107 protein-coding genes and 2 pseudogenes (1 of these 109 only partly in view) are annotated in these 113,397 nt (G+C 61.8%); 69 read left to right on the top strand and 40 right to left on the bottom strand.

The genetic code is table 11. The annotated features are described in order from the left end of the window. Positions 1–337, bottom strand: the 5' portion of a protein-coding gene (locus ATY76_RS23285; RefSeq protein ID WP_088677077.1) for an SRPBCC domain-containing protein. The gene continues 122 nt to the left of window position 1, outside the view; only the first 337 of its 459 coding nucleotides appear in the window; its start codon is at positions 335–337; the stop codon falls past the left edge of the window. 216 nt (positions 338–553) lie between these two features. Then, on the bottom strand, positions 554–2,809 hold the full coding sequence (gene parC / locus ATY76_RS23280) for a DNA topoisomerase IV subunit A (protein ID WP_088677076.1): 2,256 nt from the start codon (positions 2,807–2,809) through the stop codon (positions 554–556). A gap of 234 nt (positions 2,810–3,043) precedes the next feature. On the opposite strand from parC, the gene ATY76_RS23275 reads away from it, so the two are divergent. After that, positions 3,044–4,231, top strand: a complete 1,188-nt coding sequence (locus tag ATY76_RS23275) for a hypothetical protein (protein ID WP_088677075.1) — start codon at positions 3,044–3,046, stop codon at positions 4,229–4,231. Between the two features lie 88 nt (positions 4,232–4,319). Here the strand turns inward: ATY76_RS23275 and ATY76_RS23270 are convergent, their stop codons facing one another. Further along, positions 4,320–4,961 (bottom strand): TetR/AcrR family transcriptional regulator, encoded by a 642-nt coding sequence (locus tag ATY76_RS23270; protein ID WP_088677074.1) that lies wholly within the window; start codon positions 4,959–4,961, stop codon positions 4,320–4,322. 66 nt (positions 4,962–5,027) lie between these two features. Between ATY76_RS23270 and ATY76_RS23265 the strand changes: the two genes are divergently transcribed. After that, positions 5,028–6,197, top strand: a complete 1,170-nt coding sequence (locus ATY76_RS23265; protein WP_088677073.1) for a serine hydrolase domain-containing protein — start codon at positions 5,028–5,030, stop codon at positions 6,195–6,197. Between the two features lie 67 nt (positions 6,198–6,264). On the opposite strand, the gene aspS is transcribed toward ATY76_RS23265, so the two are convergent. Continuing rightward, positions 6,265–8,055: an aspartate--tRNA ligase gene (aspS, locus tag ATY76_RS23260; RefSeq protein ID WP_088677072.1), complete on the bottom strand. Its 1,791-nt coding sequence runs from the start codon at positions 8,053–8,055 to the stop codon at positions 6,265–6,267. Positions 8,056–8,305: 250 nt separating this feature from the next. On the opposite strand from aspS, the gene ATY76_RS23255 reads away from it, so the two are divergent. From ATY76_RS23255 to ATY76_RS23235, 5 genes are all read left to right on the top strand, one after another. Then, positions 8,306–9,697 carry a multicopper oxidase family protein gene (locus tag ATY76_RS23255; RefSeq protein WP_088677071.1) on the top strand — a complete coding sequence of 464 codons (1,392 nt, stop codon included), beginning with the start codon at positions 8,306–8,308 and terminating at the stop codon, positions 9,695–9,697. Between the two features lie 129 nt (positions 9,698–9,826). Beyond that, a complete protein-coding gene (rnd, locus tag ATY76_RS23250; protein ID WP_088677070.1) occupies positions 9,827–10,972 on the top strand; it encodes a ribonuclease D in 1,146 nt (381 codons plus the stop codon). A gap of 75 nt (positions 10,973–11,047) precedes the next feature. Further along, positions 11,048–12,109 (top strand): adenylate/guanylate cyclase domain-containing protein, encoded by a 1,062-nt coding sequence (locus ATY76_RS23245; protein ID WP_088677069.1) that lies wholly within the window; start codon positions 11,048–11,050, stop codon positions 12,107–12,109. A 105-nt stretch (positions 12,110–12,214) separates the two neighbouring features. Then, positions 12,215–13,573, top strand: a complete 1,359-nt coding sequence (locus tag ATY76_RS23240) for an esterase-like activity of phytase family protein (protein WP_088677068.1) — start codon at positions 12,215–12,217, stop codon at positions 13,571–13,573. Between the two features lie 427 nt (positions 13,574–14,000). Then, on the top strand, positions 14,001–14,894 hold the full coding sequence (locus ATY76_RS23235) for a transposase (protein WP_141105037.1): 894 nt from the start codon (positions 14,001–14,003) through the stop codon (positions 14,892–14,894). Between the two features lie 65 nt (positions 14,895–14,959). Here ATY76_RS23235 and ppx read toward each other — a convergent pair whose 3' ends face one another. The 4 genes from ppx to ATY76_RS23215 all read right to left on the bottom strand — a co-directional run bounded on the left by ppx (position 14,960) and on the right by ATY76_RS23215 (position 20,593). Continuing rightward, the gene (ppx, locus tag ATY76_RS23230; protein ID WP_088677067.1) at positions 14,960–16,480 is read right to left on the bottom strand and encodes an exopolyphosphatase; all 1,521 of its coding nucleotides are present in this window, start codon (positions 16,478–16,480) and stop codon (positions 14,960–14,962) included. Between the two features lie 12 nt (positions 16,481–16,492). After that, on the bottom strand, positions 16,493–18,697 hold the full coding sequence (locus ATY76_RS23225) for an RNA degradosome polyphosphate kinase (protein ID WP_088677066.1): 2,205 nt from the start codon (positions 18,695–18,697) through the stop codon (positions 16,493–16,495). A 65-nt stretch (positions 18,698–18,762) separates the two neighbouring features. Continuing rightward, the gene (gene hdaA, locus ATY76_RS23220) at positions 18,763–19,476 is read right to left on the bottom strand and encodes a DnaA regulatory inactivator HdaA (protein WP_088677065.1); all 714 of its coding nucleotides are present in this window, start codon (positions 19,474–19,476) and stop codon (positions 18,763–18,765) included. Then, positions 19,469–20,593, bottom strand: coding sequence for an AI-2E family transporter (locus ATY76_RS23215; protein ID WP_088677064.1), 1,125 nt, complete (start codon positions 20,591–20,593; stop codon positions 19,469–19,471). Before ATY76_RS23215 ends, hdaA begins: the two co-directional genes overlap by 8 nt. 246 nt (positions 20,594–20,839) lie before the next feature. Here ATY76_RS23215 and purM point away from each other — a divergent pair, with 246 nt between their 5' ends. Both purM and purN read left to right on the top strand, forming a co-directional pair. Then, the gene (gene purM / locus ATY76_RS23210; protein ID WP_088677063.1) at positions 20,840–21,913 is read left to right on the top strand and encodes a phosphoribosylformylglycinamidine cyclo-ligase; all 1,074 of its coding nucleotides are present in this window, start codon (positions 20,840–20,842) and stop codon (positions 21,911–21,913) included. Then, positions 21,910–22,581, top strand: a complete 672-nt coding sequence (gene purN, locus ATY76_RS23205; protein WP_088677062.1) for a phosphoribosylglycinamide formyltransferase — start codon at positions 21,910–21,912, stop codon at positions 22,579–22,581. The genes purM and purN overlap by 4 nt, the downstream gene beginning before the upstream one ends. A gap of 1 nt (position 22,582) precedes the next feature. Here purN and ATY76_RS23200 read toward each other — a convergent pair whose 3' ends face one another. The 4 genes from ATY76_RS23200 to ATY76_RS23185 form a co-directional block, all read right to left on the bottom strand. Next, positions 22,583–23,704: an acyltransferase gene (locus ATY76_RS23200; RefSeq protein WP_088677061.1), complete on the bottom strand. Its 1,122-nt coding sequence runs from the start codon at positions 23,702–23,704 to the stop codon at positions 22,583–22,585. 339 nt (positions 23,705–24,043) lie between these two features. Further along, a complete protein-coding gene (locus ATY76_RS23195; RefSeq protein ID WP_088677060.1) occupies positions 24,044–25,213 on the bottom strand; it encodes an alpha-D-ribose 1-methylphosphonate 5-triphosphate diphosphatase in 1,170 nt (389 codons plus the stop codon). A 148-nt stretch (positions 25,214–25,361) separates the two neighbouring features. Beyond that, positions 25,362–25,952, bottom strand: coding sequence for an NUDIX domain-containing protein (locus tag ATY76_RS23190; protein WP_088677059.1), 591 nt, complete (start codon positions 25,950–25,952; stop codon positions 25,362–25,364). Continuing rightward, the gene (locus tag ATY76_RS23185; protein ID WP_088677058.1) at positions 25,949–28,153 is read right to left on the bottom strand and encodes a molybdopterin oxidoreductase family protein; all 2,205 of its coding nucleotides are present in this window, start codon (positions 28,151–28,153) and stop codon (positions 25,949–25,951) included. The genes ATY76_RS23190 and ATY76_RS23185 overlap by 4 nt, the downstream gene beginning before the upstream one ends. Before the next feature lie 16 nt (positions 28,154–28,169). Between ATY76_RS23185 and ATY76_RS23180 the strand changes: the two genes are divergently transcribed. Further along, positions 28,170–29,039, top strand: coding sequence for a 23S rRNA (adenine(2030)-N(6))-methyltransferase RlmJ (locus ATY76_RS23180; RefSeq protein WP_088677057.1), 870 nt, complete (start codon positions 28,170–28,172; stop codon positions 29,037–29,039). 88 nt (positions 29,040–29,127) lie between these two features. Further along, positions 29,128–29,724 (top strand): glutathione S-transferase, encoded by a 597-nt coding sequence (locus tag ATY76_RS23175; protein WP_088677056.1) that lies wholly within the window; start codon positions 29,128–29,130, stop codon positions 29,722–29,724. A 95-nt stretch (positions 29,725–29,819) separates the two neighbouring features. On the opposite strand, the gene ATY76_RS23170 is transcribed toward ATY76_RS23175, so the two are convergent. Beyond that, a complete protein-coding gene (locus tag ATY76_RS23170; protein WP_088677055.1) occupies positions 29,820–30,455 on the bottom strand; it encodes an outer membrane protein in 636 nt (211 codons plus the stop codon). 365 nt (positions 30,456–30,820) lie between these two features. Between ATY76_RS23170 and ATY76_RS23165 the strand changes: the two genes are divergently transcribed. The 5 genes from ATY76_RS23165 (at position 30,821) to ATY76_RS23140 (ending at position 35,320) form a co-directional block, all read left to right on the top strand. After that, entirely contained in the window at positions 30,821–31,588 is a 768-nt protein-coding gene (locus tag ATY76_RS23165) for an SDR family oxidoreductase (RefSeq protein WP_088677054.1), read from the top strand. Next, entirely contained in the window at positions 31,585–33,624 is a 2,040-nt protein-coding gene (uvrC, locus tag ATY76_RS23160) for an excinuclease ABC subunit UvrC (protein ID WP_088677053.1), read from the top strand. The genes ATY76_RS23165 and uvrC overlap by 4 nt, the downstream gene beginning before the upstream one ends. A gap of 164 nt (positions 33,625–33,788) precedes the next feature. After that, positions 33,789–34,379, top strand: coding sequence for a CDP-diacylglycerol--glycerol-3-phosphate 3-phosphatidyltransferase (pgsA, locus tag ATY76_RS23155; protein WP_088677052.1), 591 nt, complete (start codon positions 33,789–33,791; stop codon positions 34,377–34,379). Then, positions 34,376–34,630: a molybdopterin converting factor subunit 1 gene (moaD, locus tag ATY76_RS23150; RefSeq protein WP_088677051.1), complete on the top strand. Its 255-nt coding sequence runs from the start codon at positions 34,376–34,378 to the stop codon at positions 34,628–34,630. Before pgsA ends, moaD begins: the two co-directional genes overlap by 4 nt. Before the next feature lie 228 nt (positions 34,631–34,858). Next, positions 34,859–35,320: a molybdenum cofactor biosynthesis protein MoaE gene (locus ATY76_RS23140; protein ID WP_088677049.1), complete on the top strand. Its 462-nt coding sequence runs from the start codon at positions 34,859–34,861 to the stop codon at positions 35,318–35,320. 10 nt (positions 35,321–35,330) lie between these two features. Here the strand turns inward: ATY76_RS23140 and ATY76_RS23135 are convergent, their stop codons facing one another. Beyond that, positions 35,331–36,227 carry a branched-chain amino acid ABC transporter permease gene (locus ATY76_RS23135; RefSeq protein WP_088677048.1) on the bottom strand — a complete coding sequence of 299 codons (897 nt, stop codon included), beginning with the start codon at positions 36,225–36,227 and terminating at the stop codon, positions 35,331–35,333. A gap of 65 nt (positions 36,228–36,292) precedes the next feature. Between ATY76_RS23135 and ATY76_RS23130 the strand changes: the two genes are divergently transcribed. Together ATY76_RS23130 and ATY76_RS23125 are read left to right on the top strand one after the other, a co-directional pair. Further along, a complete protein-coding gene (locus tag ATY76_RS23130; protein WP_088677047.1) occupies positions 36,293–36,838 on the top strand; it encodes a CGNR zinc finger domain-containing protein in 546 nt (181 codons plus the stop codon). After that, the gene (locus ATY76_RS23125) at positions 36,835–37,338 is read left to right on the top strand and encodes a hypothetical protein (RefSeq protein WP_088677046.1); all 504 of its coding nucleotides are present in this window, start codon (positions 36,835–36,837) and stop codon (positions 37,336–37,338) included. Before ATY76_RS23130 ends, ATY76_RS23125 begins: the two co-directional genes overlap by 4 nt. 83 nt (positions 37,339–37,421) lie before the next feature. Here the strand turns inward: ATY76_RS23125 and ndk are convergent, their stop codons facing one another. Both ndk and ATY76_RS23115 read right to left on the bottom strand, forming a co-directional pair. Continuing rightward, on the bottom strand, positions 37,422–37,844 hold the full coding sequence (gene ndk / locus ATY76_RS23120; RefSeq protein WP_004680549.1) for a nucleoside-diphosphate kinase: 423 nt from the start codon (positions 37,842–37,844) through the stop codon (positions 37,422–37,424). An 81-nt stretch (positions 37,845–37,925) separates the two neighbouring features. Beyond that, positions 37,926–38,615, bottom strand: coding sequence for a glutathione S-transferase family protein (locus ATY76_RS23115; protein WP_088677045.1), 690 nt, complete (start codon positions 38,613–38,615; stop codon positions 37,926–37,928). Between the two features lie 139 nt (positions 38,616–38,754). Between ATY76_RS23115 and ATY76_RS23110 the strand changes: the two genes are divergently transcribed. The 6 genes from ATY76_RS23110 (at position 38,755) to ATY76_RS23085 (ending at position 46,586) form a co-directional block, all read left to right on the top strand. Next, positions 38,755–39,264 (top strand): DinB family protein, encoded by a 510-nt coding sequence (locus tag ATY76_RS23110; protein WP_088677044.1) that lies wholly within the window; start codon positions 38,755–38,757, stop codon positions 39,262–39,264. Positions 39,265–39,404: 140 nt separating this feature from the next. Next, on the top strand, positions 39,405–40,454 hold the full coding sequence (locus ATY76_RS23105; protein WP_088677043.1) for a GGDEF domain-containing protein: 1,050 nt from the start codon (positions 39,405–39,407) through the stop codon (positions 40,452–40,454). Between the two features lie 43 nt (positions 40,455–40,497). Then, a complete protein-coding gene (locus ATY76_RS23100; protein WP_088677042.1) occupies positions 40,498–42,381 on the top strand; it encodes an ABC-F family ATP-binding cassette domain-containing protein in 1,884 nt (627 codons plus the stop codon). A gap of 127 nt (positions 42,382–42,508) precedes the next feature. Then, entirely contained in the window at positions 42,509–43,354 is an 846-nt protein-coding gene (locus ATY76_RS23095) for a polysaccharide deacetylase family protein (protein ID WP_088677041.1), read from the top strand. A 68-nt stretch (positions 43,355–43,422) separates the two neighbouring features. Next, positions 43,423–45,462 carry a prolyl oligopeptidase family serine peptidase gene (locus ATY76_RS23090; RefSeq protein WP_088677358.1) on the top strand — a complete coding sequence of 680 codons (2,040 nt, stop codon included), beginning with the start codon at positions 43,423–43,425 and terminating at the stop codon, positions 45,460–45,462. Between the two features lie 200 nt (positions 45,463–45,662). Beyond that, complete coding sequence (locus ATY76_RS23085) at positions 45,663–46,586, top strand: Gfo/Idh/MocA family oxidoreductase (protein ID WP_088677040.1); 924 nt, start codon at positions 45,663–45,665, stop codon at positions 46,584–46,586. Between the two features lie 57 nt (positions 46,587–46,643). Here ATY76_RS23085 and ATY76_RS23080 read toward each other — a convergent pair whose 3' ends face one another. Further along, positions 46,644–47,093 carry a DNA polymerase III subunit chi gene (locus ATY76_RS23080; protein WP_088677039.1) on the bottom strand — a complete coding sequence of 150 codons (450 nt, stop codon included), beginning with the start codon at positions 47,091–47,093 and terminating at the stop codon, positions 46,644–46,646. Continuing rightward, positions 47,093–48,583 carry a leucyl aminopeptidase gene (locus tag ATY76_RS23075; RefSeq protein ID WP_088677038.1) on the bottom strand — a complete coding sequence of 497 codons (1,491 nt, stop codon included), beginning with the start codon at positions 48,581–48,583 and terminating at the stop codon, positions 47,093–47,095. The genes ATY76_RS23080 and ATY76_RS23075 overlap by 1 nt, the downstream gene beginning before the upstream one ends. Positions 48,584–48,726: 143 nt before the next feature. Here ATY76_RS23075 and ATY76_RS23070 point away from each other — a divergent pair, with 143 nt between their 5' ends. The 7 genes from ATY76_RS23070 to rsmA all read left to right on the top strand — a co-directional run bounded on the left by ATY76_RS23070 (position 48,727) and on the right by rsmA (position 57,173). Next, positions 48,727–49,500: a phosphatase PAP2 family protein gene (locus tag ATY76_RS23070; protein ID WP_088677037.1), complete on the top strand. Its 774-nt coding sequence runs from the start codon at positions 48,727–48,729 to the stop codon at positions 49,498–49,500. 99 nt (positions 49,501–49,599) lie between these two features. Further along, positions 49,600–50,781, top strand: coding sequence for an LPS export ABC transporter permease LptF (gene lptF, locus ATY76_RS23065; RefSeq protein WP_088677357.1), 1,182 nt, complete (start codon positions 49,600–49,602; stop codon positions 50,779–50,781). Then, positions 50,778–51,866: an LPS export ABC transporter permease LptG gene (gene lptG / locus ATY76_RS23060; RefSeq protein WP_088677036.1), complete on the top strand. Its 1,089-nt coding sequence runs from the start codon at positions 50,778–50,780 to the stop codon at positions 51,864–51,866. Before lptF ends, lptG begins: the two co-directional genes overlap by 4 nt. Continuing rightward, on the top strand, positions 51,866–54,193 hold the full coding sequence (locus tag ATY76_RS23055; RefSeq protein ID WP_088677035.1) for an LPS-assembly protein LptD: 2,328 nt from the start codon (positions 51,866–51,868) through the stop codon (positions 54,191–54,193). Before lptG ends, ATY76_RS23055 begins: the two co-directional genes overlap by 1 nt. Positions 54,194–54,369: 176 nt before the next feature. After that, positions 54,370–55,311, top strand: a complete 942-nt coding sequence (locus tag ATY76_RS23050; protein ID WP_088677034.1) for a peptidylprolyl isomerase — start codon at positions 54,370–54,372, stop codon at positions 55,309–55,311. A gap of 6 nt (positions 55,312–55,317) precedes the next feature. Next, positions 55,318–56,346: a 4-hydroxythreonine-4-phosphate dehydrogenase PdxA gene (gene pdxA, locus ATY76_RS23045; protein WP_088677033.1), complete on the top strand. Its 1,029-nt coding sequence runs from the start codon at positions 55,318–55,320 to the stop codon at positions 56,344–56,346. Further along, positions 56,346–57,173 (top strand): 16S rRNA (adenine(1518)-N(6)/adenine(1519)-N(6))-dimethyltransferase RsmA, encoded by an 828-nt coding sequence (gene rsmA, locus ATY76_RS23040; RefSeq protein ID WP_088677032.1) that lies wholly within the window; start codon positions 56,346–56,348, stop codon positions 57,171–57,173. Before pdxA ends, rsmA begins: the two co-directional genes overlap by 1 nt. On the opposite strand, the gene gmk is transcribed toward rsmA, so the two are convergent. The 7 genes from gmk to fabD all read right to left on the bottom strand — a co-directional run bounded on the left by gmk (position 57,170) and on the right by fabD (position 63,739). Further along, entirely contained in the window at positions 57,170–57,832 is a 663-nt protein-coding gene (gmk, locus tag ATY76_RS23035) for a guanylate kinase (RefSeq protein ID WP_064682104.1), read from the bottom strand. The genes rsmA and gmk overlap by 4 nt on opposite strands. A gap of 3 nt (positions 57,833–57,835) precedes the next feature. Next, complete coding sequence (locus tag ATY76_RS23030) at positions 57,836–58,723, bottom strand: YicC/YloC family endoribonuclease (protein ID WP_088677031.1); 888 nt, start codon at positions 58,721–58,723, stop codon at positions 57,836–57,838. A 19-nt stretch (positions 58,724–58,742) separates the two neighbouring features. Then, positions 58,743–59,981 (bottom strand): endolytic transglycosylase MltG, encoded by a 1,239-nt coding sequence (mltG, locus tag ATY76_RS23025; protein ID WP_088677356.1) that lies wholly within the window; start codon positions 59,979–59,981, stop codon positions 58,743–58,745. A 169-nt stretch (positions 59,982–60,150) separates the two neighbouring features. Then, positions 60,151–61,410 (bottom strand): beta-ketoacyl-ACP synthase II, encoded by a 1,260-nt coding sequence (gene fabF, locus ATY76_RS23020; RefSeq protein WP_088677030.1) that lies wholly within the window; start codon positions 61,408–61,410, stop codon positions 60,151–60,153. 93 nt (positions 61,411–61,503) lie between these two features. Further along, positions 61,504–61,740: an acyl carrier protein gene (locus tag ATY76_RS23015; protein WP_003547058.1), complete on the bottom strand. Its 237-nt coding sequence runs from the start codon at positions 61,738–61,740 to the stop codon at positions 61,504–61,506. A 285-nt stretch (positions 61,741–62,025) separates the two neighbouring features. After that, a complete protein-coding gene (gene fabG, locus ATY76_RS23010; RefSeq protein WP_008522356.1) occupies positions 62,026–62,763 on the bottom strand; it encodes a 3-oxoacyl-[acyl-carrier-protein] reductase in 738 nt (245 codons plus the stop codon). A 31-nt stretch (positions 62,764–62,794) separates the two neighbouring features. Beyond that, positions 62,795–63,739, bottom strand: coding sequence for an ACP S-malonyltransferase (fabD, locus tag ATY76_RS23005; protein WP_088677029.1), 945 nt, complete (start codon positions 63,737–63,739; stop codon positions 62,795–62,797). Between the two features lie 209 nt (positions 63,740–63,948). On the opposite strand from fabD, the gene ATY76_RS23000 reads away from it, so the two are divergent. The 7 genes from ATY76_RS23000 to ATY76_RS22970 all read left to right on the top strand — a co-directional run bounded on the left by ATY76_RS23000 (position 63,949) and on the right by ATY76_RS22970 (position 71,461). Further along, positions 63,949–64,992, top strand: coding sequence for an aldo/keto reductase (locus tag ATY76_RS23000; protein ID WP_088677028.1), 1,044 nt, complete (start codon positions 63,949–63,951; stop codon positions 64,990–64,992). A 209-nt stretch (positions 64,993–65,201) separates the two neighbouring features. Continuing rightward, positions 65,202–66,821, top strand: coding sequence for a heme peroxidase family protein (locus tag ATY76_RS22995; protein ID WP_190233716.1), 1,620 nt, complete (start codon positions 65,202–65,204; stop codon positions 66,819–66,821). Between the two features lie 298 nt (positions 66,822–67,119). Beyond that, a complete protein-coding gene (rpsF, locus tag ATY76_RS22990; RefSeq protein ID WP_011424774.1) occupies positions 67,120–67,578 on the top strand; it encodes a 30S ribosomal protein S6 in 459 nt (152 codons plus the stop codon). A 12-nt stretch (positions 67,579–67,590) separates the two neighbouring features. Then, positions 67,591–67,839, top strand: coding sequence for a 30S ribosomal protein S18 (gene rpsR, locus ATY76_RS22985; RefSeq protein ID WP_004680498.1), 249 nt, complete (start codon positions 67,591–67,593; stop codon positions 67,837–67,839). Positions 67,840–67,994: 155 nt separating this feature from the next. Further along, positions 67,995–68,981, top strand: a complete 987-nt coding sequence (locus ATY76_RS22980) for a DUF2232 domain-containing protein (protein WP_088677026.1) — start codon at positions 67,995–67,997, stop codon at positions 68,979–68,981. A gap of 21 nt (positions 68,982–69,002) precedes the next feature. Continuing rightward, on the top strand, positions 69,003–69,581 hold the full coding sequence (gene rplI, locus ATY76_RS22975; RefSeq protein ID WP_088677025.1) for a 50S ribosomal protein L9: 579 nt from the start codon (positions 69,003–69,005) through the stop codon (positions 69,579–69,581). A 383-nt stretch (positions 69,582–69,964) separates the two neighbouring features. Further along, complete coding sequence (locus ATY76_RS22970; RefSeq protein ID WP_064692681.1) at positions 69,965–71,461, top strand: replicative DNA helicase; 1,497 nt, start codon at positions 69,965–69,967, stop codon at positions 71,459–71,461. 22 nt (positions 71,462–71,483) lie between these two features. Here the strand turns inward: ATY76_RS22970 and ATY76_RS22965 are convergent, their stop codons facing one another. The 3 genes from ATY76_RS22965 to ATY76_RS22955 form a co-directional block, all read right to left on the bottom strand. Then, a complete protein-coding gene (locus ATY76_RS22965; RefSeq protein ID WP_088677024.1) occupies positions 71,484–71,786 on the bottom strand; it encodes an AzlD domain-containing protein in 303 nt (100 codons plus the stop codon). Further along, complete coding sequence (locus ATY76_RS22960; protein ID WP_088677023.1) at positions 71,783–72,487, bottom strand: AzlC family ABC transporter permease; 705 nt, start codon at positions 72,485–72,487, stop codon at positions 71,783–71,785. The genes ATY76_RS22965 and ATY76_RS22960 overlap by 4 nt, the downstream gene beginning before the upstream one ends. Before the next feature lie 67 nt (positions 72,488–72,554). Continuing rightward, a complete protein-coding gene (locus ATY76_RS22955) occupies positions 72,555–73,376 on the bottom strand; it encodes an AraC family transcriptional regulator (RefSeq protein ID WP_088677355.1) in 822 nt (273 codons plus the stop codon). Positions 73,377–73,570: 194 nt separating this feature from the next. Between ATY76_RS22955 and alr the strand changes: the two genes are divergently transcribed. Then, positions 73,571–74,734, top strand: coding sequence for an alanine racemase (gene alr, locus ATY76_RS22950; protein WP_088677022.1), 1,164 nt, complete (start codon positions 73,571–73,573; stop codon positions 74,732–74,734). Positions 74,735–74,743: 9 nt separating this feature from the next. Here the strand turns inward: alr and ATY76_RS22945 are convergent, their stop codons facing one another. Next, complete coding sequence (locus ATY76_RS22945) at positions 74,744–75,379, bottom strand: LysE family translocator (protein ID WP_088677021.1); 636 nt, start codon at positions 75,377–75,379, stop codon at positions 74,744–74,746. A 164-nt stretch (positions 75,380–75,543) separates the two neighbouring features. On the opposite strand from ATY76_RS22945, the gene radA reads away from it, so the two are divergent. From radA to rarD, 13 genes are all read left to right on the top strand, one after another. Further along, on the top strand, positions 75,544–76,944 hold the full coding sequence (gene radA / locus ATY76_RS22940; protein ID WP_088677020.1) for a DNA repair protein RadA: 1,401 nt from the start codon (positions 75,544–75,546) through the stop codon (positions 76,942–76,944). 90 nt (positions 76,945–77,034) lie between these two features. Beyond that, positions 77,035–77,661 carry a CvpA family protein gene (locus ATY76_RS22935; protein WP_088677019.1) on the top strand — a complete coding sequence of 209 codons (627 nt, stop codon included), beginning with the start codon at positions 77,035–77,037 and terminating at the stop codon, positions 77,659–77,661. A 232-nt stretch (positions 77,662–77,893) separates the two neighbouring features. Beyond that, positions 77,894–79,384, top strand: a complete 1,491-nt coding sequence (gene purF, locus ATY76_RS22930) for an amidophosphoribosyltransferase (RefSeq protein WP_088677018.1) — start codon at positions 77,894–77,896, stop codon at positions 79,382–79,384. 79 nt (positions 79,385–79,463) lie between these two features. Then, complete coding sequence (locus ATY76_RS22925; protein ID WP_088677017.1) at positions 79,464–80,204, top strand: SDR family NAD(P)-dependent oxidoreductase; 741 nt, start codon at positions 79,464–79,466, stop codon at positions 80,202–80,204. Between the two features lie 4 nt (positions 80,205–80,208). Continuing rightward, on the top strand, positions 80,209–80,628 hold the full coding sequence (locus ATY76_RS22920) for a hypothetical protein (protein ID WP_088677016.1): 420 nt from the start codon (positions 80,209–80,211) through the stop codon (positions 80,626–80,628). Between the two features lie 240 nt (positions 80,629–80,868). Continuing rightward, positions 80,869–82,260 carry a cysteine--tRNA ligase gene (cysS, locus tag ATY76_RS22915; RefSeq protein ID WP_088677015.1) on the top strand — a complete coding sequence of 464 codons (1,392 nt, stop codon included), beginning with the start codon at positions 80,869–80,871 and terminating at the stop codon, positions 82,258–82,260. A 231-nt stretch (positions 82,261–82,491) separates the two neighbouring features. Beyond that, positions 82,492–82,860 (top strand): DUF559 domain-containing protein, encoded by a 369-nt coding sequence (locus ATY76_RS22905; RefSeq protein WP_081284230.1) that lies wholly within the window; start codon positions 82,492–82,494, stop codon positions 82,858–82,860. Continuing rightward, positions 82,857–83,333, top strand: coding sequence for a GFA family protein (locus ATY76_RS22900; protein ID WP_088677014.1), 477 nt, complete (start codon positions 82,857–82,859; stop codon positions 83,331–83,333). Before ATY76_RS22905 ends, ATY76_RS22900 begins: the two co-directional genes overlap by 4 nt. Next, entirely contained in the window at positions 83,330–83,818 is a 489-nt protein-coding gene (locus ATY76_RS22895) for a GFA family protein (RefSeq protein ID WP_088677013.1), read from the top strand. The genes ATY76_RS22900 and ATY76_RS22895 overlap by 4 nt, the downstream gene beginning before the upstream one ends. After that, positions 83,815–84,291 carry a GFA family protein gene (locus ATY76_RS22890; RefSeq protein WP_088677012.1) on the top strand — a complete coding sequence of 159 codons (477 nt, stop codon included), beginning with the start codon at positions 83,815–83,817 and terminating at the stop codon, positions 84,289–84,291. The genes ATY76_RS22895 and ATY76_RS22890 overlap by 4 nt, the downstream gene beginning before the upstream one ends. Then, entirely contained in the window at positions 84,288–85,250 is a 963-nt protein-coding gene (gene pip, locus ATY76_RS22885; protein ID WP_088677011.1) for a prolyl aminopeptidase, read from the top strand. The genes ATY76_RS22890 and pip overlap by 4 nt, the downstream gene beginning before the upstream one ends. Positions 85,251–85,431: 181 nt before the next feature. Then, entirely contained in the window at positions 85,432–87,045 is a 1,614-nt protein-coding gene (gene cimA / locus ATY76_RS22880) for a citramalate synthase (RefSeq protein WP_088677010.1), read from the top strand. Between the two features lie 181 nt (positions 87,046–87,226). Beyond that, the gene (gene rarD, locus ATY76_RS22875) at positions 87,227–88,144 is read left to right on the top strand and encodes an EamA family transporter RarD (RefSeq protein ID WP_088677009.1); all 918 of its coding nucleotides are present in this window, start codon (positions 87,227–87,229) and stop codon (positions 88,142–88,144) included. Between the two features lie 33 nt (positions 88,145–88,177). On the opposite strand, the gene ATY76_RS22870 is transcribed toward rarD, so the two are convergent. The 3 genes from ATY76_RS22870 to ATY76_RS22860 all read right to left on the bottom strand — a co-directional run bounded on the left by ATY76_RS22870 (position 88,178) and on the right by ATY76_RS22860 (position 91,098). Beyond that, positions 88,178–89,110, bottom strand: a complete 933-nt coding sequence (locus ATY76_RS22870; protein ID WP_037115856.1) for a hypothetical protein — start codon at positions 89,108–89,110, stop codon at positions 88,178–88,180. A 94-nt stretch (positions 89,111–89,204) separates the two neighbouring features. Next, positions 89,205–90,212, bottom strand: coding sequence for an alpha/beta hydrolase (locus ATY76_RS22865; RefSeq protein ID WP_088677008.1), 1,008 nt, complete (start codon positions 90,210–90,212; stop codon positions 89,205–89,207). Then, positions 90,205–91,098, bottom strand: a complete 894-nt coding sequence (locus ATY76_RS22860; RefSeq protein WP_088677007.1) for an MBL fold metallo-hydrolase — start codon at positions 91,096–91,098, stop codon at positions 90,205–90,207. Before ATY76_RS22860 ends, ATY76_RS22865 begins: the two co-directional genes overlap by 8 nt. An 87-nt stretch (positions 91,099–91,185) precedes the next feature. On the opposite strand from ATY76_RS22860, the gene ATY76_RS22855 reads away from it, so the two are divergent. Beyond that, positions 91,186–92,121 (top strand): LysR family transcriptional regulator, encoded by a 936-nt coding sequence (locus ATY76_RS22855; protein ID WP_004675117.1) that lies wholly within the window; start codon positions 91,186–91,188, stop codon positions 92,119–92,121. A 43-nt stretch (positions 92,122–92,164) separates the two neighbouring features. Here the strand turns inward: ATY76_RS22855 and ATY76_RS22850 are convergent, their stop codons facing one another. After that, the gene (locus ATY76_RS22850; protein WP_088677006.1) at positions 92,165–92,788 is read right to left on the bottom strand and encodes a TIGR00730 family Rossman fold protein; all 624 of its coding nucleotides are present in this window, start codon (positions 92,786–92,788) and stop codon (positions 92,165–92,167) included. A 155-nt stretch (positions 92,789–92,943) separates the two neighbouring features. Here ATY76_RS22850 and ATY76_RS22845 point away from each other — a divergent pair, with 155 nt between their 5' ends. From ATY76_RS22845 to ATY76_RS33790, 5 genes are all read left to right on the top strand, one after another. Next, a complete protein-coding gene (locus tag ATY76_RS22845; protein ID WP_088677005.1) occupies positions 92,944–94,980 on the top strand; it encodes a LysM peptidoglycan-binding domain-containing protein in 2,037 nt (678 codons plus the stop codon). A 213-nt stretch (positions 94,981–95,193) separates the two neighbouring features. After that, entirely contained in the window at positions 95,194–97,071 is a 1,878-nt protein-coding gene (locus ATY76_RS22840) for an ABC transporter ATP-binding protein/permease (protein WP_088677004.1), read from the top strand. A 137-nt stretch (positions 97,072–97,208) separates the two neighbouring features. After that, a complete protein-coding gene (locus ATY76_RS22835) occupies positions 97,209–97,907 on the top strand; it encodes a phosphatidylserine decarboxylase (RefSeq protein WP_088677003.1) in 699 nt (232 codons plus the stop codon). A 17-nt stretch (positions 97,908–97,924) separates the two neighbouring features. After that, positions 97,925–98,770 (top strand): CDP-diacylglycerol--serine O-phosphatidyltransferase, encoded by an 846-nt coding sequence (gene pssA, locus ATY76_RS22830; protein ID WP_088677002.1) that lies wholly within the window; start codon positions 97,925–97,927, stop codon positions 98,768–98,770. Positions 98,771–99,046: 276 nt separating this feature from the next. Continuing rightward, positions 99,047–99,193 carry a hypothetical protein gene (locus tag ATY76_RS33790; RefSeq protein WP_190233715.1) on the top strand — a complete coding sequence of 49 codons (147 nt, stop codon included), beginning with the start codon at positions 99,047–99,049 and terminating at the stop codon, positions 99,191–99,193. A 94-nt stretch (positions 99,194–99,287) separates the two neighbouring features. On the opposite strand, the gene ATY76_RS22825 is transcribed toward ATY76_RS33790, so the two are convergent. Together ATY76_RS22825 and ATY76_RS22820 are read right to left on the bottom strand one after the other, a co-directional pair. Further along, entirely contained in the window at positions 99,288–100,052 is a 765-nt protein-coding gene (locus tag ATY76_RS22825) for an SOS response-associated peptidase (protein WP_088677001.1), read from the bottom strand. A gap of 71 nt (positions 100,053–100,123) precedes the next feature. Next, positions 100,124–100,444: pseudogene (locus ATY76_RS22820) on the bottom strand (YnfA family protein). Between the two features lie 116 nt (positions 100,445–100,560). Between ATY76_RS22820 and ATY76_RS22815 the strand changes: the two are divergent. From ATY76_RS22815 to ATY76_RS22780, 8 genes are all read left to right on the top strand, one after another. After that, positions 100,561–100,995: an NUDIX domain-containing protein gene (locus ATY76_RS22815; RefSeq protein ID WP_088677354.1), complete on the top strand. Its 435-nt coding sequence runs from the start codon at positions 100,561–100,563 to the stop codon at positions 100,993–100,995. Positions 100,996–101,119: 124 nt separating this feature from the next. After that, complete coding sequence (locus ATY76_RS22810; protein ID WP_190233714.1) at positions 101,120–101,572, top strand: TIGR02301 family protein; 453 nt, start codon at positions 101,120–101,122, stop codon at positions 101,570–101,572. A 103-nt stretch (positions 101,573–101,675) separates the two neighbouring features. Beyond that, a complete protein-coding gene (locus ATY76_RS22805) occupies positions 101,676–101,933 on the top strand; it encodes a hypothetical protein (RefSeq protein WP_003578293.1) in 258 nt (85 codons plus the stop codon). 18 nt (positions 101,934–101,951) lie between these two features. Then, positions 101,952–102,707, top strand: coding sequence for a hypothetical protein (locus ATY76_RS22800; RefSeq protein ID WP_088677000.1), 756 nt, complete (start codon positions 101,952–101,954; stop codon positions 102,705–102,707). Positions 102,708–102,803: 96 nt separating this feature from the next. Then, on the top strand, positions 102,804–103,667 hold the full coding sequence (locus tag ATY76_RS22795; protein WP_088676999.1) for a folate-binding protein YgfZ: 864 nt from the start codon (positions 102,804–102,806) through the stop codon (positions 103,665–103,667). Then, positions 103,664–104,263: an HD family hydrolase gene (locus ATY76_RS22790; protein ID WP_088676998.1), complete on the top strand. Its 600-nt coding sequence runs from the start codon at positions 103,664–103,666 to the stop codon at positions 104,261–104,263. Before ATY76_RS22795 ends, ATY76_RS22790 begins: the two co-directional genes overlap by 4 nt. A 4-nt stretch (positions 104,264–104,267) precedes the next feature. Further along, positions 104,268–104,798, top strand: a complete 531-nt coding sequence (locus tag ATY76_RS22785) for a tyrosine phosphatase family protein (RefSeq protein WP_088676997.1) — start codon at positions 104,268–104,270, stop codon at positions 104,796–104,798. Between the two features lie 58 nt (positions 104,799–104,856). Continuing rightward, positions 104,857–105,735 (top strand): mechanosensitive ion channel domain-containing protein, encoded by an 879-nt coding sequence (locus ATY76_RS22780; protein WP_088676996.1) that lies wholly within the window; start codon positions 104,857–104,859, stop codon positions 105,733–105,735. 30 nt (positions 105,736–105,765) lie between these two features. Here ATY76_RS22780 and ATY76_RS22775 read toward each other — a convergent pair whose 3' ends face one another. Together ATY76_RS22775 and ATY76_RS22770 are read right to left on the bottom strand one after the other, a co-directional pair. Further along, on the bottom strand, positions 105,766–106,281 hold the full coding sequence (locus ATY76_RS22775) for a superoxide dismutase family protein (RefSeq protein WP_088676995.1): 516 nt from the start codon (positions 106,279–106,281) through the stop codon (positions 105,766–105,768). A 126-nt stretch (positions 106,282–106,407) separates the two neighbouring features. Then, the gene (locus ATY76_RS22770; RefSeq protein ID WP_190233713.1) at positions 106,408–106,761 is read right to left on the bottom strand and encodes a hypothetical protein; all 354 of its coding nucleotides are present in this window, start codon (positions 106,759–106,761) and stop codon (positions 106,408–106,410) included. 438 nt (positions 106,762–107,199) lie between these two features. Between ATY76_RS22770 and ATY76_RS22765 the strand changes: the two genes are divergently transcribed. The 3 genes from ATY76_RS22765 (at position 107,200) to ATY76_RS22755 (ending at position 110,760) form a co-directional block, all read left to right on the top strand. After that, positions 107,200–109,074, top strand: coding sequence for an EAL domain-containing protein (locus ATY76_RS22765; RefSeq protein WP_088676993.1), 1,875 nt, complete (start codon positions 107,200–107,202; stop codon positions 109,072–109,074). Positions 109,075–109,234: 160 nt separating this feature from the next. Next, positions 109,235–109,879 (top strand): HD domain-containing protein, encoded by a 645-nt coding sequence (locus ATY76_RS22760; protein ID WP_088676992.1) that lies wholly within the window; start codon positions 109,235–109,237, stop codon positions 109,877–109,879. A 23-nt stretch (positions 109,880–109,902) separates the two neighbouring features. Then, positions 109,903–110,760 (top strand): MOSC domain-containing protein, encoded by an 858-nt coding sequence (locus tag ATY76_RS22755; protein ID WP_088676991.1) that lies wholly within the window; start codon positions 109,903–109,905, stop codon positions 110,758–110,760. A 3-nt stretch (positions 110,761–110,763) separates the two neighbouring features. On the opposite strand, the gene ATY76_RS22750 is transcribed toward ATY76_RS22755, so the two are convergent. From ATY76_RS22750 to ATY76_RS22740, 3 genes and pseudogenes are all read right to left on the bottom strand, one after another. Beyond that, positions 110,764–111,759 (bottom strand): aldo/keto reductase, encoded by a 996-nt coding sequence (locus ATY76_RS22750; RefSeq protein WP_088676990.1) that lies wholly within the window; start codon positions 111,757–111,759, stop codon positions 110,764–110,766. Positions 111,760–111,857: 98 nt separating this feature from the next. Next, complete coding sequence (gene recO, locus ATY76_RS22745) at positions 111,858–112,628, bottom strand: DNA repair protein RecO (RefSeq protein WP_088676989.1); 771 nt, start codon at positions 112,626–112,628, stop codon at positions 111,858–111,860. 65 nt (positions 112,629–112,693) lie between these two features. After that, positions 112,694–113,160 (bottom strand): annotated as a pseudogene (locus ATY76_RS22740) (hypothetical protein). Positions 113,161–113,397 lie beyond the last annotated feature (237 nt).

The raw sequence follows: 113,397 nt of genomic DNA, 5'->3' as shown, positions 1-113,397 counted from the left end.
GCGTCAGGCGGCTGCCGCCGCCGAGAGGTTCGATGTCGATCTCGACGCGGTCGCAATTATGGTCGTGCTCCTCGACCGAGAAACTGAAGGCCATGTGCCGAGGGCGTTTCAGCTCCAGAAAAACACCCTGATGGAAGGCATCGCCGGTCGGGCGACGATCGACGATGAAGAAACGGCCGCCGACGCGCGGATCGATCTCGGCACGGATGACATGGCCGTCATCAGTCGCAAACAGAAAACGGCGGGCAATTTCGGGATTGAGCCAAGCGTCGTAAACGGCAGCGGGCGGCGCCTTGTAGGTGTGGCTGACATGCAATTTGATGGTCGCGGCGGGCATCGATTTTCCTCCTTTAAGGGCACGCGCGCCTTTCCCGAAGCGCACGGGTCACAGCCGCACCGTCCGCCCACGGAACCGGCCTTCTCTTATTTTTGATAACAGGAGTGAGATAGAGAAGTTCCCGCGCCCGCCAAGAGCGGAGCGCGGAATTTACTTATGCAGCAAATCTAGGTGTTACGGCGCGCTTGTCTCTGTAAGAGACGAGCGGCTGCGAACTCAGCCGGCGAACTTGCCGCTGCGCGGAAAGCCCTTCGGCACGGTGCGTCCGGCGGTGGCGCGATCGGCCAGCCATTCGGCAAGCTCGTCCTTGTTCTTCGTGAAGGTGCGGCCGGCGCTGTCCTCCCAGACGAGGCCATCTGCGATCGCGAAGCAGCGAACGTCGGAGATGCCGCCATCCTTGTAACGCTGCAGGCGCACACCCTTGCCGCGCGACATTTCCGGCACCTGCACCAGCGGGAAGACCAAGAGCTTGCGGTTTTCGCCGACGACAGCGACATGGTCGCCGGTGACGGGCACGAGCAGCTGTGTTTCCTCGGGCAGCGCGACGTTCATGATCTGCTTGCCCTTGCGGGTGTTCGCGACGAGTTCGGCTTCCGGCACGACGAAGCCGTTGCCGGCGGTCGAAACGATTAGCTGCTTGCGCGAGGGATCGTGCACGAAAGCGGTCAGCACCGCCTGGTCGTTATCCATGTCGACCATGATGCGCAGCGGCTCACCGTGGCCGCGGCCGCCCGGCAGCTTGTCGCCGCCAAGGGTGAAGGCCTTGCCGCCGGTCGTGACGATCAGGATCTTGTCGGTCGTCTGCGCGGGGAAGGCCACCTTCAAGCCGTCGCCTTCCTTGAAGGTCAGCGTCGCCGTATCGGCGATGTGGCCCTTCAGCGCGCGGATCCAGCCCTTTTCGGAAATGACGACGGTGATCGGCTCCTTCTCGATCATCGCCTGTTGGATCGCCTCCTCGTCGGCTTCGGGCGCATCGGCAAACTGGGTGCGGCGGCGGCCGACCTCGGTCGCCTTGGCGAACTTCTTCTTCACCTCGCCGATTTCCCAGGCGACCGTCTGCCACTGCTTGTCGTCGGAGGCAAGCAGCGCTTCGATCTCGCCCTTTTCCTTGGTGAGTTCGTCGAACTCCTTGCGGATCTCGAACTCTTCGAGCTTGCGCAGAGAGCGCAGCCGCATGTTGAGGATCGCCTCGACCTGATTGTCGGTGAGATCCCAGCGCGCCACCATGACCGGCTTCGGCTCATCCTCCTCGCGGATGATCCTGATCACCTCGTCGATATTGAGATAGGCGATCAGCAAACCGCCAAGGATTTCGAGACGTTTTTCGATCGCCGCCAGGCGGAAGCGCGAACGGCGCTGCAGCACTTCGCGGCGGTGATCCAGCCATTCCTTCAGCACCTCGTTCAGCGCCATGACCCTGGGAATACGGCCCATGGACAAGACGTTCATGTTCAGCGGGAAGCGGCTTTCCAGCTCCGTCAGCTTGAACATCGATTCCATCAGGATCGTCGGATCGACGCTGCGGCTCTTCGGCACCAGGACGACGCGGATGTCCTCGGCCGATTCATCGCGGATGTCTTCCAAGAGCGGCAGCTTGCGGGCGATCAGCAGCTCTGCGATCTTTTCGATCAGCCGCGACTTCTGCACCTGGAAGGGAATTTCGGTGATGACGATCTGGTAACCGCCGCGGCCGAGATCCTCGGTCTGCCATTTCGCCCTGACGCGGAAACCACCGCGGCCGGTGCGGTAGCTCTCGATGATGCTCTCGCGGCTGTCGATGATGATGCCGCCGGTCGGGAAATCCGGGCCGGGAATGAACTCGATGAGCTTCTCGACGGTCGCATCGGGATGCTTGATCAGGTGCAGGGCGGCGTCGCAAAGCTCGTGGGCATTGTGTGAGGGGATCGAGGTCGCCATGCCGACGGCGATGCCGGAAGAGCCGTTGGCGAGCAGGTTCGGGAAGGCGCCGGGAAGGACGACCGGCTCGGAATTCGATTCGTCGTAGGTGTCACGGAAATCAACGGCATCCTGATCGATGCCTTCGAGCAGCAGTTCCGAGACCGCCGTCATCTTCGATTCGGTGTAACGCATGGCGGCGGGGCTGTCGCCGTCGATATTGCCGAAATTGCCCTGGCCGTTGACCAGCGTGTAGCGCTGCGAGAAATCCTGGGCGAGACGGGCAAGCGCATCGTAGATCGACTGGTCGCCGTGCGGATGGTAGTTACCCATCACTTCGCCGACGATCTTGGCGCATTTCCTGAAGGCCGAAGTCGGCCGCAGCCCCATTTCGTTCATCGCATAGACAATGCGGCGATGAACGGGCTTCAGTCCGTCGCGCACGTCAGGCAGGGCGCGATGCATGATGGTCGACAGCGCATAGGCGAGATAGCGCTGCTCGAGCGCCGCCTTGAGGTCGACCGGTTGAATGTTGTCGTCGTCTCCGCCGGAAGGCGGCAAAATCTCTTGTCCCATAGGCCTTGACTAGCTCAGAAGAGCCCGGGGGGCAAGGAATCCAGCCTATTGCAGCTGTGGATGAAGTCTTCCGGCCAACGTTGAAGGATGAGACAAGCTGTTCGCCGCAATTTCGATTTCGTTTGCCCTTCCCTTCAACAAAAAATTAGTGGGCTGCAATATAAAGCCGGCCTAATCCGTAGTAGCGTAACTGCAGATTTCCAAACCGCCACACGCCACCAGAGGAATCACCCCATGAACTTTTACCGGACAACGCGGCTGATGCTGTCGAGCGCAGCCTTTTTCTCGCTCGCCGGCTCGGCTTTCGCTCTCGACGGCGCCGACTTGCTGAAGAAGCTCAATGCCGCCTATGCCGAACAGGGCGGAACGATTTCGGCTGACGGCGTGGATATCGACGGCACGACCGTGATTTTGAAGAATGTCAGCGTCAAGCCGACCGGCGGCGAAAGTCTCGCCATCGGCGAAGTCACCCTTTCCGGCGTGGAAGAAGACGAAGACGGCGGTTATTACATCGAAGAAGCCGCCTTCCCTGACATCAACACGACGAAGGAAGGCGTCACGGTGACGGCGCAGGAGCTGACGCTCGGCGGCATCTCGGTTCCGGCAACGCCGGGCGGTGACTCGCTCGATACCATGATGCTCTACGAGAACGCTCATACCGGTCCGCTGAAGGTGGTCAAGGATGGTGCGGAAGTCTTCTCCGTGCTCGAAAGCGATATGAATCTGACGCTGCGCGAAGACGAATCCGGCTTCGATTTCGATGGCGCCTTCAAAAGCATGAAGGCCGATCTCAGTAAGGCCGAGGACCCGCAGAGCAAGGATGCGATCGAGAAGCTCGCCCTTCAGCACGTTCAGGGTGACATTACCATGAAGGGCGCCTGGGAACTCGCGCCGGGCACGATCGACATTTCGGAATTCGCCCTGGACTTCAACAATATCGGCAAGCTCAATCTCGGCTTCAAGATCTCTGGCTATACGATGGCCTTCGTGAAGTCGCTGCAGGATGCGATGAAGGAATCCGAGACCAATCCGAACAAGGAACAGGCGCAGCAAGCGCTCGGTCTCGCCATGCTCGGCTTGATGCAGCAGCTCTCCTTCGAGGGCGCACAGGTACGCTTCGAAGATGCCTCGATCACCAAGCGCGCGCTCGATTATGCCGGCGCACAGCAGAACATTTCGGGCCAGCAGATGGCGGACTCGCTGAAGGCGATGACCCCGATCATGCTGGCGCAGTTCAATGTGCCGGAGCTGCAGAACGCCGTGTCGGCTGCCGTCAACACCTTCCTCGACGACCCGAAGAGCCTGACGGTGAAGGCCGCTCCTGAAAAGCCGGTACCGTTCCCCACGATCGTCGGCGCTGCCATGGGCGCTCCGAACACGCTGCCGCAGGTGCTCGGCGTCAAGGTTTCGGCGAACGACTGATCGACTGGTTTCACTATTGAAGGGCCTGGCAGCGTGTGACTGACCCCAGCAGCTGGTGTCAGTCACGACCGTCAGGCCCTTTTCGTTTTCAGGCACGGTGGCGGGCGATCTCGGCGATGGCGAGGGCTGCTATGTCGAGCAATTCCTCATAGGACGCGCCGTCCCTCGCCTGCACCGACATTCCCTGGACGATAGCGGCGAGGAATCGCGCCAGGGCGCGGGCATTGGTTCCGGCCTTGATATCGCCGTCGCGCATGCCGCGCTCGATTCTCACCGTAAAGGCACTCAGCGACTGGCGGCGCAGCGCCGCAACATGATCGGCAATGGCGTCGTTCTCGCTGGCGCAGTTCAGCACCGCCGTCGAGATCATGCAGCCCTTCGGATGTTCCGGCGCGGAAAAGATCGCGGCCGATCCCCGCAAGATACGCTCGAAGGCGGAGACAGTGTCGATCGGCTCGGCAAGCGCTGAAAAAGTGCTCGCGCCGAGCCCTCGGTATTGCTGCAGCGCCTCGCGATAAAGATCGGCCTTCGAATTGAAGGCGGCATAAAGGCTTTGCGGCGTGATGCCCATGGCAGCCGTGAGATCGGCGATCGACGCGCCCTCATATCCGTGCGCCCAGAAGGTTTCGCGGGCGGCGGACAGAACCGTCTCGCGGTCGAAAGCCGGCGGGCGGCCGCGGCGGCGGGCGGGAGTGTTTTTCACGTCGGCACTATTTTTCACAATGATCACTCTAGAATTTCGAGACGGCTTGCTATATTCAGGAACGGTCATTGTGATTATAGAAGGTTTAATCTGATGAGTCTTCCCCTCGAAAAGGCAGATACCAACCGGCATTCATCCCTTGGCGCGGCTGTTGACGCGGCAATCACAAATGCGCTCGACGAAAAGCGGCTGGTCGGAGCGGTAGTGGTCGTCGCCCGCGACGGAGAGATCGTCCACCGCCGCGCCGCCGGTCTTGCCGATCGCGAGAAGGGTCTGGCGATGCGCGAGGACACCATCTTCAGGCTTGCCTCCATCACCAAGCCGATCGTCACCATCGCCGCGATGCGGCTCGTCGAGGAAGGCAGGATCGGGCTCGACGACGCCGTGACGCGATGGCTGCCGGACTTCCGGCCGAGGCTGGCTGACGGCAGCGACGCAACCATCCGCATCCGCCATTTGCTGACCCATACATCAGGGCTCGGCTACAGCTTCTCCGAAGAAGACGGCGGTCCCTATATCAGCGCCGGCGTTTCAGACGGCCTCGACCAACCGGGACTGCCGCTCGCCGAAAATCTCAGGCGGATCGCCAGCGTGCCGCTGCGTTTCGCGCCGGGCAGCGATTGGCAATATTCGCTTGCCATGGACGTTTTAGGCGGCGTCATCGAAGCGGAGACCGGCCGGCCATTGGGCGAAAGCGTTGCTGAACTGGTGACGGGGCCATTGGGACTCACAGATACCGCCTTTTCCGTTCGTGACCGAAGCCGGCTTGCGGCCGCCTATATGAACGCTTCGCCGGAACCGGCGCTCATGGGCGAGAATGCCGTGGTGATGTCACTGATGGGTCCCATCCGGTTTGCGCCGAACCGTATCTTCGATCCCGCCTCCTATCATTCAGGCGGCGCCGGCATGGCGGGAACGGCGGCTGACGTGCTGACCATCCTCGAAACCATCCGCAAGGGCGGCGCACCGCTGCTCTCAAGCGAAACCGTGCGGATGATGATGACGGACCAGGCCGGCGGCCACCGCCAGCGACACGAGCCCGGTTCCGGCTTTGGCTTCGGCTGGTCCGTTCTCACCGATCCAGCCGAGGCAGGCGTCCCCTTCCCGGTCGGCACGCTGAAATGGGGCGGCGTCTACGGTCACAGCTGGTTCATCGACCCGGTCGACGGATTGACCGTCGTGGCGCTGACGAACACGACGCTGGAAGGCATGTGGGGCAAATTCACGGTCGATCTTCGCGAAGCGATCTACGCGGAACTGTGAGCGACCGAGACAGCAAAAAGCCCGGCGACAGCATCGCCGGGCTTTTGCATTCACGCTGACAAAACCGTCAGTCCTTTTTGACCGGCGGGATCGGCCGGATCGAGAGTTCGCGCAGCTGCGTCGGCGTTGCCGGGCTCGGCGCGCCCATCAGAAGATCCTGGGCCTGCTGGTTCATCGGGAACAGCGAGATCTCGCGAAGGTTCTTCGCGCCGACGAGCAGCATGATGATGCGGTCGATGCCGAAAGCGGCACCGCCATGCGGCGGGGCGCCGTACTGGAAGGCGCGGTAGAGGCCGCCGAAACGATCCTCGACATCCTGCTGGCTGAGCCCCACCTTCTCGAAGGCAGCGACCATGGTTTCAGGCGACTGGTTACGGATCGAACCGGAAGCGATTTCGAAGCCATTGCAGACCGCGTCATACTGGAAGGCCTTGATCGTTAGCGGATCCTGGTTCTGCAACGCGTCGAGGCCGCCCTGCGGCATCGAGAACGGGTTGTGTGCGAAGTCGACCTTCTTTTCTTCCTCGCTCCATTCGAAGAAGGGGAAGTCGACGATCCAGCACAATTCGAAGCGGTCGCGGTCGACGAGGTTCAGCTCTTCGCCGGCCTTGGTGCGCGCCTCGCCCGCGAACTTGTAGAACTTTTCCGGCTCGCCGGCGACGAAGAAGCAGGCGTCGCCGTCATCGAGGCCGAGCTGGGTGCGGATCGCATCGGTGCGCTCCTCGCCGATGTTCTTGGCAAGCGGACCGGCGCCTTCGAGCTTGTCGCCTTCCTTGCGCCAGAAGATATAGCCGAGGCCCGGCTGGCCCTGGCTCTGCGCCCAGGCGTTCATGCGGTCACAGAAGGCGCGCGAGCCGCCTGTCTTGGCCGGGATCGCCCAGACCTGGACCTTCGGGTTGGAGGCGATCATGCCGGCGAAGACCTTGAAGCCGGAGCCGGCGAAATGCTCGGTCACCGCTTCCATGACGATCGGATTGCGCAGGTCCGGCTTGTCCGAACCATATTTGCGGATCGCCTCGTCATAGGGGATGCGCGGCCATTCCTTGGTGACCGGCTTGCCTTCGGCGAATTCCTCGAACACCTTGGTCATCAGCGGGCCCATCGTGTTCCAGACGTCTTCCTGGGTCACGAAGCTCATTTCGAGGTCGAGCTGGTAGAATTCACCCGGCAGGCGGTCGGCGCGCGGGTCTTCGTCGCGGAAGCACGGCGCGATCTGGAAGTAACGGTCGAAGCCCGCGACCATCAGCAGCTGCTTGTACTGCTGCGGCGCCTGCGGCAGCGCGTAGAAAGTGCCGGGATGAATACGGCTCGGCACGAGGAAGTCGCGCGCGCCTTCCGGCGAGGATGCCGTGAGGATCGGCGTCGTATATTCGGTGAAGCCGGCCGTGCCCATTTCGCGGCGCATCGCCGAGATCACCTGGGTGCGCTTGACGATATTCTTGTGCAGGGTTTCGCGGCGCAGGTCGAGGAACCGGTACTTCAGGCGGACATCTTCCGGATAATCCGGCTCGCCGAAAACAGGCAACGGCAACTCCTTGGCGGCGGAGAGCACTTCGATTTCCTGGGCGTAGAGTTCGATCTCGCCGGTCGCCATGGTCTTGTTGACGGTGTCTTCGGTGCGGGCCTTGACGAGGCCGTCGATGCGGATGACCCATTCGCCGCGCACGGTCTCGGCCAGCTTGAAGGCCGGGCTGTCGGGATCGGCAACGACCTGGGTGATGCCGTAATGGTCGCGAAGGTCGATGAAGAGAACGCCGCCATGGTCGCGAACGCGGTGGACCCAGCCGGCGATGCGGACGGTCGAGCCGACATCCGTCTTGCGGAGGGCGGCGCATGTGTGGCTGCGGTAGCGATGCATGATCTCAAATCCTGGCATGTGGTGAGACGGCTGCAAGGGCTCAAAGACCCTCAAGCGCCGACAAGAAAATCGGGCGGAAAAGCGCATGGACGGTCCGATTTGTCAAGGCTTGGCGCGCGCAGCCGGGTGTTTGGCACGGGTTTATGGCGAGGCTGCGGCGTCAACGCTGCGGCAGTTTGGCCCGCGCCTTCCATATTGATGAAAATGCCGGTCAACTTTAAAAGGACGCATTCTCATCTTGGAGCGCCCCATGCCTCTGCTGACCCGCCGCAACCTGCTGAAGGCATCCGCCGTTGCGGGCGCCTATGGCGCCGGTATCGGCATTGCCGGTAAATTCGGGCTTGCCGAGGCAGCGCCGGAGCCGCAGGTGCTGACGGCATTGAAGACCGAGGCGATGCTGACCGAGGCGGGACCGACCCGGGATATCATGAGCTGGGGCCAGGGCGGCATGCCGCCGACCCTCAGGATGACCAGGGGACGACCCTATGCGGCGCGGCTGATCAACAAGCTCGACGAACCGACGACAGTCCACTGGCACGGGCTTCGCATCGACAACGGCATGGACGGCGTGCCCTTCATGACCCAGCCCTACGTCTATACCGGCGACAGCTTCGACTATGCCTTCACGCCGCCCGATGCCGGCACCTTCTGGTATCATCCGCATTGCAATACGCTGACGCAGATGGGGCACGGCATGACCGGCGTCATAGTCGTCGAGGATCCGGCCGATCCAGCCTTCGACGCGGAGGTGGTGCTGAACCTGCGCGACTGGCGGATCGGCGGCGACGGCCAGTTCATTGCGCCCTTCCGGCCGCGTGACGCCGCCAAGACCGGCACCTACGGCACGGTGCGCACCGCCAACTGGCACCGGGAGCCGCAATATGACGCGCCGGCCGGCGGGCTGGTGCGGCTGCGCATCGCCGTCACCGACGTGACGCGCATCTTCTCGCTGAAGATGGAAGGCGCCGATGCGACTGTTATCGCGATCGACGGCAATCCGGTGCCGAAGCGCTTCCCGCTCGACCTGCTGCAGATCGGACCGGGCCAGCGGCTCGACCTTGCCGTGCGCATGCCTGACGGCGAAGGCGCCGTCGCGACGCTCGAGGATATCCGCGGCACGACGCCGAAGACGATCGCCAGCCTGCGCGCCATCGGACAGTCGCTGAAACGCAATATCGGCGATCTGGCTCTGCTCGCCGAAAATCCCGTGCCGAAGGCCGATCTTTCCGCCGCCGAGCAGATCCCGCTGGTTCTGAGCGCCACCGCGGAGAATGCCGCCGTCGAGAGCATCTGCGGCACGCTCGGCTACAGCTTCTGGGCAATCAACAAGGTGCCGTGGCCGGGCGACACGCCGGATCCGACCGCACCGCTTGCGGAATTGAAGCTCGGCAAGAGCTATATCTTCAATCTGGAGAACACCACGCCGCATGCGCATCCGATCCATCTGCACGGAATGAGCTTCACAATGATCTCCTCCTCGACGCGGGCGGTGATGCCGCTGGTCTCGGATACCTATCTCATTCAGCCGGACGAAAAGGTGCAGCTCGCCTTCGTCGCCGACAATCCCGGCGACTGGCTGCTGCATTGCCATATCATCGAGCACCAGAAGACGGGCATGACGAGCTATCTCAGAGTGAGCTGAGGTTCGGTTTGCCACAGTTTGGACGTGATTCTTAGCCAACGGTGCGGGAAGCTTATGCTGTTGTATTGACATATCGAACCGAAAGGAGAAGGAAGGTTCAACCGACCTTTTCCTTGCGAATGAAATGATATGATCGAAACCACCGCCGATTTGGCGGCCGCCTGCAAAGAGCTGGCCAAGTCCGACTTCATTACCATCGACACCGAATTCCTGCGCGAAACGACCTTCTGGCCGGAGCTCTGCCTGATCCAGATGGCGAGCCCGACGATGGAAGTTCTCGTCGATCCGCTGGCCAAGGGCATCGATCTCGCTCCCTTTTTCGAGCTGATGGCCGATACGAAGGTGCTGAAGGTCTTTCATGCCGCGCGGCAGGACATCGAAATCATCTTCAATCGCGGCAACCTCATCCCCCATCCGATCTTCGATACGCAGGTCGCAGCCATGGTCTGCGGCTTCGGCGACAGCGTCTCCTATGACCAGCTGGTGAGCCGCATCAAGAACGTCCACATCGACAAGTCGTCGCGCTTCACCGACTGGAGCCGCCGGCCGCTCTCCGACAAGCAGCTGGAATATGCGCTGGCGGACGTCACGCACCTGCGCGACGTCTACCTGTCGCTGAGCGCGCAGCTCGACCGCGAAGGTCGCACGTCGTGGCTTCGCGAAGAGATGGACATCCTCGAAGCGCGCGAAACCTACGACATGCATCCCGACGATGCCTGGCAGCGGCTGAAGATGCGGTTGCGCAAGCCGCAGGAGCTGGCGGTGCTGAAATATGTCGCTGCCTGGCGCGAGCGCGAGGCGCGGGCCCGCAACGTGCCGCGTTCGCGCGTGGTAAAGGATGATGCGATCTATGAGATCGCCCAGCAGCAGCCGAAGGACGCCGAGGCGCTCGGCCGCCTGCGCACCATTCCGAAAGGCTGGGAACGCTCGGCCGCCGGCGGCGCGGTCGTCGAAGCCGTCAATGCGGCGCTCGCTCTTCCGAAGACAGAGATGCCGCATGTGCCGCGCCAGACGCAGGCGCCCGAAGGTGCGGCCGCCGCCGTCGAGCTGTTGAAGGTGCTCCTGAAGCTGATCTCCGAAAAGCACGGCGTCGCGCCGAAGGTGATCGCCAACAGCGAGGACCTCGACAAGATCGCCGCCGACGGCGAGAAGGCCGACGTCGCCGCGCTGCATGGCTGGCGGCGCGATCTCTTCGGCGAACCGGCACTGCAGCTGATCCAGGGCCAGATCGGATTGCGATTCGCCGGCCGGAAGGTCGAGACCGTCAGCCTCTGAAACCAAATCGAATTCGCTTGACGCTTTTTTCCCAGCTGAAACAATGACTGGGAAACTTCGGGACGAAGAGTCGGCATGCGGGAAATATCTCCGACGCAGAACTGGATCTTGATCGCGCTGGTGCTGGCCGCCAGCGGCGTCGTCTACGATCTGATGTTCTACTCCAATCAGACGCCCGTCATCGGAGCGATCTTCGCGCTCTTCATCGGCATGCCGATCCTGGCTTTCGAGCGCAAGGTGCTGTTTCGCACGATCTACAGGCGCATCCAGGAGCTGCCGACCTTTGTTTTCATCATCACCGAGCTGGTGATCTACGAAATCCTGATGAGCATCGGCTTTGCCTGCGCCGGCCTGCTGCTCTGGGCGCTCGGCATGCTGAAGCCGACGTCGCTCCTCGACCTCATCATCATGCCCTTCAATGTCTTCCTCTATGCGCTTGCCGTCTGCTCGGCGCTGATCTTCATCCTGCGCGTGCGGGAGTTGCTCGGCCGCGAGGTATTCATCAGCATGCTCATCAGCCGCTACCGCAATCCGCGCAAGGAAGAACGTGTCTTCCTGTTCATCGACCTCGTCGATTCGACGGCCTTTGCGGAGAAGCACGGCGACCTCCGGGCGCAGCAGCTGCTGAGCTCATTGTTTGCGACTTTCGCCGAGCCCGTCCGGCGCCACAAAGGCATGATCAACGACTATGTCGGCGATGCCGCGATCATCACCTGGCCGCTTGCCCGCGGCATCAAGGATGCGCGCTGCGTTCGCTGCATCTTCGACATCCTTGCCGATATCGAGGCCAATGCCGCCGGCTGGCGGAAGAGCTACGGGCAGGTGCCGAAGCTTCGCGCCGCCCTTCACGGCGGCGAGATCATCACCGCGGAAGTCGGCGTCGATCATCACAAGATCAGCTATTTCGGCGACACCGTGAACACGACCGCCCGGCTGGAAACGCTCTGCCGCAGCCTGAACCGGCATGTCCTGATCTCGTCCGAGCTTGCCCGGCGCATTCACTTTCCCGACGATATCTCCTGCGAAGACCTCGGGATCCATGCGGTGAAGGGACGTGGCCAGGCACTCGGTGTCATGGCGCTTTCCTCACGCGCGGTGACTGTGCTGAAAACACCCGCAGTCATTCTGCACGGCTGAGCAACGGGCTTGGCCTGACGTCACCAAAGCTTCACCCAACCGTCAATTCGCTGACACGGAAGCCCTGTTAAGCGGAGGCATTGGCATCTGTTCCCAGGGGATATTATGAAGAACGTCCTTTTTGCTTCCGTATCGCTTTTCATTCTGATTGCCGGCTCCGCTTCGGCCGACCAGCAGGAATTTCCGGCCAAGCTCGCCGGCCAGGCAATCCTGCCTGCCAACACGATGGTTCCGGCTCCGGCCGACGCTCCTGAGTTCCTCAAGCATTCCGGCAAGTTCACGACGGCGGACCGCAAGCGCACCGAGGCGCTCGGCACCGTTCCCGGCAAGGACGGCGCCCGCGTCACCGACCTGAAGCTTCCTTTCGACGGTCAGCCGATCCAGGGCTTCTCGGGCGTCAAGACGATGACCGACGGCACTTTCTGGACGCTCTCGGACAACGGTTTCGGCTCGAAAGCCAATTCTTCGGACTCCATGCTGTTCCTGCACCAGATGAAGTTCGACTGGGCCGCCCACAAGCCCGAGGTCGTCAGGAACCTCTTCCTTTCCGATCCGAAAAAGATCGCCCCCTTCCCGATCGTGCTCGAAGGCACGGATACCCGCTACCTCACAGGCGCCGACTTCGACATCGAATCGATCCAGCCGGTTGCCGACGGCTTCTGGCTCGGGGACGAATTCGGTCCCTACCTCCTGAAGGTCGACACGGAAGGCCGCCTGACCGACGTGATCCCGACCACGCTCGACGGCAAGCCGGTGCTTTCGCCCGACAATCCGCTGATCCAGCTCCCGGGCAATCCGGTCGCAAAGATGCCGGTCTTCAACCTGAAGCGCTCCGGCGGCTTCGAAGGCCTCGCCATGTCGAAGGACGGCTCCAAGCTCTACGGCCTGCTCGAAGGCGCCATCTACAAGGATGACGGCCAGATGGAATCGGTCGACGGCCACACCGCCATCCGCGTCATCGAGTTCGACGTCGCCGCCAAGAAGTGGACCGGCCGCAGCTGGCTCTATCCGTTCGAGGACAAGGGCGTGTCGATCGGCGATTTCAACATGCTTGACGACACCACCGCTCTCGTCATCGAGCGCGACAGCGGCGCCGGCACTGCCGACAAGGCCTGCGCCGACCCGAAGCAGCCGAAGCCGGACTGCTTCGAAGCTCCGGCCATGCTGAAGCGCGTCTACAAGATCGAGTTCAACGACGCCAATGCCGGCAAGGCCGTCCGCAAGATCGGCTATATCGATCTCCTGAGCATCCAGGATCCCGACAACAAGAAGAAGGCCGGAAGCAAGGACGGCGTCTACGACATGCCGTTCGTGACCATCGAAAACGTCGATCGCGTCGACGCCACCCACATCATCATCGGCAACGACAACAACCTGCCCTTCTCGGCCGGCCGCGCCGTCGACAAGGCCGATAACAACGAATTCAGCCTGCTTGAGGTCGGCGAGTTCTTGAACGCGAAGTAATCCGAGTTTGATGTGAGTTATGGAGAGGGCGGCACGCAAATGCCGCCCTTTTTTTGCGCAAGGCACTACCTCAACCTCCCTCATTCCTGTGCTCGTCACAGGAATCCAGTGCGCCCAAGTCCTTGGGCGCGGGAGACTCTCTTCAAGGGTTGTGTGAGTCATTCACCGCGCGGACGCGCGGTGGCTGGATTCCTGTGACAAGCACAGGAAATTGTCTCTCAAATCTATGCTCTAATGTCCGGGAAGCTGGGATCGAACCCCGGGATGGCCATCCCGGGGTTCACGTGACAAAGCGCCCGTACAGGAATAGGTGTCAACGACCGACCTCATGAAGGGACTTTGCCGCACCAGCTTCGCATCGCTTGCTGACTTGAATGGGCTATCCGAAGGACACGCCCGCAGACAATTCGAAGCATGGAGCCTAATTATGATGGCAGAACTCGCCGAAATCCAGTGCGTCCTCGGCCTGGACGTTTCCTGCAATACCGTCACCCTGTTCGACAGCTGCACCGGCCGCTGCCTGACCATTGCCAACGAGGCCGACGCACTGCGTACTGCCTTGCAGCCCTATCAAGGCACCGCCACGCTCGCCGTCTGCGAGGCCACCGGCGGCCATGAAGATACCTTGCTCTGCGTGCTGCTGGAATTGGCCATCCCGGCCCATCGCGCCGATCCCGCCAAGGTCAACGCCTATATCAAATCCTTCGGCAAGCGCGCCAAGAACGACCCGATCGACGCCCGCTGGCTGTCCCGCTATGGCCGCGACCGTGCCGCAATGCTGCTGCGCTGGCAGCCGGCCAATCCGACCCAACAGAAGCTCGAGCTGCTCGTCGCCCGCCGTCTCGATCTCGTCGCCATGCGGGTGCAGGAGCAGAATCGCCTGAAAGCCCCGCGCAGCAGCCTGATCGGCGAAAGCCGTGATCTGACACTGCGGGCCAAATCATTGCGGTCGGTGCCGGGCATCGGACCAGTTCTGGTACCGCTGCTGCTCGCCGTCATGCCCGAGCTCGGCACGCTCAACCGCCGCCAGGTCGCAAGCCTCGCCGGTGTGGCTCCGCATCCCAAAGACAGTGGCAAGGCCAGTTGGCATCGCAGCACCACCGGCGGAAGACGCCAGATCCGTCCGGCCCTCTTCATCGCCGCTCTCGCTGCTTGCCGCGGCAATAGTCCGATCGCTACCGCCTATAAGGCGCTGCTCAAGGCAGCAAAGCCGAAGCGCGTCGCTCTCACCGCAATCATGCGCAAGATCATCACCATCGCAAACGCCCGCGTCAGAGACGCTCTACAGCAGCAAAAGCAAATAATGCCCGTCCCCGCATAAACTGACTTGGTGAGGGAGAGTGAAGGGATGGCGCAGCCAGAAGAGCCCGTCGAAAGAATGCCTTCCTAGTCGAACCGGAACGCCAGCCGCTTGTTCGTCAGCCGCGACAGCTGCTGCAGGCGGCCGTCCAGGCGTTCGCCGGCGAAGTCCCGGTATTCGGGAGGCACGACGAATTCGAGATCGAGGTCCGGGTTCGACGACTTGCGGAAGGTCAGGTTCTTGACGATCCCCGGCATCGAAGCGGAGAAGAGATAGACGACGCGCAGCATGCCGCCAAGGAGCTTGGCGCGGTCGATGAACTGGGGTGTTGCGATCTGCGCCAGCGGACCGGTGGCGCCGTCGTCGTGCAGACCTTCGAAACGGTAATAATTGCTGAGCGCGATGAAGGCGCGGCCGGGATGGCTGATACCGACGAAGGAGGAGTGGGCGATGACGTTCAGCGCCTGCAGACCGCGATAATCGGGATGGGCGCGCCAGCTGATATCGGCAAGCAGACAGGCAGCCTGGCGATAGCGGCTTTCCTCTTCGCTTTCCTGGACGTCGAAGAAGGGCATCATGCGCCCGGTCCATTCCGCCAGCTCGCGGGCATGCTCCGGTGAGCGGGCACGCAGAATGGCGAGTTCACGGGCAGCAGCCAGCAGCGGATCGGCCCTGCGTTCGGATTCGGACAGCAAGGAATAGAGATAGCCCTCGCGCACGCCCTGCGCCGAGAAGGAAATCACCGAAGGCTTCATTGCAGTCAGCACTTCCTGCATGGCGATGGCGCCGAAGGGTAGCAGCGAGCGGCGATGCTTGGATACAGCCTGAAAGGCGGGCTCCTTGGAATCCTTGGCGGCCACGACCTGATCGAGGAACTGTATCATCGCGCCGAGGGAGACTTCGTAGCCCTGCATCATATGCAGTGGATAGCGGGTGATCTCCATGTGCAGCTTGGCAATGTTTCGCCACGTGCCGCCGACAGCATAAAATGTGCGCCCCTCCCCCCTGGAGAGAAGCTTGGCCATCTTGACCTGCTTGCGGGCAAAGGTGCGCGCTTTGGAGAGCGAGCCGCCGGCATATTCGGACAGCCGCAGGCCGCCGAGCGGCAGCGTCACGCCGTTGCTGACGTCCTTGCCCCTGATATCGATCAGTTCAAGGGAGCCGCCGCCGAGATCACCGGCGATGCCGTCCGGATTGAAGAAGCCGCTGATGATCCCGAGCGAGGCGAAGCGAGCCTCCTCCTCTCCCGACAGCACGCGAACATGGCGCTGAAGGATCGTCTCGGCCTGATGGATAAAATCCGGTCCGTTGCTCGCCTCGCGCGCGGCGGCGGTCGCCAGCACATACATGGTGGCGGCGCGAGCCTGATCGGACAAAGCCTTGAACCGGTGAAGGGCCTGGAGCGCCCGCGCAACGCTTTCCTCATCCATCTTCCCGGTGAGGGCGATGCCCTTGCCGAGGCCGCAAAGGACCTTTTCGTTGAAGAGGATGGTCGGCGAGCGGGACAGGCCTTCGTAGACAACGAGACGAATCGAATTCGATCCAATGTCGACCACGGAGACCGGGGCGATCCCCGGAAGGCGCCCCTGGGCTTCAGATTCAACCATTTAGGTCCAGTTTTACTTGTTGTTGCGGCCTTCGAGCAGACCGGCGATCAGCTTCGGCGCACTGGACTTCAAGGCTTCACCACGGCCTGAGAGGCTCGGATTCGTCATGAAATACTGCTGCGCATTAAACGGTTCCTCGCCTCTGCGCACTTCCATGCGCCGCGACGTACCGTCGGGCAATATCTCGTAGCTTTGCTGATTGTCAATCACGTTGCCGAGCATAATCTGTGACAAGACCTGCTCGTGAACGGTCGGGTTCGTCAGCGGAACCATGGTTTCCACGCGGCGGTCGAGATTTCGCGGCATCATGTCGGCCGAGCCGATGTAAACCAGCGCCTTGTCGGACGGCAGGCCATGGCCGTTGCCGAAGCAGAAGATGCGGCTATGCTCGAGGAAGCGGCCGACGATCGACTTGACACGGATCTTTTCCGAAAGGCCGGGCACCTGCGGACGCAGGCAGCAGATGCCGCGCACGACGAGATCGATCTCGACGCCGGCATGGCTAGCGCGATAGAGCGCGTCGATGATGTCGGGATCGACGAGCGCGTTCATCTTCATCCAGATCGCAGCCGGCGCGCCGTTCCTGGCGTGCTGAATCTCTTCCTCGATGTGGCGCAGGATGCGCGGGCGCATCGTATAGGGCGAGATGGCGAGCTGCATGCCTTCTTCAGGCTCGCCGTAGCCGGTGATGAAGTTGAAGATGTTCGCCATGTCGTGGGCGATGACGGGATTGCAGGTGAAATAGGAGAGATCGGTATAGATCTTGGCGGTGATCGGGTGGTAGTTGCCGGTTCCCAGGTGGCAATAGGTCCTGAGCTTGCCTTCCTCGCGGCGGACGACCATCGACATCTTGGCGTGGGTCTTGAGCTCGATGAAGCCGAAGACGACCTGCACGCCGGCGCGTTCGAGGTCGCGCGCCCAGCGGATATTCGCCTCTTCGTCGAAGCGGGCCTTGAGCTCGACCAGCGCCGTCACCGACTTGCCGGCTTCGGCCGCGTCGATCAGCGCGCGGACGATCGGGCTGTCGTTGGAGGTGCGGTAGAGCGTCTGCTTTATCGCCAGGACGTCAGGATCGCGCGCAGCCTGGAGAAGGAACTGGACCACCACGTCGAAGGATTCGTAGGGGTGGTGGACGACCATGTCCTTTTCGCGGATGGCGGCGAAGCAGTCGCCGGCATGTTCGCGGACGCGCTCGGGAAATCGCGCATTGTAAGGCTGGAACCTGAGATCGTCGCGCGGCGCCTTGGTGATCTCGGAAAGAGTGTTCAGCGCCAGAAGGCCAGGCAGAACGGCGACGCGATTGTCGGGAATGCTCAGCGCCTGGACGACGAACTGGCGCAGCGAGGCCGGCATTTCGGAGTCGGTCTCGATGCGGATCACCTTGCCGCGGCGGCGGCGCTTCAGCGCCGTTTCGAAGAAGCGGACGAGATCTTCGGCCTCTTCCTCGACTTCGATATCGCTGTCTCGGATGACGCGGAACGTACCGGAACCCTGCACCTCGTAACCCGGATAGAGCCGGTGGATGAAGATATTGGCGACATCTTCGAGCGTGATGTAGCGAATGGTGCCTGCGTCATCCGGCAGACGGACGAAGCGATCGAGCGCCGGCGGCAGGCGTAGCAGCGCCGTCATCGGCTCGCGGCCGCTCTTGCTGACGAGCTGCAGGCCGATTGAGAAACCGAGATTCGGAATGAACGGGAATGGATGGGCCGGATCGATCGACAAAGGCGTCAGAACCGGGAAGATCGACTGTTCGAACTCGTTTGCCAGCCACTGGCGATCGGCCTCGCTCAGGGCGCCGGGCCGCACGATCAGAATGTCTTCCTTGGCGAGATATTGCTGCAGCACGGCGAGCGAGGCCTGCTGCTCCATCTGCAGATGGTCGATCTCCTGCAAGATCGAGTCGAGCTGTTCGGCCGGCGTCTTGCCGTCGGGGCTGCGTATGGCGATGTTCTGGCGCACCTGGCCTTCGAGGCCGGCAACGCGCACCATGAAGAACTCATCGAGGTTTGCGGCCGAGATCGACAGGAAGCGAACCCGCTCGAGCAGCGGATGCTCGGTATTCAGCGTCTCTTCGAGGACGCGGCGGTTGAACTGCAGCCAGGAGAATTCGCGGTTGATGAAGCGCTCGGGGCTCGTGAGCAGCTCTTCCAGCGGGGGGATGTTGTCGTTAGTCTGAGGGAAAGCTTCCTGATTTTCTGCGACTGCGCTGTCCATGATCCGCTTCCCCCGTTTCCAATCGCGACGGCGAATATATCAGTTTCACGACGGAACTGTGACAGTCAATCGGCCGGTTCCGAATTTCCCAATTCATTCAATACTTCGGCAGCAAGAGACCGGGTGATTTTCGTGCCCCGAGACAGGGCCAGCCGGTCCAGCCTTTCGACGATCGTCTGGGCCGCGTTGAGCGACCGTTCCATCCGGTTGACGATATAGAGCACGAGTTTGTCATCTATATAAAGCTGCCGGTCGGCGAAGAGCTTGACGATCACCTGCGACAGCAGCGCCTCATCGGGCTCGCCGATTTCGACGACGGTCGCAGCCTTGAGGCGAGAACGCAGATCGGGCAGTTGAACCGGCCAGGACATCGGCCAGAGACGGCTTGTTATCAACAGGCTGGTGCCGTTTTCGCGCACGCTGTTGATGACGTGGAAGAGCGCGTTGTCGTCAAAGCCCTGGCGGTCGGCATCCTCGAACAGCACCGGGCCGGCGGCTGCGGCAACCGCGGCGTCCGAGCCAAGCCCGGGATGGATGCTGACGGCGCCGCTCAACTCGCTCCAGATGCGGGCGAGATGGGATTTTCCCGAGCCGACGGGGCCGGCGAGCACCACGACCGGCGACGGCCATTCCGGCCAGGCATCGACGATGGAAACGGCGGCGGCAAGACGCTCCGAGATCAGGAGATCGTCACGGCCGCTAGCGGCATCGTGCGAAAAGAGCAGCGACAACTGCTCTGCGGCCTTGCGCTTCAGCGCAGCATTCTTCACGTCATTCATTGGGAACTGATTTCGTCTTCCGGGCGCGAGTGCCAGGCGACCCGCCAAAATAAAGATCGCTCTGAAGGTAGCGTGAAAGCGCGAAACGGACAAGAACGCCGACCGCGGCGGCAGCCGGCACGGCGACCAGAAGACCGACGAAGCCGAAAAGCGCGCCGAAGGCGAAAAGCGCAAACATCAGCCAGACCGGATGCAGACCGACGCTGGAGCCGACGAGCTTCGGCTGCAGGATATTGCCTTCCAGGAACTGGCCGCTGAAGAAGACGACGAGCACCAGGCCGATCCAGGGATAATCCGGCCAGAACTGCACGAGCGCCACGCCGACGGACAGAACGAGGCCGACCAGCGAGCCGACATAAGGAATGAAACTGATCATGCCGGCAAAGAGACCGATCAGCAGGCCGAAATTCAGGCCGACGAGGGAGAGCCCGGCGGCATAATAGATGCCGAGGATGAGGCAGAGCGAGCCCTGGCCGCGAATGAAACCGGCGATCGCCTGATCGATCTCCTTGGCGATCTGGCGGACATCGGCGACGTAGTCGCGCGGGATCCACTGATCGACCTTGGAGACCATGCGGTCCCAGTCGAGCAGGATGTAAAAGGCGACGACTGGCGTGACGACGAGCAGCGATATGACGTCGACGATCGCCTTGCCGGAATTCCAGATCTGCGCGAAGAGCCCGGTCAAGAAGCCCATGCCCTCCGAGAGGATGCCGGAGAAATTATCCTTGATCGCGCCGGCCTGGCTCCTGACCCATTCCGGCAGCAGCGAATTTTTCGAATTATCGATGAACTGCTGCAGCTGGCTGATATAGCCCGGCAGCCGCTCGGCGAAATCGTTGAACTGGCTGACGAGCACGGGAATGAGGATCATCAGCGCCAGGGTGAAGGTGATGACGAAGGCGATCAGGATGACGATCGTCGCCATCATGCGGCTCAGGCCCAGCCGTTGCAGCCTGTCTGCCACCGGATCGAGGAAATAGGCGATCGCCATGCCGGCGATGAAAGGCAGCAGGATCGAGCTGAAGACATAAAGAAAGGCAATGAAGAAGACGAGCACGGCCAGCCAGAAGAAGATCTGGCGCTTCAAACTGTTGCCGCTGACTTGCTGTGGCATCGCTTCCCCGCTGATCGCTCGCCGCCGCTAAACGCCGCGTCTTCTCCGACGCGGTCATCAGCACATAGGATGCAGGCGCAAAGATGGTCAACCCTGTCGCGGCAATTCCGGAAAATGCCGGCTGAAGACGCGGGAAATTGGGGGCTTTTCCCATGCAGCGCTTGCATAAACGCCCCTGTCATGCAATTGCGACCGGCAGATGACGCGGCATGTTGACCGCCTGAAAAACAGCCATCGGAGACCAGCATGAGCCAGTCTGGGAAAAACGGCCTGACCTACAGCGACGCGGGCGTCGACATCGATGCCGGCAACCTCCTCGTCGAGAAGATCAAGCCGGCGGTGCGCTCGACGCGCCGTCCCGGCGCCGACGGCGAAATCGGCGGCTTCGGCGGGCTCTTCGACCTCAAGGCAGCGGGCTTTACCGATCCGGTTCTCGTCGCCGCCAATGACGGCGTCGGCACCAAGCTGAAGATCGCGATCGACGCGGATTATCACGACACCGTCGGCATCGATCTCGTCGCTATGTGCGTTAACGATCTCGTGGTCCAGGGCGCCGAGCCGCTGTTCTTCCTCGATTACTTCGCGACCGGTAAGCTCGACCCCGACCAGGGTGCCGCGATCGTCGGCGGCATTGCCGCCGGCTGCCGCGAGGCGGGCTGTGCGCTGATCGGCGGCGAGACGGCCGAAATGCCGGGCATGTATTCCTCCGGCGACTACGATCTCGCCGGTTTTGCCGTCGGTGCGGCCGAACGCGGCAGGCTGCTGCCCTCCGGCGATATTGCCGAGGGTGACGTGATCCTCGGCCTTGCCTCCTCGGGCGTCCATTCCAACGGCTTCTCGCTGGTGCGCAAAATCGTCGAACTCTCCGGCCTCGGCTGGGATGCGCCGGCGCCATTCGCCGAAGGCAAGAAGCTTGGCGAAGCGCTGCTGGAGCCGACCCGCATCTATGTGAAGCCGCTGCTGAAGGCGGTCCGTGAGACGGGTGCGTTGAAGGCGCTCGCCCACATTACCGGCGGCGGCTTCCCGGAAAATATTCCACGTGTCCTGCCGAAGCATCTGGCGGCCGAGATCGATCTTGCCGCCGTCAAGGTCCCGCCGGTCTTCTCGTGGCTCGCCAAGATGGGCGGCGTCGAGGCCAAGGAAATGCTGCGCACCTTCAACTGCGGCGTCGGCATGATCGTCGTCGTCGCTGAAGAGAATGCCGCCACGGTATCGCAGGCGCTCGAAGCCGAAGGCGAAAAGGTCGTCACGCTTGGCCGCATGATTGCCCGCGCCGAAGGCGCTGCCGGCACGGTCTATAAGGGTACGCTTGCCATATGAGCGCGCCGCGCAAACGCGTCGTCGTCCTCATCTCCGGCGGCGGCTCCAACATGATGGCGCTGGTCGCGGCGGCGAAAGCGGCCGACTATCCGGCCGAAATCGTCGGCGTAATATCAGACAAGGCGGATGCCGGCGGGCTGGCCAAGGCGGCCGCCGAGGGCATCGCCACCTTCGCCTTCCCCCGCAAGGACTATGCCAGCAAGGAAGCGCATGAGGCGGCGATCTTTTCCGCGCTAGACGAGCTTTCGCCCGACATCCTCTGCCTGGCGGGCTACATGCGACTGCTGACGGCGACCTTCATCCAGCGTTATGAAGGCCGCATGCTCAACATCCACCCTTCCCTGCTGCCGCTGTTTCCTGGCCTGCATACCCATCAGCGCGCCATCGATGCCGGCATGCGCATCGCCGGCTGCACGGTGCATTTCGTCACCGAAGGCATGGACGAGGGGCCGGTGATCGGCCAGGCCGCCGTACCGGTCCTTTCCGGCGATACGGCCGAAAGCCTTGCGGCGCGCGTGCTCACCGTCGAACACCAGATTTATCCGCAGGCGCTGCAGCTCTTTGCCGAAGGCCGCGTGGCGATGGAAGGCGGCAAAGCCGTCGGCGCCGAGGCCTCGGCGGTTGCCCCCAAGGTCCAGCTCATCTCGCTGATCGGCGACCGGGCGTGAATTAGTTCAGAGAAAACTTGCGGCTTAGATAAGCGCGAATGGGTTTATCGAACTGGGTGGACAGAAAATGTGCCCCACCAATAGCAGCCAAGAACGTGCAACTCACGGTGATCGGCAAAGGAATAAAGCTGTTTGTGACGTTCTGGAAATAAGAGCCAAGCTGAATAACAGGAAAATGGACGACGTAAAGAGGATAGGACAGTTGCCCAAGGTAGGCCGCGAATGGCTGTTCCCCACTACGCGGAACTGCGGCCGCGAGCGCAACTACGATCGGTATAATGACAGCGATGCAGACGAAGTCGTAGATTTCTCTAGGGACGGCAAACGGGAAAAATAGAACTGTGATCAGGATGAAAAGCGGGATTTGCGGTCGTACCGCCGCAATACGGTGAACGATCTGCCAGCGGAAGATCAAGACGCCAGCGAGGAACGAAAAGCCGACCCTGACAAGTCCTTCGAAGAACGCTCGCCAGTTCCCAAATCCAACAGGCCCGATAGTGCCTTCGAACGAAACAACGACGAAAAGCGCCGCCGCCAATAACCCGAGAGCCGCTATCTCATGCCAACGATGAATTCGTCGGCGAGCAACCAATCCATAAATTACGCCTGCCACGATCTCAAAAAAGATGGACCAAAGCGGATTATTGATCGCGAAGGCCTCTTGCCCCACCAGAAACCCCAAGGGCAATAACAGTAATGCGCCGACGGCAAGAACCGAGACATCCGCGAGAGGAATCCATGGCGCGTAAGCGACTTGCAAGGTGACAACGCCCAAGGCAACGCCGGCGACGATCATCGGGTAAAGCCGCACCATGCGTTTCAGGAGGAACATCGGGCTTCGCAGAACGCCCGACTTCAGTTTTTGATCGTAGGCATTTGCCAGCACGAAGCCGCTCAGGCAAAAGAAGAAATCCACGGCTAGATAGGCGTAGGAAGCAAGGCCGAATCCAAAGGTCTGGCTGGCATGCAAAAGAACCACCGACAGCGCAGCTATTCCCCGAAGCTCGTCGAGAAAGACAAAGTGGTCCTTCACCTCGTTTCCCCGGCTGGCGAGGTACGAGGCATCGTTAGCACCAAGGTCCGTTGTTTCGTAGAATGCCGAACGGGCTAAATCATCGGCCACAGCCTATTGTCCACTCTTGCTCAGGTTTCGGTCAGCCGAGACGTGTCGCATGATTCCTACTCTTCCTTGAAAGGTCCGCGCGACCTTTTCTCCCTTGAGTTGATAGTACCCACGGAGGCTGAATTAATTATCGCAACGGGCGCTAAAGTTTTAATATTGTTGAGGGATCCCGCTGCTGGCAGCAGGACCGTGTCGACAAATCGGGGTCAATGCCCGCCATTGCAGCGCTAAATCGCGCGATAATGGAAAAACCGGAGCAATCCGCTTTGGCCATTCCCACACATCGTCACGACCAATCGAACGCGGCTCACACAGCTGGACGAATCGCTTGCGTTGCACCTAAGCCGCCAGCGCCCGCAACGGATGCAGCGTGCCGTCGCTGTAGACGAAGCGGCCGGCGCGGAAGGTGGCGCGGATGCGGTTGATGTCGCCGGGTTCGACCGCCACGAGATCGGCACGCTGGCCGATGGCGATTTCGCCGCGATCCTGAAGGCCGGCCGAACGGGCGGCATTGCCGGTCGCCATGGCGACGGCGGCGGGCAGGCCGCCTTTCACCATCTCCGCAAGCTTGAAGATGCCGGGCACGAAGGCGGCCGGATGATAATCGGCGGCGATGACGCTGAGCAGGCCGGCCCTAGCGGCATCGAGCGCGCTGAGATTGCCCGACATCGACTGGCCGCGCAACGCGTTCGGCGCGCCCATCAGCGTCCAGAGGCCGCGGCGGCGCGCCTCTTCGGCGGCGGGCGCGGTCACCGGAAACTCGCTGATGGTGACGCCGAGATCGTGCATTTCGGCAACCTTCTCGACGCTGTCGTCATCATGCGAGGCCAGCGACAGCTTGTGCTTCAGCGACAGCGCGACGATCTCCTTTAGCTTCGCCTCGATTTCGGGGTTATTGCGCATAGCGATGCGTTTGGCGACGATCTCGGCCGCCATTTCCTCGGAGATGGCGCGGCGCTCGGAAATGCTGAGGATGTAGCTCTGCAGGTTGTTGTACTGGCCCTGGCCCGGCGTGTGATCGGTCAGCGAAACCATGTCGATCTGATCGGCGTTCAGCAAACGCTCAAGCGCCGGAGCGGCACCGACATTGGTGATTTCGTAGCGAGCGTGGACGCGGTGGTCGATCAGGAGATCGTCGCGCAACCGATTGATGCCCTCGATCACCGCCGATGTCGTCTCCAGCGAGCGGACGTGGCCGTAGACGCTTTCGGTCGCGAAGGAGACGGCGGCAAATGCCGTCGTGACGCCGGCGGCGGCAAGCTTCTTGTCGAGTTCGTGAATGCCGAAATCGATCGGCATCGTCGCATTCGGCCGCGGCGCGATCTCGCGCTCGATCATGTCGCCGTGCAGATCGACGAAACCTGGCATCAGCAGCCGCCCGCCGCCATCGATGACGGCACCGGCAACCGGTTCCGGCCGGATCTCGGCGATGGCGCCATCCTCGACACGCACGGAACCTTCACCCACCACCTCGTTTGGCAGAACGAGCGTAAAATTGCTGAGCCACATGGGCTTTCTCCTGACCGATCCGATGATTGACAAGCCCCAGCGGATAGAACCGCTCCATGACATTCGTATGAAAAAAGTAAGCGCTATTCTCTCAATGCGGAAACGTCATGGGCTCAACTGCCAAACCGCCCGAAGACCGCCTCATCCGCTATCGAATTTTGTGCCTGTTCAAGGCTGCCCATTGCAGCAGCACGATCGTCTTGGTGTCAAAGATCTCACCGGTTTCGATCATCCGGGTCGCCTCGTCCAGCGGAATCTCCAGAACCTCGATATCCTCGTGCTCCTCATCCAGGCCCCCGCCTTCGGCGACGCGATCGGCAGTGTCGATGAGCGCTGCGAAGAAATGGACGACTTCGGTGATGGCGCCGGGCGCGGTATAGGATTTGAAGAGGAAACGGGCATCGCGCAGCAGATAACCGGTCTCCTCCATCGCCTCGCGACGGATCGCCTGTTCGGGATGGTCGTCGTCAAGAAGGCCGGCCGGCACCTCGATCATCCATGCGGGATCGCCGTTCAGATGAACGGCGAGACGGAACTGGCGCACGAGAACGACGAGATCGCGTTTCGGATCATAGAGCAGGATGCAGGCGGCCGGCGTGCGGTGGTAGACCTCCCGCTTCAGTCGCTGGGTCGCGCCCTTGCGGTCGATGTAGTCGAGCAGATAGCTGCTCAGCCGCGTCCACCCATTCGACAGGATCTCCTCGCCGACGATCTTCACCCGTGATTTCGGCTGCATCATACCGTGTCCTTGCGAAGCCAGACCTTGTTGTCGTGCACGGCCGCGCCGCCATAAGGCGCGACCGGATCGGCGCCGGTCAGGACGTTGATGCCCTCGCCGTCGATATGCGCCTTGTTCGGCCAGAGACCCTCGGCGATCAGCACGCCCGGCTTCACTTCAGTCGTGATGCGGGCGTGGATGCGCAGAGCGCCGCGGCCGTTGCCGATGCGGACGAGATCACCATGAACGATGCCATTGGCTTCGGCATCGACAGGATTGATCATCACCTCGGGACGGCCTTCCTTCTGACGCGAGGTCTTGGTCTCGGAGAAGCTCGAATTCAGGAAATTGCGCGCCGGCGATGTGGCGAGACGGAAGGGATGCTCGGGATCGGCCACTTCGATGACATCGACCTGATCGGGAAAAGCGGGCAGCTCGGCATGCGGCCCAAGCACGCCGATCGCAGCCGGCGGCTTATTCGGCGCCGGCTGGTTGATCCAGTCCGGCCGGAAATGAAACTTGCCGTCCGGATGGGCGAAGCCGTTCAGGAAATGCGCCTCCTCGAAAGCCGGCTGGCGATCGAACCATTTGTGTTCGAGGAAGTGGTCGTAGTCCGGCAGGTCGCTCGATTTCAGGATGCGGTCGATCATTTCGCGGGCGGTGAAACCGAAACCCGGGCGATCGGCGACGCCGAGGCGTTTTGCCAGTTCCTCGATGACGAAGAGATTGGTGCGCACGGTCGGCGGCGGCTCGACCAGCTTCGGCCCCAGCAGGATGTGGTTCTGGCCGCCGGCCCGGTAGATATCGTCATGCTCGACGAACATCGTCGCGGGCAGCACGATATCGGCGATCTCCGCCGTTTCGGTCATGAACTGCTCATGGACGGCGACGAACAGGTCGTCGCGGGCAAAACCGCGTCTGACGAGGCGCTGTTCTGGGGCGATGTTGGCGGGATTGGTGTTCTGGATCAGCATGGCCGTGACCGGGCCGCGATGACGCAGCGCCACTGCATCGCCGGTCAGCACGCGGCCGATCTGCGACTGATCGAGCATGCGGATGTCGCCATCCTTCATCGACCGGCCGGTCAGCTCCACATTGTTCATGCGGAAGATATCGCTGTTCGAATGGAAGGCGCCGCCGCCCTCATATTGCCAGGAGCCGAGAACGGTGGCGACCGAGGCGGCGGCATGCATGGCGACCGCGCCGTTGCGCTGGCGGGTGAAGCCGTAGCCCAGCCGGAAGAAGGTCTTCTTCGTCGTGCCGACGAGGCGGGCGAAGGCTTCGACCTCCTCGACGGAAAGTCCGGTGATATCGGCAGCCCATTGCGGCGTCTTGGTCTTCAGATGCGCTTCGAGACCGGCCGGATCGTCGGCATATCTAGCCATGTATTGGCGATCGGCATAGCCGTCGCGGAAGGCGATATGCATGACGGCGCAGGCAAGTGCCGCGTCGGTGCCGGGCCTGACGATCAAGGCCATGTCGGCCTGCTTCATCGTCGGATTGTCATAGATGTCGATGACGACGATCTTGGCCCCGCGCTCTTTGCGCGACTTGATCGCGTGGGTCATCACGTTGACCTGGGTGGACACCGCATTGGTGCCCCAGATGACGACGCAATCGGTGCGGCCCATCTCGCGTGGGTCGGGACCACGCAGCACGCCGGTCGCCATGGTGAAGCCGGTCCAGGCGGGGTTGGTGCAGATCGAGGAGAAGAAGCCGGAGTAGCGCTTGGCGTGGCGCAAACGATCGATCGAGTCACGCTGCACCCAGCCCATGGTGCCGGCGTAGAAATAGGGCCAGATCGCCTCGCTGCCGTCTTTGGCCTCGGCCCTCACGAAGGCTTCGGCGATCTCATCCAGCGCATCTTCCCAGGATATCTGCTGCCACTGCCCTGCCCCCTTGGCGCCGGCGCGGCGCAGCGGATGCATCAGGCGGTCAGGATGATAGAGCCGCTCGGCATAGCGAGCGACTTTGGCGCAGATGACGCCTGATGTATAGGAGTGATCGCCCGCGCCGCGCAGGCGGCCGATGCGGCCATCCTCTGATATCTCGACCTCGAGCGCGCATGTGGAAGGACAGTCGTGCGGACAGGCCGTGTGGCCGACCTTGCTGTCCAGCTTGGGGGATTTGGCGTGGATGGGGGTCGCAATGTTCATGGCATTTGTATATGCCAAGCCTTGAATGGCCAAAAGCCACAAAAGCTCCCCATGACGCGAATTCATACGGACATCAGCGAAAATGAACTACCGCCACATCTACCACGCGGGCAATTTTGCCGATGTGCTCAAGCACGCCGTTCTGGCGCGGCTGATCCGCTACATGCAGAAGAAGGAGGGCGCCTTCCGGGTGCTCGACACCCATGCCGGCATCGGGCTCTACGACCTCTCCTCCGAAGAAGCGCAAAAGACCGGAGAGTGGCAGGATGGCATCGGAAAATTGATGGAGGCAGACCTCGGGGCCCAGGTTTCCGAACTGCTGGAGCCCTACCTCTCGGCGATCCGCGAGCTCAATCCGGAGGGCGGCATCCGCTTTTATCCCGGGTCGCCGAAGCTTGCGCGCATGCTGTTCCGCCCGCAGGACCGGCTGTCGGCGATGGAACTGCATCCCGAAGACTTCGCCCGCCTGCACCGGCTGTTCGAAGGCGATCACCACGCCCGCGTCACGGAACTCGACGGCTGGCTGGCGCTCGGCGCGCATCTGCCGCCGAAGGAGAAGCGCGGTATCGTGCTCGTCGATCCGCCCTTCGAGGAAGAAGATGAATATGAGCGCCTGGCCAGGGGGTTGGAAAAGGCCTATCGCCGCTTTCCCGGCGGCACTTACTGCCTATGGTATCCGCTGAAGAAGGGCGCGCCGATCAAGGAATTCCACGAGACGCTGCAGGCGCTCGACATTGCGAAAATGCTCTGCGCCGAGCTGACCGTTCGCAGCGACCGCGGGATGACAGGATTGACGGGCTCCGGCCTCGTCATCGTCAATCCGCCCTTCACGCTGAAGGACGAGTTGCATCAGATGCTGCCGGCCTTGAAGGACCACCTGGCGCAGGACCGCTTCGCCTCGCACCGCGCCTTCTGGCTGCGCGGCGAGAACAAGGCGGTCAAGGACGATTGATCTCCGAGAATCGATTCCGATTTTGGGCTTATTGCGCTAGTTTCGGGAACAGTCCCGCCTACAGATCTCAAATTTCATCAGGTGTTCCATGAAGCTGCTTTGTTCACCCGCCTCGCCCTATTCCAGCAAAGTCAGGATGGCGGCGCATTATCTTGACATCGAGCTGGACGCCATCCGGGTCGATACCAATACCGGGCCGGCGATCCTGGTGGACAACAATCCGCTCGGCAAAATTCCCACGCTTCTGACCGATGACGGCGCCTCGATCTTCGACAGCGTGGCGATCATGCATTATTTCGATCGGCTGACGAAGGGCGGGCTCTACCCTTCCAAGAAGGGCAAGCGCACGGATGCCGAAGTTCTCGAAGCGCTCTGCGACGGGATCTGCGATTGCCTGCTCGCGATCGTCTACGAGCGGCGCTTCCGCGACGAAGAAAAGGTTCACCAGCCCTGGATTGACCGGCAATGGAAGAAGGCGACGGCCGGGCTTGCTCATCTCGGCGCCAACCCGCCGAAGTTGGGCAAGAGCCTGAACGGCGGACACTTCGCGCTCGCCGCCACGCTCGATTATCTCGACCTGCGCTTCAAGGATCAGTGGGAAACCGATCATGCGCCGCTGATCGACTGGCTGGCGCAGTTCGAAAAGAAATTCCCCGCCCATCGCGAACTCAAGGCAAGCGCCTGATCCGCGCCTCGGCACAGGGCGCCTGCGACTGACGACCAAACAGCAAAAAGCCGGGCAACGTGCCCGGCTTCTTTATTTCTGGATATGCTGTCGGCTTAGAACTTGACGCCGATACCGAGCTTGACGCTGTTCTCGTCGTAACCGCGCGAGAAGCTGCCGGAGTCGAGGTCGTAGTCCTTGCTCTGGTAATCGGTGTAGCGATATTCCAGGCGCGTCGTGATGTTGTTGGTCACGAAGGCTTCGACACCGGCGCCGACCGTGTAGCCGAAGTTCGTCTTGCTTTCGGACGAGGTGTCGTCGGAAACCTTGACGTCGCCGATGGCAAGACCAGCCGTGCCGTAGAGCAGGAAGGGGTTCATGTCGTAGCCGACGCGGCCACGGACGGAGCCGTTCCAGCCATACTTGTTCTCAACGCCGCCCGAAGAGACGTCGTCGCCGCTGTAGCCGAGATCGGATTCAACGCCGTAAACGATCTGGCCCTGCTGCCAGTTGTAGCCAGTGAAGACCTGGCCGCCGAAGCCGTAGGTGTGGCGATCGGAACCGAAGTCACCCATGTTGTAGGTGCCGGCGCCGCCGAGGTAGAAGCCCTCCCAGTTGCCGGCCGGCGTGACCGGGGCGTCCTGGGCAACCGGTGCTTCCGGAACCTGATCGACGGCATCAGCCGCCTGAGCTGCCGAAATGCCCGCAATTGCAAAAGCGGAGGCCATGAGGCCAGCAATGAGTACACGCATACTTTTCTCCTTTCAGTCCCGCACCGCTTGATCACTGTCTCTCAGCGAAGCATCGGCGGGAAATTTGCCAGATGTCCCTTCCGGATCGAGACTGAAATTGGAACTGAATTGCGGATTTGAAAGAGCCAAATTGTGATATCATTGTGGCTGCCACATGGCCGAAATTCGATGTTGCTTTGAAGCAACATACACTTCATTAACCCTACTGAATGGTTAAACTTAAATTACTTATTTTAAGAAATCACATTATTAAATAATACATAGAATATCCCGGCCACCGACGCAACCACGACCGCCTATTTATATAATCTCCGCCGGCCCTTATATAGGTTGCACACAGACTCGCGGGATCAGAAGGCAGGATTTTGAACCACAAAAGACTTCGCTCAGCCCTCATAACAGGGGCTGCCAAGAGAATAGGCCGGGCAATCGCCGAAGACCTTGCTGCAAATGGCTTTTCCGTTGCGATCCATGCCAACGGCTCCGTTGGCGAGGCCGAGGAGCTGGCGGCGGAATTGCGGCGAAAGGGGCAAAGGGCGATCGCGCTGCAGGCCGATCTCACCGATATCGGCGAGACGGGCGAGCTCATTGCAAAGGCGTCCGAAGCCCTCGGGCCGCTTGACCTGCTCGTCAACAATGCGTCGGTCTTCCAGCATGATTCCGCCCGCAGTTTCAACGCCGCCACATGGGCCTTGCACTTCGACCTGCATGTGCGTGCGCCCTCGATCCTGGCAGCCGCCTTTGCGCAGCAGATGCCCGCCGAGGCAGCGGGACTGATCGTCAACATCATCGACCAGCGGGTCTGGGCGCTGAGGCCCAGCTTCTATTCCTATACGCTCTCCAAGTCCGCGCTGTGGACGGCGACACAGACGCTCGCCCAGGCATTGGCGCCACGCATCCGCGTCAACGCCATCGGCCCCGGTCCATCGATGCCAAGCGAGCGGCAGGCGCTGGAGGACTTCCAAGCGCAGGTCTCAGCCCTTATCTTGCAGCGAGGGCCGGCCCTGGAGGAATTCGGACAAACGATTCGCTTCCTTTACGACACGCCCTCGATCACCGGCCAGATGATTGCCCTCGACGGCGGCCAGCACCTTGCCTGGCAGACGCCCGATGTGGCGGAGATTACGGAATGAACGGACGAAAGCTGCCGGATGGCGGCGTTCTCTACGACGATACGGACGAGAATGAAGACGATATCGAGGTGGAAGGCGATGTTTCCGCCTCGCCGCTCGCGGCAGCCGTCGACTGGAATGCGGGCAGCCTCAACGAGACCGGCCTCATCGGCGCGGATCTGATCGGCGAATTCGTCAAGCGCCTGCCGAACAGCCCGGGCGTCTACCGCATGTTCAATGCCGACGGCGACGTGCTTTATGTCGGCAAGGCGCGCAGCCTGAAGAAGCGCGTCGGCAATTATGCCGTCGGCCGCGTGCATTCCAACCGCATCGCCCAGATGGTCCGCCAGACGGCGAACATGGAATTCGTCACGACGCGCACGGAAACCGAAGCACTGCTGCTGGAAGCGAATCTGATCAAGCGCTTGCGGCCGCGTTTCAACGTGCTGCTGCGCGACGACAAGTCGTTTCCGTATATCCTCATCACCGGCGATCACCGGGCACCCGCCATCTTCAAGCATCGCGGCGCAAGGGCGCGCAAGGGTGACTATTTCGGGCCTTTCGCTTCGGCCGGCGCGGTCGGGCGTACGATCAACTCGCTGCAGCGCGCCTTCCTGATCCGCACCTGCACAGACAGCGTCTTCGAAACGCGCACCCGGCCCTGCCTGCTCTATCAGATCAAGCGCTGTTCCGGGCCGTGCACGCACGAGGTCAGCGACGAGGGTTACGCCGAACTGGTGCAGGAGGCGAAAGACTTCCTCTCCGGCAAGAGCCAGAAGGTGAAGTCGCACATGGCGGAAGCCATGAACCAGGCGGCCGAGAACCTCGATTTCGAGCGGGCGGCGATCTATCGCGACCGTCTGGCCGCACTTTCGCATGTGCAGAGCCATCAGGGCATCAACCCCGCCGGTGTCGAAGAGGCTGACGTCTTCGCCATTCATCACGAAGGCGGCGTCTCCTGCATCCAGGTGTTCTTCTTCCGCACCGGCCAGAACTGGGGCAACCGGGCCTATTTCCCGAAGGCCGACCCGCAGCTTTCCAGCGCCGAGGTGCTGAACGCCTTCCTCGCGCAATTCTATGACGACAAGCCGGTGCCGAAACAGATCATGCTGTCGGAAACGGTCGAGGAACTGGAATTGCTCGCGGCGGCGCTCAGCGAAAAGGCCGGGCACAAGGTTTCCATCCTCGTGCCGCAGCGCGGCGAGAAGCGCGACCTCGTCGAGCACGTCATCGGCAATGCGCGCGAAGCGCATGGGCGAAAGCTTGCCGAAACGGCATCACAATCGCGGCTGCTGGAAGGCTTCAAGGAGACCTTCCGGCTTGCCTATGTGCCGCAGCGCATCGAGATCTACGACAACTCGCACATCATGGGCACCAATGCCGTCGGCGGCATGGTGGTGGCGGGGCCGGAAGGCTTCGTGAAGAACCAATACCGCAAGTTCAACATCAAATCGACCGACATCACCCCCGGCGACGACTTCGGCATGATGAAGGAGGTGATGACGCGGCGCTTCTCGCGGCTGATCAAGGAGGAAGGCATTCCCGACCGGACGGCGCAGGCAGCTGCCGCCGACGCCGCCGATATGCCCTTCCCCGCCTGGCCCGACGTGATCCTGATCGACGGCGGCCAGGGGCAGATGACCGCCGTGCGCGCCATCCTCGCCGAGCTCGGCATCACCGACAGCGTCATGGCGATCGGCATTGCCAAGGGTGTCGACCGCGATGCCGGGCGCGAACGCTTCTTTCCGCCGGGGCGAGAGAGCTTCACCCTGCCGCCGCGCGACCCGGTGCTCTACTTCATCCAGCGCATGCGCGATGAGGCGCACCGTTTTGCGATCGGCTCGCACCGGGCACGGCGCAAGAAGGAAATGGTCAAGAACCCGCTCGACGAGATCGGCGGCATCGGGCCGTCGCGCAAACGGGCGCTGCTTCAACATTTCGGCACGGCGAAGGCGGTTTCGCGCGCGGCTCTCTCCGACCTGATGACGGTGGAAGGCATATCGGAAGCTGTCGCAAGGCAGGTCTATAACCATTTTCACGACGACGCCGCGAAATAACCGGCCTCCGTCGTAAATTCCACGCAAAGGCAGCGAAAAGACAGAAAGAATGTTGACGGTCCGCGGTCAAAGCCGTCATCTACCGCATCGGCCCCGAAAATCGGAATCGATTTTCGTAAAGACGCGCGGCGCTGTCGCGGCGCATCAATTCAGAGAACGATCCCATGGCATCGCGTGCGTACAGCATTCCCAATCTTTTGACCTACGGCCGCATCCTCGCCGTGCCGCTGATCGTTCTGTGCTTCTTCGTCGAGGGCAGGCTGTCGATCAGCAATACGGCGCGCTGGGTGGCGCTGTGGATCTTCGTCATCGCCTCGCTTACCGATTTCCTCGACGGCTATCTCGCACGCATCTGGAACCAGACGTCGAATATCGGCCGCATGCTGGATCCGATCGCCGACAAGCTGCTGGTCGCCTCGATCCTTCTGCTTGTCGCTGCCGACCAGACCATTGCCGGTTGGTCGATCTGGGCAGCCATCATCATTCTCTGCCGCGAAATCCTGGTTTCGGGCTTGCGCGAATATCTGGCGGCGCTGAAGGTCAGCGTGCCGGTGACACGGATCGCCAAGTGGAAGACGACGCTGCAGCTCGTCGCCATCGCCTTCCTGCTTGCCGGTCCTGCCGGCGACGAGATCTTCCCCTATACGACGCAGACCGGCATCGCGCTCTTATGGATCGCAGCGCTGCTGACCATCTATACCGGCTATGATTATTTCCGCGCCGGGCTGAAACATATCGTGGATGACGAGGAATGACGCGGCTTGTCTATTTCGCCTGGGTGCGCGAACGCATCGGCAAGGGCGAGGAGGAGATCGACCTCCCCTCCTCCGTCATCACCGTCGCCGATCTTCTGAATCATTTGAAGACGCTGGGCGAAGAATATGAGGCCGCACTTCAATATCCCGACGTGATCCGCGTGGCGCTCGATATGGAACATGTCGAGCATGACGAGCCGATCTCAGGCGCGAAGGAAATCGGGATTTTTCCGCCGATGACGGGGGGGTGATTGTAGGAGGCTGATAATGGGCAGGGCTGCATCTCCTTCTCTCTCCCTCATTCCTGTGCTTGTCACAGGAATCCAGCCACCGCGCGTCCGCGCGGTGAATTACTCCTTTCGCCCGCGAGTAATGTCTCCCGCGCCCAAGGACTTGGGCGCACTGGATTCCTGTGACAAGCACAGGAATGAGGGAGCTTTGGGATACGGCAGCGCATCGAAGCAGCGGAAACGCCTGCAATGACCATCACCCCCACTATCCGCGTCCAGCGCGAAGATTTCGACCTGCGGGCCGAAGTCGACCTGCTCTCCAAGGGCAAGCCCGGCGTCGGCGCGGTCGTCACCTTCTCCGGCCTCTGCCGCGATGACGGTGGTGTGCTGGTTGCCCTTGAACTCGAACATTATCCCGGAATGGCCGAAGCCGAGATCACCCGCATCGGTGAGCTTGCCATTGCCCGTTTCGGGCTGCTCGGCCTGACTGCCATCCATCGCTACGGCAAGATCGCCGTGGGTGAGAATATCGTGCTCGTCGTCGCGGCCGCGCCGCACCGGCAGGCGGCGTTCGACGGCGCCAATTTCGTCATGGATTTCCTGAAAACCGCCGCCCCCTTCTGGAAGAAGGAGCACGGCAAGGACGGCACTGCCGGCGACTGGGTCGCGGCGAAAGACGCCGACGATGCGGCGCGCGACAAGTGGAAATGACCAGCTTTTTCTAAAGCATCACGCGCTCCCTGCGGCTCATGACCAGGAGCAGGACGAGCAGCGAGAAGATGACGAGATCGCGCCAGACGAAGGGGCCGTAGGCGCCCCACATGGTTTCGACGACGGCAAGCGCGGCAGCGCCGCCTGCCGAGCGCAGCGGATCGGAATAGCCGCCGACGGCTGATATCAGCAGCACCTTCAGCCCGAACATCAGGCCAGCGCCGAAGTCCATCGAACCGTAATAGAAGGTCGCGAGGATGCCGCAGACCGCAGCGACGAGGCTGGCTGCCGTATAAGCGACGAGAAAGACGCGATCGGCGCTGGTGCCGCAAAGCTCGGCTGCCAGCGGATCGTCGGTGACGGCGCGCCAGACGCGGCCCCAGGATGTGCGCTTTAGAATGAGAGCACCGAACGCCACGATGGCGGACATCAGCACCGTATCGACCAGCTGGATATAGGTGAGCGTCACCTTGAACGGGCCGTCGCTCCAGAAGACGACGACATCGTTCAGAAACGGCGGCAGCCAGATGGCCCTTGTATCGGCGGCAAGCCGGGCGGTTTCCATCAGCACGATCATCATGCCGAGGGCGGCGACGATGACCGTGTTCGGCGACGTCCTGACCAGCGGCAGCATGATCGAGCGGCCGATCCACAGGCCCGTTCCCAGCGAGTAGAGGATCGAGGCGCAGGCGCCTATGGCCAAGGCCGCCGGCAGCACGAGCCAGAACCTGACGAAAGCGAGTTCCGTGAAGAGCAGCAGGATCTGGCCCGAAAAGGCGAAGATCGCCCCATAGGTGATGTCGGCGCGCTTGGTCACGCCGAAGGCGACCGCATAACCGAAAGCGAGCGCTGCATAAAGAGCGGCGAGCGGAACCGCATTCGCTAACTGCTGCAGAAGATAGGCCATTCCAGACACTCCGCGTCGACGAAATTATAACTGGTAAAACCTATTTCACCAGTTATAATTTTGGCATGAGCTTCTCTTGGACCCCTCACCGCTTTGCGGGCGGCGCACTGGCGCTCGATGTCGCTAACAGCGTCGTGCTGCGCCACGACACCAATCGGCGGATCGACCGCTTTGCGGTCAGGGACCAGATGCTGAGCTTTCCCAGCGCTGCCGCCAAATTCTGCGCCGAACGCGCTCTCTTCGGCGATATCGCGCCGGTGGCCGGGGAAGACGAGACGGATTTTATTGCGCTCCGCGAAGCGATCGACCTCTATTTCCGCAGGCGTATACTCGATGGCGGCGACGACCGGCTGCTGGCCGAGCTGCTGGAGGCGCTGGCAAAGACCTTGCGCAGCGCGAGCCCCGGGGGCCTGGCCGCGGCGACCGCGCATTCGGTGCTGCGGCTGATCGCCATGCCGGATCCGGAGCGCATGAAGATCTGCGGCAATTGCGGCTGGCTGTTCATCGATCGCAGCAAGAACAGGAGCCGCGCCTGGTGCGACATGGCGGTCTGCGGCAACCGCGCCAAGGCGAACCGGCACTACCGCCGCAAGAAGGAGGAAATCCCATGAGGAAACAGCTGATCATAACGGCGGCAGCCGCCGGCCTTCTGCTGTCCGCCTGCCAGCGCCAGGCCGAAAATCTGGTCGAGGTGACCGGCCACCTCTTCGTCTTCAACTATCGCGTCGCGAGCGCCACCTATCTGCTGACGCTGAAGAAGACCGGGCCCATTCCCGACGGTTCGGTGATCGTCGCCGAATTCGAAAATCCGCAAGGCGGCGCGCCGCTGGTGCTGAACCAGAAGATCTATCCAATCGACGACAAGATCGCGCTGCAGAGCGAAAACCTGCACTGCGTGCGCAAGGACCGCCCCTATACGGTCAACGTCCGGCTGGTCGATAAGAACGGCAAGGTGCTGCAGGAATTGAAGACGCAGTTCCGGTCCGACCTCGACCAGACCGTGCTGCCGAGCAAGCCGCTCGTCGTTGGTGCGCTTTATGACAAGAACCCCGAGGTCTTCAAGCCGGACGGCAGCGTCGATTTCTCGAACACCGACAAATGCCCGGCATAGGACCGGAATAGAAAAAGCCGGAGCGAAGCCCCGGCTTTCGAGAGTCAATTCAAGGCATTGCAAGACAATGCCGAAGTGTGGCCTCAGCCGACGATTTCGGTGTCGGAGAACCAGTACTTGATTTCCTGGGCAGCGGTTTCCGGAGCGTCGGAGCCGTGAACGGAGTTTTCGCCGATCGAAAGGGCGTGAACCTTGCGGATCGTGCCTTCGTCAGCGTTTGCCGGGTTGGTCGCGCCCATGATTTCGCGGTTCTTGAGGATCGCGCCTTCGCCTTCCAGGACCTGAACGACGGTCGGGCCGGAGGTCATGCCTTCGACGAGTTCGCCGAAGAAGGGACGGTCCTTGTGAACGGCGTAGAAGCCTTCGGCTTCGCGACGGCTCATCCAGACGCGCTTGGAGGCGACGACGCGCAGGCCGGCGTCTTCGAGCATCTTGGTGATGGCGCCCGTCAGGTTGCGCTTGGTTGCATCCGGCTTGATCATCGAGAAGGTGCGTTCAATCGCCATAGTCAAATCCTCTGTTTTCTCGGGAAAAGTGGGCGGTCTTTACCCGCCCCAACGCCCGAAAACAAGAGGCCGGCGGCAATTTCACGCCGCTGTCACAGTCCGACCTCGGCTTTCATGGAGATCGAGGCCGCGTTCGAACCAGAGCATGACAGGATCGTCGGCGGCCAGCATCGTCAGGCCGGAAGAGACACGCAGCCATTGCAGCGCGCCGAAGACGATATAGTCGGCAAAGAGCGGCGTCTCACCGCCGATGAAGGGCTGGAATTTCAGCATATGCCGGAGCGGCTCCAGCTTGGCGCCGAAGGCTGCCTTCTCCGCTTCGCTGTCGGCAGCGACGACTTCCAGCGGCTTGCCGAGACGGGCTTCGCGGCTCTCGCGGAAATAGGGCTTGTCGCCTTCATCGAGGTTGCCATGGATATCGAGAAGCGCGATCTGCATTATCGCCGGATGGATGATCATCTGCGAATAGCCCTCCACCATGCGTGAGAGCGCCTTGCCGCCCTCGCCGTTGAAGAGCGACGGCCGCTCGGGATAGGCCTCCTCGAGGTAGAGGGCGATGGCGAAACTATCGGGGATCAGCCGGCCGTTGTCGTCGAGCACGGGAACGGTCGGGGAAACGCCGCCGCCGATCGCGCGGATGCGGGTATAAGTCGTCGGAATCTCCTCGAAATCGAGCCCCTTATGCGCCAGCGCCATCACCGCCTTCCAGCAATGAGGAGAGAAGAAGCGCCGCTCGTCGGCACCGCAGAGGGAATAGAGAACTCTGGTCATATCAGTCCTTTCGCGATCACAGCTTTCTCCATTCGATGACAGAAGGCGCCGGCGATCAAATCAGGAAATTTCATGGGCCCATCACTGCGATTTTCGAGCAAACCGGTTAAACTGCCGCGACGAGAACGGGAGGGACCGGATGCTCAGGCAATACAGGATGTTCGCCGCCTATAACCGCTGGGCCAACGCGCTCGTCTACGCAGCCGCGGCAGAGCTCAGCGATGCGGAGTTTCGCAGCGACCGCGGCGCCTTCTTCGGCTCGCTCCACCGAACGCTCAATCACCTGCTCGTCGCCGACCGGATCTGGATGAAGCGCTTCACCGGCACGGGCGAAGCGCCGTCTACCCTCGATGCCGTGCTCTACGAGGAGTTGGAGACGCTCACAGCAGCGCGCCAGGCAGAGGACGAGCGTATCGTTGCCTGGGCCGGCACGCTCGATGAGGCGAGCCTTGCGGCCGACTTCACCTACAGGATGGTGACGCGGCCGGTCGGGATCACCCAGCCGCTGTGGACGGCGCTCGCGCATCTCTTCAACCACCAGACCCATCATCGCGGCCAGTGCCATATGACATTGACGGCGCTCGGCAAGCCGAGCCTGCAGCTGGACCTGATCCACTTCCTGCGCCACGAGGGACGCGAGTGGATGTGAGGCAGACATCAAGACTGAATTAACCGCCTTTGCCGGTTCTCCTCGCCTATCCGGCGTTTCCCCTCGCAAATTCAGCCTCTTTTAAAAGCTTGTCGGCATAGCGGAACATCAGAGATCAGGCCGGGCCGCGAGGGATCGTCATGCAGAATGCAAGCGCAAATGCACTGGTGCCGCGCGAGGCCGCGCGCCCGTCGTCGACGGCCGACATTCAGAGGATCGCCCAGCATATGGCGCGGCTCAACGTCGCCGCGCTGCCGCGCAATTACGAACTCTTCCACGAGGCGATCATTGGGCTCAATCCCGGCCTCGCCCAGGATATCGCCGCGCTCGGCCCCCAACCGCAACAGGCGATGCTCGACGAACTTGGACTGAAATACCGCTTGGTCGGCCATTGCGGGCTGGCAGGCGAAACGTCACGGAACGAGGCAAGCCGGATGCTGCGCGACGTCGCCGAGAGGCTTGCCGAAGACCTCAGGCACAAGAACGCCTTTGCGCGCGCCTGCGGCACCATCCTGAAATCCGTGTCGGGCCACGAGGACCAGAGCCTTGCCGCTTTCATCGGCGAACTCGACTATCTCTCCGCCTCGCTCGCAACGGTGCTCTCGGCGGAAATGGAAACGGCAGCCAAGCTGCAGGAAGACATCAAGGCGCTGGAAGTGCTGGAGCGCGGAATTTCGGCGATGCAATCGGCCGCCGTGGCCGACAAGATCACCGGACTTGCGAACCGCATTGCCCTCAACCGGACGATGGCCGAGCTTTATGAGCGCGAGGAGGGAGCGGCCGGCAGCGCATTGATCATGGTCGATATCGACAATTTCACCGATCTCAACGGCCGATACGGCACGCAGGCCGGCAACAAGCTCCTGAAGAAGCTCGCCAGCCTTTTCCGCAAATCGATCAAGAAGAACGATTTCGTCGCCCGCACCGAAGCCGACGAATTCGCCTTCCTGTTTTCCAATGTCGGCATGCAGGATGCAATGGCAATCGCCGAGCGTCTGCGCACCTCCGTCGAGGACAATCTCGTCTTCTCGACCTCCGACACATCAGATCCCGGCAGGCTTACCGTTTCGATCGGCGTCGCGCTCAGCGCCGATGCGGCAAGTCCGGGACAGCTGCAGGCCAATGCGCGCGTGGCGCTTCTCGCCGCGCAATCGAACCGCCGCCTGCCGGTGCAGGCTTTCGGCCGCTGAAGCACTCTTGCCTTGACGGGCGCTTTCGGCCAAAACGCCGGCCATGATCACGATCACAGATATTTCCGCCCGCATCGCCGGCCGCCTGCTTCTCGACAATGCCGCCGTGTCGCTGCCTTCGGGCACGAAGGCAGGCCTCGTCGGGCGTAACGGCGCGGGCAAATCCACGCTGTTTCGCGTCATCACCGGCGACCTCAGCGCGGAAACCGGATCAGTCTCGATCCCGAAGGGCGCGCGCATCGGTCAGGTGGCGCAGGAGGCGCCCGGAACCGAGGATTCGCTGATCGAGATCGTGCTTGCCGCCGACAAGGAACGCGCGGCGCTGATCGCCGAAGCGGAAACGGCGAGCGACCCGCACCGCATTGCCGAAATTCAAATGCGCCTCGTCGATATCGACGCGCATTCGGCCGAAGCGCGCGCGGCAAGCATCCTGGCCGGCCTCGGCTTCGACCAGGCGGCGCAAGCCCGCGCCGCCGCCTCCTTCTCTGGCGGCTGGCGCATGCGCGTGGCGCTTGCCGCCGTGCTTTTCGCCGAGCCGGACCTGCTTCTGCTCGACGAACCGACCAACTATCTCGACCTCGAAGGCACGATGTGGCTGGAGGACTATATCCGTCGCTATCCGCACACCGTCATCATCATCAGCCACGACCGCGACCTGTTGAACAACGCGGTCAATTCCATCGTGCATCTCGACCAGAGGAAGCTCACCTTCTACCGCGGCAATTACGACCAGTTCGAGCGGCAGAAGGCGGAAGCCGACGAGCTGCAGACGAAGGCCAAGGCGAAGAACGAGGCGGCGCGCAAACATCTGCAGAGCTTCATCGATCGCTTCAAGGCCAAGGCCTCCAAGGCGCGGCAGGCGCAGTCGCGCGTCAAGGCGCTCGAGCGCATGGGAACCGTCGCGGCCGTCATCGAAGACCATGTGCAGCCGATCACCTTCCCCGAGCCGGAGAAGCAGCCGGCCTCTCCGATCGTCGCGATCCAGGGCGGCGCCGTCGGCTATGAGCCCGGCAAGCCGATCCTGAAGAACCTCAGCCTGCGCATCGACAATGACGACCGTATCGCCCTGCTCGGCTCGAACGGCAACGGCAAGTCGACCTTCGCCAAATTCATCTCCGGCCGGCTTGCACCGGAGAGCGGCGAAGTCCGGCTCGCGCCGGGCCTGAAGATCGGCTTCTTCGCGCAACATCAGCTCGACGACCTCATCCCCGAGCAGTCGGCGGTGGAGCATGTGCGCCGGCTGATGCCGGCCGAGCCGGAGGCCAAGGTGCGCGCTCGGGTGGCGCAGATGGGGCTGGCGACCGAGAAGATGGCAACGGCGGCCAAGGATCTTTCCGGCGGCGAAAAGGCCCGGCTGCTGATGGGGCTTGCCGCCTTCCATGCACCGAACCTGCTCATCCTCGACGAGCCGACCAACCATCTCGACATCGACAGCCGCCGCGCGCTGATCGAGGCGCTGAACGACTATGAAGGCGCCGTCATCCTGATTTCGCACGACCGCCATCTGATCGAGGCGACGGTCGATCGGCTCTGGCTGGTGAATGGCGGCACGGTCACCAGTTTCGAAGGCGACATGGACGAATACCGCGACCTGATCGTCAGCTCCGGCAAGAAAAAGGACGAAAAGCTGCAAACCGCCGAAGACACGACCTCGAAGGCCGATCAGCGCAAGCTCAATGCGGAAAAGCGCGCCTCGCTGACGCCGCTCAAGAAAAAGATCAACGAAATCGAATCCTTGACGGCCAAGCTGGAGAAACAGATTCAGGCTCTTGATACGGAACTTGCGGATCCCGCCCTCTACGAGAAGACGCCCGCCAAGGCCGCCGAAAAGGCAAAGCAGCGCGGCGAAGCTGCGGCAAAGCTCGCCGCCGCCGAGGAAGATTGGCTGATGCTGTCGGCCGAATACGAAGAAGCGATGGCAGGATAGCCACGGGCTTCGAAGAAACGCGGCGGAGTGCCGCGTTTCGGCACAAACTCCAACCGTTCTCAACCGTTCGTTAACCATAATTCGAAAGGTTGCCTCAACATTCATTACTGATTTGTTGAGCCCTTTCATGCATCGTTTTTTCGTTCTGTCCTGCATCGTCCTGACAGCCGCCCTCACCGCCTGCAGCACGACCAGACAAGCTCCCGACACATCGATCAAAACCTCCTCGGTGATAGCCCCCGAAGGGCAGAAGCCCGCCGATAAGGCGGATGGTGATGCGCCGCAATTTCCGGCCGGTCCGCATCATCTGGCCGGACGAACGCTGGAGGTCGCCTCGCTTGCCGATCTCAAGCTCGACAACAAGGAAGTGATCCTGAGCTTCGACGACGGTCCGGTGCCGGGGCGGACGGACAAGGTGCTGGCGACGCTCGACCAGTTCGGCGTCAAAGGCGCCTTCATGATGGTCGGCCAGATGGCCGAGATGCACCCGAAGCTGGCCCGCAAGGTGGCGATGGACGGCAATACGATCGGCAGCCACACCTACCGGCATGCCAATCTGAATGCACTGAGCTTCGAAGCGGCGGTGGCCGAGGTGATGAAGGGCGAAATGGCGGTGACCAAGGCGACCGGAATGGATGTCTCCTTCTTCCGCTTCCCCTACCTTGCCGAGAGCCATAAGCTGCGCGCCGCAATCGCCATGCGTGATATGGTGGTCATGGATGTCGATATCGACAGCAAGGACTATTTCACCGGAACGCCGGCCTCGGTGACGCAGCGAACCATGGACCTGCTGCGCAAGCGCGGCCACGGTATCATCCTGATGCACGACATCCACAAGCGGACGGCGACGATGCTGCCGACCCTGTTGTCGGAACTCGAGGTCGAAGGCTACAAGGTGGTGACGCTGAAATTCAAGGGGACTCGCGTCCCAAGCAACCTCGTCGCCTCGGCCGATCTCACCGCGACCCGCTGAGGCGGGTTGCAAAGTCGGGGGCAGCTGCCTAGACCAGTGCGATCGCAATGAAAGCCGATAGGTCCGACATGAATCTTCACCTCGAAACGGACGACGATCTTCGCACCCGCCAGTTCATCGACGAGCACAACGCGCACTCGGACATGGCGCTTAGAACAACTGAGTTCGCCACGGATCGCGATGCGATCAAGGCGCTCATCGAGCGCCAGGACAGGCTGATCATCCCAATGCGGCGAGGCGACTGGCTGTTCGACTTCCGTCAGACCAAGGACAACCCGCTCGGCGTTTGGCTTCGCCTGCCGGCCGACCAGAACCCGTTGCCTGATTCTGAGTGGGAGCCGGTATTCGATCTCGACGCCTTCTGCGTCAGCGAGGGAAAGCGCTGGAACTGGCGCGGTGCCGTGACCTGCCCCTGGGAGCCGACGCGGGTGCTGCTCCTTCTCTCGGACGGCGGCTCCGACCTTACCCGGCTGCTCGAGTTCGACGCCGAAACCAGGCAGGTCGTCGAGGACGGCTTCGACACCCCCGCCGTGCGATCGCACGCCAATTGGCTCAGCCGCGACGAAATCTGTTATTTCGGCTCCATCGACCGATTTGCGGCGACGCGCTCCGGCTGGCCGCGCGTCGGGCGGCGGCTGAAGCGCGGCCAGCGGCCGGAAGATGCCGCCGTCATGTTCGAGGCTGCGGACGAAGATGTCTACGGCTCCAATCTGGTCATCGACCCCGCCCTGTCCGGTGGTTCGCCGGATGCCGGATTGATCAACATTTTTGTCGCCGGCCACGAGATCGGCGTCGCAAGCGCGTTCCTCATCGCCGACGATGGTAAGCGGCAGCGCATCGATCTGCCTGCGGAGGCCGACTTCCAGTTCAATCGCGATCATTGCCTCTGGCGAGCGAAGACCGATGAGCGCGTTCCCACCGGCAGCCTCGTGCTGCAGCGCTTCGACCCGACATCTGAGAGCGTGCTCGGGCCGGAGCGGATCCTGTTCCAGCCCGGCGAAGGCCAGTCCATCTCACAGCTGATGCTGATGCGCGAATGGTGCGTCTTCATTATCTCCGACCGGCTGCGTCCGCGTCTGATGGTGCTCGATCTGACAAGGCCGGATGCCGAACAGCGCGAGATCCCGCTGCCCGCGGACATGCAGACGGCCCATTTCAGACCGCTCTACGCGGATCTGCATCTCGGTGACGATACGGTTCATATCGTCGGCCAGGGTTTTCTGCAGCCTCCGGCCTGCTACCGCCTGGAACTCTCGGATCGCAGCAGAGAGGCCGAGCCGGTTTTCGTCGCGGCCGCACCGAGTTATTTCGATGCAACAGATATGTCGTCCGAACTGCTGGAAGCTGTTTCGGAAGACGGAACCAGGGTTACATACCGGCTGGTATTGCCGAGGCAGTGGACCAAAGGAGAACTGCCGGTGCTGCTTTATGGCTATGGCGGCTTCGATGTTGCGCTCTCCCCGAGCTATTCCGGCGTAACGGGACGCTGGCTGGAGCAAGGCGGCGCCTTTGTGCAGGCCTATATCCGCGGCGGCGGCGAATTCGGACCCGACTGGTATCGCAGCGCCAAGCGGCAGGGACGAGACAAAGCATTCGCCGATTTCGTCGCCATTGCCCGCGATCTCGTCACCCGCGGCTACACCGTGCCGTCGCGGATCGCCTGCCAGGGCGGCAGCAATGGCGGCCTGCTGACGGGCGTCATGCTGACGCGCTATCCGCAGGATTTCGGCGCCGTCTGGTGCCAGGTGCCGGTGCTCGACATGACGCGCTTTCATCTGTTCAGCGCAGGAAAAGCCTGGATGGACGAATATGGCGACCCTGATACGCCGGCGGACCGGGATTTCATGCTCGGCTATTCGCCGCTCCATAATGTCAGGCCGGCAGCCGAGATCGCCTATCCGCCGATCTACATCGAAAGCTCGGCCAATGATGACCGCGTGCATCCCTCGCATGCGCGCCGCTTTGCCGCGCGGCTCGATGAGGCAGGGCATCGGCCGCTCTTCCATGAATTCGGTTCGGGCGGGCATGGCGGCGACGGTAATTCCGAGGAGCGCGCGGCCCGCGTGGCGATGGGTTACAGCTTCCTTCGCCAGACCATCATGCGCTAACGCATAGGCGTGAAACTGTGCAGCGGCTTTGCTGCAATGACATGGGTAAAAACAAAGACCTAGGGCGGAAGCAGCGAATCTGAAAGTTCGCGATGCGCTTCGGGATGCGATAGAATGCATGAGGAGAGCTTGTCGGCGCTCCTCTTTCTGCTACAAGAAGCTCAATAAATCATACTTTTCACAGGCTCGAGCGAAACACCATGTCTCCTATCAACCTCGCCATCGTCGGCGTCGGCAAGATCGTCCGCGACCAGCACCTTCCCTCCATCGCCAAGAACCCGGACTTCAAGCTCGTCGCCACCGCAAGCCGCCACGGCACGGTCGAAGGCATCAACGCCTATACGACGATCGACGCGATGCTCGATGCCGAGCCCTCGATCGATGCCGTTTCGCTCTGCATGCCGCCGCAATATCGCTATGAGGCAGCCTATAAGGCTCTCCTCGCCGGCAAGCACGTCTTCCTGGAAAAGCCGCCTGGCGCAACGCTCAGCGAAGTCGCCGATCTTGAGGCGCTCGCCGCAAGACAAGGCGCGTCGCTTTTTGCCAGCTGGCATTCGCGCTATGCGCCGGCCGTCGAGGCCGCCAAGGCGTTTCTGGCCTCGACCACGATCAACAGCGTGCATGTGATCTGGAAAGAAGATGTCCGCCACTGGCATCCGAACCAGGAATGGATCTGGCAGGCCGGCGGCCTTGGTGTCTTCGATCCGGGCATCAATGCGCTGTCGATCGTCACGCATATCTTGAGTCCGATCTTCATCACCGGGGCCGTGCTCGAATTTCCTGAAAACCGCGATGCGCCGATCGCTGCCGACATTCGCTTCCAGAATGCGGAGGGCCTGCCGGTTCACGCCGAATTCGACTGGCGCCAGACCGGCAAGCAGAGCTGGGATATCGTCGCGGAAACGGCAGCCGGCCAGATGGTTCTCTCCGAAGGCGGCGCCAAGCTTTCGATCAACGGCACGCTGACATTCGCCGAGCCGGAGCAGGAATACCCCTCGCTCTACCGCCGCTTCGCCGAAATCATCAAGGCCGGCAAATCGGATGTCGATCTCGCGCCGCTCCGCCACGTCGCCGACGCCTTCATGCTCGGCAAGCGGAAGTTCGTCGAAGCCTTCCACGACTGAGTGATTGGCGGTCCTTGCCGGTCGACTCGACGGGCAAGGACGATCCGGACGGGACGTTTAAGCCTTCTTCTCCCACCGCCCTTCCGGCGTCTGCTGCCAGTAGGTGAGGTTATGCCCCTCGCCTTTCAGCCTCTTCCATTGCGCGCGTGCGGCGTCCAGTTGCTCCTGGTCGTGACCGTCGAACATGAAGACGACGCGCTCGTAGGCTGCGACCGGCGGCGGTTCGGCGCCGTCGACGATGAAGCGCACGGTGGCTGCGTTGGCATTGTCCGATGTCACCGTCAAAAGCACGGGCTGGCTCTCGGCGAAATCCGTCTCATCGGTGCCGTGCGGCAGAAAACTCTCCTCACGAAAAGTCCAAAGATGCGTGTCGAGCGCGTCGCGTCGCGCCGGTTCCCGCGTCTGGACGGCGACGCGCCAGCCGCGCTCGACGCTTTTGTCGATGAGCGGCGGAAGCGCATCCTCCAGCCTGGTTTCGGTCAGATGATAGAAGAGAACGTCGGTCATCAGGCTTCATAATGGGCGCGGACGAGCTCGTCGAGCAGGCGCACGCCGAAACCGGACCCCCACGACTGGTTGATCTCGTCCTGCGGCGAGCCCATCGCCGTGCCGGCAATGTCGAGATGGGCCCAGGGCGTCTCCTGCACAAAGCGCTTGAGGAAATGCGCCGCCGTGATCGAGCCCGCCTGCCGGCCGCCGGTATTCTTCATGTCGGCGAATTTGCTGTCGATCAGCTTGTCGTAATCCTTGCCGAGCGGCATGCGCCAGAGCTTCTCGTTGGTCGAGAGGCCGGCTGCCGTCAGTTGGGCCGAAAGCTTGTCGTCATTGGAGAAGAGGCCCGCATGCACATTGCCGAGTGCGACGACGATCGCGCCTGTCAGCGTGGCGAGATTGATCATGAACTGCGGCTTGAAACGATCGTTGCAATACCAGAGCGCATCGCAGAGCACGAGGCGGCCTTCGGCATCGGTATTGATCACCTCGATCGTCTGGCCTGACATGGAGGTGACGATATCACCGGGACGCTGGGCGTTGCCGTCAGGCATGTTCTCGACCAGGCCAATGATGCCGACGGCGTTGACGGCGGCTTTGCGGGAGGCAAGCGCATGCATGAGGCCGGTGACGGCTGCAGCGCCGCCCATATCGCCCTTCATGTCCTCCATACCGGCGGCCGGCTTGATCGAAATGCCGCCGGTATCGAAGACGACGCCCTTGCCGACGAAGGCGACGGGACGATCCTTGGGTTTGCCGCCTTTCCACTGCATGATCGCAAGACGCGGCGGCCGCACGGAGCCCTGGGCAACGCCGAGAAGGGCGCCCATGCCGAGACGGCGCATCTCCTTCTCGGTCAGGATCTCGACTTCGACGCCGAGCTTTTCCAGCTCCTTCGCCTTGGCCGCAAACTCGACAGGGCCAAGCACGTTCGGCGGCTCGTTGACGAGGTCACGGGCAAGATTGACGCCGCCGGCGATGGCTTCGGAATCGGAAAAGGCCTTCTTGGCGCCGGCAGGATCAGCAGTGACGATCGTCACCTTCACGGATTTCGCCGGCTTTTCCTCCTCGTCGTTCTTCTTCGTCTTGTAGGTATCGAAGCTATAGGCGCGCAGCAGCAAACCGAGCGCGAAATCGGCGGCTGCCCGAGCGGTCATCTCGAGGCCGGGAACATCGATGAAGATTGCTGCCTTGTCGGTATTCTTGATTTTCGATGCAGCGGCGCCCCCGGCCCTCAGCCAGTCATGGGCGGTGAGTTCGGCAGCCTTGCCGAGCCCGATGACGACGATGCGCTCGACGGGCGCGGCTTCGGGAGCGACGATATCGAGAGCGGCCATGGACCTTGCGGAGAATCGGCCGATCCTCGCGGCCTTGGCGACCACGCCGGCCGGATCGACCGTTTCGACGCCCGCAGCGCTCTCGGCCTCGGTCGTCTTCAGCAGGATTGCCAGGCCGCCATTGAGCTTTGCCGACTTTGAGAAAGAAATTTCGAACTTTGCTGACATGTCTTCTCCGCTGGGATTCTTCGGGATCCGTTCCTGGCGGATAATTTCGTGTTTGGCGGGTCTGTCAATGGCTTGCGACAATTGTTATGGTCGCCCGCGGCCGTCAGGGCCTCCTGTTTTCGTCAGTTCCGTAGATATTCGCGTTGACAATTTTTTCCAAAAATCGGTGGCACGGCTCGGCAATCCGCCTGCCGAAAACGACTTTCGGTGCATTCGTGCTGCTGTTTTGGACGTGGTGGGCGCTGCTTGCCGTGTTCCGCGCCTTCCCCGAAATAGACATCTATTTTTCCCGGCTTTTTTTCGTGGCTGTAGATTGCGACGCGACGGCGGCGGCCGGCAGCATCTGCGGCGGCTTTCCCTATCGCGACTCGGGAAACTTCGACCTGCTGCGCACCATCTTCCTCCGCCTGCCCTATGTGGTGGCGATCGTGATGGCGTGGAAATTCATCGAATGTTATCAGCAGCATGGCGCCACGTTCAATGCCGAGAGGGCGCGCAAGCTCAAAGTCGCACTGGGAACGCTGCTGATCGGGCCGGTGCTGCTCGTCAATGTCATCCTGAAGGAACATTGGGGGCGGCCGCGGCCGCTGCAGACGGACATTTTCGGCGGTCCTCTGCATTTCGCCGAGGCAGGTTCGCTCGCCGGCAAATGCGTTTCGAACTGCTCCTTCGTCTCCGGCGAGGCGGCGAGCGCCGGCTGGCTGCTCTGCCTTCTGCTCTTCGTTCCGAAATCGCTGCGCTACGCGATCGTGCCGCCCGTGGTGATGATCTCGATCCTCACGCCGGCGATGCGACTATCCTTCGGTGCGCATTACCTTTCCGATGTCATGCTCGGATGGCTTTCTTCTATCGTCATCTTCGCCGCGCTGCTGGCATTAACTGAGTCGCAACAGGGCCAAAAAAATTCTGAAATTTGAATGAATTTTGACACCAGCTTGTCGCAAAAGCGCGACAAAGAGCGTAGAGGGATTCTCCTGCAAGCCGCTTGGGCGTGCAGGGTGCTTTCAAGGGCCGGCATGAAACTACTCGAGACATACATATTGCGGCGCGTCGGCCAGATGTTTCTCGTGGCTCTGCTGCCCGTGCTGGCGATTATTTGGACGACACAGGTTCTGCAGCGCATCAACCTCGTCACCGACAGCGGCCAGTCGATCGGTTCGTTCGCCAAGCTGGCGACGATGATCCTGCCGTCGATCATTCCCGTCGTGCTGCCCTTCGCGCTCGTCATCGCCATCACGCAGACATTGACGACGATGAACAACGATTCCGAGCTCACCGTCATCGATGCGGCAGGCGCGCGGCGCAGCATATTGATTCGTCCGATCCTGCTGCTTGCCGCCGTCATCAGCGTCTTTTCCTTCTTCGTCGACAACATCGTCGAACCGCGGGCCAAGACCGTGGTCCGCCAGATGATCGCGGAGACTTATGCCGACCTGCTCTCCTCGGTGATCGAGGAAAAGACCTTCCGCAAGCTCGACGAAGGCCTCTATGTGCAGATCTCCAAGCGCATGGCGGGCCGCACGCTGAAAGGTCTCTTCGTCGCAGATGAGCGCGATCCGGCCTACGAGCTGATCTATTACGCCAAGGAAGGCGCCGTCGACGACAAAGGCACGACGCTGATCATGCATGACGGCGAGGTCCACCGCAAAACGCCGGATGGCAACGTCTCGGTCATCAAATTCGATTCCTATTCCTTCGACCTCTCGGACATGACGGAAAATCGCGGTCAGGCGACGTTGCGCGCCAGCGATCGTGATCTGTGGTTCCTGTTCAATCCCGACCCGGCCGACAAGGACTACACGATCCGGCCGCAGAGCTACCGCGCCGAGCTGCACCGGCGACTGACGGACTGGATCCTGCCCGTCGTCTTCGCGCTGTTTTCGCTGGCGATCGCCGGCGACGCGCGCTCGCACCGCGAAGCCCGGCTGCATCCGATGGTCAGTGCCCTCGCCTACGCCTTCGCGCTGCGCTGGGCGGCCTTCTACGCGGCCAATCAGATCGACACCGATCCTGAATATATCGCCGTCCTCTACGCGATCCCGATCGTCAGTAGCATCATTTCGATCGTCTTCCTGGGCCTGCACAAGCGACTGGTCATGCCTTCGTTCATCCGGGATCGGATCTCGTCGTTCTGGAGACGGATGCAGGAGAGACTGCTTGCCGCTGCGGGCAGGACCGGCGGGGGCGCTACCCAATGATGTTCGGTACATTGTCGCGTTATTTTTTTCGTCGTTATCTGGCGACGACGGGCTGGTTCCTGATCGGCGTGTCGGCGATTAGTTTCCTCCTCGATTTCAGCGAGACGGCGGGCCGCATGTCCGGCCTGCCCGGCTACACGATCGGCGGCGGCATCCTGATGACCGCCGTTCGCCTGCCGCTCATCCTGCAGCAGACGGTGCCGTTCATCACGCTGTTCGTCGGCATGACGGTGCTGATCGGTCTCAACCGCAAATATGAGCTCGTCGTGACGCGGGCAGCCGGCATTTCCGTCTGGCAATTCATGTTTCCCTTCATCGTCGGATCCCTGGCCATCGGCGTGCTGACGATGACGGCGCTCAACCCGCTTGCCGCCTGGGGACAGCGTCAGGCTCTTCTCGTCGAATCCGACTGGCGCGGCGAAAATGCGGTCCTGCGCAAGGCGCCGCAGATTCCGTGGCTGCGCCAGATCAGCGGCCGGGACGATGTCATCATCGGCGCCCAGACCGTTCAGGAGAACGGGACAAAGCTAATCGACGCTGTGCTGATCCATTTCGATTCAAGCGGTCAGGTCATTCTGAGACAGGACGCCGCGACGGCAAAGTTGGAAGATGGTTACTGGCAGCTTAACACTGTCGTCGAGCGCAAGCCTGGCGAAATCCCCGTGCGCAAAGCTTCGGTTCAACTTCGCACCAATCTGAAACAGGATTTCGTCCAGGAGCGGCTGACGGCGCCGGAAACAATTGGTTTCTTTGACCTTTCGAACCGCATTGCAGCGGCCAAATCCTTCGGCATCTCAACCAAGGCGCTGGAGACGCAATTCAACGCGCTGTTGTCCCAGCCGTTGCTGCTGGTGGCGATGACTCTCATTGCTGCAACAGTGTCCCTAAAATTTAGCCGGTTCAACCAATCCCGCTCCGTGATTCTGGGTGGCATCCTCGCGGGCTTCGTGCTTTATGTCATCACCGTGCTTGTAAAAGCATTCGGAAGCAGTGGAGTCGTGCCTCCTTTCGTGGCGACGTGGATACCGGTGGTCGTCGCGTTGGCGTTGGGCGCGACTATTCTGCTTCATCAGGAGGACGGCTAGTGGCGGCAGGCGACCGCAAGTACTTTAGTAAACAATTGGTTGCCCTGCTTGCCGGCGCGACTCTATGTTCCTATTTCAGCAGCGTTCCGGCCTCTTTCGGCCAGGTCACGACGCCCGAACAAAATATCCAGCAGAAGATCCCCGAAGGAGCCAAGCTTCTCCTGTCGGCCAATGAACTCGTCTATAATCGCGATGCGGACATGGTGTCGGCGGTCGGCGGCGTGCAGATCAACTATGGCGGCTACAAAATGGTCGCTCAGAAGGTCGAATATAATCAGAAGACCGGCCGGATGACGGCGATCGGCAATGTCGAGCTGGTCAGCCCCGACGGCAACCGCATCTACGCCGACAATCTTGATGTGACCGACAATTTCGCCGACGGGTTCCTGAACTCGCTGCGCATCGAAACCTCCGACAACACACGTATCGTCGCCGAAAGCGGCGAGCGGGTCGGCGGCACGCTGATGATTCTCAACAAGGGCGTCTATACGGCCTGCCTTCCCTGCGCCGAAGATCCCAAGCGGGCGCCCTTCTGGCAGGTGAAGGCGCAGCGTGTCATCCAGAATGGCGAAACGCACACGGTCCGGCTGGAGCGGGCGCGATTCGAGCTGCTCGGCCATCCGATTGCCTTCCTGCCGTTCATCGAGGTTCCCGATAACACGGTGAAGCGCAAGTCGGGCTTTCTCTTCCCGACGATGAGCCTGTCGCAGAATCTCGGTTTCGGTCTTTCCATTCCTTATTATTACGTGATCTCGCCGAGCATGGATGCGACGGTCACCGCCACCGGCTACACGGCCCAGGGCTTTCTTGTCGAAGGCGAGTTCCGCCAGCGTTTTGAAAATGGCACGCATATCCTGCGCGTCGCCGGCATAGACCAGGCAACCCCGGGCAATTTCAGCTCCGGCACCAGCGATGCCGAAGCCGAGCGGCGCGGCATGGTGGCGTCGAAGGCAGAGTTCCGCATCAATCCGCGTTGGACGTTCGGCTGGGACGTCATGGTCCAGAGCGACAACAACTTCTCGAAAACCTATAAGCTGCGCGGGCTCAGCGGCACAGATCGCACCAACCAGATCTACCTGACGGGATTGGGCAAGCGGAATTACTTCGACATGCGGGCGTTCTATTTCGACGTCCAAGATGCTGACCGGACGAACACGGCCGAAAAGCAGCAGGCGATCGTCTATCCTTCGCTCGACTATCATTATGTGGCGCCGCAGCCGCTTGCAGGCGGCGAACTATCGGCCGATGTCAACCTGACGAATATTTCGCGCACGCATGACGACTTCTATACCGTTGACGGCTTCGACCGTTTCCGCGGCCTGAAGGGACAGACCTCGCGCCTGACCGCGGAGCTGCAGTGGAAGCGCACCTACGTTACGCCGACCGGCCTGGTGATTACGCCGCTGCTGGCTGCGCGCGGTGACGCCTTCGCGCTGAACATGGACGATCCGACCGGCTATGGCGGCAACTATTATGACGGCAATTCCGCCACCCGTTCGATGTTCACTGCCGGGCTGGAGATTCGTTATCCGATCCTGATGACGACTGACAACAGCACCCACATCCTCGAGCCGATCGCCCAGATCTATGCCCGCCCGGACGAGCAGCTCGCCGGCCGGCTGCCGAACGAGGATGCGCAGAGCTTCGTCTTCGACGCCACCTCGCTGTTCGACCGCGACAAATTCTCGGGCTACGACCGTATCGAAGGCGGCACCCGCGCCAATGTCGGCATTCAGTATACCGGCACGTTCGACAGCGGCTACAAGCTGCACGGCCTCTTCGGCCAGTCCTACCAGATCGCCGGACAGAACTCGTTCGCCACCAATGACCTTGTCAACGTGGGTGCGGATTCGGGCCTGGAAACCGCTCGCTCCGACTATGTGGGTCTCGGGGGCATCGAAACGCCGTTCGGCGTTTCCGTGACAGCCTCCTACCGCCTCGACGAGAAGGATTTCGATTTCCGCCGCGGCGACCTGACGACGGCTTACCAGAACGACACCTTCTCCACGCAGGTGACTTACACCCACCTCAGCGCGCAACCGGCATATGGCTTCGCTGACGACAACGACGAGATCCAGACCAGCAGCCGCGTCAAGTTCAAGGATTACTGGTCAATCTTCGGCGGTATTGCCTGGGATCTGAACAATGAGGTGCTCAGCCGCCGCACGCTCGGCCTCAGCTACGAGGACGAATGCACGATCTTTACGATCGCCTATACCGATACGAGGGACGCCGACGATGAGTCGGGAAGTGACTGGACGATCGGCGCTCGGCTGACCTTCCGCACGCTCGGCGATATCAAGATCGGCACCGATAGCGTCGAATGACGGACAGGGACATGACCTTCAGTCATTCTTTCGCCGTAAGCCTGTGCAGGACATTGCCGCCAGTCGATATCTGAGGCATAGCGGTCTCGCGCCATGATGGAAGCGATTTCCGCTTGTCTCGCACTGTGGTAAGAACGCCGCGAACACGTCTCGCGGCGCCATCGGGAGGTCAACAGATGATTGACGCGAAAAAAGCCATAACAGCCTTCATCACGGGGGCAACTATTACGCTGGCTGGCTTTGCGGCTCCGGCATTTGCCGCAAGCGAAGTCAAAGCCGTGGTGAACGGCACCGCCATCACCAGCGGCGACGTCGCCAAGCGCCAGGCCTTCTTGCGGCTGCAGCATACGAAGGCGGACGCCAAGACTGCCGAAGAGCAACTGATCGACGAGACGCTCAAGCGGCAGGAGGTCGCCCGCGTTCGTATGTCGGTTTCGCAGCAGGACGTCGATGCCTCGTTCGCGCGCTTCTCGAGCGGCAACAAGCTTTCCGTCGAGCAGATGTCGCAGATCCTCGATCGCGCCGGCGTCGGTGTCGACCATTTCAAGGGTTTCATTGCCGTGCAGATGAGCTGGCCGCGCGTCGTCAATGCGCGCTACGGTTCAACGTCTCGGCTGTCGAATTACGACCTCGTCTCCCGCATGATGCAGAACAACAAGCAGAAGCCGGTGACGACGGAATATATGCTGCAGCAGATCATCTTCGTCGTTCCGCAAGCCAAGCGCGGCGCCATCACCGGCAAGCGCAAGAGCGAGGCGGAGGCATCGCGCTCGAAATTCCCCGGCTGCGACCAGTCAAAGGTTTTTGCCGCGACGATGCGCGACGTTTCCGTGCGCGACCTCGGCCGCATGCTCGCCCCGGAGATCCCGCCGGATTGGAAGCCGCTGGTCGAACAGGCCAAGGGCAACACCACAGGCACCCGCGTCACCGACAAGGGGGTCGAATACCTGGCAATCTGCAGTCAGCGTCAGGTTTCCGACGACCAGGCCGCCGAAATGGTCTTCCGCCAGGAAGATCTCGACAAATCCAAGGCCGACAAGAGCGGTCCGCCGGAAAACGAGAACGCCAAGAAATACCTGGAAGAACTGCGCAAGAAGGCGCAGATCGCCTATCGCTGACAGACGATGGCAATACCGTTCTCACGACCGCTTGCGCTCACTCAGGGCGATCCCGCCGGCATCGGGCCGGATATCACCCTGATGGCGTGGCTCCGGCGGCGTGAACTTGGGCTGCCGCCTTTCTTCCTGATCGGCGACCCTGATGTCCTGGCGTTAAGAGCCCGCCAGCTCAATCTGACGGTTTCGATCCGCGAGAGCGATGGCGCCAGCGAGGCTGCCGGTATCTTTGCCGATGCACTGCCCGTCATGACGGTGCCGGCCGGCATCGAGGTGGTGGCCGGCGAGCCGCACCAGGCAACGGCGAAAGGCACGATCGCGGCGATCGAGAAAGCCGTATCACTGGTGATCGATGGCGAGGCGCTTGGCGTCGTCACCAACCCGATCTCCAAAAGTGTGCTCTATGAAGCAGGCTTCCGCTTTCCCGGTCATACCGAGTTTCTGGCGGATCTCGCCGCCAAGGCGACAGGCCGTCCGGTCACGCCTGTGATGATGTTATCAGGACCGAAGCTCAAGGCTATTCCCGTCACCATCCATATTCCGGTTCGCGACGTGCCGCAGGCGCTGACGAGCGAACTGATCATGGAAACCTGCCGGATCGCCCATGAAGATCTGAGGCAGCGCTTCGGCATCGAGGCGCCGCGGCTTGCCGTTGCCGGCCTCAACCCGCATGCCGGCGAAGGCGGGGCAATGGGCAAGGAGGATGAGACCATCATCCGTCCGGCAATCGAGCGCCTTCGCGACGAGGGCATCGATGCGATCGGCCCCCTGCCCGCCGATACGATGTTCCATGACGAGGCGCGGGCGCGATACGACGTTGCCGTCTGCATGTATCACGATCAGGCGCTGATCCCGGCCAAGACACTCGGTTTCGACGACAGCGTCAACGTGACGCTGGGGCTTCCTTTCGTCCGCACATCGCCGGATCACGGCACTGCTTTCGGCATCGCCGGCAAAGGCTTGGCACGCGAGGAGAGCCTCGTCGCGGCGCTGAAGCTTGCCGCGCAGCTCGACCGCAGCATGGAAAGCCGCCGCTGATGGCAGCACTCGACGGTCTGCCGCCGCTTCGCGACGTTATCCAGCGTCATGGCCTGGATGCGCGCAAGGCGCTCGGCCAGAACTTCCTGCTCGACCTCAACCTCACCCAGAAGATCGCCCGCACGGCCGGCGCTCTCGAAGAAGCCACCGTCTTCGAGGTCGGCCCCGGTCCCGGCGGGCTGACGCGCGCGATCCTGGCGCTCGGCGCCAAGAAGGTGATCGCCGTCGAACGCGATGCGCGCTGCCTGCCGGCGCTCGCCGAAATCGCCGGTCATTATCCCGGCCGGCTTGACGTGATCGAAGGCGACGCGCTGAAGACCGATTTCGAGGCCCTGGTGCCGAAAGGTCCGGTCAAGATCATTGCCAACCTGCCCTATAATATCGGCACGCAGCTGCTGGTCAACTGGCTGCTGCCGAAGGCCTGGCCGCCGTTCTGGCAGTCGCTGACGCTGATGTTTCAAAAGGAAGTCGGCGAGCGTATCGTCGCCGCCGAGGATGACGATCACTACGGCCGTCTCGGCGTTCTCTGCGGCTGGCGGACGGAAGCTCGCATGGCCTTCGATGTTCCGCCGCAAGCCTTTACGCCGCCGCCGAAGGTAACGTCGACCGTCGTGCAGCTGCTTCCCCGGGAAAACCCTATTCCCTGCGCTGTCGGCAATCTGGAAAAGGTGACGCAAGCCGCCTTCGGCCAGCGCCGCAAGATGCTGCGTCAAAGCTTGAAGCCGCTCGGCGGTGAGAGCCTGCTCGTCAAGGCAGGGATCGACCCGGTGCGCCGGGCGGAGACCTTGTCCGTCGAGGAGTTCTGCCTGCTTGCGAATTCCCTTTAAAGCGACGGCGTCTCTTCCAGCAATCCACGGACGAAATCGAACATGCCATGGCGGCGGTCGCGGCGCAGGCGCTCGGCCTTGACGATCGACTGAACGGCATCGAAGGCGGCGTTGAGGTCGTCGTTGACGATGACGTAGTCATATTCGCGCCAATGGGCGATCTCGGCGCGACTGTTGGCCAGCCGCGTCTGGATGACCTCTTCCGAATCCTCGGCGCGGCGGTGCAACCGCGACTGCAGCTCGGTCATTGTCGGCGGAAGCACGAAGATAGAGACGACGTCGGCCGACATCTTCTCCTGCAATTGCTGAGCGCCCTGCCAATCGATGTCGAAAAGCATGTCGCGGCCCTCGGCCATGGCTTGCTCCACCGGCTCGCGCGGCGTGCCGTAGAAATTGCCATGCACCTCGGCCCATTCGAGCAGCGCGTCGCTATCGCGCAGCCGCTCGAACTCGCGCACGCTCTTGAAGTGGTAATGCACATCCTCGACTTCGCTCGGGCGGCGCTGGCGCGTGGTGACGCTGACGGAGAGGCCGATTTGCCTGTCCTGCTCCAGCAGCGTGCGCGCGATGGTGGACTTGCCGGCGCCCGACGGCGACGAGATAACAAGCATCAGACCGCGGCGGGCGATCTGGACGGGCGAGGATTTCGCCGGTTTCATGTCCTACTCCAAATTCTGGACCTGCTCGCGGAACTGGTCGATCACGACTTTCAGCTCGATGCCGGCGGCGGTGACCGCCGAAGCATTCGACTTCGAGCAGATGGTATTCGATTCGCGGTTAAATTCCTGTGCAAGGAAGTCCAGCCGGCGGCCGGCGGGGCCGCCTTTCACCAGAAGATCGCGTGCAGCGGCAATATGCGCCTTGAGCCGATCGATTTCCTCGCGCAGATCCGCCTTGGTCGCCAACAGCGCAGCTTCGGCGTGCAGCCTGTCGCGGTCGAGGGCAGCCATGCCGTCCATCAACAAAGTCACCTGTGCAGTAAGCCGCGCCGCGATCTCCTGCGGCGAGCGCGAGGGATCGCTCTCGATCACACGCGTCAAGCCTTCGATCGTGGCGACATGATCGAGAAGAATGCGGACGAGCGCCGATCCTTCCTGTTCGCGCATTGCCCTCAGATCGGAAAGAGCGGCCAGCAGGCCGGCGGCGATATCGGCGTCACGGGTGGCGAGCGCCTCTTCGCTATCCTCGCCTTCGCGGAATTCCACGATGCCGCGCACGAGAAGCAGCGTGTCGAGCTTCAGCGGCGCGGGGTCGATCATGCCTTCCAATTGCTCGCGCATGGCAAGCACGGCGGCAAGCGCTTGCCTGTTCAGCACCGCCTCGAAACGGTTCTCGTCAGCGGTAACCGACAGCGATGCCTGCAGGTTGCCGCGGCTGAAGCTTTCGCCGGCAAGGCGGCGAACCTCCGCCTCCATCCGTTCAAGCCCGGGCGGCAGGCGCAAGCGCAGGTCAAGGCCCTTGCCGTTGACCGAGCGCAGCTCCCATGCCCAGCGCCAGCGACCGCTCGTTCCCTCGCGCCGCGCAAAACCGGTCATGGACTGCAGAGCCATGCGAGCCTCCCGAAATCTGTCAGTTGATTTTCTTTTTCTTCGGCGGAACGACGGCCGCGCCATTATCTGCCGGCGGCTCCTCCGGCTGGCCGTCAACCGCTATGTTCGGATCCGAACCCTTGTCGGCCTCGAGCTTACGCCAGCGTTTGACATTGGCATTATGCTCCTCGAGCGTGGCCGCGAAGACGTGGCCGCCGGTGCCATCGGCGACGAAATAGAGATCCTGCGTCTTCCAGGGATTGGCGACGGCTTCCAGCGCATCCTTGCCGGGATTGGCGATCGGCGTCGGCGGCAGACCCTTGATGACATAGGTATTGTACGGCGTGTCCCGCTTCAGGTCCGACTGATAGATCGGCCGGTCGGCCGGTTTGCCTTCGCCGCCGAAGAGGCCATAGATGATCGTCGGGTCGGACTGCAGGCGCATGCCCTTGCCGAGCCGGTTGAGGAAGACGGAGGCGACATGGGCGCGCTCGTCGGGAACGCCAGTTTCCTTTTCGACGATCGAAGCGAGTGTCACGAATTCTTCTTTGGACCGTAGAGATAGCGACGCGTCACGCTTATCCCAGATCTGGTCGACGAGCTTTTGCTGTGCCGCCGCCATCTGCTGAATGATCTCCGAACGCTTGGTGCCGCGCGAGAATTTATAGGTATCCGGACGCAGGCTGCCCTCGCCCGGCAGCGCTGCCGGCAAATCGCCTTCCAGCACCGGATCGGCCAGCATGCGGTCGAACATCTGGCGGACCGTCAGGCCTTCGGGGAAGGATACGGAATAAAGGATAGACTTGCCCGATTTCAGAAGCTCCATGATATCGCTCATGGAAGCCTTCGCCTTGATCTCATATTCCCCGGCCTTCAGGCTCTCTCCGGCCGACAGATGCGTGGCTGTGAGATAACGGAAGATGCGGGCATCGGTAATGATGGCGTTGCGCTCGAGGTTCGAGGCGATTTCGGCCAGGCCAGCGCCGTTGCGAACGATGAAATTGGTGTTGGTCTGCAGCGGACCGGGGCTCTGATAGGTCGATTTGGCGTAGTAGAAGCCGATGACGGCAACGATGCAGACCAGAACGGCCATCGTCATGATGAAGTTCAGGAAAAGAACAACCTGGCTGCGGGCATTCTTGGACCGCTTCGGCGGCTCCGGAACGCGCTCCGGGCGCAGGGCCTCATTCGGCGATTTGGGGATGATCGGTCCCTTCTGCGCTTGCCGGCCGTTCTCGCCCTGCGGGGTATCGTTGCTCTGGTTCGTCGTATCGCTCACCGGCAATCCTCTAAAACTTGGCCTTCACTTCGCTATTTCGCGAAGCAATGCGGCAAAAGCAGGTCTACCGCCGCTCAATGACGCCGGTCACCTGCTGTGCTTTCGCACGCCCTGCCATGCGCGTGCAGGACGGCCTTGTCGACGGCGTCGGGATACCCGTGGGTATCCGCTAGGCGTAACGGCGCAGCACGAGCGATGCGTTCGTGCCGCCAAATCCGAACGAATTGGACAGCGCCACGTTGATTTCTCGCTCACGCGCCTTGTGCGGAACAAGATCGATCGCCGTCTCGCGTTCGGGATTGTCGAGATTGAGCGTCGGCGGCGCGACATTGTCGCGGATGGCGAGCGTGGCGAAGATCGTCTCGATGGCGCCGGCCGCGCCGAGAAGGTGGCCCGTCGCCGACTTGGTCGAGGACATGGAGATCTTCGACGCTGCGTTGCCGACCAGCCGCTCGACGGCACCGAGTTCGATCGTGTCGGCCATGGTCGACGTGCCGTGGGCGTTGATGTAGTCGATGTCGGCCGGCGTCAGCCCGGCGCGCTTCAGCGCCATCGCCATGCAACGGCCGGCACCCTCGCCGTCTTCGGACGGCGCAGTGATGTGATAGGCATCGCCCGACAGGCCGTAGCCGACGACTTCGGCGTAAATCTTCGCGCCGCGCGCCTTGGCGTGCTCCAGCTCCTCGAGCACGACGATGCCGGCGCCCTCGCCCATGACGAAGCCGTCACGGTCGCGGTCATAGGGGCGCGAAGCCTTCTGCGGATCGTCATTGTGCTGGGTCGACAGCGCCTTGCAGGCAGCAAAGCCTGCCAGCGAAATGCGGCTGACGGGGGATTCCGTGCCGCCGGCGACCATGACGTCGGCATCGCCAAGCGCGATCAGCCGCGCGGCATCGCCGATCGCATGCGCGCCCGTCGAGCAGGCGGTGACGACCGAATGATTGGGTCCGCGCAGCTTGTGGCGGATCGAAACCTGGCCGGAGACGAGGTTGATCAACCGGCCGGGAATGAAGAAGGGGGAGATGCGGCGCGGGCCCTTGTCGCGCAGGGTGTAGCCCGCCTCGACGATGCCTTCGATGCCGCCGATGCCGGAGCCGATCAGCACGCCGGTGGCGATCTGGTCCTCGTCGGTCTGGGGATGCCAGTCGGCATCGGCAAGCGCCATGTCGGCGGCGGCCATACCGTAGATGATGAAGGGATCGACCTTGCGCTGTTCCTTCAGCTCCATCCACTGATCGACATTGAAGGTGCCGTCGGCACCGTCACCGAGCGGGATACGGCAAGCGATCTTGGCGGGAAGGTCGTCAACCTCGAATTCGGTGACCAGACGGGCGCCGTTCTGGCCGGCAAGCAAGCGCGACCACGTGACCTCTGTTCCGCATCCCAAGGGTGATACCATGCCGGTACCGGTTATGACGACACGTCTCATCGCGTGCTTTCCCCCGTCTCTTATGTTCTATGGAGAAATATGCCGATAAGAAAAGGGCGGACTCCCGGCCCGCCCTTTCTCAAATGCACTGGATCAGGCCTGGGCCTTCTCAATAAACTTCACAGCATCGCCGACCGTCAGGATCGAGTCAGCGGCGTCGTCGGGAATTTCAACGCCGAATTCTTCTTCGAAAGCCATGACAAGTTCGACAGTGTCGAGCGAGTCAGCGCCCAGATCGTCGATAAAGCTGGCGCTCTCGACGACCTTGTCGGCATCGACGCCAAGATGATCAATAACAATTTTCTTTACGCGTTCTGCGATATCGCTCATGTCGGTTTCCTCGACCTTATGTCCTGATCGGCATGCCGTTACGGCATCCCTACCTGTTTCAGCCTGCGATGTTTTCAGACATCCTCGGCAAACTCGTTTACCCGGCTTCAGAGATGTCCCAGGCTTGCGAAAAGCCCGCCGGTCCGTCTGCTTTCTCGGGACGACTGTTCACAGTCATGGCCCGCTTAACATGCTTTATGTCTGCCGCAAAGCCAGAAAATCAACGCTTCGTGATTGCTCAACATGCTATTGCGGGAATTATTCCCGTGGCGATGGTTTGTCGTTTCAGATCATCGCCATGCCGCCGTTTACGTGCAGCGTCTGGCCGGTCATGTAAGCGGCCTCCGAGGAGGCGAGATAGGCGACGGCGGAGGCGACTTCGCCGCCCGTACCCATGCGCCGCATCGGGATTGCCCCCATGATCGCTTCCTTCTGCTTGTCGTTCAGCTTGCCAGTCATGGCGCTTTCGATGAAGCCGGGCGCGACGCAATTGACCGTCACGTTGCGGGTGGCGATCTCCTGCGCCAGCGATTTGGTGAAGCCGATCATGCCGGCCTTGGAGGCGCAGTAATTGGCCTGGCCTGGATTGCCGGTGACGCCGACGACGGAGGTGATGTTGATGATACGGCCATAGCGGCGGCGCATCATCGGATGCGTCAATTCGCGCGTCAGGCGGAAGGTCGCGGTCAGGTTTACTTCGAGAACGGCGTCCCAGTCCTCGTCGCTCATGCGCACGAAGAGACCGTCCTTGGTGATGCCGGCATTGTTGACCAGAATATCGACGCCTTCGAGATCGGCTTCCGCCTTCTGGCCGAGCGCCTTGACCTCGTCGCGGTCCGACAGGTTGGCCGGGAAGATCTTGACGCGCTCGCCGAGCTCGGCTGCCAGCGCTTCCAGCTTCTCGACGCGGGTGCCGTGCAGGCCGACGATCGCCCCCTGCTTATGAAGAAGGCGGGCGATTTCCTCGCCGATGCCGCCCGATGCGCCGGTGACGAGAGCCTTGCGGCCGGAAAGATCGAACATGGAAACGTTCCTTATTGTCTGGAGATAGCAATCAGGCCATGAGGGCGGCGACGGCCGCATCGATGTCGGCGGGACCATTGACCGAGACGCCGTTGATCGTTTTGTCGATGCGGCGGGCAAGACCGGTCAGCACCTTGCCGGAGCCGAGTTCATAAAGCGTCGTGACGCCGTTGCCGGCGAACCATTCCACCGTCTCACGCCAGCGGACCTGACCGGTCACTTGCTCGACCAAGAGACCCGCGATCTCGTCGGCGCCCGTGACGGGGGCTGCGCGGACATTGGCGATCAGCGGGACGACGGGGTCGGATTTGGCAACCGTTGCTAAGGCCTCGCGCATGGCGTCGGCGGCGGGCGCCATCAGCTTGGAATGGAAGGGAGCGGAAACCGGCAGCAGAATGGCGCGCTTGGCGCCCTTCTCGGTCGCAAGGCCGGCCGCCCTTTCGACGGCCGCTTTTTCACCCGAGATGACGATCTGGCCGCCACCATTGTCGTTGGCGATCTGGCAGGCGCCGGTGGCTGCGGCCGCCTCGCAGACGGCAACGACGTCGGCATGTTCGAGGCCGATGATCGCGGCCATGGCGCCGACGCCGACAGGAACGGCGGCCTGCATGGCATTGCCGCGGATCCGCAGCAGCCGCGCGGTATCGGAGAGCGAAAAGGTGCCGGCAGCGCAAAGTGCGGAATATTCGCCGAGCGAGTGGCCGGCGACATAGGCGACCTTCGACTTCAGATCCAGTCCCTTGGCCTCAAGAATGCGGACGACGGCGATCGACACGGCCATCAGGGCCGGCTGGGCATTCGCCGTCAAGGTCAGCGTGTCCTCGGGACCGTTGAACATGACATCCGAAAGCTTTTCACCGAGCGCTTCGTCGGCTTCCTCGAAAACGGCGCGCGCTTCCGCGAAATTCTCGGCGAGATCCTTGCCCATGCCAACGGCCTGGCTGCCCTGGCCGGGAAAAGTGAAAGCGATGGTCATTCTCGTATCCCTGGTTGCGCCCCGCGAGGCTATTTTGCCTCCAATTGACATTCTTTCCGGGAGAGTCAAGTGGCGGCAAGTTCTCTGCAAAGCCTTTCGCACCGGCACAAAAGCCCGGTTTTGCTCTTGCGCTCCGTCAAATCCGGCCTAGATTTGCGCGGGCACTTCCCAAGGCTTCCATCTCAAGATCGCTCCCCAAGGTTTTTCCCATGAAGTATAATTCGCTCGGCCGCACCGGCATCTCCGTTTCAGAAATTTGCCTCGGCACCATGACGTGGGGTTCGCAGAACAGCGAAACCGACGCTCATGCGCAGATGGATTACGCCGTCGAGAAGGGCGTCAATTTCTTCGATACCGCCGAGCTTTATCCGACCACCCCGGTCTCGGCGGAAACACAGGGCTGGACCGAAGATTACATCGGCAGCTGGTTCGGCAAGTCAGGCAAGCGCAGCGATATCGTGCTCGCCACCAAGGTCGCCGGCCGCGGCCGCGATTACCTGCGAGGCGGCGACGGCGCGGATGCAAAGAATATCCGACTGGCCCTGGAGGCCAGCCTGAAGCGGCTAAAGACCGATTACGTCGATCTCTATCAGATCCACTGGCCGAACCGCGGCCATTTCCACTTCCGCCAGAACTGGGGCTATAATCCCTTCAACCAGGACCGCGAACAGGCCGTCGCCAACATGCTCGACATCCTGGAAACGCTCGGCGCGCTGGTCAATGAAGGCAAGATCCGCGCGACCGGCCTTTCCAACGAAACCACCTGGGGCATCCAGAAATATCTGACGCTCGCAGAACAGAAGGGCCTGCCGCGCGTCGCCAGCGTCCAGAACGAATACAATCTGCTCTACCGCCATTTCGATCTCGACCTCGCCGAACTCTCGCATCATGAGGATGTCGGGCTGCTCGCCTATTCGCCGCTCGCCGGCGGCATCCTGACCGGCAAATATGTCGGCGGCGCCAGGCCGAAGGGCTCGCGCGGCTCGATCAACCACGATATCGGCGGCCGCCTGCAGCCGCTGCAGGAGCCGGCGACCAAGGCCTATCTGGAGATCGCAGCGCGATACGGGCTCGACCCGGCGGCAATGGCGCTCGCCTTCTGCCTGTCGAGACCCTTCATGGCGTCGGCCATCATCGGAGCGACCTCCATGGAGCAGTTGAAGGTCGATATCGGCGCGGCCGAGGTGAGGCTGTCGGACGAGGTGCTGGCGGAAATCGCCAAGGTGCACCGGCAGTATCCGCTGACGCTGTGACGGCTTCCGGAAGCTAAAGGAAGGGACGCACGCGTCCCTTCCTGAGCGTTCGCTGGGTCTAACCTTCAAAAAAACGATGGTAAGCGAATACAAACATAAAATTGCACGAATCCCGAAGTATTAATTTATAATTGCATTAGCCCTTATTTAAATAGATAATCTCGCCCGCCGGGCACATGAACTGTGCCCCTTCTTGGGGGGAGATTATCATGCATCACGGAAGCAAGAATTTCGATGTAACAGCGCCGCGCTCGCGCTTTTACCAAGGCGGCTTCGGCCGAATATTTGCCGATCTTGATCCATGGGCGCCAGAAGGCGTACCTGATCATCAGTTGGAAGAGCATTTTCTGAAGTTTGCGTCGGAAGAAATGGTCGAATTCCCCGGCAAAAAGCCGGAGGAGATCATTATCAGCGACAGCACGGCGGACGCCGGCAATCCCAATTCGCCGCTGAACTCTGCAATGCCATCCGGTTACGTATATTTCGGCCAGTTCATCGACCACGATCTGACGCTCGATGTAACGCCGCTCAGCGATGCCGAGCTCGATCCGAACCGCCTGCACAACTTCCGAACGCCTCGACTCGACCTCGACTGTCTTTACGGGATGGGACCGGATGCCCAGCCGCATCTCTATCAGCACGACAGCACGACCGGTGCCTTTACCGGCAAGCTGCTCGTAACGCCGATCACCGGCCCCGATCTCGGCACGCTTGCCGGCAAGCTCTTCGACTTGCAGCGAAACAGCGAGGGTAAAGCGCTGATCGGGGATCCGCGCAATGATGAGAACTCCATTGTCGCGCAAATCCATCTCGCCTTTACGCTCGCCCACAACAAGCTCGTCGACATTGCCTTTTCCAAGGCTCCGGCCGGCAAGCCGATCTCGGCAACGGAAGCCTTCAACCAGGCGCGCAAGACATTGCGCTGGCTTTATCAGTGGATCGTCTGGAACGACTTCCTGATGCGGATTGCCGACAAGGGCGTGCACAACGCAGCACTCGCACGCAAGAAGCAAGCGGACGGAAGGCATATCTGGAAGCCCGGTTATGACGACGTCTACTCATGGAAGAACCAGCCTTTCATGCCGCTCGAATTCTCCGTCGCCGCCTACCGTTTCGGCCATTCGATGGTTAGAAACGCCTACCAGACCAACGTGCGCAAGCCGCCGGCCGGCGTGGGAGTCTTTTTCCCGATCTTCAACAAGAACCATTCAAGCGACCTGATCAGCGGAAAGCCGCTCGACGTCCGGCGGGTACTGCAATGGGACTGGTTCTTCCAGATGAAGAGTTCCGTGCAGAACTTCCCGCAGCGGGCGCGCAAGATCGACACGAAGCTCTCGAACGCACTGATGTTCCTGTCCGAGGATCCACAGTCGCCTGCGGATCCGACCAAAGTGCTCAACGTTCTGGCTGCGCGCAACCTCACGCGCGGGGTGCGAATGAAACTTCCCTCCGGCCCCGATGTCGCCCGCCATCTCGGCGTGCCCGTCGTAGCGCTGAATGCGAAGGAGCCGGAAACGCTATGGTACTACATCCTCAAGGAAGCCGAGCAGACAGGCGGCAACCACCTGGGGGACGTGGGCTCCATCATCGTCTGCGCGACCTTCGCCGGGATCTTGAAAGGCGACCCGCTCTCCTGGTTCAACCAGCAACCTTTGTGGAGCCCCAATGACGACCCGCTGCTCAAGGATCAGTCCTTCAACGAGGACGGCGGAAACAAGGGCAATCCTCAATGGGGATTTCCTGCCATCATTCGAATGTCCGGCCTGCCATTCGACGGCTCACTCTTCTTCGTTCCTCAGCCGGCTCCTCCGCAGCCGGTGACAGCCTGAGGATTTCAGGTCAGCGATCTGCATGCGGCGGGGTTTTCCGCCGCGTGCACTTGCCTTTCCCGCAAAAATCCGTATAAGCCGCCCTGTTCGTTAACCCGGTCTTCTGGCTGGTGGCTGAACGGAGGGCCGGTTTCCTCGTGGAAATCGTTCGGAACGGAAGCGTTCCAGCCTCCCGTGTCTCCGCTCTCGACCGTCTCGGAAACGCTTTTCTTGCCTGGGTCCGCCCAATCAGGAGCAGTCGTTGAGGCTTAGCCGCCGAATATCGGGTTGAACCAAACGCAAGAAAGGCAAAGCTGTCATGGCTCTTTATGAACATGTATTCCTTGCCCGGCAGGATATTTCCGCTCAGCAGGTCGATGCCCTCGTAGAACAGTACAAGGGCGTGATCGAAGCTAACGGCGGTAAGGTCGGGCGCATCGAGAACTGGGGCCTCAAGTCCCTCACCTATCGCATCAAGAAGAACCGCAAGGCGCACTACGCGCTGATGGACATCGATGCACCGCCGGCTGCGATCCAGGAAATGGAGCGCCAGATGCGCATCAGCGAAGACGTTCTTCGCTACATGACCATCGCCGTCGAAAAGCACGAAGAAGGCCCGTCTGCCATGCTGCAGAAGCGCGACCGCGACGACCGCGGCCCGCGTGAAGGCGGCGATCGTGGCCCGCGCCGCGAATTCGGCGACCGTCCGCCGCGCCGTGACGGCGACTTCCAGCGTGGCCCGCGTCCGGATCGCGCTCCGCGCGAAGACCGTGCATAAGGAGATATAAGAATGTCTGAAGCTTCCTCCGCACCGGTCCGCCGCCCGTTCCATCGCCGCCGCAAGACCTGCCCGTTCTCCGGCGCAAACGCACCGCGGATCGACTACAAGGACGTACGCCTGCTGCAGCGCTACATTTCCGAGCGCGGCAAGATCGTTCCGTCCCGCATCACGGCCGTTTCCCAGAAGAAGCAGCGCGAACTCGCCCAGGCGATCAAGCGCGCCCGTTTCCTCGGCCTGCTGCCCTACGTCGTCGCCTGATCGGCTGACGCTATCACAATCGAGGGAAGGCATTCGTGCCTTCCCTTCTCCCTTCCGCGATGGGCGTGGATCGGAATTCTTAAAACCCATGTTGAGACGTTTCTGAATTCGATTCAGCAACACCTCTAACTGCTTGATGAAGCAGGACAGCGATCTTGAAACGACCGAACCTTAGAACGCTGCTGATCGGCGCACTCGCCGGATTGACCGCCGCCCTGCTGGTGCTGGGCGCGAGCATGCAGCCGTCGTTTTTCAGCGCGATCCTCTACACGGCCTCGGCGCTTCCGATCCTGATCGTCGGGCTCGGCTGGGGCAATGCCGCCGCGATTTCGGCCGTCGTCACCGCAGCCGCACTCGGCGCGGTCATGATCTCCCCCTCCTTCGCGCTCATCATGACGCTGGTGACGCTGCTGCCGGCCGGCTGGCTCAGCCATCTCGCCAATCTCGCACGTCCCGCCTCCGAGCTCGGCGGCCCTGACCATCTGCTTGCCTGGTACCCGCTCTCCGATATCCTGCTGCATCTCTGCGGCCTGGTGACGATCGCCGTCATCGTCATCGGCGTGATGATCGGCTATGGGCCCGAGGTCACCGATCCGATCGTCGATCTGCTGATCACCTCGGTCAAACAGCAGCAACCGGAATTCATGCCCGATCCGACGGCGACCGCGCAGACCAAATCGCTGATCCTGCTGATGCTGCCGGCGGTGCAAGGCGGCATGTGGGTCAGCATGCTGTTCGCAGCCTATTATTTCGCCGTGCGCATCGTCGCGGCATCAGGCCGGGGTCTTCGTCCGCGCGAGGACATTCCCTCATCGCTGCGCATGAACCGCAATTCGATCTTCATCTTCCTGGCCGGGCTAGCGGCCTGCTTCTTCGGCGGCGTCCCGGCGCTGCTCGGGGCGACCGTGATCGGTGCCTTCGGCGCCGGTTTCATGCTCTCCGGCTTCGCCTCGCTGCATTTCCGCACGCGTGGGAAGGACTGGCGCATACCGGCCCTCATCCTCTGCTACCTGGCTTCGATGCTCATGCTGCTGCCAGCTCTCCTCATCCTGGTCGTGGGTCTTAGCGATACGCGCAAGGCGATCGCGCTGACCCCGACGAAAGATGCCGATGCCCCCAAACAATCCGATACGAAAATCTGAGACACAAGAAAGGAAAAGAAAATGGAAGTCATCCTTCTCGAACGCATCTCCAAGCTCGGCCAGATGGGCGAAACCGTAAAGGTTCGCGACGGCTTTGCCCGTAACTACCTGCTGCCGCTCGGCAAGGCGCTGCGCGCCAACGCCGCCAACAAGACCCGCTTCGAAGCCGAGCGCGCGACGCTCGAAGCCCGCAACCTCGAGCGCAAGTCGGAAGCCCAGAAGGTCGCCGACGTCCTCGATGGCAAGTCTTTCATCGTTGTGCGTTCGGCCGGCGAAACCGGCCAGCTTTACGGCTCGGTCGCTGCCCGTGACGTCGTCGAGATTCTCGCCGCCGAAGGCTTCAACATCGGCCGCAACCAGGTTCACCTCAACACGCCGATCAAGTCGATCGGCCTGCACAAGGTCGAGCTGCAGCTGCATGCCGAAGTCGAAATCAACGTCGAGCTGAATGTTGCCCGTTCCGCCGAAGAGGCAGAACGCCAGGCCAAGGGCGAAGAACTCACCTCGGTTGACGCGATCTACGGCGTTGACGAAGACGCGCTCCGTCCGGAAGACTTCTTCGATCCGGAAGCCGACGGCGTCGACGAAGACGAAGCATAATATCGCCGGAGCGATCCGCGTGAGGGAAGCCCGGCCACCGCGCCGGGCTTTTTCGTTTCCGTTCGTTTGGTGCTCAGGCAGCCGCTGGATCATTTTTTACCGGGGGATTGTCTCGATGTTTTTGCTGCGTGCCCGATGTCATGGCGCTAACATCTCCTTCTCCGGAACGGACGAGCTGAGTCGGCTCCGTACCGTGTCCTCAGGGTGACACTACCAGTATTTCTCTTTTGTGGCGTTTGTGGCACCCCGGACTGTGGAGAAGTCGAACAATGGGCACAGGCGTTCAGGATTTAGGCGAGACCAGCCCCGCTCCGATCGCAGCCCCTTGATTTCTCCATCCGGAATTGCAAATCCGGAGTTGGAAAAAGACAGAACGGATGATGATGAACGACGCCGCTCGAAAGATTGCAGCCGTTGCTCCTTCGGAGCAGCACTATCGCGAAGCACCCAACAACATCGAAGCCGAGCAGGCGCTTCTGGGTGCCATCCTGATGAACAACGACGCCTATTACCGGGTGTCGGATTTCCTCAAGCCGATCCATCTCTACGAGCCGCTGCACCGGAAGATCTTCGAGGTTGCCGGCGACATCATCCGCATGGGCAAGATCGCCAACCCGGTGACGATCAAGACCTTCCTGAAAGCCGACGAGAAGGTCGGCGACATGACCGTCTCGCAATATCTGGCAAGCCTCGTCAGCAACGCGGTCACCGTCATCAATGCCGAGGACTATGGCCGGGCGATCTATGATCTCGCATTGCGCCGGGCGCTGATCACAATCGGCGAGGATGTCGTCAACATCGCTTACGACGCGCCGCTCGACATGCCGCCGCAGTCGCAGATCGAGGATACCGAGCGCCGCCTCTTCGAACTCGCCGAAAACGGCCGCTACGACGGCGGCTTCCAATCCTTCAACGATGCCGTCGCGCTGGCGATCGACATGGCGGCCGTCGCCAAGGAACGCGACGGCGGGCTTTCGGGCATCTCCACCGGCATCCATTCGCTGGATGCCAAGATGGGCGGCCTGCAGCGTTCGGACTTGATCATCCTGGCCGGGCGCCCCGGTATGGGCAAGACCTCGCTCGCCACCAACATCGCGTATAACATCGCCGCCGCCTATGAGGGTGAGGTGCAGTCGGACGGCAGCATGAAGGCCAAGAACGGCGGCGTCGTCGGCTTCTATTCGCTCGAAATGTCGTCTGAACAGCTCGCCACCCGTATCATCTCCGAACAGACGGAAGTCTCCTCCTCGAAGATCCGCCGCGGCGACATCAACGATGCGGATTTCGAAAAGCTCGTCGCCTGCTCGATGATGATGCAGAAGGTGCCGCTCTATATCGACCAGACCGGCGGTATCTCGATCGCCCAGCTTTCGGCGCGCGCGCGCCGCCTCAAGCGCCAGCGCGGCCTCGACGTGCTCGTGGTCGACTACGTGCAGCTGATGACCGGCTCGGGCAAATCGAGCGACAACCGCGTCCAGGAAATCACCCAGATCACCACCGGCCTGAAGGCGCTCGGCAAGGAACTCAACGTTCCGATCATCGCGCTGTCTCAGCTATCCCGCCAGGTCGAAAGCCGCGATGACAAGCGCCCGCAGCTTTCCGACCTTCGCGAATCCGGCTCGATCGAACAGGACGCCGACGTCGTGCTCTTCGTGTTCCGCGAGGAATATTACGTCAAGAACCAGGAGCCGCGCGATCCCCACGATCCGAAATATCCGGAATGGGAAGCGCTGTTCGACAAGGTGAAGGGCACGGCCGACGTCATCATCGCCAAGCAGCGTCACGGGCCGACCGGCACGGTGAAGCTCGCCTTCCAGGCAGAGTTCACCCGTTTCGCCGATCTCGCCGATCCTTCCTTCATACAGTACGAGGAACATTGACGCGGTTCCCGCGTCGATTTCCTTAGAACCCGGCGACCCGTAACAAGGCAACCGTTGCGACGCCAATTGCGACACTGACAAGCATGGGGAGACGGCGCGCGGCGATCGCCGTTGCCGCGCAAGCCAAGGTCTCTGCCCAGCCGGCCGCAAAAGCGGTCGGGGCAATGATCGCCATCAGCACGGCCGGCGGGATGGCCTCGATCGCCGTTCTGCGCCGCTCATCCATCTCGACATGACGGATCAGGACGAGGCCGCTGATGCGGGTGAATACCGTTGCGGCGGCCATCGCGAGGATGGCGATCATGGTGTTGAGGTCGAGCGTCATGCCGCCTGCTCCCGTGCCCTGCCCTGCCAGAGCGCCGTTGCCAGCCCGGCCAGAGCGCCGGCGGCGATATACCAGACCCCCGGCACGAAGTGATGGATCGCAACAGATGCGACTCCGCTCGCAGCAAGGACGGCGCCGGTTTCCGGCCCTTTCCAGAAACCCATGACGAGCACGATGAAGACGGCCGGAAAGGCGAAGTCGAGGCCGATGACCGCTGGATTGCCGAGAAAGGCGCCGAGCAGTGCGCCCGCCAGCGAAGAGCCGACCCAGGTGAGGTAGAAAGGCGCGACGATGCCGGCATACCAGGCCGGTGTCAGCCGCGTGCTGCCGGCGCGGAATTCCGCCATGGCCCAGAGCTCGTCGGCGAGGAAGAGCATGGCGGCATAACGTTTGACGCCGGAGAAAGACTGCATCTTCGTGCCGATCGACGCGCTCATCAGCACATGGCGGATATTGACCAGGAGGGCTGCGAAGCCGACACCGATCCAGCTTGCCGGGTGCGTCCAGATATCCATGGCCACGAATTGCGAACCGCCTGCAAAGACCAGCGCGCTCATCAACCCCGTTTCCAGCGGCGAAAGCCCCTTGGCGGCCGCGACCGCGCCGAAAACGAGGCCGATCGGCAAGACGGCGACAACAAGCGGAAAAATGGCGCGCATTCCGGCAAGAAATTCGCCGGATGGCCGGCTGTGCTGCAACATGGCAACCTCCTGATCAAGATCGCGGAGGGTTAACTCAGGCGGCCATGGCTGTATTGAACGAAAGTGATCAGCCCGTGCGGAATTGGCCGGGCGTCACACCCGTGCGCGCCTTGAAGTGCCGGGTGAAATGCGCCTGATCGGCAAAACCGCATTCGAGCGCGATATCGGCCGGCATGCGTCCCTGCCGCAGCAGCCGGCGGGCCACCTGCACGCGCCGGTCCGTCAGAAAAGCGTGGGGGGTGATGTGATATTCCTTGCGGAAGGCGCGGATGAGGTGGGCGCGGCTCAGACCCGCCACGCCAGCCAGTTCCTCGAGGCCGACGTCGCTGTCGAAGTTCTCGACGAGGTATTCGCGGGCGCGGGCGACCGCGCTTCGTTCCTTCGTATCGACGGGAACGATGATCGCGCTGCCGTGGCGCGCAAAGATCGCCGCCAGCACCGAAAACATTCCCTCATCGGACTCCAGCGCGCCGGCGCCGCTCTCGAGCGTTCGATGGGCGGCGTGAAAGGCATTGGCAAGCTGTGGATCGCGCGGAAGCCCGCCGGGGAAAGACGGCGTCGCATGAAAGGCCTTGCCGGTGACATCTTCGAGGATATCAACGAACAGCTTCATGTCGGGATAGATCATCCGGTAGCGATAGCCCTCGCCGCCAGGAGCGCCGTCATGGATCACACCGGGATCGATGAGATAAAGGTCGCCCGGGCCGGTTTCTTCCCGCCTGCCGCTCAGAGTGGCGATCTGGCTACCGCTTTCTATCGCGCCGATGCTGAAGGTATCATGCGCATGCGGCGCATATTCATGCGTCAGGAAGGTGGCGCTCAAACACTCCATGTCGCGGAAGCGGCTATCCCGCCAGAAGCGGGCCGATTCCACGTTCGCAAGCGGCATGGCTTCGGCCGCCTCTTTTTGCGATACGTTCTGCATCCACCAAGATTATCGCGGAAGCGCGCACGCGTCTTGAACAAAAGTGATCGTGGGACAGGCAAAGGGTGTTATGTCACCGCCTGCGCTTTCCCTCGGCGATCATGCTCTTTAAACTAGACTGGCTAAAGCGATTTCCTTTCATTACTTCACGGCGATTCATGACAGATTTTCCCATCCCCTTCGAAGATGACGATCTTTTCGCTTCCGCGGGCCTGCGGCTGACCGTCGATCTGACTGCGCTCACCGAGAACTGGCGCGACATGGCGCGGCGCTCCGGCGCTGCGCGCGCCGCGGCCGTCGTCAAGGCGGACGCCTACGGCATGGGCATCGAGGATGCCGGCGAAGCGCTCTACCTCACGGGCGCCAGGGATTTTTTCGTTGCAACCGTCGATGAAGGGGTGACGCTTCGTCTCTATGCGCCCGAGGCGCGCATCTTCGTGCTCTCGGGCATATGGCCGGGCACCGAACGGCGCTTCTTCGAGAACGATCTGGTGCCGGTGATCTCCTCCGACGAGCAGCTTGCCTTCTGGATGGCTGTGCTTGCCGATTATGGCGATTACCCTTGCGCGCTGCATGTCGATACAGGCTTCAACCGGCTGGGGCTGCACATCGACGATGCGCTGGCGCTTGCCGACGACGTCTCGCGGCCGGCAAGCTTTGCGCCGGTGCTCGTCATGAGCCACCTCGCCTGCGGCGACGATCCCGGCCATGCGATGAACCGGCGCCAGCTCGAATCATTCCGCAGGGTTAGCGCGGCCTATGAAGGCATCGATTCAAGTCTTGCCGCCTCCGCCGGAATTTTTCTCGGCGAAGACTATCACTTCGACCTGACCCGTCCCGGCATCTCGCTCTATGGAGGCGAAGCGGTCAGCGGCATGGCGAACCCGATGCGCCCGGTCGCCACCGCGGAAGCACGCGTCATCCAGGTACGGACGGTCGAAGCCGGCGAGACCGTCAGCTACGGGCGGGCGCTGCAGCTTCACCGCGACAGCCGGCTGGCGATCGTCTCGGCCGGTTATGCCGACGGCTATCTGCGCAGCCAGTCGAGCGGCGGCGTGCCCCTGCGCCAGGCCGTGCCGCAGGGCGGGCAAGGCTTCATCGCCGGACACAAGGTGCCCGTCGCGGGCCGGATCACCATGGATCTGACGATCTTCGACATCACCGACCTGCCGGACAATGCCGTACGCGCCGGCGATTATGTCGAGCTGTTCGGAAAGAACATGTCGCTCGACGAGGTGGCGCGGGCAGCAGGCACCATCGGATACGAGATCCTGACCAGCATGGGGCTGCGCCACGAACGGCGCTACGTGGCCGAGGAGTAGAGTTTGCTGTCAGCGGCTGCTGAGCGCGAGACGGACGCCGAGCGCCACGAAAAGCGCACAGAGACCGCGATCGAGCCACCGTCCGATTTTTTCGTTGTGCCTCAAAACATCTGCAAGGCGCCCGCCGAGAAGGACGAGCGGCGGCTCGATGAAGGCCGCGACGGCGATGATGAGCCCTCCATGCAGCATGAGCTGAGCCCAGGTGGGCCCTGCCCCTTCGACGACGAATTGCGGCAGGAACGCCAAGAAGAATATCGCCACTTTCGGATTGAGCAGCGACACCAGGATTCCCTGCCGATAGATCCTTGCCGCCGGCAGTTTTTCATCCGCTGCCTTCATCAGGCCGCTGCCGCCACCGGCGCGCAAAGCCTGGATGCCTAACCAGACGAGATAGGCAGCGCCGATCCATTTGACCGTGGAGAAAGCGAAAGCCGAGGCGGCGAGAACGGCGGACAGGCCGAGCGCCGCCATCAGAACATGCAGGCAGGCACCCGACCAGACGCCCAACAGCGCGGAGAAGCCGGCGCGTTTCCCGCCGCGCATCGTGTGGCCGAGGATGAAGGCGATGTCGGGGCCTGGCGAGAGGTTGAGCAAAACCGCCGCCGACAGAAATGCAAGCCAATGAGTCAGCGAATAATCGAACATCTTCCGCCATCCTGGATAAGCAGAGCGGGAAACATAGGCACGGCGACCACTGATGGGGAAATCATTAGTTTTGATCCGTCGCGATAGCCATTATCTCAAGCACGACAATGATTCGATGAAGCACGCGACGCTTCATCTTGATAACTCGACTGAAAGAGCGATTGATGGCGAAGGCCAGGACACAGTTCATCTGCCAGAATTGCGGCGCGGTCCATAACCGCTGGGCCGGCAAATGCGATGGTTGCGGCGAGTGGAACACGATCGTCGAAGAGGATCCGATGGGCGGGATCGGCTCCGGCCCCGGCAAGACGCCGAAGAAGGGCCGCCCTGTCACGCTGACGGCACTCTCCGGCGAGATCGAGGAGGCCCCGCGCATCCATACCGCCATGTCGGAGCTCGATCGGGCACTCGGCGGCGGCTTCGTGCGCGGTTCGGCAGTGCTGATCGGCGGCGATCCGGGCATCGGGAAGTCGACGCTGCTGATGCAGGCGGCTGCCGCGCTTGCACGGCGCGGCCACAAGATCATCTACGTCTCCGGCGAAGAAGCGGTGGCGCAGGTCCGCCTCAGGGCGCAGCGTCTTGCCGCGGCCGATACCGACGTCATGCTGGCGGCGGAAACCAATGTCGAGGATATTCTGGCGACGCTTGCCGAAGGCAAGCGGCCGGATCTCGTCATCATCGATTCCATCCAGACGCTGTGGAGCGAACTGGCCGAATCCGCGCCGGGAACGGTGACGCAGGTGCGCACCGGCGTGCAGTCGATGATCCGCTTCGCCAAGCAGACGGGTGCAGCCATGGTGCTCGTCGGGCATGTGACCAAGGACGGGCAGATCGCCGGTCCGCGCGTGGTCGAGCACATGGTCGATGCCGTACTCTATTTCGAAGGCGATCGCGGCCATCACTACCGCATCCTGCGCACGGTCAAGAACCGCTTCGGTCCGACCGACGAGATCGGCGTCTTCGAAATGTCCGACAGAGGTTTGCGCGAAGTCGCCAACCCATCCGAACTCTTTCTCGGCGAGCGCAACGAAAAATCGCCGGGTGCGGCTGTCTTTGCCGGCATGGAGGGCACGCGTCCCGTGCTCGTCGAAGTGCAGGCGCTGGTGGCGCCGACCTCGCTCGGCACGCCGCGGCGCGCCGTCGTCGGCTGGGATTCGGCCCGGCTGTCGATGATTCTGGCCGTACTCGAAGCCCATTGCGGCGTCAGGCTCGGCCAGCACGACGTCTATCTCAACGTCGCCGGCGGTTACCGCATCTCCGAACCGGCCGCCGATCTCGCCGTCGCCTCGGCGCTGGTTTCCTCGCTTGCCGGTATTGCCCTTCCTGCCGATTGCGTCTATTTCGGCGAAGTCAGCCTGTCGGGCGCCATCCGGCCGGTTGCGCACACCGCCCAGCGCCTCAAGGAAGCCGAGAAGCTGGGTTTTTCCGCAGCACTGCTTCCGTCCGCCTCCGCCGAACTGCCGAAGAATTCGGGCGGGCGCTGGAGCGAGGTGGAAAGCCTGCCGGATCTGGTCGCGCGCATCGCCGGCTCGAAGGGGGCGCTGCGTGTGGAAGACGAGGTTTGATCCTTTCATTGCCAAGATTGGTGATGATATAGGAGGCACACGATAAGGCGCGACACGGCCGCCAAGCGGCAGTCCTGGAGTTGAATTTACATGCCCATTACGATTTTCGACGGTATTGTCATCGGCGTCGTGCTCTTCTCCGCCGTGCTGGCGATGGTCCGCGGCTTTTCGCGCGAGATCCTCTCGATCGCAAGCTGGGGCGGCTCTGCCGCCGCCGCCTACTACCTCTACCCCTATCTGTTGCCCTACGCGAAGAAATACACCGACGACGACCGCATCGCGATCGTCGGCTCGGCAGCAGTCGTCTTCCTCATCGCGCTCATCGTCATCTCCTTCATCACGATGAAGATCGCCGATTTCATCATCGACAGCCGCATCGGCGCGCTCGACCGCACGCTGGGCTTCCTGTTCGGCGCCGCGCGCGGCGTGCTCCTCCTGGTCGTCGCCGTCGCCTTCTGGAACTGGCTCGTCGATGTCGACCACCGCCCGGCCTGGGTCAATGAAGCCAAGTCGAAGCCGTTCCTGGATTCGATGGTCGTGAAGCTGAAGGCGGTTCTGCCGGAGCAATTTGCCCAGATGATACCGGAAAGCATCCGTGATAAGCTGCAGCCGCAGGCACAGGGTACCGAGGGCGCCAACCCGCCGGCCGGCGAGCAAGCCCCGGCGGAAGACGCACCGGCAGCGCCCACAGACGGCGCTCAGCAGCCGGCGAATTGACACAGTGTTCAGCAGCTTGACTCGCCTTTCGGCAATTGCCATTTGAGCGGGACGTGAAATAAGGGTCCGGCCGGGCATTCCAGCTCCGCCGGACCCAAGCCGTTTCAGAGCCGGAAAACGGGCTTTGAAAGCGGATGTCGTTCAAGATGAAGTTATCGGAAATCCGTGCGATGTCCGGTATCATGCTATTGGTAATGCCGATCCATTCTTGTGAGAGCAGAGGCCCGCAGAAATGAACCAGTCCCATTCCTTCCCGACCGACGATCCGCTCGACGGAGATACGCTGCATGAGGAATGCGGCGTTTTCGGAATTCTGGGACATCCTGACGCCGCGACGCTTACGGCTCTCGGCCTGCACGCGCTGCAGCATCGCGGACAGGAAGCGGCCGGCATCGTCTCCTTCGACGGCAAGCGCTTCTATCAGGAGCGCCATATGGGCCTCGTCGGCGACCACTATACCAATCCGATGACGCTCGCCCGCCTGCCGGGCGGCATGTCGATCGGCCATACGCGCTATTCCACAACCGGCGAAGTGGCGATGCGCAACGTGCAGCCGCTGTTTGCCGAACTGGAGGAAGGCGGCATCGCCATTGCCCATAACGGCAATTTCACCAACGGCCTGACGCTGCGCCGCCAGATCATCGCCACCGGCGCCATCTGTCAGTCGACTTCCGATACCGAAGTCGTCCTCCACCTCATCGCCCGCTCCCGCCATACGTCCACAGCCGACCGCTTCATCGACGCCATCCGCCAGATGGAAGGCGGCTATTCGATGCTCGCCATGACGCGCACCAAGCTGATCGCCGCGCGCGACCCGACCGGCATCCGCCCGCTTGTCATGGGTGAGTTGGACGGCAAGCCGATCTTCTGTTCGGAAACCTGCGCGCTCGACATCATCGGCGCCAAGTTCATCCGCGACGTGGAAAACGGCGAAGTCATCATCTGCGAAATCCAGCCCGACGGCTCGATCAGCATCGATGCCCGCAAGCCCAGCAAGCCGCAGCCGGAGCGCCTCTGCCTGTTCGAATATGTCTATTTCGCCCGGCCGGATTCGGTCGTCGGCGGCCGGAACGTCTATACGACGCGCAAGAACATGGGCATGAACCTCGCCAAGGAAGCGCCGGTCGAGGCCGACGTCGTCGTGCCGGTGCCGGATGGCGGCACGCCCGCAGCGCTCGGTTATGCGCAGGAAAGCGGCATCCCCTTCGAATACGGCATCATCCGCAACCATTATGTCGGTCGCACCTTCATCGAGCCGACGCAGCAGATCCGCGCCTTCGGCGTGAAGCTGAAGCATTCGGCCAACCGGGCGATGATCCAAGGCAAGCGCGTCGTGCTGGTCGATGATTCCATCGTGCGCGGTACGACGTCGCTGAAGATTGTACAGATGATCCGCGAGGCCGGCGCCCGCGAAGTCCATATCCGCGTCGCCAGCCCGATGATCTTCTTCCCCGACTTTTACGGCATCGATACGCCGGACGCCGATAAGCTGCTCGCCAACCAGTATGCCGATGTCGAAGCCATGGCCAAGTATATCGGCGCGGATTCGCTGGCCTTCCTGTCGATCAACGGCCTCTATCGCGCCGTCGGCGGCGAGGACCGCAACCCGGCCCGCCCGCAGTTCACCGATCACTATTTCACCGGCGACTATCCGACCCGCCTGCTGGACAAGAACGGCGAGTCGATGGGCAACAAGATTTCCATGCTTGCGAGCAACGGCTGAGCCGCTTCCGTTTTGACTTTCCCGTTGGAGGGGCCTATTGCGCCCCTCACCTTTCCAAGCACATCCGGAACCCGGGCAGATGAACATCAATCTTGAAGGCAGGATCGCGCTGGTGACAGGCGCATCGCGCGGCATCGGCTACTTCACGGCACTGGAACTCGCCAAGGCCGGCGCCCATGTGATCGCCTGCGCGCGCACGGTCGGCGGATTGGAAGATCTCGACGATGCGATCAAGGCCATCGGCGGCAGCGCGACACTCGTGCCGTTCGATCTTGCCGACATGAACGCGATCGATGCGCTCGGCGGCTCGATCTTCGAGCGCTGGGGCAAGCTCGACATCCTCGTCGCCAATGCCGGCGTGCTCGGCGTAATTTCACCGATCGGCCATATCGAGGCGAAGGTCTTCGAAAAGGTCATGACCATCAACGTCACCGCGACATGGCGGCTGATCCGCTCGGTCGATCCGCTGCTCGCCCGCTCGGATGCCGGCCGCGCCGTCATCCTGTCCTCGGGAGCAGCCCACAAATGCCGTCCCTTCTGGGGCGCCTACTCCGCTTCCAAGGCTGCCGTCGAGGCCTTAGCCCGCACCTGGGCCGGCGAAACGCAATCGACGCCGCTGCGCATCACCAGCGTCGATCCGGGCGCAACCCGCACGGCGATGCGCGCCCAGGCCGTGCCGGGCGAAGATCCGCAGACGCTGCCGCATCCCTCCGAGGTCGCCAGGGCGATCCTGCCGCTGCTCGGCCCCGGCGTGACCGAGACGGGCAAGCTGTTTATCGTCCGCGAGAACAAGCTGGTGGATTACCGGCTGCCCGGATAATCCAGTGATCGAGAAGGAAATTTGGACAACAGAGGACTTTGATGTGATGGGCTGGCACGACTGCCGCCTCTATTCAGTCTCGCTTCCAAATGAAAACTTCGAGTTCAAAATCGACATCGACTACATTTTCAAATGGGAAAGACGAGGCGATCTTTTCACAGGCTTTTGGGTGTCGGAATGCGACCTCACCTTTCACAATGTCTCCGATTTTAAGATCGCGATCGAACCCGAAAACACTATTCCGACAATCATATCGGATATCACACGGGAAAATATGCGCCCTACTCCCAACGGTGACTTTTTCGTCTGGGATTACGAGATCAAGTTTGATAAAGGTGTGATCCGCTTTTCGGCAACAGGCTTCACTCAAAAATTGCGTTCTCAACCGGTATTCTCCGAGACGCAAGATCTCAACAACCGCTAACGACTTGACCGTGACGCAGGATCGAATTCGCTGTTTCGGATCGCTTTATTCTCCTTGACCAAATGCCATTCCCGCGCCATAAAACGCGGCATGAAAACGGTTATCTGCATTATCTGCGGAAAGATTATTCGCTAGCGCAAGCGCTGGCCTGGCCGTTTTCGTCTCCCAAATAGTCAAGATGCGAAACGCCCCGGCCCGCCGGTTGCGATATTTTCTGAACGTGCGTTTTGGGAGAGTGAAATGGGCGGCACGCCGGAACTGAAGCTGTACAATACGCTGACGCGGGAGAAATCGGCCTTCAAGCCGATCGATGCCGAGAATGTCCGCATGTATGTCTGCGGCCCGACCGTCTATGATTTCGCCCATATCGGCAATGCGCGGCCGGTCATCGTCTTCGACGTGCTGTTTCGGCTGCTGCGGCATGTCTACGGCGAAAATCATGTCACCTATGCCCGCAACATCACCGACGTCGACGACAAGATCAACGGGCGGGCGTTGAGAGATCATCCCGGCCTGCCGCTGAACGACGCGATCCGCGCGGTCACGGAAAAGACCGAGACCCAGTTTCACGCCGATGTCGCCGAGCTCGGCTGCCTGGAGCCGAACGTCGAGCCACGCGCCACCGACAATATCGAAGAAATGATCGAGATCATCGGGAAGCTGATCTCCAACGGTCATGCCTATGTCGCATCTGGCGAAGTGCTGTTCGACACCAGGTCCATGGCCGATTACGGCCAGCTTTCGAAGCGCCCGCTCGACGAGCAGCAGGCCGGCGCCCGCGTCGCCGTCGATGCGCATAAGAAGAACCCCGGCGATTTCGTGCTCTGGAAACTGTCGAGCCATAACGAACCCGGCTGGGAGAGCCCCTGGGGCCGCGGCCGGCCCGGCTGGCATATCGAGTGCTCCGCAATGAGCCGGCGCTATCTCGGCGATATCTTCGACATTCACGGCGGCGGGCTGGACCTGATCTTCCCGCATCATGAAAACGAGATCGCCCAGTCGCGCTGCGCCCACGGCACCGAGGTGATGGCGAATGTCTGGATGCATAACGGCTTCGTGCAGGTCGAAGGCCGCAAGATGTCGAAGTCCGAAGGTAATTTCGTCACCATCCACGATCTGCTGCACACGCAGATTTTCGGCGGCCGCAAATGGCCGGGCGAAGTGCTGCGCCTCGCGATGCTGATGACCCATTACCGCGAGCCGATCGATTTCTCGATCAAGCGCCTGGAAGAAGCCGAACGTCTGCTCGCCAAATGGCCGGCGACGGAGCCCGGCGATGCCGAACCTGACGAGAGCGTGCTGAATGCGCTCGCCGACGACCTCAACACGGTGGCGGCGGTGCAGGCCTTGCATGCGCTGGCGCAGGCCGCCTATACGGATCCCGCCGCAGGCGCCCGTTTTGCCGCAACGGCTGCCCTCCTCGGCCTGTTGCCGAAGAAAGCCGAAATCGACGAAGCCGTCGCAGCGGCGGTCGATGCGCTTGTTGCCATGCGCCTGGAAATGCTGAAGGCGAAGAATTTCGCCGAAGCCGACAAGATCCGCGACGAACTGACGGCCAAGGGCATCCAGCTGAAGGACGGCAAGGATCCGGCGACGGGCGAGCGGGTGACGACGTGGGAGATGAAGCGGTAGATGGGTTGGGCGGCAAGAGATACCCCCCTCTGCCCTGCCGGGCATCTCCCCCACAAGGAGGGAGATCGGCTGGGGGCGCCCGCTCGCCAGGGCATCAGCCCGGCACTAGGCGGCTTCCGCCATCTGAGGCATTTAAACGAGTCGAGAGGCCGCTGCTATCCGATCTCCCCCCTTGTGGGGGAGATGCCCGGCAGGGCAGAGGGGGGTATAGCCCAGCGCGAGAGACCGGACATGTCGCACACACCAGTTCCGTCGCAACGACGGGCAAATGCCCGGCGCATGCGCAAGGCTATGACCGATGCTGAACTGAAGCTCTGGAACGAAGTTCGCGCCCATCGCCTGATGGGCCTTAGTTTTCGCAGGCAGATGCCGATCGCAGGTTATATCGTCGATTTCGCCTGCCCCACTCACCGCCTGATCGTCGAAATAGACGGTTCGCAGCACGGTCATAGCGCGAACGCTTCTTACGACGACAACAGGACCCAGCGCCTTCAAGCAGACGGCTGGATTGTTCTTCGTTTCTGGAATGACGATATCCTCCAGGATATCGACAACGTGTGCAGCCACATCATCCGTACCATCGGGAAGGACCTGCCATGACCACCTATACCGGCGGATGCCAGTGCGGTGCGGTGCGTTTTCGCGTCAGCGGCGAACTGAAGGACTCCTCGATCTGTCATTGCCGCATGTGCCAGAAGGCGTTCGGAGCCTATTATGCGCCGCTGGTTTCGGTGCGCGGCGCCGCGTTCGAATGGACGCGGGGAGCGCGCAAGAAATTCCGCTCCTCCAATTTCGTCGAGCGCGGCTTCTGCGGCGATTGCGGCACGCCGCTGACCTATGAGGCGCCCGATGGAATGGCGGTTGCCGCCGGCGCGTTCGACGATCCCTCGCTACTGCCGCCGACCATCCAGTGGGGCGTGGAAGGCAAGATTGCCTTCGTCGATCATCTGCATGAACTGCCCGGAGAAAGAACCGAGGCCGATTTAACGGCAGGCTCCTTCCTGCATGAACTCGTTTCCTATCAACATCCCGACCATGATACGTCGGTCTGGCCGCCGGAGGATCGCGCTTGAGCGAAGTCACGACCTATACCGGCGGATGCCAGTGCGGCGCGGTGCGTTACCGCGCGCACGGCGAACTCGGCTATCCCCATGTCTGCCATTGCCGCATGTGCCAGAAGGCGGCCGGCAACTATTTCCTGCCGCTCGCCGCAGCAAAGCATCAGGATTTCGACTTGACCCGCGGCGAGCCGAAATGGTTCCGCTCTTCCGATCTCGTGCGGCGCGGCTTCTGCGGAGATTGCGGCACGCCGCTCTTCTACGATATTCCGGAAGCGGACTTCATCAACATCGCGCTCGGCTCACTCGATGATCCCGATGCGGTTCGGCCCGTGATGCAATCCAACACCGGCCGCAGGATGTCCTGGTTTCACGCCCTCGACCGGCTGCCTGTGGAAGCCGAGCCTGAAACGCCCGACCGCGAGAACGCGATCGCGGCAAGCAACCATCAGCACCCGGACCACGATACGATAAGCTGGCCGTTCGGAGAAACCCCATGACGGATAAGATCAGAACAGGTGGATGCCAGTGCGGCGCCGTGCGCTTCCGCATATCAGGCAAGCTGGGGCGCCCCTCGATCTGCCATTGCCGCATGTGCCAGAAGCAGTTCGGCGGCTTCTTCTCCGCGCTCGTCACCGCGCCGGAGGAAGGAATGGAATGGACGCGCGGCGAGCCGAGCTACTTCCAGTCCTCGGTCAATATCGACCGCGGCTTCTGCAGCCATTGCGGTACGCCGATGACCTATCGCCATCCCGGCGGCCTCGAGCTTGCGATCGGCACTTTCGACGACCGCAGCGATCTCGCTCCGCAGATCCAGGTCAATTATGATGCCCGCCTGCCCTGGGTCGTAGAGATCTTCGACGCGCCGGTGCTGAAGGATCAGGATTTTTACGCGCGGCAGGAAGCGATCATCTCCTTCCAACACCCCGATCACGATACTGAAGTCTGGCCCGCGAAAGGCGTGAAGATATGACCGAGATACTGCGCAGCCTCTATCCCGAAATCGAAGCCTATGCCTCCGGCCACCTCGATGTCGGCGATGGTCATGTGATCTATTGGGAGCGTTCGGGAACCCCGGGCGCCAAGCCCGCCGTCTTCCTGCATGGCGGCCCGGGCGGCGGCTTCTCGCCGGCCCATCGCCGGCTTTTCGATCCCGCCCTCTATGACGTCATGCTTTTCGATCAGCGCGGCTGCGGCAGGTCCACGCCGCATGCCGAACTCAACGCCAATACGACCTGGCACCTCGTTGCCGATATCGAGCGGCTACGCGAGATGGTCGGCGTCGAGAAATGGCAAGTGTTCGGCGGCTCCTGGGGTTCGACACTGGCGCTTGCCTATGCCGAAAAACATCCGGAACGGGTCTCCGAGCTCATCCTGCGCGGCATCTATACGCTGACCAAGGCCGAGCTCGACTGGTACTATCAGTTCGGCGTCTCGGAAATGTTCCCCGAGAAGTGGGAACGCTTCATCGCTCCGATCCCGGTGGAAGAACGCCACGAGATGATGCATGCCTATCATCGCCGCCTGACGCATGAGGACAGGAATGTGCGCCTTGAAGCCGCGCAGGCCTGGAGCATCTGGGAAGGCGAAACGATCACGCTTCTGCCGGAGCCTTCGACGAGCGGCAAATTCGAGGAGCCGGACTTCGCCTATGCATTCGCCCGCATCGAGAACCATTTCTTCGTCAATGCCGGCTGGATGGATGAAGGGCAGTTGATCCGCGACGCCGGCAAGCTGAAAGATATTCCCGGCGTCATCGTGCACGGCCGCTACGACATGCCCTGCCCGGCCAAATATGCCTGGCTGCTGCACAAGGCCTGGCCGAAGGCGGAGTTCCACCTGATCGAGGGTGCGGGGCACGCTTATTCGGAGCCGGGCATTCTCGACCAGCTGATCCGGGCGACGGATAAGTTCGCAGGGAAGTTGGATTAACTGTCCTGAACAGGGCAGCCCCTCACCCTAGCCCTCTCCCCGCGCGCGGGGAGAGGGGACGTGCCCTGCGAAACGGTGCGGCATGTCCCTTCTCCCCGTCAGAACGGGGAGAAGGTGGCGGCAGCCGGATGAGGGGCAGCATCCGCATTCCACCAACACCCGCCTGCCGGGAGGAAACGACATGAAAGAACGCATCTACCTCTTCGATACGACGCTTCGGGACGGGCAGCAGACGCCCGGCATCGATTTTTCCGTCGAGGACAAGATTGCGATCGCCGCCATGCTGGATGAGTTCGGCCTGGACTACGTCGAGGGCGGGTATCCCGGCGCCAATCCCACGGATACCGCCTTCTTCAGCGAGAAGCGCACCAGCCAAGCCCGCTTCGTCGCCTTCGGCATGACGAAGCGGGCGGGTGTTTCGGTCTCCAACGATCCGGGCCTTGCCGGGCTGCTGCAGTCGAAATCCGACGCCATCTGTTTCGTCGCCAAGAGCTGGGATTATCATGTCGCGGTGGCGCTCGGCTGCACCAATGAAGAAAACCTCGAAAGCATCGCCGAAAGCGTCAAGGCGGCGGTCGGCGCCGGCAAAGAAGCGATCGTCGACTGCGAACATTTCTTCGACGGCTTCAAGGCCAATCCGGCCTATGCGCTTGACTGCGCCAAGACCGCCTATGAGAGCGGCGCCCGCTGGGTGGTGCTCTGCGACACCAATGGCGGCACGCAGCCGCCGGAGGTCCGCGCCATCGTCGAGGCGGTGATCGCTTCAGGCGTGCCCGGCCGCTGTCTCGGCATCCATGCCCATAACGACACCGGCCAGGCCGTCGCCAATTCATTGGCCGCGGTCGAAGCCGGCGTCCGACAGATCCAGGGCACCTTGAACGGCATCGGTGAGCGCTGCGGCAATGCCAATCTGGTGACGCTGATCCCGACCCTGGCGCTGAAGAGCGCCTACAACACACGTTTCGAAACGGCGATCGACGAGGAGCGGCTGCTGAATCTCACCCGGCTGTCGCACGCCTTCGACGAGCTTCTCAACCGCTCGCCGGATCACCAGATGCCTTATGTCGGCGCTTCCGCCTTCGCCACCAAGGCCGGCATCCATGCTTCGGCTCTGTTGAAAGATCCGCGCACATACGAACACGTGCCGCCAGAAAGCGTCGGCAATTTCCGAAAGGTGATGGTCTCCGATCAGGGCGGCAAGGCGAATTTCATCAACGCGCTGAAGCGGCGCGGCATCATCGTCGCCAAGGACGACCCGAAGCTCGACCTCCTGATCTCGATCGTCAAGGAACGAGAATCCATCGGCTATGCCTATGAGGGCGCCGATGCAAGCTTCGAGCTCCTGGCGCATCGCACGCTCGGCACCATCCCGGAATTCTTCACCATCGAAGGCTTCCGAGTGATGATCGAGCGCCGCTTCGACAGTCTCGGCCGCGTGAAAATCGTCTCGGAAGCGGTGGTCAAGATCACCATCGATGGACAGACGCTGATGTCGGTTGCCGATGCCGAAGGCCCGGTCAACGCGCTCGACTTGGCGCTGCGCAAGGATTTCGGCAAGTATCAACACGAGATCGACGATCTGGTGCTCGCCGATTTCAAGGTGCGTATCCTCAATGGCGGCACGGAGGCGATTACCCGCGTGCTGATCGAATCCACCGACAGCGACGGCGTGCGCTGGTGGACGGTCGGCGTCTCGGAAAATATCATCGACGCCTCCTTCCAGGCACTGATGGATTCGGTCATCTACAAGCTGATGAAGAACCGGCAGCTGGCCGGCAAGATAGCGGCGGAATAAGATTTTCCGCCGGTTCGGCGAGAATATCCGGATCTGCACCCGGAAATCGCAAGCCGCGTTTGGTCCATCGTCGCGTCTTGCGCTTCAAATCCTCTCACCGTTCATTCAACGAAATGAATTGGCCTATTCACGGCGCTTAAGCTAGGCCGGATCAGAAGAAGAACAAAGATGGAAACACCCGATGTCCACCGACGCATCCGTTCCGCTGATCAAGAACGAAGATAGTCCACGCGGTTTTGCCTTCGCGCTGACGGCCTATCTGCTCTGGGGCTTCCTGCCGTTTTACATGAAGGCGGTAGCGCATATTCCGCCGTCCGAGGTGATCGCGCATCGCATCATCTGGTCGCTGCCGCTGGCAGGCATCGTGCTGATCCTGCTCGGGCGCACCGCCGATATCAGCGCAGCACTGCGCTCGCCGCGCATGCTGGCCATGGCGGCGTTGACGGCGTCGCTGATCACCGTCAACTGGGGCACCTATGTCTGGGCGATCGGCGCCGGCCATTCGCTCGATGCAGCACTTGGCTATTTCATCAATCCGCTGTTCAGCATCTTCCTCGGCGCGGTGCTCCTCAAGGAGAAGCTGCAGCCGCTGCAGATCGCGGCAATTGCGCTTGCGGGGCTCGCCGTCGCCATTCTCGCCTTCGATAGCGGCGGCATTCCATGGGTGGCGCTGACGCTGGCTGTCAGCTGGGGTTTTTATGCTTTGCTGCGCAAGACACTGCCACTCGGGCCGAACCAGGGGTTCTTCCTCGAGGTGCTGATCCTCAGCGGGCCGGCCCTACTCTATATACTCTATCTCGAATTCAGCAGCGGCCTGGGGCATTTTTACCGCACCGGTCTTGCCGACACAGCCCTGCTGCTCGGCTGCGGCGTCGTGACCGCCGTGCCGCTGATGATCTATGCGAACGGCGCCAAGCTCCTGAAGCTCTCGACGATCGGCATCATGCAATATATCGCGCCGACGATGATCTTCCTGATCGCCGTGTTCGCCTTTGAAGAGCCGCTCGGCACGGCGCGCATGATCGCCTTCCCGCTGATCTGGGCGGGGCTGTTCTTCTACAGCTGGTCGATGCTCAAAGGGAGCCGCGGAAGGATGTAGCCGTTGCGCTCGTCTCGACCCGACCGACTTGGCTCAAAGCCAGGACAGCAGAGCTGTGCGGACCAGGATTCCGGCCAGTGCGCTGAAGACTGCGACGCCTGCTACCGAGCGGAGCGCCGGCACCGAAGCGATAAGAATGGAGAGGCCAGGAAGGTCAAGAGGGTTTAGCAGAAATGCGGATCCGTGAATGATTTTCTCTGGCGTAAGACTCAGTTCCTTGTGGGCGTCGAGTAACAGCGTGACCGTTGCGCTCGATCCTGCCAGGCACTTTGTGAGGAAGAACAGCACATCCTGCTGCGAGGCGCCGAGCAGCTGAAGCAATGGCTGCGCAACGGACGTGAAAGCCGAAAGTGCGCCTGTATTTTGGGTCAGCCTTACCAGGGCAAGTGAGATCACGAGCACCGGCAGGATCGCAGCAATGACGCCAATGGCATCTGCGCCGCCGCGATTGATCGCGGCCAGCAGATCGCGCCTGACGACGTCGTGGTCATCCGCCCTGTCGCAGGAACAGATCTTTCCAGGCAAGGAACGGCGGCCGACGATCCAACCGGCGAGAGTGGACGCAGCGAGCGCCCCGCAAATGCCGTTCATTATGATCGAGCCGGGATCGACACCGAGGCTTGCGAGCGGAAAACTGGCATTCGCCGGCGCCGCCGCAAGCACCGCGGCAAAGGCCGCGGCCATAAATTTCTCCGACGTTCTTTTATGCGCCATCAGCGTCAGGGCAGCGACCGGGGCAGCCGAACTCACGAGGCTGAGCTGGATGATTGCCAAAACCCCAAAACCGTCCAGACCGAAAGGTCTGAACAGCGGGTTTACCTTGCCGGCGATTGATCGCAACGCGCTCACGCTCTCGAGGTAGCGCATCAGCGAAAATGTCACGATCATGAGAGGCAGAAAGGTGAATATCGCGATGTCGACGGCACTTCGCCCGGCATCCAGGATGGCGGTTATCAGAATTGTCATGGAAACGAATGGCTCGATGGCCGGGTGAACGCACGGCCGGCTTGATGGAGGAAGCAGGCTCCGGATTCGATGCCGGAGCCTGGTCGTTCAGACTCTATTCCGGTTTGAAAGCTTCATCGAAGAAGCGGACGACCTCGGCATAGGCCTGCATGCGGTGGCTCTCCATCAGGGCCAGATGTGTCGCCTCCCCGATTTCCACCCATCGCCTGTAGGAGGCGCCGGTCAGCTGCTCGAAATAGGCCCGCGCCAGATCAAGCGGAACGTCGATGTCCCATTCGCCGTGCAACAGCAGCACCGGCGCGCGAATCTCGCTCGGTTGATAATATGGGGTTCCAGCTCTCCAGTAGGTGCGGATGTCTTGGATCGGCCCGTTGGTGGCGCGAAGTTTGCCTTGCTCCCTATCGTCTTGCGACGTCTCCTCCGAGAGGGTCAATTCCGACCAGAGATCGAACCAACCCTCGGGCACAAGACGTTCACGCGCGTATTCAGGTGCGGTGCCCAGCCAACGCGCCAGGGCCGCTTTGACGGGAACAAGCCTGTAGGAGCCGAGGGAACCGCCCTGGTCGATGGGAATGGGAACGTCACTCAGCCATTGTGGCGCCAGCAGCGCGAGCTTGACGACCTTGTCGGCGTTGCGAGCAGCATATGCGCCGGCTACGGTACCGCCCCACGACATTGCGAACACGTTGACAGCCTTCAGGCCCCGAAGTCGAAGCACGAACTCGACAGCCGTTGCGAAGTCGGTGACGCCCGTGTCGGTGGAAACAAGGGGCGGGTTGAGATCGGGCTGCGCCTGCATTTCCGGTGGACGGGTCGATTTTCCGTAGCCCCGGACATCGACGGCAAAGACGTCGAACCCATGATGCGCGAGGAAGTCGATGAAGGACATTCCATTGAAGGGAACGTCGTAAAGACTTCCGGACGAGAAGGTCGCTCCATGCACCATCACGATTGTTTTCTCCGCAAGAAAGACTTTGTGGTCCTTCCTTCGCTTATTGCGCAGATAGAGCTTGATGCCCCCGGTTCCGCTGTCGACGTAATGCTCGTCGAATACGATCTGACTGGCGTCAAAAGCTGACGATGCGAGCTCGTTGTTAGACATAGGACCATCTGAATTTTTCGCCGTCGCGGGTGACATAACCAGCAGACGAACCGGGGAAATGCGTGGAGAAGTACATGGCGCGATTATCAGCTGCGAGTTCGAGGACGCGTTGTCTGGACTGGGCAGCCTGATCCAGGAATTCGCAGAAGACCGTGTTGAGGTCGGGCCGTTCCACCTGGATCGGATGGTGCATGACATCGCCGGCGAAGATTGCCGCTTCATTGTCCGCCTCCAGCATAACGGACATATGGCCGATGCTGTGCCCAGGCGTCGGCAAGAAGATGAATCGATCGAGGAAAGGACCGCCTGCGCTGTCGATGAAATCGGCAAGCCCCGCCTCGATCACCGGCCTTACACTGTCTTCATAGACGCCGAGGCTGGGAATGTTGACGTCGTTGTGACTCGCCGTCGACGCGTAATATTCCTGCTCGGCGCGTGGGAAGACGTAGCGGGCGTTTTTGAAAGTCGGGATCCATCGTCCGTGCTGAAGCACGGTATTCCAGCCGGAATGATCGACGTGGAGATGGGTATTGATGACGAAGTCGACATCTTCGGGCTCGACACCCGCTTGACGCAGCCTATCGAGAAACGGAATGGTCTGACGATGGAAGCCGGAATTGCGCGGTCTCTCCTTGTCGTTCCCCGAGCCCGTGTCGATGAGGATGACGTGGTCGGGCGTGATGACAAGCCAGCTATGAATGCTCACTACAAGGGCATCGCGGCCCTCTTCCATATCGACGGCGGAAAGCCGCGGCTCGACCGCCTTGATCTCCTCAGATCCGGCAGTCGGGTAGAGGAATGAGGGCGGAACGTCGTGAAGGTACTGCTCCTGCACCTTTCTCACTGTCACGCCGGCAATACGATATTCCTTTCCAAGATCGCTCATGGAATTCCTTTCGAGTTGAACTGGAACCGGGACAGCGCTGTCTGATGGCTATGGACAGTAAGAAGGATTCATGCAACGATCAAATCGATGAATGAAATTGTCTCCATTGATCATTTCAATTTGTGGTCTTTCGACCTCAATCTGCTGGTCGCGTTCGATGCGCTCATGAAGGAGCGGAGCGTGACGAAAGCTGCTGTTCGCCTGAAAATCCAGCAACCCGCTATGAGCCACAATCTCGGCACTCTCCGGACATTGCTGCAAGATGAGCTGTTTGTGCGTGTCGGCCAGGTCATGCAGCCGACTCATCGGGCGCTGCGTTTCGCCGAAGCCGTAGAGCAGATACTCAGCCGCACGCAGCAGGCGATCGTAACGCCGGCAGTCTTCGAGCCCGATCAGGCCGAGCAGATATTCCGCATCGGCTTTTCCAGCGAGCTTGAGGTGCTGCTCGTGCCGCGCCTCGCCGCTATGTTGAACGAGACAGCCCCCGGTATTAAAGTGCTTGCGCGAGCGGTCGACCCGGAGCTGGTCCACAAGCTTCTGGACGACAATGTCATCGACCTCGGCGTCGGTTGCTACGATGACGGCAACAACAGACACCGGCGGACCCTGCTGTTCGAGCAATCGCTAATGTGTTGCTACAATCCTGAGCTTCTCGATCTTCCCGAAACTTTGGACCGGGACAGCTATGTCGGGCTGAGGCATGCACTCGTTTCCCAGAAGGACGCCATCGAAGGCTGCATCGATGACGCGTTGAAGCGGATCAACGTGCGACTGGACGTGTCGGTAGCAGCGCCGGAATTCCTGACCGTGCTTACCGCCGTCCTGGAAGCGCCCCTGATCGCGACCCTGCCGACCAGGATCGTGAAGCGGTATGCCGGCCTTTTCGGCTTGGCGACCGCCGAGGTTCCCCTTGATTTAACGGTGAGCCCGATATCGATGGTCTGGTCGGCGGCAAGTGACAATGATCCCGCCAATCAATGGATGCGATCTCAGGTGACCCGGCTTGTTTCGGCCTACAGCTGAATATGCCGGCCACAAGGCTGGGCAATCCGGGGCTCTTGCCCACCTACATCTTCGAGATCACCTCGTCCTCGCCGTCGCGATCGGCGGCGAGCTGGGCCGCCTGGGCCATGATCGCCGGAATGATGCCGGAGACATCGTCGACGATCAGCGGCTGCACCCGGTGGGCCGTGTGCAGGAAGCCTTCCCCGGTCATGTGGCGCAGCAGTTCCATCATCGGATCCCAGAAGCCGTTGATATTGGCAAAGACCATCGGCTTCTCGTGACGCCCGAGCTGCGCCCAGGTCATGATCTCGACGATCTCTTCCAGCGTGCCGATGCCGCCCGGCAGCGCGACGAAGGCGTCCGAGCGCTCGAACATCGTATGTTTGCGCGCATGCATGTCAGGGGTTACAATGAGTTCGTTGAGCTGACCGAGCGAGTGGCGCGTCGCTTCCATATCGATCAGGAACTCCGGAATAATGCCGGTGACCTGACCGCCGCCTGAAAGCACGCCGCTTGCAACCGCGCCCATGATGCCTTTGGTGCCTCCGCCATAGACGAGGCGCAGGCCGTATTCGGCGATCTCTCTTCCGAGAGCACGCCCGGCCGCCATGTGTGAGGGATCGCGTCCCGGCCTGGAGCCGCAGTAAACGCAGATGGATCGAATCGATACAGATTGCTCGGTCATAGAGGCGAAACAACTATTCCATTTCAATGCAGTCAAGAAAATTGACTGAAAAGCAGCGTGCCTAGCTTGCCTAATTGCTTTGAATGCTTGTGAAAAGCAACGGGAATCGCTAGCAATTTTAGGTACTACGGCAAATTGCCGCCTTGGGAGACATAATGATGAAAAACCGTGCCGGCTTGCTGGCCCTTGCAGTGCTCGTAATCGCAATCTTACTGATGGTGTTTTTCGTCATGCCGCGCATCGGCGGCGATGCAACCAAGATCGGCGACACAATCAACCAGGCGAGCACGGACCTCAAGAACACGGTTAACGAGGCGGCAAAGACTTCCCGTTCCTCCGTGGCCGATTCGGCTGCCGTCGCCGAACAGGTGGGCCGCCTTTCCGCCGACGCCGGCACTTCGCTTAGCGAACTTAGGACACTGTTTGCCGACGGCAAGGGGCCGGCCGTCGATGTCTTCACCGCCGCCAAGACCAAGGCCGTCAACGCGCTGACCGCACTTGCCAATTTTGCGGCTCCCGACGGCGCCGATCCCGCGACGCAGACCGTGGCCGCCAAGGCCAAGGACGGCGGCGCGAAGGCGCTCGCCATCGTTCAGGCGCTTCCGGAGAATGCCGCCGATGCGCTTGCCGCCATCGCCAAGGCCGAGGCGGCGCTGACCGGTGCGCCCGAGCCTGCGGCCAATACGGCGGCGCAGAATACCGGCCCGAAGCTTCCGGCCTTCGACGTCCTGCGCGTCGAGCCCGACGGCTCGACCGTCATTGCTGGCTCGGCCGAACCGAACAGCAAGCTCGAGGTGCTCGACGGCGAAAAGGTGGTGACGACGGCCGATGTCGATGGGAGCGGCGATTTTGCCGCCGTCCTGGATAACCCGCTTACGGCGGGCGATCACCAGCTGGTGCTGAAGGCAACCGGCAAGGATGGCAAAAGCACGCTTTCCGAAGAGGTCGCGACCATTTCCGTGCCGAAGGACGGCAACGGCGCCAACCTGCTTGCCATGGTTTCCAAACCCGGTGCGGCGAGCCGCATCATCACCGCGCCGAAAGCTGGAACCGAGGTTGCCGATGCCTCCAATGCACCGGCTGCGGGCACTGCGGCTTCCTCTGAGGCGCCCGCTGCGACCCCCGCTCCAACAGGCGAGCTGGCGCTGCAGACGCCGGGCCTGCCCGACGCCTCCCCCGGCAGCGCCAATAGCGCGCCCGCCGCGCCAGGCGCGGCGGAACCCGACAAGGCGGCCGTGCCTGATGTGATGGTCAATGCCGTCGAGATCGAGGGCAACAAGATCTTCATCGCCGGCACGACGCGCGCCAATGCCAAGGTCCTCGGCTATGCCGACGACAGCCTCATCGGCCAGGATACGGCCGGCTCCGACGGCCATTTCGTCATTGACGGCGTGGCGGCACTCTCGGTCGGCGACCACAAGATCCGCGTCGATGTCGTCGATCCCGCCGGCAAGGTGATCGTGCGCGCCGCCGTGACTTTCAACCGCCCGGCGGGCGATCAGGTCAGGGTCGCAGCGCAATCGGCTCCGGTCGATGCGAACGGCGCCTCTTCGCTCGTCCCCCTCGACGAGGGCGAGCTCGGCAAGCGCAAGGCCGAGGCCGGCAAGGCCTTCGGCCTGCTGAAGGGCCTGTTTGCCGATGGCAAGCAGCCTGGCGCCGAGCAGCTTGCGGCCGCCCGCTCGGCAACGGAATTTGCCCTGCGCTCGGTGGTGGATTTCCGCCCCGAAGCGGACGCGCCCGACACGTTCAAGCGGGCATCCGGCGCCGCCTCGCAGACGGCCTCCACGGCGCTGACCCTGCTTCAGGGCCTGCCGAAGGATGCGAAATCGGTCGGGGCGTCTATCGACCGGCTCGGCGCGCTGATTGCAGAACTCAACGCTGCGTCCGCGCCGGCCGCACCGGCTGCACCCGCCTCCAACGATGCAGCGAGCAACGAGCCGAAGACGATCGAGCAGGCGCCGCTGACGGCAAACAATGCCGCGGTCATCATCCGCCGCGGCGATACGCTCTGGCAGATCTCGCGCCGCACCTATGGGCTGGGCGTGCGTTACACGACGATCTACATGGCCAACGAGGACAAGATCATCAATCCCGATCGCATCCGCCCCGGCCAGATCTTCGGCCTGCCGAAGGACGCCCTGCCGAACGCCGAAGAGCTGCACCGCAAACGCCTTTCCCGCGAGCACCTCTAAGGCCAGCAAAAACCATCTGGACGAGCCGGGCGGGTAACCGCCCGGCTTACCTTTTCCAGAACCCCGCCTCGTTGCATTCGTCCGGCCGGCACCCTATCTGGCGATGGCGGCTCCGGGTCACGGGAACGCTTTCAGATATGTCCCACGGTCCGGGCTTTGCCGGGCATCGAAGCGCCGCCATCGCGGCAAGTCCCATCCGGACTGGAGACAGGCATGGCAAACGGCAAAACAGTCTCGGAATCCCATCTCCTCAGGACGCTTCTCAACCTCTGGCCCTATATGTGGCCGGCCGGCCGGGCCGATCTGAAGATGCGCGTCGTCTGGGCTTCGGTCTACCTGCTGATCTCCAAGTTCGTCCTGCTGCTCGTCCCCTATTTCTTCAAATGGTCGACCGATGCGCTGAACGGCAGGATGGATCTCGCCGGCACCGTGCCGCCGCTGCTTGCCGGCGCCATCGCGCTTGTCATCGCCTATAACGTCACCCGGCTGATCCAGCTTGGCCTCAACCAGTTGCGCGACGCGCTGTTTGCCAGTGTCGGGCAGCATGCGGTGCGCCAACTTGCGTACAGAACCTTCGTGCACATGCACGAGCTGTCGCTGCGCTTTCATCTGGAGCGCAAGACCGGCGGGCTCTCGCGCATCATCGAGCGCGGCACCAAGGGCATCGAGACGATCGTGCGCTTCACGATCCTCAATTCGGTGCCAACAGTCATCGAATTCCTGCTGACGGCGGCGATCTTCTGGTGGGGCTACGGCTTCTCCTATCTCGCCGTCACCGCCTTTACGGTCTGGGCCTATATCTGGTTCACGATCCGCGCATCCGACTGGCGCATCGCCATCCGCCGGTCGATGAACGATAGCGATACCGACGCCAACACCAAGGCGATCGACTCCCTCCTCAATTTCGAGACCGTCAAATATTTCGGCAATGAGGAGATGGAGGCGAAACGCTTCGACAAGTCGATGGAGCGCTACGAGAAGGCGGCGACCGACGTCTGGACCTCGCTCGGCTGGTTGAACTTCGGCCAGGGCGTCATCTTCGGCATCGGCACCACGATCATGCTGGTGCTGTCGGCGCTGGCGGTGCAGCGCGGCGAGCAGACGGTCGGCGATTTCGTCTTCGTCAATTCGATGCTGCTGCAGCTTGCCGCACCGCTCAATTTCATCGGCTTCGTCTATCGCGAAATCCGCCAGGGGCTGACCGACATCGAGCAGATGTTCGAGCTTCTGGAAGTGGAAGCCGAGGTCGTCGACGCGCCCGATGCGGCCGAGCTTCGCATCGGTCAGGGCGCGATCTCCTTCAAGGACGTGCATTTCGCCTATGATCCGGCACGCCCCATCCTGAAAGGCATTTCCTTCGAGGTGCCGGCCGGCAAGACGGTCGCCGTCGTCGGCCCGTCGGGCGCCGGCAAATCGACGCTGTCGCGCCTGCTTTACCGTTTTTATGATATCCAGAGCGGCACGATCACCGTCGACGGCCAGGATATTCGCTCCGTGACGCAGAAGAGCTTGCGCTCGGTGATCGGCATGGTGCCGCAGGATACGGTGCTCTTCAACGACACGGTCGCCTACAATATCCGCTACGGCCGCACGTCAGCCAGCGACGGCGAAGTCTATGCGGCGGCCGAGGTGGCGCAGATCGCCCATTTCATCGAAATGCTGCCGGAGGGTTTCGAGACCAAGGTCGGCGAGCGCGGACTCAAACTTTCGGGCGGCGAGAAGCAGCGGGTGGCGATCGCCCGCACCATCCTGAAGGCGCCGCCGATCCTGATCCTCGACGAAGCGACCTCGGCGCTCGACACGACGACGGAACGCGAAATCCAGACGGCGCTCGATGTCGTTTCGAAAAATCGGACGACACTGGTCATCGCCCACCGGCTTTCGACCGTCATCGGCGCCGACGAGATCATCGTGCTCAAAAACGGCGAGATCGCCGAACGCGGAACGCATGCGGTCCTCCTCGAAAAGAACGGCCTCTATGCCTCGATGTGGAACCGCCAGCGCGAGGCGACGCAGGCCGAGGAACATCTGAAGCAGGTGCGCGAAAGCGACGACATGGGCGTCGTCACGCGGCTTGCCCCGGCAAACTAATCGGGAACCCGAATGCCGCCGCCGGCTTTTGTTGTTCAGAACCCTGGCATGCGAGCCGGGGTTGAGCCCGCAGCATTGCCGAGAAGGCGGTTTTTCGCTAACCAGCAAAAAACGACAACGCAAGGAGACCGGCAACCATGAGCCTGTTCGACACGGTTCGCAACACGATCGTCCCCGTGCATAAGGAGGGGTATCCCTTCGTCGCAGCCTTCTTCGTCGCCTCGCTGGTGCTCGGCTGGATCTTCAAGCCGCTCTTCTGGATCGGCATGATCTTCACGCTGTGGTGCGCTTATTTCTTCCGTGACCCCGAGCGCTTGACGCCCCAGGACGACGATCTGGTAATCTCTCCGGCCGACGGCAAGGTCTCGGCAATCCAAATGGTGACGCCGCCGGCCGAGCTGAACCTCGGCTCCGAGCCGATGCTGCGCATCTCGGTCTTCATGAACGTTTTCAATTGCCACGTGAACCGGGCGCCGATGCGCGGGCGGATCGTCAGCATCAACTACCGCTCCGGCAGCTTCGTCAACGCCGAACTCGACAAGGCGAGCGAGGACAATGAACGCAACGGACTGGTGATCGAAACGGCTCACGGCCAGATCGGCGTCGTTCAGATCGCCGGCCTCGTCGCCCGACGGATCCTCTGCTGGGCGAACCCCAACGAGCCGGTGGATGCCGGCGAGCGCTTCGGGCTGATCCGTTTCGGCTCGCGGCTCGACGTCTTCCTACCCGCAGGCGCTGCGCCGCGCGTGTCGCTCGGCCAGACCGCGATTGCGGGGGAAACCGTCATCGCCGAATTCGCCTCCGCCAAGGGCCCCATCATCAGCCGCCGCAGCTAGGAAGATTGGAACGCGATATGGAAACGCCCTTTCCGCCTTTCGAACCCAACGGACCCGATGATTCTGCACGCGGTCCGCGTCTGCGCGAAATCCCGTTTCGGCTGGTCTTTCCGAACCTCATCACCATCCTGGCGATCTGTGCCGGATTGACCGGCATCCGGCTCGCTTTCGAAAACCGTTACGAGCTCGCCGTCGCCATGGTGCTGCTCGCCGCCTTCCTCGATGGTATCGATGGGCGCGTGGCGCGGCTGATGAAGGCGACCTCCAAGTTCGGCGCGCAGATGGATTCGCTTGCCGATATCGTCAATTTCGGGGTCGCGCCCGCGCTCGTCGTCTATGTCTTCGCGCTCGACCAAGCCCGCTCGCTCGGCTGGATCGCCGCGCTGATCTATGCAATCGCCGCCGGGCTTCGGCTTGCCCGCTTCAATGTCATGGCCGAACGCGAAAACAAGGCGACCTGGCAGTCGGAATATTTTGTCGGCGTACCGGCGCCTGCCGGCGCTATGCTCGTGCTGCTGCCGGTCTATCTCGGCTTCCTCGGCCTCGCGACCGACCGCACCTTCGCCTATATCTCGTCGATCTATACCGTGTGCATCGCCTTCCTGCTGATCAGCCGGCTGCCGGTCTGGTCCGGGAAATCGGAAGGCAACCGGCTGCGGCGCGATCTGGTGCTGCCGATGATGCTCGGCGTCGTGCTCTATGTGGCCCTGCTGATGAGCTACACCTGGGAGGTGATGGTCTTCACCGTTGCCGCCTACCTCGTATCGCTTCCCTTCGGCGCGCGCAAATGGCGCCGGAAATACGGGACGCTGACGATCGAGGAACCGGGCGTCGGCGACGACGACATCGGCCGGCACATCTGACTCTAAAGCACTCCCGATTTCTCCAGGTCGCGGAAATAGTCCTCTCCCCTCATTCCCGGCGAAAAGTGCCATGGCTTTTTTTCCGGAAAAGCCTCCACGCGCTTTTATTGGAACCACCCCCTTCAGTAAGTATTAACCAACGTAGGCTTCAGTTAAGCCTCGCGAATTATGGTGCGTGTTTACAATTCCTGATAAGCGACGTCGCCGTTTTGTCGCTATTTTTGACCAGACAGGAAACTATAAACAGCTAGGGACGAACCACGTAAGGAGAGTATCGTGACTTCGAAGAAGAACAGTACCGGCGAACCGCAGGCCGCCAAGCCGGATCTCGCCGCCAACTACCGTCCGGTCGGACTGAAGGCCGTTGCCGCAGCATCGCTGATGGCGAAAAATAAGCCGGCCGGCGTCAAAAAATCCGCATAAAGCGTAGGATCGAAGAGGCGATCGCCTGCTGACGCAAGTCGGGCAAGACGAGCGAAGCGGATGCGAAGCCAGGCAAGAAGCGGCGGATGCCGTTTCAGAAGAAACTGAGCTGGGCGTCGTCCGGCTTCTGCTTCTCAGGCGCTTGGGCCGGCTTTTCGATGGCAACAGGCTCCTGCAGGTCAGGTCCCATATTGGCGACCTTGTTGACCTTGTCCGAGACTGGTATGGCCTCGAAGAAATCCTCCTGAACGGGTCTCATCAAGTCGACCACCTCGCGCGGCTCCCGCGTCTTGCAATCCAGCCAGCGGGAGAAATCCTCAGGCTTGATGACGACAGGCATGCGGTCGTGGATCGCGGATATGCCGGAATTCGCCGCGGTCGTCAGGATCGCGCCGGTATCAACCTCGGATCCGTCTGCCGAGGACCACGTCTCCATCAATCCGGCAAAAGCGATGACGCCCCCCCGTTGCGGCCTGATCCAATAGGCCTGCGGCTTCTCGCCGCTTTCCTTGGATGGACGATGCCATTCATAGAAGCCGGTCGCCGGAATCAGTACCCGGCGATGGCGCATGGCGGCGCGGAAGGAGGCCTTGCCGATCGCGGTCTCGGCGCGGGCATTGATCAGCAGCGGGAATTCCTTCGGATCCTTGACCCAGGCGGGCGTGAGGCCCCAGCGCACGAGCACGGCGCGACGGTCGGCCAGGTTGCTGCTCCGCTCCCTGCCCTCGCCCTCTATGACGACGAGGATCGGCTGGGTCGGCGCGATGTTGTAGCGCGCCGGAAAGTCGTCGAGATCGAGACCGGAGAAGATATCGCGCAGGTCGGCGCTGGAGCTTGTCAGGGCGAAACGTCCACACACGCCCTGTCTTTGCACCCTGCCCGTGTCAGGTCAAGCCGCCCAAAGCGCTGCTCAGTTTCACACGGCAGGCTTCAGCCTCTCGGACCAAAGAGGATGATACTCGCCCCGCCAAGGCAGATCAGCGCCCCTGAAATGTCGTAGCGATCCGGCACGCGGCTTTCGATCAGCCAGAGCCAGAGCAGCGAAGCAAGGATATAGATGCCGCCATAGGCGGCGTAGGTGCGGCCGGCCGCCTCGCTCGGCACCAGCGTCAACAGCCAAGCGAAAAGCGCCAGAGAGACCATGCCCGGGACCAGTCACCAGATGGGCTTGCCGAGCTTCAGCCATGCCCAGAAGGCGAAACAGCCGGCGATTTCGAAGACGGCGGCAAAGCCGTAAATAATGTAGGTCATGGGAGCCCTTTCGATCCGCCACGACTATCCCCGCGAAAAGTGGGGAAGCCAAGAAGGGACGAGGTGCAAATGTCGGCCCATGAGATAGGATGGGTCATCCGAGCCACGAGCAGCCGATGATTTCCACCGCCAAAGCCGCCTCTTCCGCCATTCTTGAACGCGACGGACGATTCCTTCTGGTGTTACGGCGCAATCCGCCTTCCGCCGACATGTATGCCTTTCCCGGCGGACGGGCCGAGCCGGGCGAAACGCCGGAACAAACGGCGCTTCGGGAATTTCATGAGGAAACCGGCATCCCGGCGCGCAATCCACGGCTGTTTTCGAGCTATGACCTCAAGACCCATGCTGCCGACGGCAGCGTCAGCAGCCATTTCCTGCTCTCGGTCTTTCGAGTGGATGCGGATCCAGATGCCGTGGCTGAAGCGGCCGACGATGCAGCCGCACTCGGCTGGTACACGGTGGAGGAAATCCGGCAGCTGCCTGTGCCACAGAGCGTGCTCGAATGCGCAGAGCGATTGGAACAGGACAGATTTCAGGCCGACTCGACCTAAAATCTGAATCCTGTTCTAAATTTAAAGTTAGAGCATGATGTCGTCCGAAAACCGCTCACACTTTTCGGCATCATGCTCAGCGGCGAATAGAAGTGGAAATTATCCGGCCCGCCTTGTTGCCGTCATGCTCAACGTATCAACTGATCGCATGATTCCTCTTCGCCGCGTCTTTCTGTCCCTGCTCCTCCTGGCCGGCCCTACGCTGGCGCAGGGCAAGAACACGCCGCCGCCTCCACCCGTGCAGGAAACTGCGCCGCCGCCGGCGCCTGTAATCGTGCCCTATGACGACAAGCTGGCGCGGTTCGCCGAGGTTCTGGGCTCCGTGCATTACCTCAGGACGCTCTGCAAGGCGGCGGGCGGCGACGAATGGCGAAGGGGCATGCAGCGGCTGCTCGATTCGGAAGCGGGGGGCGAGCCGCAGCGCAAGGAAAGGCTCACTGCAGCCTTCAATCGCGGCTATCGCGCCTTCGCTTCGGTCTACACGGATTGCACCGCGGCGGCCATCGTGGCAGAAGAGCGCTACCGTAACGAAGGTGCAACACTCGCCACAGAAATTACTTCGCGCTTTGGAAATTGACGTTTAATTAACCTGTTTTCGCATGCGGACGTGTCGTTTTGGGAAAAGGCTGTTAGTGTTGTTAACGGTGCAGTAAGACATGAGAAGTTCTGAGGAAAAGACAATGGAAGCAAGCCTCAACGAAATCGACGACATGATCGTCCACGAGAAGATGCAGGCGGCTCTGGAGTACCAGAACGAGGCTTGGGCCGACGGCATGGCCGACGGAATCGAGCCTGAAATCATTGCCGACGCCGCAATTGCGCATGCCCTGCGCGAGACGATCAGATTGCACGGGGAAAGCAGCGCCGAAGCCCTGCTGGATTCGCTGCGCGAGCGCATGCTGGCCGGCGAATTCTCCGCAAACCGCACCCTGCAATAACCGATATCAGAGAGTTTGATGCGCACCGGTAAAGAGAAAGTTTCGCGAATCCCGCTCGCGCCGGTGCTGCTTGCGTTCAGCCTGACCGGCAATATTTTCCTGGCGCCGGCAGCTTACGCCCTTTCCGAACTGCACAAAATCCCCGGCCAGGCCGCCAATGAAGCGCCGTCCGCGCAGGGAATCGGTCAAGGGCAGAGCCAGCCCCAGGGCGGAACCGCTCCCGGCGTTCCCATGGCCGATCCGCTGGTCAGCAGCCAGAACAATCAGGGTGTCGACAAAACGCCGGGTGCACAGGATGCTTCCAAGCCCGCCGAGGTGATCTACGATATCAGCAAGGTGCCCGAGCCGGTTCGCAAGCTGCGCGAACAGATCGTCGAGGCGGCCGCCTCCGGCGATCTCGAGCGGCTGCGGCCGCTGATGGGCGCCGGCGCCGACCAGACGCAGGTCACGGTCGGCGAGCCGACCGACGACCCGATCAGCACGCTGAAGGACCTTTCGGGCGATCCGGATGGAGACGAGATCCTCGCCATCATGCTCGATATCATCTCGACCGGCTTCGTGCATGTCGGCGCAGGCACGCCCGACGAAATGTATGTCTGGCCCTATTTTGCCGAGAAGGACCTGAAGTCGCTGACGCCGCCGGAGCGCGTCGAGCTGCTGCGCATCGTCACCGCTGGCGATCTTTCCGACATGCAGGAGTTCGGCGGGTATAATTTCTACCGGCTCGGCATCACGCCTGCCGGCAAATGGAAATTCTTCACCGCGGGCGACTGACGCGCCGCGCTTCGCACCGTGGCGTCGCGCATGACGCTTGCGATCCATCCTGCAAAGACATACCTCTGAGCGAAGACCAACGCGACGGGTTCCGCCATGCCAGACGTATTCCTGAAAGACCGCGCACTGCTCTTCGTCAGCGGCGCGGAAGCCCAACCCTTCCTGCAGAACCTGATCACCACCGATATCGTTTCGCTGGGCGCGGACGAGGCGCGGCCGGGGGCACTGCTGACGCCGCAAGGCAAGATCCTGTTCGATTTCATGGTCTGGCGGGAGGGTGACGGATATATGCTCGAAACGGATGCCGGCCAGCGCGACGGACTGCTGAAGCGACTGACGATGTACAAGCTGCGCGCCGCCGTTACGCTTGCGGCGCATGCCCAAGAAGGCGTCACCGTTTCCTGGAGTGACGATGCCGATGGCGTCCCGGGCGTCCGGGACAGCCAGGGCGTCCGAGACAGCCGCTTCGCCAAGGCGGGTGTCACCCTGGTCCGCCGGGCAGGACGGCATGGCGACGACGCGGAGGCCCTGTACGACACGCTGCGCATCAGCCACGGCATTGTCACATCGGGAGCGGATTTCGCCCTGCAGGACGCCTTCCCGCATGACGTGCTGATGGACTTGAACGGCGGTCTTTCCTTCAAGAAGGGCTGCTATGTCGGCCAGGAGGTCGTCTCACGCATGCAGCACCGCGGTACCGCCCGCCGACGCGTCGTCACGGTTTCCGCCGCGACCGCCTTGCCAGAAACGGGGGCGGAGATCACCGCGGCCGGCAAACCCGTCGGTACGCTCGGCTCGGTCGAAGGCGGCAAGGGGCTGGCGATCGTGCGCATCGACCGCGCCGGCGCCGCGATAGCGGCGAGCACGCCGCTGCTCGCCGGCGAAACGCCGGTCTCTCTCGCTCTGCCGACATGGTCCGGCCTCGCCTTCCCCACGAGCGCCGACGAGGCCAGCGCGTGACAATGGCGAAAGCTCCGCGTGCCTGGCAACGCATGCTGTCCGGGCGCAGGCTCGATCTGCTCGACCCCTCGCCTCTCGACGTCGAACTCATCGACATCGCCCATGGACTTGCGCGCGTTGCCCGCTGGAATGGCCAGACTTCGGGCGATCATGCCTTTTCGGTGGCGCAGCACAGCCTCCTCGTCGAAGATATCTTCCGGCGCTTCAACGATGCCAGGCCGGAGGAATGCCTGATGGCGCTGCTGCATGACGCACCTGAATATGTGATCGGCGACATGATCTCGCCGTTCAAATCGGTGGTCGGCGGCGGGTATAAGGCGGTGGAAACGCGGCTGGAAGCCGCCGTGCATCTGCGCTTCGGCCTCCCCCCGCATCCCTCGCGCGACCTCAAGGAGCGGATCAAAAAGGCCGATACGATCGCCGCCTATTTCGAGGCGACGGTGCTCGCAGGCTTCACGCCCGCCGAAGCACAGAAATTCTTCGGTCAGCCGCGCGGCATCAGCAGGGACATGCTGATGATCGAGCCGCTGCCGGCTCTCACCGCGCAGCGCCTGTTCTGTGAGCGCTTCGCGGCAATCGAGGCCGAGCGGGGGTGACATCGTGAGCTACATCGTCGTTTCGCCGCTGTCTCGCATCGCGGAAATGGCGGTCCGCCACAAGGCGCGCGACATGATCAGCCTGATCGCCAAGGAGCAATCCTTTCATCGGCCGGCAGTGATTGCGGCCGAGCGTCATCTGACACTCGGCATGAACGACATCAGCTTCAAGGGCACCGGCGATCTCGTGGCGCCTGACGAGACGCACGTTCGAGCCCTGATCGACTTTGCCGCCTCATGGCGTCAGGAGACACCACTGCTCATCCATTGCTGGATGGGTGTATCCCGCTCTCCGGCGGCCGCGCTGATCGCTGCCCTGTCGCTGGCACCCGATCAGAGCGAGGAAGAGCTTGCATACAGGCTGCGGACCGCCTCGCCTTTCGCCACGCCGAATGCCCGGCTGATCGAAATCGGCGATGCCCTGCTTAACCGCGGCGGCCGGCTGGTTACGGCCGTGCAGGCAATCGGCCGTGGCGCCGATGCTGACGGCAACGCGCCTTTCCTGCTCGCGATCAAAGACACCGCCAGCGGTTGACGCTACCGCGCCCTGCTCCATCTAGCCCCACGACGCATGATCAGCAGGGCCAGAATCTATGGAACAACAGGCAAACGATGTCCTCCTCGCCACGCGCACAGCGCTCAGCCAGGCAAGCGCGCTCGCCGTACAATATTCCTTCTCCATTCTCGGGGCAGTGATCCTGCTCGTCGTCGGCTGGACGCTGGCCGGCTTCATCAGCCGCTGGGCCTATGAAGGCCTGTCGCGCATCCATGGCATCGACGAAACGCTGGCGCGCTTCTTCACCAATGTGGTGCGCTATGCGCTGCTCATCCTTGTGTTCATTACCGTGCTCGGCCAGTTCGGCGTCCAGACTGCTTCGATCATCGCGACGCTAGGCGCGGCGGGCCTGGCGATCGGTCTGGCGCTCCAGGGGACGCTGCAGAATATCGCAGCCGGCATCATGCTCTTGGTTCTCAGGCCGTTCCGCGTCGGCGAATATATCGAAACCAGCAGCGTGGCCGGAACGGTGCGCGAGATCGGGTTGTTTGCGACAGAACTCAGGACCGGCGACGGGCTCTATCGGCTCGCGCCGAATTCGACGCTCTGGAACACGCCGATTACCAACTTCAGTCGCGAACCGACGCGGCAGAACGACCTTAAGATCAACATTTCTCGTGAGGACGACCTTGATCTGGCGATGGAGACGCTAATGGGCACTGCCAAACGCAATCCCAAGGTGCTGACGTCACCGGCACCCAGCGTTTTCATCGACAGCCTTGGTGACAGCACAATATCAGTCACGCTGCGCTACTGGGCAAAGACAGGTGACTGGTGGCAGGTAAGCCGGGACATGGTGAAGCGGGTAAAGCTTGCCTTCGACGAAAAGGACGATCCGGCCGCCATGCCGGAGGATTCGGCGCCCGGAAAAAGGTCCAACGGTACCGCGATGGCCGAAAAGCCGACGCGGCAGTAAAACCTTGCAGCGCGGGAGCGGTCGTCGGCTCTATTGGACGACGCCGCAGGAAAGTCTTTCTCCGGCGTCGCCGGAAGGCTGGCTGCGATAATCATCCGAATTGGCGTGCACCATCAATGCCCGACCGCGAATGCCGTCGGTCTTGCCGTCGAGGGTGACCATTGTGTTGAAGATCTGCGCCCTCAGCACGCCGTCCTGTCCGACATATTGATTGGGCATATCGCCGGGGTGCGGCCCCTTGGCGGCCAGAATGCCGTGCTCCGCCTTCTCGGGTTTGAAATGGCCGCCCGCCGATTCATGGTGGGTCGCGGCGTCGCAACGGCCGGTCTCGTGAACATGGAAGGCCACCCATTTGTTCGCGGGCAGTCCTGATATCTCGACTTCGATCAGGACGCCGCCATTGGCGGCGGCCGTCAACTGCGCGCGGCCGTCCTCCTTGCCGTCCTTATCGACGAAATTGGCGACCGCCGTCTGCTTCTCCTGGGCGCCTGCCGGAAATGCAACAGCAAGCAAGCTCAGGGCGGCAATGGTGCACATGGCTTTCATGGAGATCTCCTTCCGTCCGGTTGTCCTTTTGAACGTGTCAGCCCGGAAGGTGTTCCTGATGCAAGGCCTGGAACGAGAAAAGCCGGCCAAACGGCCGGCTTGCAGATCGTCAAGTTGAGACGCCACTCAGGCCACAGCGTTGAAATCGAACTGGCCGTAGGTGTTGCGGTAGAGAGCGTCGGACTGATCGCCGGTGGAAGGCGCGGTCTGCTGCAACGGATAGGGAACGGCGATGCTGTTGCCCACGTCGCTGCGACGCGTATCCATCATCAGCGCGACGAGGCTGCCGGAGAACTTCGGCTGCGCATCGCTTGCCTGGTCCTCTTCCAGGATTTCCTTGATGATGCCGGGCTTCTCGTCCGCAGCGCGTTCGCCGCGGCTGAGCACGCCGTCGCCATTGGCATCGAGCCGGGACAGCGTCGCCAGATATGCATATGAAGTGTCTGAAACGGATGTGGTGCGGGTCATACAAACCTCCATTCACCGCCTTCTGCCGGTGGTGTTTGTACGCAATACGAAGGTGAGAAAATCAGGTGTTGAAGTGGTGGTTAAACTGATTTGCGCAGTGCGTCAATAAGTTGTTAACCTCTGCTTAACGATGATTGACAAAACCTAAAGGAGCAACGGGTAAGAGCTTTCGGCCCTCTCCAGCCGGCCGCATGCTCCCGTATTTCAGAGGTTTTTCACATATAAAACAAATGCATGAGGGCATGCATATCTCTGCTGCAATGCAACCGAATATTAATTCGGACCATACAAAGTGAGAGGCGCAAATCACTACCAGACCGTTTATCCTGCAGAAAATCAATTTCTGAGCACCATTGAGGAAAGTTCCATGTCCGGCGCGATGAGGTACGTCCATCAGAGAAAGACGCGTTCTGCCGTTGCCGTCACCACCTCCCTGCAAGACGCACCCACATGAAAGCCGAGACGCTCTTCTGGCAACAATGCGCGCAGGCCGTCACAGCGGATGGCTCGATCGACGCACAGCGTCTGATGGATCTCGTGATCGCCACCTATCGCAGCCATGAAAGCGACTATGGCGAAATCGAGAGAAGTGTCGAAACGCTGCTGAGGGAAACCCGAGCGCTGAAAGGCGAGGTTGCCTCGGTCACGCAGGCATTCGCGGAACAGAAAGAGCTCTTCGAAGTCATTCTCGACAACCTGCCGCTCGGCCTCAGCGTCTTCGACGCCGATCAGCGGCTGAGCTTTTCCAACACCCGCTTCCGTCAGCTCTTCGGCCTCAAGCGAGAAGATGTCGATGCGGGTGCGACGATTGCCGATCTCATCGGCAGAATACGCGGCACGGAGAGCGCCGGCGCGAGGCCCGACCAGCGGAGCAGAAAGCATTCCACCGCGACCGCAAGAAACGACAGCCTTCGTCGGCGTGAATGGCGAATGGACGATGGCCGCATCATCCAGAGCATGGTGACCATCCTTGCGGACGGCAGCAGTATCGCAATCCATGCCGATATTACCGACGATCGAAAGGCAGCCGAGCGCATCACCTATCTCGCGCACCACGACCCGCTGACCGGCCTTCCGAACCGCATCCATTTCCGCGAGCAGGTCGATGCGGCACTCGCCGAGCGCAGGCCGGACGAGCAGATCGCGCTCGTGCATCTCAATCTCGACCGGTTCAAATCGATCAACAACACGATGGGTGCTTCGGCCGGCGACAAGATCCTGCAGCAGGTTGCCGATCGTATCCGCGCCTCGGCCGGGGGAAACATCCTGGCGCGGCTCGGTTCGGACGAATTCGCCATTCTCCAGACCGGCAGGCAGCAGCCGTGGAACGTCACGGCGCTTGCCGACCAGATCCGCCGGGAACTATCCGAACCGTTCCTCCGCGGCGAAAAACAGATGGAACTCAGCGTCTCCATGGGCATCGCGGTCGCGCCGGGGGATGGCGAGGAAACCGATGTGCTGCTGAAACATGCCGGCGTGGCCCTCTCGCACGCCAAGGCGGACGGACGCAAGCGCGAGCGCTTCTTCACCGACGAGATGGAGGCGCAGATGCAACTACGCCACGCGCTGGAGGCCGACCTCACAGCCGCCATGCAGAAGGAAGAATTCGAGCTGCATTACCAGCCGCTCTACGATCTTTCGCAGCGGCGCATCTGCGGCTTCGAAGCCTTGATCCGCTGGAACCATCCGGTCCGGGGCCGCGTTTCGCCGATGGATTTCATTCCCCTTGCGGAGGAACTCGGCCTCATCGTCGATATCGGCCGCTGGGTTTTGCGCCAGGCCTGCAGCGATGCGGCGCAATGGCCGGAGGAGATCAAGGTTGCCGTCAACGTTTCGGCGATCCAGTTCAGCGGCGCCGACCTGCCGCAGGATGTCAGCGAGGCCCTTGCCTCCGCCTCACTGTCGCCATCGCGGCTCGAACTCGAAATCACCGAGAGCGTGCTGATGGAAAACCTCTCCGAGGTGCTGCCGATCCTGCATGCGCTGAAGGAGCACGGCATCCGCATCTCGATGGACGATTTCGGCACCGGCTATTCGTCGCTGAGCTACCTCTCGAGCTTCCCCTTCGACAAGATCAAGATCGACAAATCCTTCGTCAACGACATTGCCGACAACAAGGAGGCTCATGCGATCATGCGCGCGATCATCCTGCTCGGCGATGCGCTCGGCATGCGCGTCACCGTCGAGGGCGTCGAAACCGCCGCGCAAGTGGCGCTGCTCGAATGCGAGGAATGCGACGAGATCCAGGGCTACTACATCAGTCAGCCGAGGCCGGCGCGCGACATTCCCCATCTTCTCTCCCTGCCGCCGAAGACGGCGGCATGAGGGATTATTCCGAAGCCGCTTCGATTGCGACTCGCGCGGCAAGCCGGTACTAGAACTTAGGCTCTGCAGATCTCGCTGCGAAACTCGTCTGCCCGCCTGCATCCGGCTTCGGCCGGTCTTCCATCGACAGAACCCGATTTTCTCAACGACAGGTGACGCAATGTTCGTGGCCGAGGCCTTCTCTCCTCATGAAACGCTTGCAGCAGCACTGGTCTCGCATGCGGCCGAAGGCGACGACGGCTCGCACGACCTCGCCCATATCCTGCGCGTCTTCAAGAACGCCATGCGCATCCATGCCGGAGAAGGCGGAGACGGGCGCGTTCTTGCCGCCTCCGTACTTCTGCACGACTGCGTCGCGGTCGAGAAGAATTCGCCGCTGAGGGCAAAGGCATCGGCGCTGGCGGCCGAGAAGGCATCGGCGATACTGGCAGAACTCGGCTGGAGCAGCGAAGATATGGAGGCCGTGGCCCATGCCATCACCGCCCACAGCTTCTCGGCCGGCGTGACGCCGCAGACGATGGAGGCGAAGATCCTGCAGGATGCCGACCGGCTGGACGCGATCGGCATGGTCGGCGCGGCGCGCTGCTTCTATATCGGCGGGCGTCTGGGATCAGGGCTTTACGATCCGTTCGATCCGGCTGGGACCAACCGCCAGCTCGACGACAAGCGCTATGCCATTGACCACTTCCAGACGAAGCTGTTCAAACTGGCGGAAGGATTCCAGACCGAGACCGGCCGCAGGCTGGCGGCGGCGCGCGACAAGAGCCTGCGCGACTTTCTCTCGGCCTTCATGGACGAAATTTAGGGGACGAAACCCAGGAGAACGGCATGCGTGTCAGCGACCTCTTCATCTACCCTCTCAAGAGCGCTCGCGGCATTGCCCTGCCCGCCGCCGAGATCGACGCCTACGGGCTTCCCGGCGACCGGCGGGCGATGATTGCCGATGCGCAGGGCCACTTCATCACCCAGCGCGAATTGCCGGGCCTCGCACGCATCGACGTGCGATCCGAATCGGGCGCCTTCCGGCTGCTGATGCAGGGAAGGCAGGAAATAGCAGTACCGCCGCCTCAGCCTGACAGCCGCATGGATGTGACCGTGTGGAAATCGACCGTCAGCGCCGCTGTTGCCGACCCGGAAAGCAACCGCCAGCTTTCCGAATGGCTCGGCCGCGAGGTGCGGCTGGTCTTCTTCGACGGGCAAGCGCGGCGCACGGCAAACGCCGAATGGGCCGGGGAAGGCACGCCCGTCAGCTTCACCGACGGCTATCAGATCCTGGTGACGACGACCGGCTCGCTGAAAGGGTTGAATGCCGATCTCGCCGCCCATGGGGAGGGAAGCGTCGGCATGGAACGCTTCCGCCCGAACATCGTCATCGACACCGACGAGGCCTGGTCGGAGGACCGCTGGGCGGCGATCGAGATCGTCGGCATCCGCTTCGATCTCGTCAAACCCTGCTCCCGCTGCATCATGACGACGCAGGATCAGCAGACGGGTTCGCGCGACGTGGCGAACCCGATGCCCGCCATGGGCCGCATTCGAATGTCGGCTGACCGGCGTGTGCCCGGCCCGCTCTTCGGCTGGAACGCCACGCCGCGCGGCAGCGGCCGGATCTCGATCGGAGACGCCGTCCGCATCCTCGAAGAGAGACCCGAAGGCTGGGCGCTCAAACGCCGCGCCGCAGCCTGATCGTCAAACCCGGGCGAGCGCTTCGTCGATCCCCGCCATGACATCGGCCGATAGCGGCCCCTTTTCCAGCGCGCCTGCATTTTCCTCGACCTGAGCGACGGTGCGGAAGCCAGGAATGGGAAGGGTGTGCGGCGAGCGCGCCCAAAGCCAGGCAAGCGCCCCTTGCGTCAGCGAACGGCCGCCCGATGTCAGGAGATCGCGGACGGCATCGAGCCGTGCGGCGAATTCCGGGGCCATACGCCCATCCTTGAAATAGACCATCCAGTCGAGGGCGGCACCACGCACATCCTTGGCGCCGACAGCCTTGTCGGCGGTAAATTTTCCGGTGAGCAGCCCCATGGCCAGCGGACCGCGATTGATGGAGATCAGGTTTTCGCTCTCGATCACCGCGATCATCTTCGGCACCGGCTCGAAGACGTTCATCGTATGCTGGACCGAGACATATCCTTGGCGGCCGGCATGACGGCCGGCCCGATCCGGATAATCGGTGCTCCAGCCGAACGCATCGATCTTGCCTTCACTGCGCAGCGCTTCCAGCACGTCGAAGACGGCATCCGATTGCTCCGGCGGAAAATCATTGAGGTGGAATTGCAGAAGGTCGAGGCGATCGCGCTTCAGACGGCGCAGCGAGGTCTCGACAGAGCGGCGGATGAAGGCTTCATCGGCAAAGGCGCCGATTGCTTGCTTCGTTTCAGGATCAGTAGCGAAGCCGAATTTGGTGGCGATGACGATATCGTCGCGATTGCCGATCGCGCGGCCGAGAACCTCTTCCGAGTGACCGGCGCCGTAGTTCGAGGCGGTGTCGAAGAAACGAATGCCAAGCTCGATGGCGCGGTCGATGGCAGCGACCGACTCATCGTCGTCGACCTCCCCCCAGCCGAGCGGCGTCTCGCCGGCAAAGAAGGGGCCGCCGATCGCCCAGCATCCCATGCCGAGGCGCGGAATTTCGCGGCCGTTCCAGAGCGTGATCGTCGCCGATGGTGTGGGCTTGGTCAGCATGACATCCTCCTTGGCTGGCTGCCCCAAGACATAGGAAGCGCGCATGGGCGGGTAAACCGCCAAATCCGGAGGATGTTTTGCAGCAGTAAAAAACGATGTCAGGCCGAAATGCCGTTCGGACCGGACAGCGCGCTCAAAGCCGGGTTCAGCGCCTTGAGCGCAGCCTGGACGAAGCCATCGCGGGCTGCCCCGGCCTCGATGCCGCGCGGCTCGTAGACATGGCGGTGCAGAAAGAACCCGGTCAGCCGGAATGCGGCGGCCAGACTGTCGAAATCGGCGGCGTGGCTGCCTTCGGCGCCGAGGAATGGCGGCAGGAGCAGCATCTTGTCGGCCCAGGGTGCGCCGGCGCTGCGGCTGACGGCGCGGCCGGACTTCGGCGAAACATAGGCAAGGTCGGAACGGACGCCGGTGGCGGCGCATTCGGCAAGATCGAGGCCGAAGCCGAGATCGTTCAGCACCGCAAGCTCGAAACGCACGAACAGCTCGCCGGCATCGGCCGGATTGTGCAGATGATCGAGGATGACCTCCAGCGCATCGAAGAGATGCGGATGCGGGTCACGCTCCGGCAGCAGCCTGAGCAGCGCCCCCATCGCCTGGACGCCATAGACGGCGGTCGCCGTTTCCATCAGGCGGGCGGCGCGCAGCGTCACCGGCTCGACGCGGAATTCGCCGAGATGCTCGTCAAGCCTGGCACGCCAGATGATCTCCACCGCATTGCCCGGCTGCAGCACCGGCTGCATCGCCCGAGAGCGGCCGGAACGCACCATTCCGAGATGGCGGCCGCGATCACGCGTCATCACCTCGGCGATGACGCTCGTCTCGCCGTGGCGTTTGACGCCCAGAATGATCGCATGGTCTTGCCACTGCATCGAAAGAAGCCTTTACGGACGACGAATCATCCTAATGCAAGGGCCGGCTTATGTCATGAAAGCCTTCAGGCCGCAGCCGGGAAAAGCCTCTGCAGGAATTCCCGCATCGCCCTCTCGTCGAAAGGCTTTACCAGAAGCGGGATATGCTGCAGGTCGGGCGGAAAATCGCGCGGATCGGAATAGCCGCTGACGAAGCCGAAGGGGATGCCGACATCGAGAAGATGGCGGGCAAATCCGAAGCTCATTCCCTCGCCGAGATTGACGTCGAGAAGAGCAAAATCATACCGCTGCGCAGCGATGGCCGCCCTCGCCTGCTCCAGGCTGCCGACGATATCGATGCTCTGGACACCGGAGAGGCGCAGAATATCTTCCGCCTCCATCGCGATGATCAGACTGTCCTCAAGAACCAGAACACGAATTGCGCTCATGATTCCATGCCCTCACCGGGCCGCCCCAGTCGTTCCGCCAACATCATTGCCTCCGGTGCCCCGCATGGCACGCTATCGGTGAATTCCGCCACCACGTCCTGAATAAAACATTTTTCTGCCCAGTCGATAAGAATCAAATCGGAGGGAAGACGGTGACGACCTTATTTTCCCAACTGCTAATCCGCATTTAAAAAAGACATAACAAACCGGCTGGCTAAGGTTTGTTGAGATTCGGGATTCCCATTTTACCGGAGAAATGATTCAAGCTCCCAAACGGAGTTTGTCATGGAACGATTTGTTTTGACGGACGCCCAATGGGCGAAGATGGAACCTCATTGTCT

The sequence above is a fragment of the Rhizobium sp. R339 genome, assembly GCF_002211395.1.
Lineage (GTDB): Bacteria > Pseudomonadota > Alphaproteobacteria > Rhizobiales > Rhizobiaceae > Rhizobium.
The sequence above is the reverse complement of the archived record's forward strand: the minus strand, read 5'-3'. Positions and strand labels throughout refer to the sequence as shown.

Bases quoted from the DNA above. Each gene is read 5' to 3' on its own strand.
- parC (WP_088677076.1), bottom strand. From the start codon at position 2,809: ATGGGACAAGAGATTTTGCCGCCTTCCGGCGGAGACGACGACAACATT.
- ATY76_RS23275 (WP_088677075.1), top strand. From the start codon at position 3,044: ATGAACTTTTACCGGACAACGCGGCTGATGCTGTCGAGCGCAGCCTTT.
- ATY76_RS23265 (WP_088677073.1), top strand. From the start codon at position 5,028: ATGAGTCTTCCCCTCGAAAAGGCAGATACCAACCGGCATTCATCCCTT.
- aspS (WP_088677072.1), bottom strand. From the start codon at position 8,055: ATGCATCGCTACCGCAGCCACACATGCGCCGCCCTCCGCAAGACGGAT.
- ATY76_RS23255 (WP_088677071.1), top strand. From the start codon at position 8,306: ATGCCTCTGCTGACCCGCCGCAACCTGCTGAAGGCATCCGCCGTTGCG.
- rnd (WP_088677070.1), top strand. From the start codon at position 9,827: ATGATCGAAACCACCGCCGATTTGGCGGCCGCCTGCAAAGAGCTGGCC.
- ATY76_RS23245 (WP_088677069.1), top strand. From the start codon at position 11,048: ATGCGGGAAATATCTCCGACGCAGAACTGGATCTTGATCGCGCTGGTG.
- ATY76_RS23240 (WP_088677068.1), top strand. From the start codon at position 12,215: ATGAAGAACGTCCTTTTTGCTTCCGTATCGCTTTTCATTCTGATTGCC.
- ATY76_RS23235 (WP_141105037.1), top strand. From the start codon at position 14,001: ATGATGGCAGAACTCGCCGAAATCCAGTGCGTCCTCGGCCTGGACGTT.
- ppx (WP_088677067.1), bottom strand. From the start codon at position 16,480: ATGGTTGAATCTGAAGCCCAGGGGCGCCTTCCGGGGATCGCCCCGGTC.
- ATY76_RS23225 (WP_088677066.1), bottom strand. From the start codon at position 18,697: ATGGACAGCGCAGTCGCAGAAAATCAGGAAGCTTTCCCTCAGACTAAC.
- hdaA (WP_088677065.1), bottom strand. From the start codon at position 19,476: ATGAATGACGTGAAGAATGCTGCGCTGAAGCGCAAGGCCGCAGAGCAG.
- ATY76_RS23215 (WP_088677064.1), bottom strand. From the start codon at position 20,593: ATGCCACAGCAAGTCAGCGGCAACAGTTTGAAGCGCCAGATCTTCTTC.
- purM (WP_088677063.1), top strand. From the start codon at position 20,840: ATGAGCCAGTCTGGGAAAAACGGCCTGACCTACAGCGACGCGGGCGTC.
- purN (WP_088677062.1), top strand. From the start codon at position 21,910: ATGAGCGCGCCGCGCAAACGCGTCGTCGTCCTCATCTCCGGCGGCGGC.
- ATY76_RS23195 (WP_088677060.1), bottom strand. From the start codon at position 25,213: ATGTGGCTCAGCAATTTTACGCTCGTTCTGCCAAACGAGGTGGTGGGT.
- ATY76_RS23190 (WP_088677059.1), bottom strand. From the start codon at position 25,952: ATGATGCAGCCGAAATCACGGGTGAAGATCGTCGGCGAGGAGATCCTG.
- ATY76_RS23185 (WP_088677058.1), bottom strand. From the start codon at position 28,153: ATGAATTCGCGTCATGGGGAGCTTTTGTGGCTTTTGGCCATTCAAGGC.
- ATY76_RS23180 (WP_088677057.1), top strand. From the start codon at position 28,170: ATGAACTACCGCCACATCTACCACGCGGGCAATTTTGCCGATGTGCTC.
- ATY76_RS23175 (WP_088677056.1), top strand. From the start codon at position 29,128: ATGAAGCTGCTTTGTTCACCCGCCTCGCCCTATTCCAGCAAAGTCAGG.
- ATY76_RS23170 (WP_088677055.1), bottom strand. From the start codon at position 30,455: ATGCGTGTACTCATTGCTGGCCTCATGGCCTCCGCTTTTGCAATTGCG.
- uvrC (WP_088677053.1), top strand. From the start codon at position 31,585: ATGAACGGACGAAAGCTGCCGGATGGCGGCGTTCTCTACGACGATACG.
- pgsA (WP_088677052.1), top strand. From the start codon at position 33,789: ATGGCATCGCGTGCGTACAGCATTCCCAATCTTTTGACCTACGGCCGC.
- moaD (WP_088677051.1), top strand. From the start codon at position 34,376: ATGACGCGGCTTGTCTATTTCGCCTGGGTGCGCGAACGCATCGGCAAG.
- ATY76_RS23140 (WP_088677049.1), top strand. From the start codon at position 34,859: ATGACCATCACCCCCACTATCCGCGTCCAGCGCGAAGATTTCGACCTG.
- ATY76_RS23135 (WP_088677048.1), bottom strand. From the start codon at position 36,227: ATGGCCTATCTTCTGCAGCAGTTAGCGAATGCGGTTCCGCTCGCCGCT.
- ATY76_RS23130 (WP_088677047.1), top strand. From the start codon at position 36,293: ATGAGCTTCTCTTGGACCCCTCACCGCTTTGCGGGCGGCGCACTGGCG.
- ATY76_RS23125 (WP_088677046.1), top strand. From the start codon at position 36,835: ATGAGGAAACAGCTGATCATAACGGCGGCAGCCGCCGGCCTTCTGCTG.
- ndk (WP_004680549.1), bottom strand. From the start codon at position 37,844: ATGGCGATTGAACGCACCTTCTCGATGATCAAGCCGGATGCAACCAAG.
- ATY76_RS23115 (WP_088677045.1), bottom strand. From the start codon at position 38,615: ATGACCAGAGTTCTCTATTCCCTCTGCGGTGCCGACGAGCGGCGCTTC.
- ATY76_RS23110 (WP_088677044.1), top strand. From the start codon at position 38,755: ATGCTCAGGCAATACAGGATGTTCGCCGCCTATAACCGCTGGGCCAAC.
- ATY76_RS23105 (WP_088677043.1), top strand. From the start codon at position 39,405: ATGCAGAATGCAAGCGCAAATGCACTGGTGCCGCGCGAGGCCGCGCGC.
- ATY76_RS23100 (WP_088677042.1), top strand. From the start codon at position 40,498: ATGATCACGATCACAGATATTTCCGCCCGCATCGCCGGCCGCCTGCTT.
- ATY76_RS23095 (WP_088677041.1), top strand. From the start codon at position 42,509: ATGCATCGTTTTTTCGTTCTGTCCTGCATCGTCCTGACAGCCGCCCTC.
- ATY76_RS23090 (WP_088677358.1), top strand. From the start codon at position 43,423: ATGAATCTTCACCTCGAAACGGACGACGATCTTCGCACCCGCCAGTTC.
- ATY76_RS23085 (WP_088677040.1), top strand. From the start codon at position 45,663: ATGTCTCCTATCAACCTCGCCATCGTCGGCGTCGGCAAGATCGTCCGC.
- ATY76_RS23080 (WP_088677039.1), bottom strand. From the start codon at position 47,093: ATGACCGACGTTCTCTTCTATCATCTGACCGAAACCAGGCTGGAGGAT.
- ATY76_RS23075 (WP_088677038.1), bottom strand. From the start codon at position 48,583: ATGTCAGCAAAGTTCGAAATTTCTTTCTCAAAGTCGGCAAAGCTCAAT.
- lptF (WP_088677357.1), top strand. From the start codon at position 49,600: ATGAAACTACTCGAGACATACATATTGCGGCGCGTCGGCCAGATGTTT.
- lptG (WP_088677036.1), top strand. From the start codon at position 50,778: ATGATGTTCGGTACATTGTCGCGTTATTTTTTTCGTCGTTATCTGGCG.
- ATY76_RS23050 (WP_088677034.1), top strand. From the start codon at position 54,370: ATGATTGACGCGAAAAAAGCCATAACAGCCTTCATCACGGGGGCAACT.
- pdxA (WP_088677033.1), top strand. From the start codon at position 55,318: ATGGCAATACCGTTCTCACGACCGCTTGCGCTCACTCAGGGCGATCCC.
- rsmA (WP_088677032.1), top strand. From the start codon at position 56,346: ATGGCAGCACTCGACGGTCTGCCGCCGCTTCGCGACGTTATCCAGCGT.
- gmk (WP_064682104.1), bottom strand. From the start codon at position 57,832: ATGAAACCGGCGAAATCCTCGCCCGTCCAGATCGCCCGCCGCGGTCTG.
- ATY76_RS23030 (WP_088677031.1), bottom strand. From the start codon at position 58,723: ATGGCTCTGCAGTCCATGACCGGTTTTGCGCGGCGCGAGGGAACGAGC.
- fabF (WP_088677030.1), bottom strand. From the start codon at position 61,410: ATGAGACGTGTCGTCATAACCGGTACCGGCATGGTATCACCCTTGGGA.
- ATY76_RS23015 (WP_003547058.1), bottom strand. From the start codon at position 61,740: ATGAGCGATATCGCAGAACGCGTAAAGAAAATTGTTATTGATCATCTT.
- fabG (WP_008522356.1), bottom strand. From the start codon at position 62,763: ATGTTCGATCTTTCCGGCCGCAAGGCTCTCGTCACCGGCGCATCGGGC.
- fabD (WP_088677029.1), bottom strand. From the start codon at position 63,739: ATGACCATCGCTTTCACTTTTCCCGGCCAGGGCAGCCAGGCCGTTGGC.
- ATY76_RS23000 (WP_088677028.1), top strand. From the start codon at position 63,949: ATGAAGTATAATTCGCTCGGCCGCACCGGCATCTCCGTTTCAGAAATT.
- ATY76_RS22995 (WP_190233716.1), top strand. From the start codon at position 65,202: ATGCATCACGGAAGCAAGAATTTCGATGTAACAGCGCCGCGCTCGCGC.
- rpsF (WP_011424774.1), top strand. From the start codon at position 67,120: ATGGCTCTTTATGAACATGTATTCCTTGCCCGGCAGGATATTTCCGCT.
- rpsR (WP_004680498.1), top strand. From the start codon at position 67,591: ATGTCTGAAGCTTCCTCCGCACCGGTCCGCCGCCCGTTCCATCGCCGC.
- rplI (WP_088677025.1), top strand. From the start codon at position 69,003: ATGGAAGTCATCCTTCTCGAACGCATCTCCAAGCTCGGCCAGATGGGC.
- ATY76_RS22970 (WP_064692681.1), top strand. From the start codon at position 69,965: ATGAACGACGCCGCTCGAAAGATTGCAGCCGTTGCTCCTTCGGAGCAG.
- ATY76_RS22965 (WP_088677024.1), bottom strand. From the start codon at position 71,786: ATGACGCTCGACCTCAACACCATGATCGCCATCCTCGCGATGGCCGCC.
- ATY76_RS22960 (WP_088677023.1), bottom strand. From the start codon at position 72,487: ATGTTGCAGCACAGCCGGCCATCCGGCGAATTTCTTGCCGGAATGCGC.
- ATY76_RS22955 (WP_088677355.1), bottom strand. From the start codon at position 73,376: ATGCCGCTTGCGAACGTGGAATCGGCCCGCTTCTGGCGGGATAGCCGC.
- alr (WP_088677022.1), top strand. From the start codon at position 73,571: ATGACAGATTTTCCCATCCCCTTCGAAGATGACGATCTTTTCGCTTCC.
- ATY76_RS22945 (WP_088677021.1), bottom strand. From the start codon at position 75,379: ATGTTCGATTATTCGCTGACTCATTGGCTTGCATTTCTGTCGGCGGCG.
- radA (WP_088677020.1), top strand. From the start codon at position 75,544: ATGGCGAAGGCCAGGACACAGTTCATCTGCCAGAATTGCGGCGCGGTC.
- ATY76_RS22935 (WP_088677019.1), top strand. From the start codon at position 77,035: ATGCCCATTACGATTTTCGACGGTATTGTCATCGGCGTCGTGCTCTTC.
- purF (WP_088677018.1), top strand. From the start codon at position 77,894: ATGAACCAGTCCCATTCCTTCCCGACCGACGATCCGCTCGACGGAGAT.
- ATY76_RS22925 (WP_088677017.1), top strand. From the start codon at position 79,464: ATGAACATCAATCTTGAAGGCAGGATCGCGCTGGTGACAGGCGCATCG.
- cysS (WP_088677015.1), top strand. From the start codon at position 80,869: ATGGGCGGCACGCCGGAACTGAAGCTGTACAATACGCTGACGCGGGAG.
- ATY76_RS22905 (WP_081284230.1), top strand. From the start codon at position 82,492: ATGTCGCACACACCAGTTCCGTCGCAACGACGGGCAAATGCCCGGCGC.
- ATY76_RS22900 (WP_088677014.1), top strand. From the start codon at position 82,857: ATGACCACCTATACCGGCGGATGCCAGTGCGGTGCGGTGCGTTTTCGC.
- ATY76_RS22890 (WP_088677012.1), top strand. From the start codon at position 83,815: ATGACGGATAAGATCAGAACAGGTGGATGCCAGTGCGGCGCCGTGCGC.
- pip (WP_088677011.1), top strand. From the start codon at position 84,288: ATGACCGAGATACTGCGCAGCCTCTATCCCGAAATCGAAGCCTATGCC.
- cimA (WP_088677010.1), top strand. From the start codon at position 85,432: ATGAAAGAACGCATCTACCTCTTCGATACGACGCTTCGGGACGGGCAG.
- rarD (WP_088677009.1), top strand. From the start codon at position 87,227: ATGTCCACCGACGCATCCGTTCCGCTGATCAAGAACGAAGATAGTCCA.
- ATY76_RS22870 (WP_037115856.1), bottom strand. From the start codon at position 89,110: ATGACAATTCTGATAACCGCCATCCTGGATGCCGGGCGAAGTGCCGTC.
- ATY76_RS22865 (WP_088677008.1), bottom strand. From the start codon at position 90,212: ATGTCTAACAACGAGCTCGCATCGTCAGCTTTTGACGCCAGTCAGATC.
- ATY76_RS22860 (WP_088677007.1), bottom strand. From the start codon at position 91,098: ATGAGCGATCTTGGAAAGGAATATCGTATTGCCGGCGTGACAGTGAGA.
- ATY76_RS22855 (WP_004675117.1), top strand. From the start codon at position 91,186: ATGAATGAAATTGTCTCCATTGATCATTTCAATTTGTGGTCTTTCGAC.
- ATY76_RS22850 (WP_088677006.1), bottom strand. From the start codon at position 92,788: ATGACCGAGCAATCTGTATCGATTCGATCCATCTGCGTTTACTGCGGC.
- ATY76_RS22845 (WP_088677005.1), top strand. From the start codon at position 92,944: ATGATGAAAAACCGTGCCGGCTTGCTGGCCCTTGCAGTGCTCGTAATC.
- ATY76_RS22840 (WP_088677004.1), top strand. From the start codon at position 95,194: ATGGCAAACGGCAAAACAGTCTCGGAATCCCATCTCCTCAGGACGCTT.
- ATY76_RS22835 (WP_088677003.1), top strand. From the start codon at position 97,209: ATGAGCCTGTTCGACACGGTTCGCAACACGATCGTCCCCGTGCATAAG.
- pssA (WP_088677002.1), top strand. From the start codon at position 97,925: ATGGAAACGCCCTTTCCGCCTTTCGAACCCAACGGACCCGATGATTCT.
- ATY76_RS22815 (WP_088677354.1), top strand. From the start codon at position 100,561: ATGATTTCCACCGCCAAAGCCGCCTCTTCCGCCATTCTTGAACGCGAC.
- ATY76_RS22810 (WP_190233714.1), top strand. From the start codon at position 101,120: ATGCTCAACGTATCAACTGATCGCATGATTCCTCTTCGCCGCGTCTTT.
- ATY76_RS22805 (WP_003578293.1), top strand. From the start codon at position 101,676: ATGGAAGCAAGCCTCAACGAAATCGACGACATGATCGTCCACGAGAAG.
- ATY76_RS22800 (WP_088677000.1), top strand. From the start codon at position 101,952: ATGCGCACCGGTAAAGAGAAAGTTTCGCGAATCCCGCTCGCGCCGGTG.
- ATY76_RS22795 (WP_088676999.1), top strand. From the start codon at position 102,804: ATGCCAGACGTATTCCTGAAAGACCGCGCACTGCTCTTCGTCAGCGGC.
- ATY76_RS22780 (WP_088676996.1), top strand. From the start codon at position 104,857: ATGGAACAACAGGCAAACGATGTCCTCCTCGCCACGCGCACAGCGCTC.
- ATY76_RS22775 (WP_088676995.1), bottom strand. From the start codon at position 106,281: ATGAAAGCCATGTGCACCATTGCCGCCCTGAGCTTGCTTGCTGTTGCA.
- ATY76_RS22770 (WP_190233713.1), bottom strand. From the start codon at position 106,761: ATGGAGGTTTGTATGACCCGCACCACATCCGTTTCAGACACTTCATAT.
- ATY76_RS22765 (WP_088676993.1), top strand. From the start codon at position 107,200: ATGAAAGCCGAGACGCTCTTCTGGCAACAATGCGCGCAGGCCGTCACA.
- ATY76_RS22760 (WP_088676992.1), top strand. From the start codon at position 109,235: ATGTTCGTGGCCGAGGCCTTCTCTCCTCATGAAACGCTTGCAGCAGCA.
- ATY76_RS22755 (WP_088676991.1), top strand. From the start codon at position 109,903: ATGCGTGTCAGCGACCTCTTCATCTACCCTCTCAAGAGCGCTCGCGGC.
- ATY76_RS22750 (WP_088676990.1), bottom strand. From the start codon at position 111,759: ATGCTGACCAAGCCCACACCATCGGCGACGATCACGCTCTGGAACGGC.
- recO (WP_088676989.1), bottom strand. From the start codon at position 112,628: ATGCAGTGGCAAGACCATGCGATCATTCTGGGCGTCAAACGCCACGGC.